The following is a 115,343-nucleotide window of genomic DNA, read 5'->3' as shown; positions in this document are numbered from 1 at the left end:
AGTGGTCTGGTCGGAGACCACCATGATGTCGGGGATTGTGCCCCCTGCAATGGCCATCGAAACCTTTTGAACATAATCCGTGCCGTCATTCGCTTCAAATGCAACTTCGTTTTGCACATTGAGCTTATTTTTAAAATATCTCGTCCACACATTGTTGGTGGAATTATCCCCCTCATAAGCTGTCCCCTCAAGCGGCGTATAGCTGGTTGCTGTCGCTCCAACCGTATAGTTAACGGTTTCAGGATAGGCTTCATAGGGTGTCGTCATGGCTTTCTTCCATGCCGGATCATTCAAATTGACCGCAGATTCTTTGGTGGTATTGTTGGAATTGGAGTTTAGACAGCCTGCAAGCGAAGCGGATAAAAGCGCTGTCAACAAGATAGAAGCAGACTTTTTGACTTTCGATTTCATTACATAATCCCCCTTAATGATAAGAACAGAACCCATATTATCTTGCATCTTAATTGTAGAACTATGGCCATTTGACCGTATACGCAAATAAATTGCGTTTTACACAAATATATAACTCACTTTAAGCAACTTGTTTTGCCCGCTGATTGAATTCATTTAAACCATGGTACAATCAAAATGAATTACTGGGTTTGGCATACTGCGCTTGGAGAGGACGACCGCTATGTTAAGCATATTAGTAGTAGATGACCAAAGGGAAGAACGGGAGGGTATTGAATTTCTCATTCATGAACTGGGGTTTCCCCTCCATGTCGTGACGGCGGAAAACGGACGAAAGGCTCTTGATTATTTAGAGCAAAAGTCCGTAGATATTCTCTTTACTGATGTTAGGATGCCGTTTATGGATGGACTGCAGCTTTCAAAAAAGGCTTTAAGCCTTCAATCCAGCTTGAAGGTTATTCTGTTCAGCGGCTTCGCCGAATTTGAATATGCAAAAACCGCCATCTCCCTCGGTGTTTCGGAATATCTCCTCAAGCCGATCAATGTTGAAGCCTTTAAAAATACCATGAAAAAAGTAATAGAGCAGTTAATGGACCAACAACAGAAACATGCCGCTTCGCAAATTAAACAAAATTATGTTAAGAAATATGTGCTTTTTAATCTGGTTAACGGCTTGGGAATGCCATCCTTAATGAAGGATGTTTCATTCGGTCTGCCCAATCAATATCATGGAATAGTTTTGATGGAATTTGAAAAGAATTTTTTTGAGAATGCCGAACCGGATTTCGAGGTATTTATCTTGTCTTTGTTAGAGGGGCAGATGGATTACTTAAATCTAAATGATTGTCAAAGTCTGCTGCTGTTTTGCCAGCCTCAATCCTGGTCTTTCAATTCCTCCCATGAATTAGGCATGCATATACGAGACAGCATACTAAAGAAATATAAAGTGAATTGCTACCTTGCTATTCATGATGAAATCACCATGTTGCCAGATCTTTCAACGGCTCTGATTCAATTAGATCAACTGATGGAATACCGCTTCTTCTCGCCGGATTATTTTGTATTTGATGTCAAAAAAGATTTTTATTTTGCTGATGATAGGCTCCCTGAACTCTCAGATAATGATCTATTAGACAAAATCAGAAGTGATTTGATGAATAGGGATTTTTTTAGTCTTAGAGCCAATACAGATTTATTGTATCAAAAATATGCGAAGCAGCTTCAATTTTCACAATTATATGTCAAGTACATGTTCTCCTCTTTGTATCAGGAAATTATGACTTATTCAGCACCTGTCACTGAAATAGAGCTCAGTCGAGGTATTGAAAAACTATACAAATCCGAGGAATTAAAGGAAATAAAAGAAATCATATTCGAAGGAATTGCTAGTCTTGAACAAGAGTACAGCAGTTCGGAATTTTTAAATCGGGATATTGCCTCTGTAAAGCAGTACATCGGGGATCATTATGGCGAGGATTTGAGTTTGGATCTTCTTGCTGCAAAGGTACATTTGTCTCCCCATTATTTAAGTTCAATTTTCAAAAAACATACGGGATACGGATTAAATAAGTATATTAAGAACGTTCGGATGAAAATAGCAAAAAACTTGCTGATGCAGACCCATCTAAAAGTATCGGATATTTGCTATAAAGTGGGATTCCAAAACGTTTCTTATTTTTGCCAAAATTTCAGGGACTTTTTCGGGCAAACTCCTGAGAAATTCCGGCAGTTGCATCAGAAATAACAGCTTGGGAGAGAACAGTATGCAGCTATGGCGGGTTTTTAAACAGAGAATTGGTGATTTTCGGTTTCAAACCAAAATAAAGCTTTCCTTTTTACTGGTAAGTATGATTCCTGTGATTGTTCTCGGAAGTTTTTGCTTCTCGAAAACCAGGTCCCTCTTAGTGCGGCAAGCAAAAGCCGATCTACATGCCACATTAACTCAAAGTGTCTTAGCCGTAAACAATCAACTGGATGTTTATAATAAATTAATGAACTTTCTGAGCTTCAATCAGGAAATTATAAATGCCTCCAACAATACTTATACCAGTGAATATGAAATGTATAATCAGTTAACGAACGTAATTGATCAGAACTTCTATACTGCACGTTACTTGAATCCTGGAGTAGAACAAATCACGCTTTATACCGGGACTAATTTACCTCAACACGGAAACACCGTAATCCCTATGGATGAAATAAGGAGTACCTCCTGGTACCCGAATGTAATGAAATCGGTTGATGTTCTTTGGTCTGCCAGTGAAAAAAACATTTACAGTGTCCGCAGAATCCTTAGTACGAAACACAGAAACCCCAAAGATAATATTCTATTTGCACGGGTTAACTATGATAAGCTATTCACAACTTTTGAGCCCCTCCAATCTCACGGTTCGGAGATTTTTATATTGGACTCAAGCGGAAATACTGTCTATTCCTCAAGAGACAACTATGAAATACCGGATATTCCGGATACCGCTAAGGCAGCAGATAGGCTGCTTTGGCAAGGAGAGAGCTACACCGTCTTGACATCTGTTATCCCGCTTGCGGGATGGAAGGTATACCTATGTAAGCCGACAAGTCTATTTACAAAATCCGCATGGTCGATTGCCTTGATCGTCCTGCTGATGATTGCCGCCTGCATCGCGGCAGTTGTCGTGGCGGGCACTCTCTTTTCCCGTAGAATTATGTTGCCTATTCACCGGCTGCATAAAAGCATGAAGCTTGTTGGAGAAGGGAATTTAGAAATTAAAGTCTCTAGCGAGTCTAAAGATGAAATTGGTGATCTGATCAGAGGATTTGGAAATATGGTGGGGAAAACCAAGACGCTTATTGATACTGTATATGTGGCAGAAATCGCACGCAAGGAATATGAGATGAAAGCTTTGCAGGCGCAAATCAACCCTCATTTCCTATACAATTCCCTCTCTATAATTAATTGGAGAGCACTGCGAATCCATGCGACGGATATCAGCGAAATGGCCCAGCTTTTATCCACATTTTATCGTACTACTCTCAATAAGGGAGACAATCTTATATTGATTTCGGATGAAATTCTTAATGTACAGTCCTATATTAATATCCAATTGATTATGCACAGCAACAGTTTCAAAGTGGACTATCAGATTGATGACTCCATTCTTTCTTGCCGTATGCCTAATTTGATGCTCCAGCCTTTAGTCGAAAATGCGATCATTCATGGAATTGAAAACCGCGAAGACGGTGATGGAATAATACTTCTTTCAGCCAAGAAAGAAGAGCAAAGTATTGTTCTACAGATCACTGACAATGGGGTTGGAGTGGAGGAAGAGCAGCTTGTTCTTTTGCTTAAATCTCAATCTAAAGGTTATGGACTTAAAAATGTAAATGATCGGGCGGTTCTAATGTACGGCGAGCAGTATGGACTGACGATCCATAGTACTGTCGGGGAAGGGACTCAAGTTACACTCAAAATTCCTTATTCCCCATATTTTCCACATTAATCATATAGAATTTTCCATCTTCAAAATAACTGCCCATTGCCTTGTGACCTTTTGAAAAGGATTCATATTCAGCTGGAGTCATCCCAGTTACCCATTTGTACAAATTCACATTTTTAGCAGCAATCTGCATTTTAAATGTCTTTGTCATTCTCATATTCATTAGCCTTCTTTCCTGTAATTTTTCTTGTGAGCTCATCATGCCAGTTCATAATCATTTGATAATACGGTAAATATGCTTATTTAAGCTACGCTGGACTAGAATCAAAGAATGACGGTACTACGCTTGCAATCTAAACAAAAAAATCCAAAGGGATGTTATCCCTTTAGATTTCTCAAAGTAAGCTGCAATTCTAATTAATTCTCTTCATTTAACAGAGTATCGAAAATATCATTCAGCTGAATATCGGCAACTGCCATGACTTCGTCAGCAGCTCCATAATACATGCGGACGGTATCCCCGATTAACAGGGCACCGCATGAGAAGACCACGCCGCCGAAGAAACCGTTCACTTCATAATCTGCCTCCGGCTCCATGAACGGCCGGGTCGAACGTGCCAGGACTTTGCCCGGATCTTCGAGATCCAGCAGTACGGCTCCCATACAATACCGATGTTTGGTATCGGCACCATGGTACAATGTCAGCCAGCCCCGCTCAGTCCGGAGCGGTACGGCTCCGCCGCCCATTCTGCCACCGTCCCAGGACGCCTTGCGGAGTCCCATCAGGAAACGGTGATTGCCCCAATGCAGCAGGTCCGGCGATTCTGCGATCCACATTTCCGGCGCACCGAAGGAATGCGGCACCGGACGGGTTAAAGCATAGTATTTTCCGCCAATTTTCTCAGGGAACAGCATCACGTCCTTGTTCTCCGGAGCCAGGATTATTCCGTGGCGCTTGTACGTTACAAAGTCGTATGTCTCAGCCAAGCCTACGCCTACCCCGCGGGAAGAAGCCGCACTGTATGTGATGTAATACTTATGTCCGATCTGCGTGATGCGCGGGTCTTCCACTCCCCAGGCTTCAAGCGCCGTCTGCGGGAAGATTGCCGGCTGATCCTCCACGGTGAAATGGATGCCATCCTTGCTGCGTGCCACGCGAAGATGGGACATGGAGGTCAGCATCACCATTTGGCCCTTCTCCGCTACAAACCGGGTATCGCTGAAATTATACCGTTCATCGCCTGAGGACAAACGCTCTACCGTAATCTCTCCTGTATCCTCATTCAGCTTCGGGACCGGCACCTCTCCTTCGGCGCTGCTGACCGGCGCTTCAGCCACACGGAGCAGCAGAATGGTTTCTTCTCCATGAACAGCAACTCCGGCATTGAAGGCTCCCAGCACTTTAAAGTCCGGCCGTGAAGGTTTCACATCGCTCGTCCTGACAATAGGATTATGTTCTGAGCGTATTACTGCCATTTATCTCTCCCCTTTTCTGCTCTATTTGGCTACTGCCGCATCGATCTGCTTCTGAATCTCGTCAATTACCTTTTGACCGCCGACACCGAGAATCTTGTCCTTCAGCATTTCTTTGCCTTTATCTGCCGGCAGCACGCCTTGGGACAGCGGCAGGAATACAGAATCGAAGAATGGCGTGGTCTTGGCATATTCGGTCTTCACCTGTTCGGCGTCAAAGCTGAATCCGGTGATGGGGCTTATGTTGAAGAAATCAGCCGCTCCGGCCTTTTCAACCCATTCTTTGTCTCCAGCCAGCATGTTGTCCGGAGTACGCTCCAGTGTTGGACGCCAGGTGAGCACAAACCCGGGGAACACATACGCAGAAAGCTGCTTGTAACTCGAATCGCCTACCGCTTCCCAGTCTTTTCCTTCAACACCATACTCCAGCAGATCGTGATTTTCTTTAACCGACAGCCAATTGGCTACATCCATGACCAGCTCGGCATGCTTAGAAGCTTTGGGAATCGTGAGGAAGTTCCACTGCTGATAATTGGAATACGGCTTGGAGGTCTCGTCGTGGGGAACCACCACTTCAAGCTCGGCTCCATCAATTTTGAGCGCGTCCAGGTATTTCAGACCTTCTACGCCATCAGCCGCATAATAGGTTGCCGCATATTTACCCTGGTTGAATAAAGTCTGGGCATTCTGCTCCTGGGCAATATTCTTGGACAGGATGCCGTCCTCATAATACTTTGTCGCCCGTTCAAAGGATTGGTCCAGCGTCTTGGCATCCCACGCGCCTACAACCTTCTTATTTTCAAGTGAATAATAGAACATAGGCACTAAGGTCTCAATATAGCTTACTTTTCCAGTATTTAAGGTATCATTAAATAATACCGGAAGCTTATCTGCTTTGCGGCCGTCGATTACAAACGGCTTAATTGTAGTTTCCTTTTCTTTGACGGTATACAGGAATTTCTCCACATCCGCTACTGTCTTCAGCTCGGGCATCCCGTATTTCTCACGCAGATCCTTGCGGATAACGAAGCCGTACAAGGTTCCCTGCACAGTCCCGAGTGGAATACCCATGATCTTCCCGCCAAATTTGTTGGCATCCCACATTTGATCGGGAATGGACTCCTTCAATTCCTTGCGCGAAGCTACCATATCATCCAGCGGAATAATCGAACCGCTGGCAATCATCTGTGACATCGATAACCACGGCGCATCCAGATACATGTCAAATTCCTCGCCTGCCGACATTTTAACCGAGACCGAATTACCATAATCGGACCAAGGGAGAAAATTGATATTTAACGAAGCGCCTACGTTGTCCGCTTTCAGCTTTTCATTGACTGCCTTGAGCACATCCTCGAAGCCAGAAGGCTTATCACCCGGGAAATAGGCTTTTAATTCCACTGTCTCCTTCGGGCTGTCCGCTGAATTGCTCTGACCCTTGCCCTCTCCGTTATTCGGAGTGTTTGCTCCGGTATTATTGTTTCCGTTCCCCCCGCAGCCGGATACAAGCATGGATAGTGACAGTACCGCAGCTATAGTGATGCTGAGCATTTTCTTTGATCTCATTTTAATAACCCTCCCCAATTCATAATAATGCTTATATGCAATAACCGGAAATCCGGTTGATGCCGGAAACTGGCTTACCCTTTGACTGCCCCTACCGTCAGCCCTTTGACAAAATATTTCTGCAGCATGGGATAGAGCAGGATAATCGGACCGATAGTCAGCACAGTCGTTGCCATGCGGACCCCGTAAGTCGGCGCCACGGTAGAGATTGCAGCGGAAGCCGGAATCAGATTTTTGGCCGCTTCCATATTAGAGACCATCCGGCGCAGTATCAGCTGCAGCGGGAACAGCTTCTCGTTATCGATAAACATCAGTCCCATATACCAGTCATTCCAATAATAAAGCGCGTAGAACAGTCCCACCGAAGCCAGAATCGGCTTCGAGATCGGAAGTATAATCTGAAAGAATACTCTCATTTCATTGGCGCCGTCTATACGTGCCGCTTCCTCCAGCTCCTCCGGAACCGTTCTGAAGAAGCTTACGAGAAGGAATACAAGGAAAGGCTGGCAGAGCAGCGGAAGAATCAGCGCCCAGATTGTATTTTGCAGATGCAGCCATTGGCTGACCACGATATAGAAGGGAATGATTCCTCCAGAGAACAGCATGGGCAGATAGCAGAAAAGTAAAAATGGAGTTTGCAGCACATTGCGCTTATTGGCCAGTGAATAGGCCAGCATGGCCGAAATGCAGAGTGCAGTGATCGTACCCGCAACTGTAATGATTATGGTTATGCCATATCCATTGTATAAAGCGTCCGAATGCAGAAGCGCCTTGTATGCGGCAACTGAGAATGCTTTAGGGAAGAGCGTGTAGCCGTTCACAATCAGCTCACTCTCCTCCGTAAACGAGCCGATAACCATCAGCAGAAATGGAAGAATGCAGAATAGGGTGAACAAGATGAGGACAGCATAGGCAAAAATGCTAAATAAACGGTCAGACAACGTCTGTTTCAAGTGTTTTCCCTCCTAGAACAAAGCGGATTCTTTGGACATTTTGCGCGTAACCGCATTGGCAATAATCACGAAGATAAGACCCATCACCGACTGGAACAAGCCCACCGCGGAGGACATCCCGAAATCATGAAGCTGCCGCATGGAACGGAATACGAAGGTATCAATCACATCCGTCGTTGGATACAGCAGAGAGTTATCTCCGATAATCGCATAGATCATGGCAAAGTCGCCGTTGAAGATTCTGCCTACCGACAGAAGGGTCATAATGGAAATGGTCGGAACAAGCAGAGGTAAGGTAATCCGCAGCATAATCTGCAGCTTGGAGGCGCCGTCTATCCGCGCTGCTTCATATAAATCCTCGGAGATGCCCGTAATAGCCGCCAAAAAGATAATAGACAAGTAGCCGGCTCCCTGCCATACGCGGATAATCGTAAGGATCCATGGCCATAAGGCAGATTCAAACATCCAATTGACCGGCTCAAAGCCCAAATTCTGAATCCATGCATTAACAGGTGGAGATTCGCCTCCCAAGAACGATTGAACCAGCATGCCGATCACAATCCATGACATGAAATAAGGAAGAAAGATCAGTGACTGCGAAATTCGTTTGAAATACTTATTGCGGATCTCATTAAACATCAGAGCGATAAGAACCGCTGCAAGCGTTGTAAAAATAATGAACAGCACATTCAGCAGCAGTGTATTGCGCAGGATGATCCAGAAATCATCCGATGTAAAGAAATAATTGAAGTTGCGGAAGCCTACCCATTCACTTCCGGTGATCCCTTTGGAAAAGTCATAATTCTTAAACGCAATCAGGATTCCGTAAATCGGAAAATAACTGAAGATAAGAAAGAAGAGCAATCCCGGCACCGCCATCCCGTATAAAAAAGGATTACGTGCAATTTGCTGCAGTTTGTAGCCTGCCCCGCGTTTCCGGACATTTGGCATTCCTGTGTACCCCCTCGTGAATAATTCGTGAAAGCTTTGTCTGGGAAAAACATATCAGGCTTTGATACTCCAGACCATTGCGGGAATTAACAATGTCTACTGTATGCATGAATCGGCGGACTTCCCAAAAGCATCACAGTTTCAGGAACCATCAATTGTCTTTATCAGAAGCAGCGATATGATACAATTAACCTGCCTTATCAATCCACAGAGATACAGACGGGGGTACAACATGCCTAGATTCAAACTATCCCGGTTGAATTTTTTGAAGCAACGCTCCACTTTTATCAAAATCATCATTTATTTTGTCAGCGCCAATATTATCGTACTGGCGGTTTCATTCATTGCCCTCTATTCTCTATCCTCAAAGACCCTGCTCAAGGAAATCGGCGACCACTCCGAGTCTCTGTTAGTCAATGGAGCCAAGAATACAGCGCAGCTCATGGAATGGTCTATCAATTATGCTTATTCCTCGAGCTCCGATGTCCAGATCGAGTCTTATGCGCTCTCAGAGCAGCACAGTGACCTGGACACCTATGCGGTGTGGAGCCGGCTGATGAACATCAAGAAGGGAAATCCATCCATCGATTCGGTCTATCTGATTAATGATTATACGCATCAAATTATCGATTCCCGGCTGGGCGTGAATGAATTTGACAGCTTCTATGACCAGGAGGTATTACAGCGGCTGCGGACCCGGAAACTGACTGACGGAGCCTTTCTTATTCCCCGGACCCTTATGCTGCCGCTGGAATCCGGTAAGGAGAAGAAAGTGATTACGGCTATCGTCCCCTATGAGACCGGCAAATCTATTTCCGCTTTCGTACTGAACGTCGATGCTGACAATATCATGACGCTGCTGCAGAATAACAGCAATGTTCTAGAGACCAGCGTCTTTGTGCTCAATGACAAAAAAGAGCTTGTCTTCAGCACCGTAAAGCTGGACGCAGAACAGATACAAGAGTTCAGCCAGGCCGTGGAAAAGGAGGCGAACGGCTGGAAGATCGTTAAGCCGCAGAAATCCCCGGAGCAAATGCTGGTCTACGCCAATACCTCCATCAATGGCATCCAAAACTGGAGATTTATCGAGACGATTCCCAAATCGATAATCTTAAGCAAAATCACATGGCTGCGGAATTTGACACTGCTACTGTTTGCAGGACTGTTTGCCGCTTCCCTGTGGGTGATCATTCTATTGTCGAAACGGGTGTATTCGCCAATCCAGGAGCTTGTTCACAATGTTATGGAGCAGCATCATGCGGAGCAGCTGGACGGGCAGAACGAAGCCAATGAGCTGGTGTATTTATCCCAGGTATTTGTCTCCCAGAATGAGCGGATCCATGAGCTGACCGAGCATGGGCGGAAGAACAAGTTTCTGGCCCGGGAGCGGTTTATACGTGAATTATTGGGGGGGCTTACCTTATCCATTGCGGAAATCCGCAACAATTGCAGCGAGCTCGGCATTGAACTGTCTGAGGAGGGAGTATCTGTAGCTATCTTCCGGATAGACCAGTTTGCTTCCTTTACAGTGCGGTATTCGGAGAAAGACCAGCGGCTGTTGCGCTTCGCCATGGCTAATATTATCCAGGAATCCCTGCAGACAGATGCTATGAAAGGGATTCTTACCGTTGATATGGGCAAAGATCATGTTGCAGTGATTCTCCCGGTTGGCAGGGGGCAATCTGCGGCTATGTATGCCGGGAAGCTTCAGCAGGCGCAGCGGCTGGTAGCACAATTTCTATCCATCGGAACCACAGTAGCCTGTGGCAAGTATTTGGAAGGGTTGAACGAACTTCATGAGGGTTATATGGAGACCTATGAGTTGACCCAAGAACGTTTCCGTTTAGGGCAAGGAGCATTTGTTATAGAGGAGTATGCAGATGCAAGTCCTGCCGAGCTGTATCATATGCCGCTGGAGCTGGAACGGCAAATGGTACAGGCCATCCATAGAGCGGATGCTTCTGCCTTCCTTGATAGCCTGTATATGGCTATTTCTTCGCTTAGAGAACGGCCATACTTCGAATGCAAAATGTCATTAATCACTTTATTCATGGAAATCCGCCGCTCGATGCAGGAGATCACCCACCAACCCGTGTTGCCCAGCTCCTGGAGTCTGACCTCGGTAGAGAATCAGATTATTAAGCTCGAAACGCTTGAAGCCGTTGTGGAGTGGATGGCAGCAGTATCCGCCAAATTTCTGGATGAGATCGCAGCCGTCCGCAGTGTCTCAAGAAATGCCGGTCTGGTCGGGCAGGTTGAACGGCTCATCGAAGCACATCTGACCGATGCTAATTTGTCCGTTAAGATGCTCTCCGATGAGCTTGGCCTGTCGGTAAATTATATTAGAAATTTGTACAAGAACGAGACGAACCGCTCCATTACGGAAACGATATCCGAGAAGCGTCTAAGCATCATCTGCGAGGAGCTGATATCCAGCGAAGCGCCGATTGAACCCATCGTACTGAAATATGGCTTTTCTTCATTAAATACCTTCTATATTGCTTTCAAAAAAAGATATGGTGTTACTCCGGCAGTCTACAGGAAATCCAATCAGAAATAGATCCGGGCCGTGGATACATACTCACGGAAAATATGAATAACAACGGCAGATAACAGATGTACTTGTTCCACTTTTTGGTGATCTGGCTGATCCCGGCTACAAGATAGAAATAATAATTTGCGGCGGTCATGAAAATTCAGTGAAGGCAGGAATGTTACAATGAAGAGTGCTATTAAACGAATTCAACGAAAAAATGACCCTAATGGAAACCGCTCGTAATAATCCTCCGGGGATTGGGCAAGCATCCAGAAGGTCATAGGGGCGACCAGAACAAAAGGAGTGCCTTCCATGACAATTACAACCCTTCCGGACATTAAGGCACTTATGGATATAACTGCGGCTGATGCCGAGGTCCTTGGAAATTGTTTGGTCGGAGAAAATCCTTTCATATCTTCGCCGGTTTTGTCGAATATATAGCTTGAGCGATCCGGCCTTTTCACCCGGGAGTCCATGGGGAAGTGTGTTCCCAAGCGAGACAGCCAGATATACAAGAAAGAGCGCCCCTTTGGGACGCTCAGGCTGTCGAGAAAGTCTCGACAGCCTTATTTATATGTAAATAATTTAAGACGACACCGCGTTAATGTTGTATAATATAGGTAACTATTTATAGAACGGATGGTGTTTGGTATGTTGCGGTCCAACCGAGAAAAACAGCAAGCCTACGAGTTTGTTTCAATCGAAGATCTAGTGCCACAAGACCATTTGCTGCGCAAAGTAGATAAATATATCGATTTTTCCTTTATCGATGAAATAGTTCGACCGTTATACTGTGCAGATAATGGTCGTCCTGCCATTGATCCTGTCGTCTTATTTAAAATGATTTTTCTCGGTTACTTTTACGGTATTCGTTCTGAACGTCAATTGGAGCGAGAGATCCAAACCAATTTAGCCTATCGCTGGTTTTTAGGACTGGGATTGACAGATAAGGTTCCAGACCATTCGACGATTAGCTGGAACCGACGAACCCGGTTTAAAGATACGAGCATCTTCCAAGATATTTTCGATGAGATTGTTCTCCAAGCAATTTCACACCGAATGGTTGGCGGACGTGTTCTCGTAACCGACTCTACTCATGTGAAGGCCAATGCGAATAAACACCAGTACACGAAACAACAAGTGCTACAAAATACCAAGGATTACGTGGACGAGCTCAATGCCGCCGTGGCCGAAGACCGGAAAGAGCATGGAAAAAAGCCCTAAAACTCAGAGAGGAAGTGAACGAAGAAAAAGAAATTAAAGTGAGCAAAACCGATCCAGACAGTGGATATATGATTCGAGATGGCAAACCAGAAGGCTTCTTTTATTTGGACCACCGTACAGTCGATACCAAATACAATCTCATTACTGATGTGCACGTGACGCCCGGAAATGTTCATGATTCCGTGCCCTATTTGTTGCGTTTAGATCGCCAACGAGAACGTTTTGGATTTGCCGTAGAAGCTGTTGCACTTGATTCAGGTTATTTGACTACACCGATTTGCCGGGGACTACAACGTCGAAAGATCTTTGCCGTGATTGCTCACCGGAGATTTCATCCCAAGCAAGGCTTGTTTCCGAAGTGGAAGTTTACCTTTGATGCCGAACGTAATCTATATGTTTGTCCAGCGAGTCACGAACTGAAATACCGAACCACAGACCGCAAGGGTTACCGGCAGTACGCTTCCGATCCGGAACATTGCAAAAGTTGCCCGTTGCTGGAGCAATGTACACAGTCCCGAAATCACCGAAAAGTGGTGACGAGGCACGTGTGGGAGGACAGCAAAGAATGGGTCCGTAAAAACCGGCTAAGCACGTCCGGCAAGAAGTTATACCGCAAACGAAAAGAGACAATAGAGCGAAGCTTCGCGGATGCTAAAGAGCTCCATGGGTTTCGCTATTGCCGTTTGCACGGACTTCCAAACGTCAGGGAACAAGCACTGATGACGGCTTCCGTGCAGAACATGAAAAAGATAGCGATCCACCTGGATCGCCTGGAAAAGCGGGGGTAACCCCCTCCTTTTCCCCATTTCACCTCTGCCTGAACGTAAAAAGAAACCCACAGTCATAAAAATGACCTGGGTTTCTCGACAATCTGAGCGCCCCTTTGGGACGCTCTTAGTCTGATTATTCCTGATTATGCTAATGAAAAAAGGATATACAATGGTTTTTCCTCTCTTATTCTGGAATGCTTATATCTCCTAAAGTTTCTATCTTGACCCGTTTAAACTCCGCTGTACCTTGACTGACGAATAAGGCAAGCTTCCCGTGCTGAATATCATATATTCTGGCACTCAAAGCCACTTCCCCTCCGACATAAATTTCACAAATCGTGCCGTCCACGAATACCTTCAGCTCATACTCCTGTTCCGGCAGCAGCTTGAGCGGACGTTCCAGTTCCACATCATAAGGGAAGGTTTTACCCCCCTCTTCAGATTGCATAATCGGCCCACGGAAGGTAATTCGGCTGCGATGGGGTTCCAGTGTGATGTAGTAGGCAAAATCCAAACCTTGGCCCGCCCGAAGCATCATTCCCAGACCTTGGGTCGACCCGGAGAATCGAACGGCTGCAGAAATCTTGCACAAATCAGGCAGTTCCTCCTCTGTGATGCAGCCGGCAAAGGCATAAGGGGAATCGCATGAGATCGCATCGTCCGTAATCGACCACTCTCCAGCAACTCCATGAAAATGAGCGGGCACCTGCCGGGCAAAAGCCGAGTCTATGGTTTCCGGAATTTTCACGCCTAATGTCCCATCCGGACGCTGAAGGATTTCATGCACAACCATGTTGCCGCCCCAATCCCAGGTGTCATAGTCTTTGCCTGAAGCTTTAGGCGGATTCCAGCCGAACAGATCGTCATCTTTCGTCGGATTCCAGCCAAACAAATAACGTTTTTGCCCATCGGATACCGACTTGGCCGCATAATAAGCACGTCCATCAAAAGCCTCTTCCTGCGGAGTAATCCACGGCCCGTTTAAAGACCGGCTCATCCGGTAAAAAGTGCCGAAACGCCCCGTATAAGAAGAATAGATCAGATACCACCATTCTCCTATCCGGAACAAGTCCGGGCACTCATGCGCGCCTACATGCAGGTTCGGTGCGTACAGCGGCTCACGGTACTCCCAATGCTTGAGATCCTTGGACGACAGCAGACCGGTGCAGCCTTTCCGGTTGGTCGGTCCTTTCGCCAGGGCTGCGATCAGCATCCAGTATTGGCCCTCTTCTTCATTCCAGAATACAAAGGGATCGCGCCAGTCCGCCAGCTCATAAATTTCGCCGTCCGGACCAAAAGTGTCTTCAGGAATAGGCTCCCATGTTTGCAGATCCTTGCTGACGGCATGACAGGCAAACTGTTTTCCTTCAGGAAAAATACAGTAGAACATATGATAGATATCATCAACCTTGAGGATATGGCCGGTTCCGCCTTCGATCTTGCAAGCTCCATCTTCCCTGTAATTCACGAAATCTTTCGTGCCTAGCAAATGCCAGCCATGATCAAGACCTTCCCGGTAGTTGTCTCTCCACCCGTGAAGATAGAACAACTTAAACTCTCCATCTTCGTAATAGGGAATAACGTCCCCTACCCAAGCATTATCCGGACGATAAAAAAATTCTTTCATTAACTATTCCTCCCATAGTTCTAAGTGGCTAAACGTTCATTTAGTAAAACCGGCATATAAGGATCTCTTGTGCCCCGATCCTGATACCAATACACGGTGGCGGCATACAAACACTGGTTATTAAGACCCCACTGATTTCCTTTATATTTCTCTATATAGCCTTCAAAGGAATTCATGAACGGAATATTGTCGCAGATTTGAAAACGATTCACAGAGGTGTGTCCATTGGCATCTAGTTCAACAAAGGGCTGACTGGCAAAGGCGCTATCGAACATGGGAAAGGGCGGCTCTGCCGCCCAGGCATAGCCAATATAGTCCTCGCTGCCTGTTCCGAAAGTGGACGGAAAGGTTTCGCCATCCACAAAAAACTTCTCGTCTCCTTCGCCCCACCACCAGTCAATGGTTTTCCGGTCTCCTATCCCATACCACCATGTCCCGGCTTCCTCCTCCGGCTTCTCCCAGGTATTGTATACGTGAAGATGAACACCGCAGAATCTTCCCCGGCCTTTTGTAAGCAATAGCGGCCAATCCGGCCAACGGTCACCGCCTTCCGCAAAGCGTTCCGTATCAAGATTCAGAAACTCATCCCGGTGCCATTTGGCATGAAAACGCAAGAGATTATCCGCTGAGGATTTTATTAAAGATATATATTGGAATTCAGCCGTTAACTCGCATGGTTCCGTTCCGTCATTTTGAATTTCAATTATTGCGGCTTCTGAGAACGGCATATACCAATAGCTGTACATTTCATGTTCATTCATTCCTAGAGGCAGAGAGCGATAGGGCTTAATCCCCGGCGCGCTACCAAAAAAATCACCCAAAGGAGCCCATACAGAAGGGATTTTTTCATTATCCCATTTCATAGAGATGGTCAATTGTCTGGCCAAAATCCGTTGCTGTTCCTCACTCTTTCGTCCAATAGCTGTTCTGATGCGAATCATAGAAAGAGCGCCTGCCCCTTGTTTGTCAAATAGCACGGCTTTGCCGCCTGCCGGTACATTTACCGTTACAGTAGCAATCTCGTCAGAGGCTCCTTCTGCTTTCTTAAAATAATGGGTTCCCCTTTGCTGTAGAATCCGGTCCGCTTCTGCCAGTGCAATAGCCGACACTTTGTCTATGCTGCCGTCAAAAGATGGCAGATGGACATTGGAAGGGAACGTGGTATAGGTAATGTGATAATAAGCGCCCCAGCCTTTGTCCAGAAGCACTTTGCAGTGCTCTTGAAAGGATATGGGGATAAAGCAGTTTCTTCCGCGTGATAGCGTAGGCGCCAGATTAGGAAAGTTGGATGGGGCATCCTCCTGATTAAATCTGTCAAAATAATCCCGGAAGGGCTGATCGATCACAGGGGTATCGGAATGATCTATGTATATCCGGATATGCCCCTTCTCGGGAAGGGCTGACCAGAATCTCCAGATCACACCAGGACCATCCAATTCCATGGCGACAATACTCTCACCTTCCTTACGGATGAAACCTCCTCCGTCATCATTAGCCCCCCAATCCTCGTATAGGCCCGTCTCGGCATTATAAACAGATCTCCGGTCAAAGCTGGAGAAACAGCCGGATTTCTCACCGGCCTGCGGTGGGACCGCCAGAACTTCCAGATCATATAGTCTTCTCACAAGGTCTTTATACGTATAAACCCTCTGCTCTCGCTCAGATTCATTCATGCTGGGAACTCCTTCCTTAGCAAGATATATATTACTCACTTGCTTACTCGGTATAAAACAGAGAAAGCCGGAGTCATGGCGAAGGCAACATCACCTTGCTTCCCCGGCTTTCCTTTAGCAGTTATTTATTGACTTTGTCAAGCAATAGCGAGATAACTTGTGCACTTTCTGCACGGTTTACATGTTCATGTGGCATGAATAATTGGTTCCCGCGACCGCTGATTAAGCCAAGCTCCTGTACGGCAGCGACCGCATTTGCAGCCCAGCCGCTAATCGTACCAGCATCCTTAAAATTACTCAAGCGATTAGCGGCCGTGTTCTGTCCTGTATGGAACTGATACGCTTTGTATATCATGGCTGCCATTTCTTCACGGCTTATGGTTTCCTCCGGTGCAAAGATATCTGTGCTTCTTCCGTTAACAATTCCCGCTTCGTATGCTGCGGCAATCAAAGAAGTGTCCCCTTTCGTTGGATCAACATCCTTGAATGCAGCCGGGCTCGAAGCCTGGATTCCGAGTGCACGGGTGATCAAGGAAGCGAATTCAGCCCTGCTCACCTTTTGCTTCGGTGCAAATGCCGTTTCACTTACACCTAAGACAATTTGCTTCGCAGCCATCCTTTTAATCACGTCATGGGCCCAATAAGAGGCATTAACATCTTCAAAGGATTTGTCATAAGTAAGGATGGCAAACTTACTGAAATGGCTCACATTCGTCGTCCATTTATCGCCTGAATAGGTTCCGCCCATATACTCCAGTCTGCCGTCATCGGCGATGTAATAAATGCCCGTCAGATCCTGGCGGGAATTCTCCTTTGCACTCAGCCTGATTGTTACGGGCTTGGAGAATTTCTCAAGCGTAAGCGCCGTTCCATCGGCCTTCACGATAGACAATTTGAAGTCGTAGACCTCCCCGGTTACAGAGATGTCTGCGTGATTCTTCTGTCCGACCCGTGCAAGCAGTTCTTTGCTTTGCTCTGAAGATAAAGTATCCATTTCAAAAGAGATCTTCGCATGTTCAAGCTCGCTGTCCGTGACCATCGCCTGTAATTCCTTTAGTACTTCTGCGGGAACTTCGATTTCCACATCTGTGTTTTTAACCTTAAGGGCATTCTTGCCGTCATTTGCCGCCATTGTCACCGGAAATAGCACCTTCCGCTCTCCCTTTGCCATTTCGAATGACAAGCTGTTCTGGCTGTTCGGTTTACTTGCAGGGATCACAGGGTTACTCGGAGGACTAGTTGGGACAGTTGTATCGGTTGGATCGCTTGGACCGTTTGGTTCAGTTGGATCGGTCGGATTATTCGGATTTTGCACCTTAACCGGTACATTGAAATCATCGACATTAATATGTCCGAAACCGCCTGTGGATTGGTCAACCACCTTGATGTAAAGCTCCTGGCCGATATACTGCGATGCATCCCAAATCTTCCGTTGATACTCCTCATAATTAGTGGCTGTCTCTTTAAATAGTTCTTTGCCATCCGATGCCCGGACCAGCGCAACATACAGCTTGTCGATATCACGCCCCCCGCTGACCAGGAAGTTGATCTTACCGTTCCCGCCAAGGACGAAATTCTGCGATTTCAGCGTTCCCGTTAAGCTGTCACCGCCGGCTTCCTCGTTGAAGCCCCACAAATGATAGCCGCCAGGAATTTTATGCGACGGATTGAAGTAGATCGTGTCCCAGAAAAACTGTTCGTCGCTCACATGGACATCCTGGAAAGCGTCCCCTTCTGTAATCCAGCCTGTTAAGTCTCCTGTGACAAAATCATGATTAGGCAGATCTGTAATATCGGTGTACACAGAGTTATCCCAGTTATCAGGAACATCGACCGGAGCAGCCGGTTCACCCGTCAAGGCATTCATATTCCATACTTCCATCGACTTGAGAGTAATATCGTTGTCAGCCCAGACCTGTAAGCCCAATGAGTCGTATCTGCCAACGTAGACGCGGGTTGTCAGCTTTTTCTTGTAATTGGCAAAGGCTTCAACAACCGAACGGTCGAGGAAAATATGGAGCTTCAAGTTCTCTCCGTCAAGATCCACGTATCCGCCTTGAATGCCGTCCACACGCACATCCGGATCAACGCTGCTCTTAGTGCGATCCACATTGAAAGTCCCGTTTGTCTTGTCGTAGTAAATCAGGGTTTCCTCCTGGCCGTTATCGGAGCGTCGCACCTTGAGACCAAATTTCTGAGCCTCGCCCGGATCAATTTCCATCACAATCTCCAGCATGTCACCTTTGACATTTTGGATCAATTGATTGGCGGCCTCCAAGTTTTTGTCTGCAAAATCAACCAATTTAGTACCTCGGAGACTCTGCAATTCCTCAATGGGTTCAATGCGCAATTTATCGTGGTCGTCCAGGCTTAGGGAAACTGGCAGTGCCAGATTATGAGCCCATCCGGCTTGATATTCAGCCTGTGGTGTTCTTACATTTTGCACCATGGAGTAAACGACCGTTCTTCCGTCAGGTGTGACCATTCCGCTCTCTGCGGTTAAATAGCCATCACCCACATCCATTTTGGATGGCGACTCCTGGTCAGGTATAAATTTGAAGTTATCCCGGTCCCAGGTGCCAATCCAATAAAAGACCTCAACATCTCTTTGCACATCGTTCGCTGGAGGAACTTGCTCCGGCTTTTCATGGGGATTAATCATGAAAATATACTTTTGCTTGCCCGTACTGTCCTTGCCTAACGGCAATAATACGGGCAGTTCCCATACCGTACCGAGCTCTGGATACTGGCTTCTGTCACTAACGTATAACGGCCCCTTATACTCCCAGTTGTACATATCGTCGGACACATACACTAAAGCTGTGCCGCTGCTGAAGTCCTGTTGGCCGGACGTCACTAGCTGATACCACTTATCTACCTCTTCGTCGTACCATACAAATGGGTCCCGAAACTCGTTATGAATGCCATCCCCGTTCTGCTCCGTTACCGGTTCAGGATATTTCACCCATTGCTCTAAATTTGTATCGGACAAATCCGCCGGAGTCGCCAGCCCAGTTCTTTGGTTCGGGGACAGGGAGTCATTGCCGGCGGTATAAAAGAGCACGGGATTTCCGTCGCGATCATACGCTGCACTGCCTGACCATGCGCCGTCCGGATCAAGGGTGCCCGCTTCGGGGGCAAGAGCAGGCCTCACATTTTCCCAGTGAACCATATCGTCACTAACCCAATGTCCCCAGTGGATTTGATGCCAGAATGGACCTTGCGGGTTATGCTGATAAAATAAATGGTATTTGCCGTTAAAATAAATCGGCGCATGCGCTTCATTCATCCAGTTTTGCGGAGGCATCGCATGGTACTGGGGACGGTGCTGATCACCATCGAATACACTAGGGTCCTCATCAATATCACCATTTGGAATTTCTGGAACCGCGCCGCCGTGAAGCGCCTTCACATTCTCATACTCAGTAAGGATCTCTTGACCCGTGAGCGCTTTGTTCTGCAGTTTCACTTCATCGATAAGTCCGCTGAACATATTGTAGGAGAACAGGCCCGCAAACTCTACAGGTCTATTGTTTTTGCCGATCATCAGATTTTCCGTAGAAGGTGAGATCGGAACGTTGACAGGGGTTGCTTGAGAAGCTACTTCCTGACCATTTAAATATAATTTAATGATTCCGTCTTTTTTGTCGAACGTAGCTGCTACGTAATTCCATTTGTATTTTTCGAGTGGATGGTCTTTGACCCATACCTGAATCCACTGGCCGCCGATCCCGACCTGCATCGACCATGTGCCATGCCGATACATGCCAAGTGAGAAGCCTTCCGCATTATCCTGATCGGACTGGTTCACGATAGCAGACAGCTTGTTGCCATCGCCCCATTCATAGCTGCGCGGAGCAACCCAGGCTTCAAGCGTTAACGCGTCACTTACAGGAATGGTATCCTTTGCATTGACCTCGATATCATTTGAGTATCCGTCAAACAGCAAGGCCCCGCCTTTTACTCCGCGCGGAGTCCATCTTGGATCCTTGGAGGCCATGTATCTGGCGTTGTTAAATACATAGCTCACATCGTGTTGAAGATTGCTTACTTCCTCAAACGCCTTTTTTCCTGCACCTTCATCAAGACTCATGTAGAAAATGGTGCCCGTATTATGAGCTTGAAAAGCGTCAACCGCAATACTGGCTTGATTGGATTGATCGATAACCTTGATATAAAGCCTCTTATTGTAGTGCTTCTGCATTTTCCAGGAAATCTTCTCATTCGCACTGACATCCCCGGTCTTCTCAAGCAACGTGTTAGTGCTGGCTTCATATAATGCGACGTAGGCGTCCTGCGGATTATCGATGCCTACGACAGTGAAGTTAATAGTCCCGGTTCCCTGAAGCTTGAAGGTATTGGAGGTAATCGAACCCTGTCCTTCCAAGGAGGACTTGGCATAGAAGTTCCCTTCTTTACCGGCCATAGCTTCATCAGTCACTTGAAAAGCATTGCCTTCAACGGTCCAGCTCTCTAAATTTCCGGTTTCAAAACTGCGATTCTGGATTTCGGTCGGCATAATGTTATCCGCCATAACTCCTTCTTCCGGTATGAGTTCATTGAAGGTGTTGAAGGCGTCCGCAAAGATTACTCCCCAATCCGCGTGCCCATTATCGACGATCTCCACATACAGCTTCTTGCCGATATACTTGGAGAGATCGGCTTTATATTGCTCCATATTCGCGAGTCTCAAGCCCTGTGCCGGATCAGGGAATCCGGACTCGTTAAATTCGGTGTTGCCGTACCTGGCAATCAAGTCTCCCGTATCCGCATCTATGACGCTTACATACACTTGATCTGTATGCTTGCCACCGCCCAGTCTGAAGGTAATCCAGCCTGTTCCGCCCAGCTCGAAGGTGCTGGAGTGAAGCTTACCTGTCGCTGTCTCGTTATACTTCAAACCGTTTAAATGATAAGTACCTTCCTGATTGTACGGGATTTGTTCAACCCAATAGGTTGTTTGGTCCGACACACTGTTCGGACCAAACGCTTCGCCTTCCACAACCGTCCAGCCTGTCATATCCCCGGTTTCAAAGCTTGGATTCTGGATTTGATAGCGTTTAAAATCCGGCTTGATATCCGTGGCGGCAATCCCTTCCGCAGGCTCGGATTCATGGTACATGAAGAACGCATCCGCAAATACCACTCCCCAGTCCGTCGTTGCATTATCGACGATCTCCACGTACAGCTTCTTGCCCAGATATTCGGAAAGATCTGCCTTATATTGCTCCATATTGGCAAGCCGCAGGCCCTGTGCGGGATTCGGGAAACCAACGTCAGCGAAGGCGCTATTGCCATACCGGGCAATCACTTGACCCGTCTTGGCTTCCACGATATTTACATATGCTTTGTTTGGATTTTTCGCGCCCCCAAGCTTGAAGCTGATCCAGCCGCTGCCGCCCAGTTCGAAGGTGCTGGAACGAAGCACGCCGGTCGCAGCCTCGTCATGCTTCCAGCCGTTTAGATGATAAGCACCTTCCTGATTGTACGGGATTTGTTCCGCCCACCAAGTAGTTTCGTCCGATACACTGTCCTGACCGAACGCTTGACCTCTGACAACCGTCCAGCCTGACATATCCCCGGTTTCGAAGCTTGGATTCTGGATTTGATAGACTGTATCTGTAACTGACAACCCCTCGTCAGCCTTGGGAATATGATAGACCGCATCCGTAACCGGTAATCCCATGTTCACCTGTGGACTGAATGCTTCCTCAACATCAGCCTTGGATTCGGCTGCGGCCGAGATTCCGGGAGCTGCAAGCTGAAGAACCATCACCCCTATAACCATTCTGGAGATCCATACTTTGCTTCTTTTGCCTTCTCTCATCAACGAGCCTCCTTCGTCATTTCTTATTCATGCAAACATTCATACGTAATTTTGAAATGGCTCTCCGTATACAAGGATGCATAGTCATGAAGTAAGAGAGGCGTGAATGAAGCGTTTCCATCCCGAGGGGTGCTAAGTGGCTTAAGTGTTAGTAACATTACCCGTATGGTATAGTAAGGAGCGCCTAGGCGCTCACGTTACCATATGGATTGCATATCCCATATTTCCATGGACTTAACCAGCGGTTCCCCATCGCCCCAGATCTCAAGTCCCAGAGCATCCTTGCGGCTCGGATACACCCGGGTCGTCAGACTTTTCAATCCGTTGGCATACGCTTCGACCATGGAGCGGTCCAAATAGATGAGCAGCTTCAGATTTTCTCCCAGCAGCTCCAGATTACCACCCTGAACCCCGCTGCATTTTTCTCCCGGATGTTGTGTCGTTTTTGTCCGGTCGGCCAAGAGCATGGTCTGATTGAGATCATAATACAACAGGGTTTCTTCTTCCCCATCCGGTGATTTGCGAACCTTGATTCCGAATTGGGTAGCACTGCCTGGTTTAATCTCCAGTTGAATCTCAAGCATGTCGCCTTGTACATCCCCCAGCAGCACATTAGCTTCAGCCAATGACTTGTCTTGGAAGGATAGCCGCTTGGTGCCCCGCAGAGATTGAAGCTCCTGAATCGGTTCTATTCCCAATCGCCCGTCATCTCTTAAATACACGCTTAACGGCAAACCTCCGTTATGAGCCCAGCCCGATTTATATTCCAGCTCGGACGTACGGTCACCTTGGGCAATTGTGAATACAATATTTCTGCCAGTTTTCGGATCTACCATACCGCTTGGGCCGGTAAAATGGAAATCGCCGACGTCAATCAATTGCGGCTCCTCTTGATCTGGAAGGAACGATAGATTTTGCTTGTCAAGCTGCCCCATCCAATAGAACACCTCGACATCAGCTCCCTTTCCCACAGGGCTGACCAGCAGGAGATACTTGCTCACACCTTGCTTGTCACTGCCCAGAGGAAGAAATACAGGGAGCTCCCAGATAGGCCCAAGATAAGGGAACTTCTGAATATCTGCTTCAAAAAATGGCCCTTTGTACGTCCAATTCAGCATATCCTGCGAGGCAAACGCCAATGCTGCTCCGCCTCCGCCTTCGATCCCGGACCCAACCAGAGCATACCAGCCGTCATCATCCTTCCACACAAAAGGATCACGGAAATCTCCGAATGCACCGATCCCCTTCTTCTGTACAATGAGCGGCTCCGGATGTTTGACCCATTGAACCAGATCCGGGTCCTTATCCCGGGAATAGGTGCTGCGGGCGAGCGCCACACTCTGATTCGGCGATGCACTGTCATTGGCAGCTGTAAAGAACAAAACAGGCAGGCCGTCTGCATCATAGGTGGCGCTTCCTGACCAAGCCCCGTCGGGTGATAGTTGATCCTTCTCGGGTGCCAAGGCCACGGGCAGATCACGCCAATGCACCAAGTCTTTACTTACCCAATGTCCCCAATGAATCTGATGAAAGAACGGCCCAAGCGGGTTATGCTGATAGAACAAGTGATATTGCCCGTCAAAATAGATCGGCGCATGGGGCTCGTTCATCCAATGGGCCGGCGGGCTGACATGATATTGCGGTCTGTGCCGGTCCGCCAGCAGAGGCGTTCGGTCGAGCTTGATATCATCGTACTTTAATTGCGGCTGCACTCCTCCGTGGGAATCCAGCACTTGCCGATATGAAGCGGCCACCTCTTCCGCGCTTAGGGCACCATTATAAATCTTGAGTTCATCGAGCATACCACTGAACATGTGAAGACTGAACACTTCCGCCAGAAGGGTGCTGTGATTATTCTTGCCGATGAGCACATCCGTGTCCGCAGCTTCAGCCAGGCGGGAACCGCGTGGCAGGTCAGCCGAAGCGATTTCACTGCCGTTCAAATACAGTTTGATTTCGCCTTGCTCCCCATCGAACACGGCATTTACATAAGACCATTCATTTTTGGGAAGTTCATAGCCTTCAGGAGACCACAGCTCTTTCCAGTCCCCTCCTTCCAGTCCGACTTGGAAGGACCAGGAGCCGTGACGAAACATGCCGAGCAGATACCCCTGCTTGCGATCCACGTTGTAGCGGTTCACAAGGGCGGCCAGTTTGCCCCCTTCCCCCCATTCATAGGAGCGGGGTGCTACCCATACTCCGATGCTTAGCGCAGAAAGATATTGCGGTTCGCCATTCGAATCTTCTTCATTGACCGGATGGGCAATATAAGTCGAGTAACCGTCGAACAGGAGTCCGGTTCCCTTTGCTGCTTGTCTCCACTGGGGAGGACAGGGTTCGGTAAACTCCGCTTGGTTAAACACATACTGAATGTCATCCTTGATTTGGGATATGCTCTCGAGAGCGCTTGCTCCAGCCCCTTCATCAAAGGCCCAATACATCATTAGCCCGTGATTATCGATGATTTTGCTCATACATTAACCCTCCTTGATATCTGCTCTGTGCAGCCTTCGGGCTTATAAATGGAATTAAGCGTATGGATATGAAGCGAGTTCAGTTCAGCTCTCCCTGACTCCGTGCTTATCCAAACATTGTCGATCGGGTCATCCGGGAAAATTTGATCTGTCAGCGCAACCAGCCCGTCATTCGCAAACACTTCAACCGCGCTGCGGTCCAGCCAGATACGCAACTTGATGCCCCCATTCTCCGGAACAACTCTAGCGCCATGCTTGCATGCAAATGACGGGTTGAAATCAGTCAGACCCGATTTGGACCGGTCGATGAAAAGCCATTCGCGCACAGGGTCATATCCGATAATGGTCGCAGTCTGCCCGGAGGACTTCAATTGGATATGAACCTCGTCTCCGGAGCGGATATCGATGTTCGCTTCAATCTCCAGCAGATCCTCGTTAGTCTTGTGAATAAAAGAGACCTCAGGTGTAACCGCTACATCACTCCAGGAGTGTGATTCTTTCCGCAGCTGCTCTATTTCCTGGACAGGCATTTGAGTAAGAACTACACTGCCATTCCGGCTGGTCAGCGACAACACGCGGGGAAGAGTCGCTGCACCCCGCCAGGAAGCAGTAGGCGCTTGGTTGGCATACCTCCAGTTGTTCATCCATCCGATGATCACGCGCCGTCCGTCCTCTTCCGGAATGTCCGACCAAGACACTGCCGCGTAATTATCCCGTCCCTCATCCAGCCACAGCACCGTATCGGGAGCATTATCATTTACAAATTCCCAGCCATCAAAGCTTCCGATGTAATATTGGGTTTTGGAGCCTTCTGGATAATCCGGATTGTCTCCGATACTGACGATCAATACCCACCTTTTCTGATTGGATCCATCTATTGATAATTCAAATAAATCCGGACATTCCCACACACCGTAATGTGAACCATCCGACTTCCCGAATTCGCTGGCAAAATCCCAATCCTTCAAGTTAGCAGATCGATAAAAACGGATATGATCGCCACACGCAAGTACCATTACCCAGACGCCGGCTTCCTCCATCCAGAAGACTTTGGGATCACGAAAGTCGGTGATTTCGACATCGGACAGGATCGGATTTCCCGTGTAAAACGTCCAGCTTCTGCCTTTATCCTTACTGTACGCCAAGCTTTGGCGCTGCCTCGGTCTGTCTGAATCCGGGTATATATCCGCATGGGTGAATATGGCCACCAAGCCGGACCCGCCTTCAAAGAATCCGCTGGTATCTTTCCAATCCACAACTGCGCTCCCGGAGAAAATGGCACCGTTATGATCCGGTGACATGGCAACAGGAAGTGTTTCCCAGTTCACCAAATCCTTGCTCACCGCATGTCCCCAGTGCATAGGACCCCATACGGTGCTTTCCGGATGGTGCTGGTACAACAAATGGTACTCCCCTTCAAAGTAAACCATACCGTTCGGATCATTCATCCACATTGCCGGTGGTGAGTAATGGAATTGCGGTCTGTAGGATTCTATGAACAAATCTGTGCCCGTTGATTGAATTTGTTTATTGATCTCCTTATAGGTTGGAATGGCCGGAATGGCTCCCTTTTGTGTCGTTACCAAAGCACCCACCGCGTTGGCGAAGCGGACAATAGGGATCCAGTCCTGATCCCTGATCTGGTCGATACTGCCCCCTCTCTCAAGCAGCTGATAGAGGAACCCGCCCAGGAATGCATCTCCCGCTCCGGTGGTGTCAACGGTTTGAACTTTGAACCCTGGCACATCAGCCCATTTAGAGCCGGAGCCGTACCGAACGAAGCACCCTTTTTCAGCCTTGGTCACCAGGATCACTTTCACCTTGAATTGTGTCTGAATTTGATGGGTACCCTCTTCCAAATCCGTGAGACCGGTAATAAACTCAAGTTCCTCTTCCGAGATTTTAACAATATCCGCAAGAGCAAGCCCTTCTTTGATCTTGATTTTCGCCTGCTCCAAATCCTTCCAAAGCGCAGGTCTCAGATTGGGATCAAATGAAATGAGCGCTCCATTCTCTTTCGCCTGGGTACACGCTTTTAGGGTTGCACTCGCAGAAGGCTCATGAGTCATAGATACGGAGCCGAAATGAAAGATTTTCGTATCTTTGATCTGTTCCAGGTCAATATCATCAATTCCCAGAAGCATATCAGCACCAGGGTTGCGGTAAAAGCTGAATGTACGGTCGCCGTCTTCTTTCAGATGGACAAAAGCCAGCGTTGTATTGGCTTGTTTTTCCTTCACCAAACCCTTTGTATCCACACCATTTTCCCGCAAAACCCGGGTAAGATATTCCCCAAATTGGTCTTCACCGATTTTACCGATAATTGCCGTGGATCTTCCAAGCTTGGACAACACCACAACCACATTCGCAGGGGCGCCGCCAGGATTGCATTCAAATAGCTGCTCCCCCTTTTCGAACAAGCCTGCAGGAGTAAAATCAATCAGTACTTCACCTATTGCTGTTATATCAACCATATGGTTTCTCCACCCCTAGTCCATCATTTATATATAGGATTCTAATCCGAAAAACATATGTAGCAAGCCGATTGAAGGCATCTCATTCAGGCTTGCTACATGCCTTACCTATCAAATTTTATTTCAGGGCTGCGAGATAACGGTCATACCCCTCTTGATATATCTTCATCAAATCGTCCAACCGCATATCTTTAAGCGAGGCCAGGTAATCGCTCCACTCGGAATCAGAAACCCCTTTCAACATGAATTTAGCGCGCATGGAGTTCGTATAAGTTTGTATCTCTGGTTTCAGCTTTTCAATAATCTTCAACTCGTCTTCTGTAAAGAAGATATTCGGGTATTTCTCCTTCTGCATTTGCGGTACAAAAATATTTTTGATATCATCCAGTCTTTGCTGTGCCCGTGCTTCCGGAGGTGCAATGTTTTCGAAGTCTTCACCAGTGAATACACCGCCTCCACCAAGTGATACTTTTTGACGGAACTCACCCGGATTGCTGATATCAGACTTCTGTATCAGCTTGCCATCGGCAGATTTCTCAAACCATTCGCCAATAGGGCCCCAACGGACTTCGGCTGTGGTTTCCGGTTTGTACAACAAATCCAGCCATGCAGCAATCAATGCCGGATTTTTTGCTTCTTTCGTGATAACAGAACCTCCTCTAGAAAGTGCGGAACCACTGTTCCATTTGACAACCATATCTTTAAACGGAGGGACGATCGGATAATGTTTGTCACGTTCAGGACCCACTACGTCCGTATGATCCCACCAGAGAAAAGAGCCTAGGGTTTCCTTCTCCGACTTCCCTTTTGCATAATATTGTGTATATTCTTGGGTGAAGGATTCCGGATCAACAAGCCCCTCTTTCACCCATTTCGCGATCTCGTTTACAGCATCTTTGTATCCATCTTGAATAGCTGCGTAGGAAACCTTGCCATTGTCCACATTTAAATGTTCAGCGTAGGCGTTGTTAGCAGGTTGATAGGTTTTGTCTGGTACACCGAAGGCTCCGAACAGATAACCGATATCTCCCGTCCAGAATGCATTGACGAAGGATAATGGAATTTCATCTGCTTTTCCGTTGCCATTCGGATCTTTGGTTTTAAAGGCAAGCAATACATCATGATATTCCTGCAGAGTGGTTGGCATTTTCAGCCCCAGCTTTTTCAGCCAATCCTCATTTATATAGAGGAAATCCGGATTAGCACCAATCTCTTCTTGTCCGGTGCCTAACTCCTCACCCGCAGGAAGGGAATAAATATTGCCGTCTGGGGCAGTAGCAATGGCTTTGATATCGGGTCTCTTGTCGAACAATGCTTTCAAGTTAGGCATGTGTTTGTCAATCAGATCATTTAGAGGTATAATGGTGCCGTCCTCACCGTATTTCATCAGCTCTGTATCTGTGAACCCGGCTCCGAAGAACATTTCAGGCAAGTCGCCACTTGCTATGAGCAGATTCTTCTTCTCGTTGTAATCTGTCTCGACAATGGTATTCCAATCGATATGAACATTTGACATTTCCTCAAGTTTTTTAGCCATGGTCATTTCGTTATAATCGCTTGGCGCCAGCGGAGCTCTGCGTGCAACCACCTTTAAGGTGGTTTTTTCTTTCAGCGGAAACTGAATGGATGCATTGTCATCCGCTTGATTTCCGCTATTCTCTGTATTCGTACCTGTCTTACCATTGTTGCTTTCATTGTTACTGTTACATGCCGTAGCAAACACGGAAACGGCCATCATTGCTGCCAATAGACCCACAGCTTTTCTGTTCATTCTTCTTAACCTCCCTGTTAAATCTGCTCATTTCATACTTCTTGATTTGGGATTAGCCAGTCCCATTCTTATCCAGCTTCACAACACCTCCTTAACGAATATCTGACAAGCTAGGTCTCATCCTTTCACCGAACCCACCATTACTCCTTTGACAAAATATCTTTGCAAGAATGGGTATAAGGCTAGCAGCGGAACTGCGGAAACGATAATAACTCCGAACTTGATCAATTCCGTCACACGCTGTTTGGCCAGCATGTTATCAATATCCATAAGCATATTCCCGGATGGTTGGCTTTGGATTAGAATGTTGCGAAGAACCAGTTGCAACGGAAACTTATCACCATCACTCAAGTAGATTAGAGCATCGAAGAATCCGTTCCATTGGCGTACGACAGCGAAGAGGACAAGAACTGCAATAATCGGTTTAGATAAGGGAAGGACAATGCTCCATAAATATCTAAGATTCCTCGCTCCATCAATGGCGGCTGCCTCTCTCAGCTCTTCAGGCAATTCCTCGAAGAAGGTTTTTGCAATGATAATCAGGAATGCATCCATTGCACCAGGGAGAATGACTGCCCACATCGAGTTCATCAAATGCAGATCCTTTACAACCAGATAAGTAGGAATAATGCCGCCATTAAAGAACATTGTAATGATGAAAAAGGTCATAATTGCGTTTCTGCCGTAAAAATCTTTCCTCGAAAGCGGATAAGCCGCCATAATGACGAGAGCTGTGCTGACAAATCCATTCAGCACCGCGTAAAGAATGGAATTCTTATAGCCGTTCCATATTGAACTGTCGCTGAAAATTCTTTTATATCCGTCAAAGGTTATATTTTGCGGTAATAACCATACATCACCGGAATAAATCTTGTTCGGGTCACTGATGGAAGCGATCACTATAAAATATAAGGGATACAGAATCATTAAAGTGAAGCAGCCTAAAAACAAATAATTGATTATATCAAATGCCAGATCCGATTTCGTTTTTCTCTTTAACATGGTTTCTCTCCTCCTCTTAGCAAGCGTTCTTCACGCCTAAAACAAGCCCTTGCCGCTTATTTTTTTAGTTGTTTTATTCACAATGACCAGTAGTATTAGGTTTATCACGGAGTTAAACAGTCCGATTGCAGCCGAAAAGCTGTATTCCGCTCGCTGAATCCCCACCTTGTATACATAAGTCGGAATAATTTCGGAGGTAGCGACATTCAAATCAGTCTGCATAAGAAATGCCTTTTCAAACCCGACGTTCATTAGATTTCCTACAGCCATGATGAACAAAACAATAATGGTAGGAGCAATACCCGGTAAATCAATATGACGAATTCGATGCCACTTGGAAGCACCATCCATAACAGCCGCTTCATGCAAATGGGGGTCGATCCCTGCTAGGGCAGCCAAATATATAACTGACGCAAATCCGGTTTCCTGCCAAACGGATGAGAATATGTACAGAGGCCTGAACCATTTCTCCTCACCCATAAACATAATCGGTTCGCCGCCGAAGGCGGTTACAATATGATTAACCAACCCGCTGGTAGGGGACAGGAAGATGAACAGCATTCCGACCAATACGACAGTTGAAATGAAATACGGGGCGTAAATCGCAGTTTGAATGAACTTTTTCATCTTCTGCTGTCTCAATTGATTCAGCATAATGGCTACAATAATGGGGAAGGGAAAAACTATAGCCAAATTGAGCAAGCTTAGCAAAATAGTATTTCCTACGATTTGCTTAAAATTGTACGATTCAAAAAAGCGTTGAAAATGTTCTAACCCTACCCACTCACTGCCCCAAACCCCTTTGGAAGCTACAAAGTCTTTAAAAGCGATTTGTACCCCATACATAGGCCAATACTTAAAAACTGTAAAATAGGCTATTGGGATTAAAATCAATAAATACAATTCATAATTCTTTTTCATTTTCCCAAGCATGTATTTTCCTCCATCTCCAAGGTAAACGATTACGTAATAGAAAAGAGCTTTTTCTATAATTTTGTAAGCTCCCCCGCTCCAAATGGTAAAGTTGACATGTGCTCCGATTATTTAAAATAAACGAACTTGTTTTTAGTATAGCCACACTTGCCAAAACCCTGATTACAAAGACGAGTAATCGTTTACGTAATCGTTTTTATACAATTGATTTTATTTGTTTTTGATAGCGTTGTCAATAAATTTTCTTCCCCTTGAAGTTCTTCTTCCGATTGCTCAATATTTGGTTCATTCAATGAAAAACGGTCAGGGAATAGCTCCCTGTTCGGTTTATTTATAAAACCTTTGGCCGCAGCTTCAACTTTAGGTGATAGATCCCATAAGGCATCATTAACAAAGCAGCAAGCACACTAACCATTATCCGTATCCCTTTAATATTTTCCACCAATACTTGGCAATGAACTTTTAATCGTTTCCCTTCAAGCATTAAAAATTGAATTTACCATAATAAATGTACTATGCGGTATACATCCCCCCCTCTCAGATTGAATTACAGCAAAGAAAATAATGCAATGGTAACGCTTACATTACCTTTATAAAAAAACTCTTTACACTGAGGAGAAAACACCTGTTAAGAAATCTCCTGATAGCGAAAGAGTTAATTGTTTGCGTAATCGTTTACTTTATTTTCAAAAAAAAGTCAGAGCGATTGTCTGACCAGGAAATTGGCTTTTAAGCGATGTTCCTCTTTTCCAGAAGTGCCGTCCTCAATTCTCTGTAATATCACTTCGGCAGTTTTTACACCAAGCTGGAACGATGGCTGTTGGATAACGGTTAACGGGGGATGAGTGACCCGGGTCCACTGAAAATCATCAAAGCCAACAACGGCTAACTGGTCCGGTATACGAATCGAATGGTCTTGCAGATACGTCATCGCGCCCATTGCCATCACATTATCCGTTACAAAAATAGCTGTTGGATTCATCTCCAGCAGATCCCCCATGTTTCTGTATCCGTTCTCAAAGCTCACATCTCCAAAGCGAATCAATGAATCATCCAATTTAAGACCTGCGCTCACCAACGTTTCAGAATACCCCTCATACCGTTCAATCGTTGTCGTAACCGAAAGGGGGCCGGATAGAAAAGCAATTTTTTGGTGGCCTTTGTCCAGAATCTTTTGCATTGCTTCCTTAGTCGCACTTTTGTTGTCAATGAGTACGGAATCTCGTTCACACTGATTAGGGACTCTATCAATATAGACCACTGGATAATCTCCGAACAAACGCTCGTAATCGCAATCCCTGCTGGCCGGAGCCACGATCAGTCCGTCAATCATTTGTGAATCAAACATCCCGATTTCTTTATTTTCCACTTCCACATTGTCACTGGAGTCATTCAAGATCAGGTGATAGCCCCTTTGTTTCAATACGCTTTGAACTCCGGCTGCTACCGACATAAAGTAAAAGTTGGAAGTTTCTGAAGCAAGGATCGGTGCAAGAAACGCAATAATATACGACTTGCGGCTGCGCAATGAGCGGGCTACCGAATTGATTCGAAAGTTCAACTCATTCATTGCAAGATTCACTTTCTGTTTCGTCTCATTGGATACAAACCGCGTTCCGTTAATGACATGGGAAACAGTAGCTGTAGATACATTAGCCCTTAAAGCCACATCTTTGATACTGACATTCTTTTTTTCAGTCATCTACATTACACCTGTCTCGTTTCGCATTAAGCATATCCGATACCTCAATTGTTATTCCCACTGTGTTCATTGAAGTAAACGATTACTTACTATATAATATATTTTCACTAGAAGCTTTTGTCAAATATTATTGTCATTCGGGTGATTTGATGACTGTGCTAGGTCATTGCTAACCCAATGGCCCCAATGAAGCGTATGCAAATACGGGCCATGCGGATCATGCCTATTAAAGTAGATTGGCGCGTGCGGTTCGTTCATCCAATGTTGCGGAGGACTGATATGGTATTGCGGACGGTGCTTGTCGTTTACAAGCAAGCGGTGGTCCAGTTTGATATCATCGTACGGAATCGCCGGAATCAGCCCCCCGTAAGGAGTCACATATTCCCGGTATGAATGTCTCACTTCCTCTGCGAAAGACTCTATTGTATATTTATAATTCATCAACCATGCCCCTGAACATATTAAGCACATACGGTGTATCGCACACAAGTATGGACGAATATGAGCAGCGACTAAAACAAAAAAGCAACTCATCCGCAGACAAGTCGCTTCCTATACACTCTATTGTTATCAGTACTACCTTGTAGCTTGTGATCTCACCGCTTCGCCTTATAAAACTCATGATAAAGCTTCATCAGCGCTCTCTTCTCAATCCGCGACACATAACTCCGCGAGATCCCCAGATCCTTCGCAATCTCCCGCTGCGTCCGCTCTTCACCGCCGGTATCCAGCCCGAAGCGGCCGACGACGACTTCCTTCTCACGTTCATCCAATATATCAAGGTTGCGATAGATCTTGCTCTTCTCGATTTTAAGGTCGACTTCCTTAATAACATCATCTGCCTCGGAACCGAGGATATCAATCAGGGTAATTTCATTACCTTCTTTGTCAGTCCCAATCGGATCGTGAAGGGATACATCCTTCCGGGTCTTTTTAAGTGAACGGAGATGCATCAGGATTTCGTTTTCAATACAGCGGGCTGCAAAGGTCGCGAGCTTCGTGCCCTTGTTCGGACGGTAACTTTCAATGGCCTTGATCAGTCCGATCGTGCCGATGGAGATGAGATCCTCCATATCTTCCCCTGTATTGTCGAATTTTTTTACTATGTGGGCAACTAAACGCAAATTGTGTTCGATTAGCAAGTTACGAGCCTTAGCGTCGCCCTCAGCCATCATCCCTAAGTATTTGCTTTCATCCTGCTCCGAGAGCGGCTGGGGAAAAGCGTTGTTTCTTACGTACGATACCAGCAGCGTCAGTTCTTTGATCAGTAGTGCTATCGTGCTTATGATTCCTGGCAACTTGGCGACACCTCCCGCACATGTACAATGAAACCGATCAGCAATGAGAACTACGGGTTCATGGTCCTTTTATTGTATGTGGGTAGATGCCTAGAAGTGCCTGTACGGGAGAAATAGGTACGGGCTATTATAACAGGGTTTTAGGTATACTCTTTGGTGTGATAAGATAAGAATATAAAAGAGCCGTGCGTCAACACGACTCCCGTGTACAATCCGCGTCGCAAATGAAATCATTAGCATCAACGTTAGTATACCTCCACTTGCCAAGTTTGCAATCAGTTTTTGAGCATTTTTTTGCCGACAGTAAATTCGATGAATCCCAACATTAATCCTATAATCATAATGTACCAGTAATCACTGATTGAAGGTGATAATGTCACCAGAGTGAAAATAATTGTATATAAGCCGTATAAAAGAATAGACCCACTTGACAATCTGTAAAACCTATTTCTTTTTGTAATAAAAAATAAAGCAATAGAAAGTATTAAACACACTGATAGCACAATAAATGGGAAGTAGTAGAAAGAGGTTGTTAAAGAAGTGTTGAAACCGATTGAATGGGTTGCACTTGTTAAATTATAAAAATTTTTAAATCCATCTGTTACTATTAAGATTACTATGATGATCTGAACCGCTTTCCAATCCTGTTTCATAATAAACTCCTTTCGTTGAAACTCACACCATAACCCTTTGTAAATTAAAAACTTATGATTTTCAATTTAATCTATATAATTTGAACTAAAGAACTGCCTAGAGGCTAAAGCAGCGGAGGGGAATTTTGGAACTGTAGGAGCGATAGCGACCGCCTTTGTCTCCGGATTTCAACCGCAAAATAGCGGTACAAATCAAGAAATCGGGAGAAGGGCAGCGGCCGGAAGTCCAAACATTCACTGCAGTTGCGTTCTATGCCGGATCGGTAAATCTAAAGTTCAACTTATATAGCAAAGTTATAACCCCTAAGGATGGATCCATCTGACGTCGCTATCCTTGAGCTTCGGAATCCAACCGTTTGGAGGCGCTTGGTCGGAAACGATCACATGCACCTCATGAAAATCAACAATTTTGGCTAATGTTCGTTTAGCGATTTTCGACTCATCTGCAACTACAATCACTGTCTCTGAACAACGAATTAATTCCCTGGTCAGTACCGCCTGCTCGTAGTCATAGCTTGTTATCCCATACTCCAAGGAAACACCATCCACAGAAATAAAGGATTTATTGACATAGAAATCCTCCATAATTTTCTCAGCAATCGGACCGGATACCCGCAAGTGTTTTACGTTGACTTCTCCGCCTATCAAAATAATCTTACCGTCGAAGGCCCCGCGTTTTTTGTTTTCAATCAGTAACATCATCGCTGGTATAGAGTTGGTCAATATCGTTACATTATGCTTGCCCTCTAAGAAATGAATAATTTGCAGAGCCGTACTTCCTTCATCTATTATAATCACATCGTTGTGATCAATTAATTCCGCAGCGAGAAGCCCGATCTTGCTCTTAGCTTCAGCGTTTAATAATTCTCTTTCATAAAGCGGAGGCTCCATTCCTACCTTGAACTTAACTGCACCGCCATATATTTTTTTTAATTTATTTTCTTTTTCCAGCTCATCGAGATCTCTTCGAATCGTTTCCGTTGAAACTTCAAAGAGCAAAGAAAGCTCTCTGGCAATCACTTTGCCCTTCTCATTAAGCAGATTCATAATACTGATCTTTCTATCCTCCCCAGCAAGCGACAACTTGCTCCCTCCCTTTTTTTAGCATTGTATAACTACACTCTTTTTCCATTTAGGTGATAACCTTGCCGGTTTCTTCATCGAAAATATGAATAGCCTCAGAGTCTAGTGTAAGATAAATACGTTCATTATACGACACATTCAGATCCGAAGGGCTTAATATACGAATAAAATTCGTCGTGTTTTCATTATCGCCCAACATGACCTTGATCAATTTCTCCCGCCCAAGCTGTTCGACCAGCACGACCTTCGCCGGAATACTATTCTCCAGCTGTACTTTGGAAATCTGAAGATGATGAGGCCTTGCCCCTAAGGCTACCTTTGTTCCTTTAAATTCAGCATTCAATTTTTTAGTCGATAAAAGCTTATAGTCAAAGCCGTCTCCACGCAAAACACGTTCAGTTCCGTTGCGGAGCAGATCACATTTCAGGATGTTCATTGGCGGATTCCCCATAAAGTGTGCGACAAACAAATTAACAGGCTTCATAAATAACTCATCCGGTGTACCATACTGCTGAATTTTACCATTTTGCAGGATCGCGATTTTATCAGCCACCGCCATCGCTTCTTCCTGATCATGGGTCACAATAATCGTTGTAATCCCCAGTTTTAGCTGCAGGCGCCGGATTTCGTCGCGGACATCAACCTTTAAGCGGGCATCCAGATTTGACATAGGTTCATCCAGCAGCAGGAACAAGGGGTCTTTAGCAAGTGCCCGGGCCATCGCTACCCGCTGTTGCTGTCCGCCTGAGAGCTGGCTTGGCATCCGGTCTGTCAATTGATCAATCTGCAGCATTGCAGCAATCTCTTGGGCTTTTTGATAACGTTCTTTTTTCTTCACTTTCCGTTGCTTTAATGGAAATGCAATATTATCAAGGACAGTCATATGCGGATAGAGCGCGTAACTTTGAAATACCATCCCGATATCCCTGTCCTTAGGCTCCACATGATTTACAATCTTCCCGTCAAAATACACCTTTCCGCTCGTAGGCTGCAGAAGTCCGGCCAGAATCATTAACGTGGTTGACTTGCCGCAGCCGGATGGCCCTAGAAGCGCGACAAACTCCCCCCGCTTAATATCCAAGCTGACATTCTCCAGCGCTGTTGAATCGCCAAATTTCTTCGATATACCCTCTAGTTTTATCATACGCCTTTGGAACCTCCTATGGTCACCTTCATCATCGTCCGTTGGGTGAATAGATAAAATATGCCGATTGGAATGGTATAGAAGAGTCCAATAGCTGTAATTAGCCCAATATTTGTAACCTTATCATCATCTGTAAAAATCAGTTTGGCCAGGTAACCGGCAAGCGTCAATTTGGTGTTATCGAAAATAAACAGCTTGATTAGCAGCCATTCCCCGTAAGCCCCCATAAAAGCATAAATGGCGATCGCTGAAATACCCGACAGCATATTCGGCAGAATAATCTGATAAAGACATTTGAACCGGCTGCACCCGTCGATCATGCCGGAGAATTCCAAGTCCCAGGAGACTTCATCAAAAAATCCCTTCAGAATATACACATGCCAAGGAATCATTCCTGCTGCCGACAGCACAACAACTGCAAATACGGTGTTGAGCAGCCCTAAGTACATCATTATAAAGAAGCTTGTAATCAATAATGTAATTCCGGGAAAGGACCCCATAATAAACAGGAATTTCAAAGCAAATCCTTTGCCAACAAAATTCAACCTGGAAAAGGCATACGCTGCTGGAACCGCGACCAGAAGGTCAATCACCGTGATGAGCAGCCCAAATACAACCGTATTCATCACAATCGGCCAAATCATCGGAAAACTAATTCCTTCAAGAACAAAAGATCTCCTTAAAAACTGCCAATTCTCCCAAGACAATCTCCCTGAATTATAGTTGTATACCGACGATACAAATAACCAAATGATCATAAAAATGATAGGCAGCATTAACAGGACCATGAAGAAATGAATCATATTCCGTTTGCTGAATTTCCATAAGCTCACAGGGTTTCACCACTCTTATCTAGTATGGTCAGTCTTCTATCCGGGGAGGACGAATCAGTTTATTGAAATCAAATATCCTAAATAACAACAGTGTTAGCAGAAGTGAAATAATGACCACTATAACCGATATAGCAGCACCATATCCATACTCCAACCGATTAAAGGCCTGCTGGTAGCCATAGAGAGCTAACGTTGTGGTATCAAACACGGGGCCGCCTCCCGTAGCAAGCAGAATAAAATTGTAGCTTGCAAACAATCCGATCGTCGAAGTCACCGTAACGTACATAATCGGCCATTTTAATGCAGGAAGTATGATGTCCTTTATAATAGAACGGTCTTTGGCTCCATCCACCCTTGCTGCTTTATATACATCTTCGGGAATGGAATTGATCGAAGCCGAGAACAGAATCATGCCACCTGAGGCACCTGAGATGACTCCGGCAGCAATAATAATTAGTAGTCCTGCTTCATTGAACCAGGATACCGGTTGTTCCAGGCCAAAGTACATAATGACTTTATTCGCAAATCCTCCTGGTGTCGGGTTGAATATATACTTCCAGAATACAACATAGACTAAGCCAGGCATGGTGCTCGGAATCAGCCATATGACACGATAAAGGGCACCTATTCTTTTATTTTTCACCAGATACTGCGTGCAAATTGCCAAGAGCAAGCTGAAGGCTACGGTAAGGATTAAGGAGAAAAACACGTAAATCAGGGTTATCTTAATGATCGGCAATAAATTAATGTCTGCAAGGATCTGCCGGAAATTCCCCAGCCCGATGAAATCCGCCTTCATCTTACGGTCTAGATTTGTTGTAGACATCCATATAGTCGCAAATGCAGGAATGATAAAGAATAATAAAGTTAAGATCGCAAACGGCGCCAAAAACAGATAGGGGTAAGATTTTTTCTTCAATCTGGCTAAATTCATTGGCCCCTTCCTCTCTCATATGTACGGCTTGCAAAGGGAGGACTACAATCCTGCACTATGCAAGCCGTTGTTTCATCTATTATCGAAAATGTTGCTGCCGGCTATCTGAAAATGACTTGGTCCTGATCCACATTTTGCTTATAGTTTTCTTCGAATAACTTATAGGCTTCTTCTGCCGACGCACCATTAACCATGATTGCTTCAAGACCTTTAATTTGCTGCTTCAAATAATCAGGGTAAGCAAGATGCGGCGGACGTACCTTGGTATAATCCAGCATGTACGCTACATCATGTAGAAATCTGGAATCCTTAAACCGCGGATCTTCTTGTCCCGATTTTGTTACCGGCAGTTTGCCTGAGGCTATGGTGTGGTCCATTTGTAAATTTGGAGCCATTGCCAATTCAATGATTCGTTGAACATAAGGCATTTTATTCTCATCTACCTTGGAGCTGACGTAATACAGACGCGGATTGGCCAGTGAACCCGGTTCCCCGCCCTTACTTCCAGCCGGAATTAGAGTAAAGGTACTGTTTGCATAAAACCAATCCTCGAATTCCTTATCCGTTTTCCCATAAGCTTCCTTCATACTATTGTATGAACCGGTCCCTCCAATGAAAAACATGACATCCCCGTTGACATAATATCCGAAGCCCACATCTTCCAATGCGGCAAAGTCTTTCGTAATGGCGCCACTCTTAATTCCTTTCTCCCAAAAACTATAAGTATCTGTAATGCCCTTTTTATCGAAAATCACTTTACTTTGTTCCTGATCGTATGGCTCAAAGCCCATCATTTGGTTGTTGATATCCTGAACACTGATGTTGTCCAGCCCATCACTTACCAAGCCGTACTTCGTCACCTTTTTCTCAACAGCTTCAGCAGCGATGTTCAGCATATCCGCCATCGTCCAATCACCTTTAAGCACCCGATCCGGAAGTCCTTCAATATCCGCATCCGACCAACCCAGCTTTTTTAAAGCAGTTTTATTTATATACAGAGGGGAAGCATCCATATCCTGAATTGCACCATATACATGCCCTTGGTATTCCATGATATCCCATAGATTTTGTGGAAGAGTTTTGAATACCTCTGACTCCTTCAGCCAATCCATAGGTTGAATAAGTCCTGCATCCAGTTCCCAGCCAATATCCAGGCTTGAATTCATTGAAATATCGCGGTATTGGCCGGCTTGGGCTTGCAGAACAAGTTCATCATCACCAACAGCCGGCAAAATGTCGGCAACTACTTCTACATTTTTGCCTTGTGCCGTCAACTCTTCATTTAAGGCTTTAAAAGCAGCTGTATAGTTTGACATCCGGGCACCGTAATCGTCCTCACCTACACTGATTTTAATAATTTCTTTCGTCTTGGCATCCTTCGGTGCATTAGCTTTATTCTGAACATCTGCTGCAGAAGCTGTTTCTTTCCCCGTATTATTCTTCGCACTACATGCTCCCAATACCACAGTCAATCCTAGTAATACTACAAATAGCATGGATAATTTGGTCCGCATCTCCATTTCCCCTCATCCCATTTTTTATAATCCAGTACAATATTAGTATAAGAATAGAGTGTAATAAGAGGATTAATTCCACGTTAAATATATGTTTTTATGTTGTTTTATTATGTTTTTATGTTGTTTATCGTGGAAACACTTGCGAGATAGCCGTTTCAATACACTGGAGGGCATGCTGCAGCTGCCCTTGAGTTGTAATTAAGGGCGGCACCAAGGTTAACACATTGCCATTAGAAACCTTAAAGCTCAGTCCCATCTCCATACAGCGGTACATAACCTTTTCTGCCCCTTCTACCGCCTCTTTCTTCGTTTGGCGATCGGTAACCAGCTCAATCGCAGCGAGCATTCCAATCACCCGGACATCCCCAATGACTTCATGTCTATTCATCATTGCCATCAGCTCCCGCTCCAGATAAACTCCCATTCGCTCCGCATGCTCGAGCAATCCATGCTGCTCAATATATTCGATTGTTGCCAAAGCAGCGGCACAACCTACTGAGCTTTTCTCATGGGTATAATGCCCGAGGGATATATCATGAGCCACATCCAAGCCTTCACGTGCAATGATGCCCGCCATTGGAAATAATCCGCCCCCAAGCCCTTTGCCAATAACCACAATATCCGGAACAATATCGTAATGCTCATGAACGAACATTTTGCCGGTTCTCCCGAGGGCTGTTGGAATTTCATCCAGCACAAGCAGAACACCGGATTCATCGCATATTTGACGTAATCTTTGGAAATACGCCTTCGGCGGAACCTGTACATCTGTGCTGCGTACCGGCTCCATAATGACTGCCCCGACATCTGCCTCCCGCTTCAACATGTATTCCAGATAATCAAGGGTTTTCGAGCCGTCAGGATCGGAATTCCCATAGAAGCTGCGATAGGAATTATAAGGCATCATATGCTCTGTTCCCGGCAGCAAGGGTCCCATATGGTTTCGGAATACACCTTCTCCTCCAACAGAAATCGCATCTAGGCTTGCCCCGTGGAAAGAGTCCCAAGTAGAAATGGTCTTGAAGTTTCCCGTCGCTTTACGAACAAGCTTCATCGCGATTCCGATGGCACTTGTACCCCCAGGTGTGAATAACACCTTATTCAGATCACCAGGTGCCAGCTCCACGAGCTTGCGTGCTAATTGAACTGCAACCGGACTCGTATAACGCCGCGGCAGAAAAGACAGCTCGTCCAATTGCTTCTTGACCGCATCAATAACATAACTATTCTTATGCCCAACCTGATGCACGCTGTTACCGTGAAAATCCATATATTTCCGGCCGTCCAGATCTTCTAAATAGATGCCTTCAGCATTTGTAATTACGTTCAAACAAGGCGTTGACATCGATTGATGCAGAAAGTAGCGGCTGTCTTCTTCTAGAACATCTCTAGTGTGGCGGCTTAAATTCGTTTCTTGCCATTGCTCGCGTTCTGCCGATAGATTAATGTCTCCTTCACTTCTCTGATAAGCCTTAATATCCATGAGGGCTGTCCCCTCCCAGCAAACGGCTGTTAATCGTTTCAATGAGGCCAGGCAGCTGAGACATATCCTCAATAACCTCATGCGCTCCATACTCGATAAACTGCTGCTTGGCCGCTTCAACTAGAAGCTTCAAAGCAGCCGGCTCCAGCTCATTCACTTCTTCCTGCGTCAAACCTAATATGGAGCTGCCTTTAACGATGCCAACTGCCCATACTCCGGCATTTCTTGCCTCTTGCATGTCCGACTTCGTATCCCCTACTTTTACGATTTGAGAAGGCATGCCCATATCCAGATGAATCATATTCGCGTAGATCATATAAGGATACGGGCGCCCTCTGCCATGGACAGAATCAGGAGTCAGCCAGTAATCTGGTGCGTAACCATTCATCTCTGCCCTGCTTGCGACAATTTGCATCATGGTGTCGTTATATCCTGTCGTCCCGCCAATTCGTAACCCTGACTTTCTAAGCTGCTTCACGGTATCGACAACATACTCAATAGGTTCAGCAAATCGATGTAAGATTTCAAGTAGCTTCGGTTCAAAAGCATCGTGCAGCTGATCCACATCGCTGTCAGTGAATGGACGCCCCATCTTTTCTTCAAATTGGCTGCGAATCCGCGGCATTTCCAGCATCATCTTGATATGATCCCATTTTAAGCACCCCATTGGAGCTCTGACTTCTTCCATCGCCGGTTCGATCCCAATCATCCGGAAGATATCGAAGAACACATGCACGGGAGCCATACATCCATAATCGACCGTCGTTCCGGCCCAGTCCAATATTAGTCCTTGTACTTTCATAAACGAATCGCTCTCCATTCATTCCCCATTGTTTGTCGCATAGGACAATATTGCCGCACACAAACCCACCATATCTTCTAGATGCACATCGCCAATTGAACCGATCCGGAATACTTGTACGTCGCTTAATTTACCTGGATAGATTACATACCCTCGCTCCTTCAGAAAGAGATACATAGACTCAAAGCTGAAATGCTCAAAGTCCGGATACCTGAACGTAGTGATAATCGGTGACTGCAGCGGTTCGGGAAGGTATGCTTTAAATCCCGCACTTTCCATTAAATGAACTAATGTTTGTTGATTCTCAAGATATCTGACATAACGCCGCTCGACTCCGCCTTCTGCCTCTAATTCAACTAAGGCCTGAGAGAAAGCCCGTACCACATGCGTCGGAGAGGTGAACCGCCACTTCCCCTCCTCCTGCTCCATCACTTGCCATTGATCATACAGATCTAATGATAATGACCTTGCATTGTGCTTACACTTTGCCAATTCATCCTTGTTACAGAGAACAAAGCTGAAGCCAGGTACGCCTTGAATACATTTATTCGAGCTGCTGACTAAGTAATCAATGCCCCACTTCTCAACTTCTACCGGTATCCCTCCAAAGCTGCTCATGGCATCGACAATAGCTATTTTCCCGTGCCCCTTAATCGTCTGTACCAGCTGTTCGAGCGGATTAAGAATACCTGTCGTTGTCTCACAATGTACGAACGCAACATGGGTTATCGCTGGATCTTGCTTCATCAAGGTATCCACTTGCTCTACATCAATAATCTGGTTCGGGGCGAATTCTAACGTTCGGCAACCAATTCCGAGTATTCGCGCAATTTGCTCGATCCGTTTGCCATACGCTCCATTAGCCAGAATAAGGAGTTTGCCATCCTGGGGGATAACCGTTCCAATCGTTGCTTCGATTCCAAAGGTTCCACTTCCTTGCATTAACACTGACGTATAACGGGCTTCCAAGGCTCTGCCTACATGAAGTAACTTGCTCCGAATCAACTGAACGATATGTTTATAACTATCATCCCAGGTACACCAGTCCTTCAGCATCACTGCTTTGACGGAAGGTGTTGTGGATAACGGTCCCGGTGTTAATAACAAATAGTGGTCTCCCATCGTAATCCCTCCTACATATTTCGAACAAGATTTCTTGCCCATTTATTCGATCTGTATCTGAAATAGCCAAAACCTGCCTTCGCAACTTCCTCGAAAACGAACAGCATATACACGATCTCGACGGGCAGGTGGAAGACATATACTCCAACAAACACTAACGGTAGTGCAATCAGCCAGGTTGTGACTAATACCAGCTTCATTGTGTACAGGTTATCGCCGCCCGCTCTGAACATGCCGACAATCCACAGGTTATTTAAGAAGAACATGATCATCACTACAGCTTGAATGACCATCACATGCCGGAAGGAGGTTCGCACCTCAATGCTAATGTTGGGGAATAGATGTACAATGTACGGATTTAGCAGCAATATAAGAGCTCCAACGACTACCCCCGAATAGAGGGCAATCCGTGTGAATTTACGGGCATAGATAAGGTATTCACCCGATTCGACTTGACTTAACTTCTCGCCAATCATGACTCTGGCTGCGTAGGCAAATCCGAAAATCCCCATCATGAAATATCGGTTAAACGTGAGCGCTAATTGGTAAGTTGCTAGAGCAGCCACTCCTAAATGACCAAAGGCTACCGCATATAACATATTGCCAACCGACCACATCCCTTCATGGAACAAGAGCGGCAGTGTGGTTATGTATATTTTCCGGGCGAAATCCCAGCGGATAGAAAGAACTTCTTTCAGCGTGACATTGAAATAATATTTGTTCCAATAGACGTAACCTAATAGAATAACCGCGCTGAGCATAGAGGATATTAAGGTTGACCAGGCCGCTCCAACAATACCGTACACAGGAAAACCAAGCTTTCCATAAATAAGTGCATAGTCCAGTAAAATATTGACGAACATACCCATAACCCCAACAATCAGAGTCAGCTTCACCTTACCTATCGAACCCAATGAGTTGCTAAAAGCATCTTTAATAGAATTAATTAAGAAAACGAATACGATCACAGATAAATATTGAATGCCATAGGCGATTGCCGGTTCATCCTGGATAAAAAGTGCGATTAACGGCGCTTTAAACACAGAGACAAGCATAAATACAATCAATGAAAGGAGGATGCTTGAGATCAGCATAAGAGCAAATGCTTTTTTAACATTTACAAAGTCTTTTACTCCATAAAATTGTGTAATGTAAGCTGAAATACCATAAATCGCTGCAAGAAGCATCCCAAGAATAAAGCTGATTTGACCCACTGCAGCCGTTATGGCAATCGCCGTATCCCCTAATCCTCCGACCATTAATGTGTTGATCAAAGAAAATGAATTCCCGAGTAGCATTTGAAGTACGGAGGGGATGACTAACCTCTTCATATCTTTACGAAATTCAGAACCGCTCATCTCTGCCCCTATTGCAGCTCATCCGGAAAAATTGGATTTGACCAGGCAATATTCCCTTCGAAATCAATGCATTCCACGCGAATATATTGCTCTGTACCCTCTATCTTGAACCCGCCGCTGGTAATGGGTGAAGCATCTTTGTTATATAACGCACGCCCATTATTGGGATGTGTAATAAACTTAATGAATTTTACCGGTGAGCATTTGATTTGCAAGAAGCCATTCTCTACCCGCAGATCCAGAATTTCCGGTCCCTGTGAAGAATAGAACTGTCCGCTCTTTAGCGCCGTGATCAACGTTTGCTGCTCCAGCTTGTCCGCATCGACCGAAATCCATCCACCGAAAAATTCCGAGATGACCTCATCTATTCGCCCTCCATGAGCATCATCGGCAGCCACGCCGAACACTTTACGCCCGTTCTTCAGTAAATAATCCCAATGGCGAACGCCGTACCCCACAGCTTCGTCGATTTCGGACTGGTGATTATAGATTTCTACCGCAAAATAGTTCTCTAGCTTCAACAAATCCTCAGCGCGGTTTCTGGACCATTCCGGATGATTCATAATAATTAAATTCCCTTTATGCCTCATCTCTTCAATCAGGGTCTGAATCGTATCCAAGCTTTTATATTCAGGCTTCGCATGTTCTTCGTCGTGCTCGAATCCGTATTCTGAGCCTAACGATTTATCGAAAAGCCCGTGTATATGGTATTGCTGGCCCGTTTCTTTCCGGCTCATTTCACATGCCATTTCATAACCATCCAGCATGATAAATTTTTCGTCGTCATAGCTATCGGATTTGAAATAAATTTCATGATCGCTTAAACACATGAAGTCATAACCCTTATTCTTATAAGCTTCGATTACAACCTCAGGAGCATATTGCCCATCGCTGCGAGTTGAATGGGTATGGAGATTCCCTTTAAATTTGCGCTTACTCTCGTCTAAATAGATTTTTGATTGCATAGCTATTCTCCTCCCTGCAGCAAATCGGATACAAATACAGGGTTGGACCATGCCACCTTCCCTGCAAAGTCAATACATTCCACTCGGATATATTGCATATCCTTATCGACCTCCATGGACGCTTGGGTCAAGGGCTCACCGCTCTCAAAATCCCCTAAAAAAGCTCCTCTTTGGGGAAAAGATTTAAACATAATAAATTTACAGGGAGAGCACTCGATCATAAGTTCACCGTCCACCACTCGCAGATCGTAAATTTCCGGACCGCTGCTGGAATAAAATTCACCTTGCTTCAAGCTGTTCACAAGATCCACTGGGTTCAGCGCTGTCGATTGCACCTGTACCCAGCCTCCTCCGTATTCAGGAATTCTCCAATTTGGATCATGTTCGTGAGAATCATCCGCGGCAATACCGAATACTCGTTTGCCATTCTGCAGCGCATGATCCCAATAAGCTGCGCCATAAGAGCTTGTAGTCGACCACTCCGTAGCATGGTTGTAAATCTCTATTGCGAAAAATCCATCATATTTAACCATGTCCTCAAATCGAGTCAAGTGCCATTCCGGATGGTTGAAGATGACCAAATTCCCGTGCGCTCGCATTTCGTCAATAAGCAGTTGGGGCGAGTGGTCCCCTACCCATGGAATCGGCACCGGGAACTGCTCTAAATGTTCGAATCTTTCCAGCTCTGAATCTGCGGTAGGATCATTTAACACACCGAAATGGTAGCCTGGATTTTTATCTGCAACCTGGTTTAATCCCCCTCGTTCCATCCCTGGGAGAGTGACAAAGTCAACCGTATTGAATTCTTCCGTTCTGGCATAAATATCGTGGTCGGTAATCGAAATGAAATGATAGCCCTTGGCTTTAAAAGCTTCTACTACTTGTACTGCAGGTAAACTGCCATCCGACCAAGTGGTATGAAGATGCAGGTTGCCTTTATATTTAGTCTTTTCCCGGTCTAAATAAACTCTATTAATCATAACTTGCCCTCCTAATAATTCACGTTGTTTTCATGTGTTTTCATTTTGTTTTCTGTTGTTATTTTGATCATACAACCTGAAGTAAGAGCCTTTCAAGCCATTCGCTTATAATTAACAGTGGGCTAACAAAATTCATCATCCGTTAATAAAATTGCGGCTTACGGTCATCAAAAACGGACATGAAAATAGAAACGGAAGAGTTCTTTTATGGACGTCTCCCGTTTCTCAGAGCAATAAATATTATATTTTCAATCATACTCTGCTTTTGTTAGTCCAATATTATTCGTAATCATAAATACAGCAAGCAGCCATACCTTTGTACCAACTAAAAAAACCTAAAAGGTTGCTAGACCTTTTAGGTTTCTATATTATTCTTTATTAGCAACAGGAGTCTGGGTTTAGCTTCTTAAACACCTCAAAGCTCCGGGCCGCACATTCAGAAATCGGGATGGGATGGAATCCATTGATTTCTGCATACAGTATATCATTTAATGGTGCAGTCCAGGCGCTAGGGATTGCCTCTGCTCCCAGCATAGCGCCCATAATAGAGCCGACTGTGGCCCCGTTACAATCTGTATCCCAGCCACCCAGAACCGCTGTGGTAATGGCTTTTTCGAAGTCCCCTTGACCGAAGATCAGTGAAGCCGCCACCAAAGCCGCATTATTGTTAGTATGAACCGGATTATAGTGCTTGAAGGCTTCCCATATCCGGTCAACCAACTCCACTTGATTCTTCGTGCTACGTGCAATCGCAACAGCTTCCCTAACATCCTTCGCCAATCTGCTGGTAGCAGGAATCTCGCTTAAGCCAATTTCGACGATCCGCTCGGGATCACGTTCCGAGAATGCAGCAGCAATCATGGCGGCTACGAACATTTCTCCATATATGCCGTTCTTTACATGAGAGAAAGAAGCATCACGCCATGCCAGTTCAGCCGCTAGCTCCGGTTTGCCGGCTGCGCCATAGGCTAATCCGTCTGCCCGGATCTGGGCGCCGATCCATTCGCGATAAGGATTCAGATAGGTACGGACCCAAGCCTTCTGCTCTTCCCAGTCTGAATTCCGGGCATTCCCTTCATTTTTCAATAAATTGTTAAGATGTGATGTTACCTGTGCAAAGTTTAAATACGCCTGCGTTTCAGCTGTACATACCTGAGAATAAGACAAAACCCTATGCCATAAGAGACCCACATGCCAAGAATCCCATTCCAGCCCTTTTTCTTCCAGCATAATGAGGCCAAGAACTGTATACCGGATATCATCGTCGCTCTCCATGTAGCAGATGTTCTCACGCAGGCTCTTAGGGGAGACATTAGCAATGTTAAGGCCAACTTCCTTTTGTGCACGGGATTGTGCAGGTACGTAAGTCGTTATAGGCCATGCGTCTGCACCTTGGAACCAAAGTTGAACATTCTTCCAGCCTGGATTGCCGAAGCTGCCGGCCATATATTCCCACTGCTCAAGGGGTTTGCCAAGTGCACAGCCAACACTCCGTCCAAGCCACGCTCCATAAAATTTGTCCCGCCAGACTGGCTCGGAATGTTGCGGCTGAAGCACTCTCGGCCCTTCTGGACGCTTTTTACGGATTTCATCCAATTCAGATGGCTCGGCAAACGGGAAATCGGGTCTAATCGGAAGCCTCATCAATTGCTCATATATTGCCATCAATTGCTCCCGATCATTGCCTGCCGCCTCAATCTTTTCAATAAAGCCCTCTGTATTGCAGCCCTCATCTCTGCGCTGAATAACCTCTTCTTTCACCAATCGTTGTAAGCTATCCCATCCTGCCATGATCCGCACCCCAAACTTTGTATTTTATATTCATTATAGAACCCGTTTGGAGGAGAGGCTTCTCAATAACTATAGGGAAATTCTCAAATATTGCGAAATGTTTGATATTGCTGCCGGTATTCACTTGGAGAAAGCCCAATAATTGACCCAAATAAACGGTAGAACGTCGATACGCTTTGAAACCCACTTGAGAAGCATACTTCGGTTACATCCAGGCTTGTATTCACGAGTAAACGCTTCGCCTCGTTGAGTCTGACCTGCAGGAGGCAATCCTTGAAATGGCGCCCGGTTGCTTCTAGAAATACATGGCTTGCACGTGAAGGGCTGACTCCCAGATATTCAGCAACCTCCTGAAGGCTTAGAGCTTCCGTGTAATGTTCCTTAATGTAATCCATCAGTTTCCGGTACTCCCTGATCGTACGTGTCAGCTTCTGCCAATCCTTCTGGTGCAGTGGGATCGAGCGATTCCGAAGCAGGAGGGTACATATATGCAGCAGTGTTGCTTTTACCATGCTGGAGTACCCCTCCTGTTTATCGACAAGCTCGGATCGGACCCGTTCGATGAGCTGTCTCAATTCAATGGCTAGGGGTTCGCTGTGTGGAATTCGGTTCTGATAGAGTCCGTTAGAATAACAGAAAGGAATCAGCAGCCTCTCGTCCTCTGTAAGCAACAACCCCGGATCGAAATTCAGAAAAATATATGTACTTGGGTCCTCTTCATCAGACCAGGCAATGTGCAGCTCCGAATGGTTAACTATGAATACGTCACCAACCTGAACAGGGTACGTGTTTTCTCCGAAATGAAACCATCCCTTTCCCGAAATACAACAGCCGATCTCTAGACTGGAATGATAATGCAGGGGCTGCATGAATGTGTTCGGTGACCAAACAAAAGCATTTACGGGTATTTCATGCTCATACTGTATGTTTAATTGCTCTCCTTCACTCATGCATTCACCCTCCTATCGTCCAATATTCATAGAGTAGCATAAGCGGAGTAAATTGGGATATAACGTGTATACTCAATGAAATTAGTACTAATTACTCTTATTTTAATGAGGATGTTAAGTCCATTAGCCAAGGCGTTAGGAAAAAAGAGAGAAAAGTTGTAGCAAAACAGATAAGCAGCAAAAGCTGCAGTTTTTTTTGTAAGAGGTGGTGTGCAAAAAACAGATAAACTACGATGCACAATAAAAAAAGGATAGTATTAAAAAGTAAAGAATCATAGTGAGTTACTGTGAATAAGCTACCACCGCCAATAGAAAAGATTATCCCTATAACTAAAAACCACATACCCACTCCAACTGCAGCGCTTAAAGCAATAAACATAAAACTCATTATCATTTTGTACTCCTTTGACCCGGTTTAAAATTATATTCCCATTCCATCCATCCGCTGACCGAAATATCAGGATTAAATTGTAAATACACCCTTCAAAAATCATTATCGGAATATTTTATTAGTACATGTAGGTTTCTTTTGGTTTAAATGAAATCGTTGATTCCACTCCTTTAAGGTTGGTTGGCACGACGCCCCGCACCTATCTTTTGAAGAAAAACATTCCGCTGCACATAAAGAAGGCTCAAGCTTGTCCGCTAGAGCCCTCTTTACGTGTTATTTACGATTCCATGAATAGCTATTCCATAGGTACTATTCTAGTTCTGCTTGCATCTGCTGTAGGATTTTCTCCACACAACCTTCCAAACCATCCCTAAACGTATCGACCTTCAGGTCATACACCTCTTCCTTATGGACGAACTCCAGCTGCTCTTTGGCTTGCCCGATTCTGCGGTCTCCTCTTTCTTTTTCCCTGCGCTCAAGCTCATCTAGCGGGCAAAACACACCCACAGACATCACCGGATATCCGGACAGGCTTTTTTGCCAGTCCTCTCTTGTAAAGGCGTCATGAATCACATGATCCACGATAAGATTAACCCCGGTATCCGCGAACATCGCAATCGTCCGGTGAAAATCATGCTTAACTCCTCCGGCAATTAATTGCTTTTCTTAGCGATAATATGTGTAAATATGGCTATATCCCTGTATGGACTGTGATTGCCGAGTTCAAGCTCCAGCCGCATAGTCTGGTTATGCCATTCTTCAGTCTGCTTGAGCTCATTGTCAGCGATATATCCGTACAGATTATGTATTCCAAAATGACCTTCAATCTCATAACCCGCTTCATTGAGCCATTCCACTAACTGAGAGTAAGGATATACTGTGATATCCGTTTGAATAATTCCGCTATACTCCCGGCTGCTGCCTATACTTGCAAGCGCATCTTCAGGATCTTTATTGAGAATTGCCTTTTTCATTACCTTCGCCACCGGATTATGAGCGATCAGTGACAAGTAGCCATTTGTGGCTTGGCAGTTGCTGATCTGCTGGATAAAAGACTGTGGATTCTCCGTATATTCAAGAATGTTATGGCAAAAGATCCAATCGTATTTCCCCAAACTCCCGGATGCCTCTTCAAAAGAATTCTCCAAATAAGACACTTCCGGTCCAGCCTTTTTGGCGAGCTCGATCATCTCATGGGCAGGTTCTACCGCTGTTACCCGATGCCCTTTCCTGCTGTACTCATTACTGGAAATACCGAACCCGCAGCCGATATCCATTATAGCCTGTGTTTGCTCACCTAAGAACCGGTCTATTTGATCCCAAGCCGTCTGATAAAATAATCGGCCCCAAGGCATTTGCGTATAATGCCAATAGGAATCCAATGCCGCTGCAAAAGTACCCGCCTTACTCATCATTTATCCCTCTTTTCAACTTTGATTATGTTACTTAACATCATTGGTGTTGTGGATCAAGTCTCCAACAGTATTCACTGGTCACTTGGCATCGTTGCTGTCCTATTATTATCGAAGCTCCAGGCAATGACAGTAGCACTGTCACGGCCTTTTTCCTGATGCACCTCCATTAGCGTAGCACCGACACACTCCTTCATATCCCTTGCCGAATAGAAAGCATCAAACAGCTTTTGCGGATTTGCATAAGACTGTGCCCCATATTCCAGAAGACCGTCAGTCGTGATGACGAGCACTTGATGTCCTTCTCTCAGCTCTCTGACTCCAGTTGAATAGCAGGGAACAGGCTGGGCAAAGGTGTTGGCATACCCGATCCATTCATAATAATTCCGCTGGTTCAATAAGAATTGCCCCCGGGCAGCGAGGTCCGGATGAAGCAGGTAGAGTGAGTTGTCACCGACAGACAGCCACCATATGTAATTCTCTTTACGGGCGCAGATCAGGCATGCCGTTTCACCGGTCACTTCCCTGCATCTGTTAATGAAGGCTTCCGAGGTAAAGAGGGATAATAGATACTCCTGTAAAGCATCAAAAGCCTGTGATATGGGCTGTGATAGACGTCCGATAATTTCACTGGCTGCACAGTCTATGGTGCTAACCAGCAGCTCTGCGCTTTCTGCCGTTTTATGGGCATCCAGCAACATAACGAACTCCCAGCTTCCGTCCGGGTCAAGCAATACAAAGAGGCCGTCTTCGTTTTTGTCCGCACCTGCTGCAGTATTTCCGCCATAACAGCCAATAGCCATATTACCAAAATTCATGGTCGCAGGATCGTCAAGGTACATTGCGTGACTGCCCACCCAGCTGAACCTAATCTTATCCCGTTCCATTTTCGCCTCTATCTCCTATCTAATCACTCTAATACCTCTCTACAATGGACCAGACAATCTTATCGTCCGGGGCATTTTTGGGATACACGAAGCTTGCTTTGATCCGGTTTTCTTTGTCGTAATACACCCTTGCTTTTAGGCCCTGGGCGGAGTCGTAGCTTCGAACCGTGTATTGGTCTCCCAGTTTGCTTTCCACCTCGTTCAGCTCTGTCAGTTCGTCACCAGCCTGGCTCATTATTCCATGCTCAGACAAGGTTTTTAATTTGATAATGGCTCCGTCACTTTCATACACAACGAGGAAATCCTCATAATATCTGTATTCAGCAGCTTTAGTGCTTTTATCCACAAAACTTGGATTCTTCTTATACTCATCCCACTGCACATCCGCGATATTCTCGTTTACAGCGATTCCATTGATCGTCAGTGAAGACAAGTCCGTAGATTCAACACCGAACGCCGCCACCTGATCTCTCAGCAGAAAGGCAAGGATAGCGACCATAACAATGACAATAACAGTAAGAGCCCAAACTGCTTTAAGTTTCTTTTTTCTACTACTGCCACTCCGTTTTTTCATATACCCGCACGCTTTCTTTATGTTAAATTTGTCATATCCACCCAATCCGTAAAACAAGAAAATCAAATTAACTATGCTGTAATCCGCCGGGAGGACTGAAGTGCAAATGCTGTGGTCTTTGTTCATCGCGATTCTATTATCGTTTTCGTTCAGGATTGTTCAAAAAGTAATTGGGCTTATCTATAAGCAGCATCTACGGTTCTCTGTCTATTATTGGGGAATTATGGTTATCATTGCAAGCTTATTATTAAAAAACACTTATGTCTACAGCTTCCCGAAGAATCTGTCTACGGTGCTGCCTTTGTTCCTTATCATTCTGATTGTCAATTGCCTCATCTCGAGATCCTCCGGCTATTCTCCCGCAGGCAGGTTTGACCGGTTCAACTTTGTGATTATCTATCCCGTGCTCGAAGAGATTGCCTTCCGGGGGCTGGCTCTGCCTGTTCTCACCCGTCATCATAGCCTCGGCCAAATTCATCATACGCCTGTAATCGAACTCAGCTTCGCTGTTGTAATCACAGCTGCGCTGTTTGCAGTCTCCCATTTGCAATATTATAAGCTGAACAGCCAGAGCATCCGATTTATGATATTCGCATTTGCCGGCGGGCTGTTCTTTGGGCTAATCGCCCAGGTGACGGAGTCTATTGCACTCACTGTCCCACTGCATATCGCTTTCAACGGTTCAGCGGCCTTTTATGCGTATTTGATCGCCAAGAAACAACCCAACTCTACGTAAAGCTGATCCCTGCTGCCAAGTTTCGTTCTTCATTTATTTCTATGTATACAAAAAAAAAAAGCCCCCGACCCTAAACTACAGAGCCAGTGCCTCTTCCGTGATCCGTTTGATATCGATGGAGGACAGTGTTTCCTCATTGACCATATCCGGCAAAATCTCAGCCAGGAAATATTCCACGCATTTCAAGTCTATGTTCTTGATCTTGATCAGAGCATTGCGGTACATAACCACAAACTCCTTCTCCGTATTACCTCTTTGCAGTTCGGCGAATGCCTCGTAGACCTGATCCATCTTGTCGGCTACCTCCAGAATCAGCCCCTCCAGCGATTCATCCTTGCCTTCACGCAATTGATGAAAGAAGATGCTTTTGAAATCCTCGGGAATGTGCTCTTCAATGAAATTGTGAACCATACCTTCCTCCACCTGCTGGATTAAAGAACGCAGCTGCAGCGAGGAATGTTTGACCGGTGTTTTGATATCGCCGATAAAAATTTCACCGTAATCGTGGCTGCTCGTAATCTCGTATAGCTTCTTCCAGTCAATAACCGCACCATGCTTTTCTTCGATATCTGCCAGGGTTTTGGCGTACTGCACGACCTTCCAGGAATGGGCCGCTACACTGTGCTCCTCGAATTTGAATTTCCCCGGACAGCGGATGATCCGTTCCAGTTCGTTCAGAGAGCGGAAATATTTATGAATACCCATGGGGCCAGTCCTCCCTTATCTTCAGGAATAGAGATAATAACAGTATAGGTCCCCATTGTTAAATGCGGATAAAGCAGTTGACGTCTTATGTTAAAAGAGAGAAAGGCGTTCTCCCGGCACAACATATTACAAATGGCAGAAGGCCTTCCGTTCCCCGTTGTACTCGTTCATCCCCGCCTTACTGCGGAACCTTTCCCCGCCTCAGGTCTGGACTCAAAAACAGTCTTCAGGCCGTTTTGCCGAACTTCATATAGCCTTACAATAAGTACATAGACACCGGATATTAATAAAGATTCATTCTGGTAAATCCCAATGGAGAGGACGCGATTCAACCATGACAAATTTATTCCGTTCCGAAAGAGACAAAAAGCTTACCGGCTTATGCGGAGGATTGGCCCGTACACTGAACATTGACGCCACACTTATTAGACTGCTTGTTGCGGTCACTGCCGTCTTCAGCTTCGGCACCGTTGCTCTCATTTATATAGTGGCCAGCCTCATTGTCCCTAAAGAGCCTATTACCAGCTTCACGGATGACTACCATTCTTTTTGATCAATTTAAATTAAACCATTGAAACCATTAAATTCATCCAAACCTAAAGGAGAAATGAACATGAGTATATTCCAAAGAATCACCACCCTGACGAAGGCAGCAATCCACGAAGGTCTGAATAAACTGGAGGATCCAATCCTGCTGACTGGACAATATTTGCGGGAACTCGATGATAAAATTGCAGGCGCTGAAAATAAACAACGCGAATTCACGGCAGCTGCCAATGTGCTGGAGCGTCGCATCTCCGAATATCAAATCCTTGCGGAACGCAGTGAAGCGGATGCGGTCAAAGCGATGAGCGAAGGGAATGAGCCTGCAGCCAGAGCCGCAGTAATGGCTAAGCTGCGCTACCTGGAAAGCGAAGCAGAATGCACGTCAGTTCTGGAAGAAACACGGCAGACTCTGGCTGCCCTGGAAGTCAGCATCCAAAGTGCCAAAGCAGAGCATGAGCGCCTAAAAGCCAAAAGAACCGAGCTGGCTGCCCGTGCGCGCAAAGCGGAGGAACTGGCGAGACAGCAGGCTCAGAACAGCGGTCACCCCGCTTATCCCGGAACCCGGGGCCACGTTATCAACGCCGGTACGGCATCACGCGGTTTCGAACGGATGGAAGACAAAATCAGCGAGTGGGAAGCACATGCGGAAACCTCCGCACACCATTCTGCTGAGGCAGCTGATTCCCCGATTAACAGTGCAGTAGAAGCCGAGCTGGAACGGCTCCGCAGCAAAAAAACGGACAGCAGCAAGTAACTAAAATACACAAAAAGGATACTTCCCTTTCAAGGGAGAGTATCCTTTTTTTAAACTGCAGCTGATCTTTTCCTCAAATTCGCCCTGCGGGCTCCGTAGACTTGGAATAACGGTTCTCCGGTACCGGTATACCGAGATTTCCGCGCAGTGTATCGCTTTCGTATTCATTACGGAACAGTCCCCGTTCCTGCAAAATCGGCACCACCCGGTCCACGAATTCCTCCAGGCCGCTCGGTACAGCGGCAGCTATCATAAAGCCGTCTGCCCCACCGGATTCAAACCAGTGCTGGATTTGATCCGCCACCTGCTCCGGTGTGCCAATAAAGCTGCTGCGCGGGGTAGCGGATTGCAGAGCGACCTGGCGCAGTGTCAAGCCTTGCTCCTTGGCATTTTTCTTTATTTTGTCCGTTCCGCTCTGGAAGCTGTTTCGGCCCAAATCGCCAAGCTCCGGAAACGGCTCATCCAGCGGATACAGCGAGAAATCATGATGTTCAAAGAATCTGCCCAGATAATTCAGCGCGTTCTCAATCGTCACGAGGCCGGCAACCTCCTGGTATTTGCGCTCGGCTTCCTCCGGGGTATCGCCAATGATAGGCGCAATGCCCGGGAAGATCAGCACCTCATCGGGATTCCGGCCGAACGAAGCAATCCGGGCCTTCACATCCCGGTAGAATGCCTGCGCTTCCTCCAGCGTGTCATGTCCGGTAAAGATGGCATCGGCCTCTTTCGAGGCGTAATTCTTGCCGACCTCTGAAGAACCTGCCTGGAACACAACCGGCTGTCCCTGCTTCGAGCGGGCAATATTCAGCGGTCCTTTTACAGAGAAGAATTCTCCTTGATGATCCAGCGTGTGCATCTTGTCCGGATCAAAAAAGACGCCGCTCTCCTTATCGCGTAAAAACGCGTCATCCTCCCAGGAATCCCATAATCCGCGCGCCACCTCCAAATATTCCGCGGCGATGCGGTAGCGTTTGCCATGGTCAGGATGCTCTTTCTTGCTGTAATTCAGAGCGGAGCCTTCCAGCGGAGAAGTTACAACATTCCAGCCTGCCCGTCCGCCGCTGATCACATCCAGAGATCCGAACTGGCGGGCCACGGTAAAGGGCTCACTGTAGGAGGTGGACAAGGTGCCTACCAGGCCTATTTTGCTGCTGACGGCAGCCAAGGCGCTGAGAATGGTCAATGGCTCGAACCGGTTCAGGAAATGGGGAATGGATTTCTCATTAATATATAAACCGTCCGCTATAAAGATCAGGTCCAGCTTGCCTTCCTCGGCCTTTTGCACCCACTTCCTGTAGAGCTCAAAGTTCACACTCGCATCCGGCTGGGCTTCTCGATGACGCCACATCGAGGTGCTTCCTCCTACCCCGTGCAGCAGCGCCCCCAGTTTCAGTTGTCTTGGCTTGGTCATATCCATTCCTCCTCTTAATTATTGAATATAAGAAGCTGCGCCAGCACTCTGCTTGATACGTTCGATCTGGCCTAGGTGGGTCTGTACATGTGCGGTAAACAAACGTACGATGTCCGTAATCCTGACCGTTTCCCCTTTGAAGTTAAAGCCGCTTTTCTCCCAGTCTTCCGGGTTGAGCCGTCCGAGGAGTAGGCTGTTGTAGTGAAGCAGGCTGCGGAACAACTCCAGGCTGTCGGCGGCATTCCCGCTGTTGGCATACTGGCCGCTGACCCAGGCATCCTGATTAAAGACCGGCAGCTGCACTTCGGTACCCGCCAGAATATCGCGGATGCGGAATGAAACCACTATGCTGTGATCGGCCAGATGAGCCAGCACCTCGGTTACACTCCAGCTGGCCGGCCCGGCCTTCCATTTTAATTGCTCCTCCGTCAAATCCTCCAGTGCCTGAACCAGCTGCTCATGCGTATTCAAATAATCCCTGATTTGCACATTGCCCATTAGATCCCCTCCAAAAGTTGTCCGGCTTGCGATTGACCCGGTGTCTCAAAGCGTGCTAACGAAAACGGACGGATATTGTGGCGGGTCTGTCCGTCTGCCGCTAAGTCAGCCAGGATTTCCCCGACAACGCTGGAAAATTTGAAGCCATGCCCCGAGAACCCGCCGGCCAGAAGCACATTCGTATGACGAGGATGACGGTCGATAATAAAGTCCTCATCCGGTGTATGCTCATATTTGCAGACTGCCCCCTTCAGCAGCCGTCCGGCTGCGCCGGGCATATACGCCTCCAGGACACGGCGGAGATCCCCTTCGTCACTCTCTTCAGTGCCGAAAGGGGCCAGCTTCTGACCCGGCTTCCATTCCAAGCCCGTGTCATGCCGCCCGATCTTCAGGCCGGCTCCGCCAATACTGGGAAAGCCGTAATATCCGCCTTCCTCGGTGCCCAGTGTAAATCCGGGGAAGTTTCCGCTGTCAAAAGCCGGCGCACTCTGAAACCAGCCGACAACCTTGCGGATCGCCTTAATCGGCAGTGTGATGAATGGCGACAGCGCGCCAAACCAGGCTCCGGCACTCAGAATGGCCGCCCCTCCATGAACATCTCCGTTCTTCGTGTGGACCGTGACACTTCCTTCGCGCGCAGTCACATGAAGTACTGCCGTATTCGTCAGCAGCTCTGCACCATGAGCCAATGCCAGTTGCCGGTAAGCGGCGATGCATCTCTCACTGTAGAGATATCCGGCATCCGGCTCATACATGGCTTCGAACAAATCCGGGAGGTTCAAGGCAGGCCACCTCCGGCGGATTTCCTGCGCATCCAGCTGCTCTACTCGTACCTTCTGCTTCCCGGCTTCCGCCAGCTGGCCGCGGAAAGAATATACTGCGCTGTCTGCCAGATTCAGGACTCCCGAAGGCACAAGCAGCTCGGTTCCGCTTTGCTGCTCCGCTTCTTTCCACAGCACATGGGCACGCAGGGCCAAGTCAGTATAGGTGGGGTCACCGCTGTAGGCATGCCTGATCAACCGCGGCTCTCCGTGATGGCTTCCTTCCGTATGCGGCGGATCGAAGGCATCGATCAGCAATGTCTTGATCCCCCGCCGGGCGAGATGATAACCGGCACTCATGCCCATAGAACCCGCCCCGACGATAATCACGTCATAAACAGAGTGGTTCGTTATGTCACTGCACCTCCCTCCGAAGAGAACTGTTCCAAATAACGTACAGCCAGATTGCTGAAGAATGCGGCGCCTACCGGAAGTGCACGTTCATCGAGATTGAAGGAAGGATGATGCCATTCCCGGCTTCCGGCAGTGCCCATAAAGACGAACAATCCGGGAACCACCCGCTGATAAAAGGCGAAATCTTCGCCAGCCGGTGAAGGCACCGGCTTCACGGAGGTGTAGCCGAGCTCCTCTGCTGTCTGCTCTCCAAGCCGTGCAAGCGCGGCATCATTGACTACCGGCGGCGGGCCTTCGATCCAGCGAACAGCCGCTTCTGCTCCTAAAGCAGCGGCTACACCGGTCGCCACCTGGCTGAATCGCTCAAGCACCTCACCGCGCACCTGTTCATTGAAGGTGCGAATCGTACCTTCCAGCACTGCTGACTCCGGGATAATATTCCATGAGTTCCCGCTGTGAAGTTGCGTCACACTGATTACTGCGCTGTGCAATGCGCTGACATTGCGGCTGACGATAGACTGGAGTGCAGTCACCACATGTGAAGCTGTCACGATAGGGTCGACTCCGGCTTCCGGCACAGCAGCATGTGATCCTGCTCCTTTAATCTCAACCACAAAACCATCCGCAGCAGCCATCAACGGGCCGCTTGTAATGCCGATGGTTCCGACCGCCAGATCCGGCTTATTGTGCATTCCAATCACTGCACGGACATCTTTCAGCACCCCGCTGGCTATCAGCTGCTGCGCACCCTTCGCCTTCTCCTCCGCAGGCTGGAACAGCAGGCGTACGGTTCCCTTCAATTCCTTCTCCCGTTGTTTAAGCTGATAAGCAGCGCCGATCAGTGCCGCAGTATGAAAATCATGACCGCAGGCGTGCATTTTACCGGGATATTGTGAGGCATAGGATAATCCGGTTTCTTCCTGAATCGGCAAGGCATCAATATCGGCACGCAGGGCGATTACCGGACCCTCCTGCAGTCCGCCAATCTCCGCGACAACGCCGGTCTTCAGCCCATAATCCAGGGTAGTTACTCCGGCCTGCTCCAGCAGGACTGTAATATATTTCGTGGTTTCATACTCTTCGTTGGACAGCTCCGGGTAACGGTGCAAATGACGCCGGATCCCGGTAATGATTTCATAGAACGCCTCCGCGCTGGGCTCGACGGTTTTGCTTGTCATGAAAGCCCTCCTTCCCTTCGATAATGTTTATCGGACTTAGCTCCTTCTTGTCAGGCCTCCGCAGGCACTTCGGCCAGTGCTTCATGCAGCAGTTCAAAGGAACGGACCCGCTTATCGAAGGGCTGCACATTGGTCGTGACGATAAACTCGTCGATGCCTGATGCTGAGGACAACGCCAGCAATTGTTGCCGCACGCTGGCTTTTGTCCCCTTTGTAATTTCCGGCTCCCGCTCTTCTATGGTGTAATCTTCCGTACTCTGCCGGGTAAATTCCTCCGCCTGCTCCCGGGTAGCAACCGTCAGTGTCTTGCCGCTGGCCAGATTAATCCGGATCAGCTTATGCGCTCCGGCCAGTTCTTTGGCCTCCTCCTCGGTTTCGGCAGCCAGGATAGACAGCGCAATAATTGCCCGGGGTTCTTTTCCCGGCGAAGTCTCGAAGTTGTTGCGGTAAGTCTCGATCGCTTCCAACGCTATCGCCTGATCCCCATTGATGAATAAAGAGAATACGTACGGCAACCCCAGTCCGGCAGCGATTTCCGCACTGGCTACACTCGCGCCAAGCACATAAATTTCGGGAGGTGTCCCTGGAATCGGGCCTGCTTTCAGCCCCGCCAGCGGATGGTCTTCCTCCAGCCGGTTATGTACATATTTTTCGAGTTCGATAATCTTGTCCGTCAGGCTGGAGGGTTCAAAGCTACCCTGCTGCAATGCCTGTGTGCTCCTTGGCAGCCCCCCGGGAGCACGGCCAACCCCCAGATCCACCCGGCCCGGTGCAAGCGAAGCCAGCACGTTAAAGTTCTCCGCTACCTTATAAGGGCTGTAATGCTGAAGCATAATGCCGCCGGAGCCTATGCGGATGCGTTCTGTCTTGGCGAGCAGATGAGAAATCAACACCTCCGGGGATGAACCCGCTACCTGCCCGGAGTCATGATGCTCCGACACCCAGAAACGGCGGAATCCCAGCTGCTCGGATAATTGTGCCAGCTTAATCGTATGCAAGAAGGCTTCTTCCGGCGTTTCCCCCGGATAAATTGGACTTTGGTCGAGGACGCTTATTGTAATCGCCATATTTTGGCCTCCTAAATGGAATAGTTCAGTTCCGGTGTAATCCGCTTCAGGAACTGCTTCGTTCTTTCTTCGCGCGGATGATTAAATAACTCTGTCGGTGTCCCTTCCTCAACAATCACACCGCCGTCCATGAACACGACGTGATTAGCGACATCGCGGGCAAAACCCATTTCATGCGTCACGACAATCATTGTGATGCCTTCCTTGGCAATTTTGCGGATGACGGCCAGCACCTCGCCCACCAGCTCCGGGTCCAGCGCCGACGTAGGCTCGTCGAACAGAATCACTTCCGGCTCCAGCGCCAGGGCGCGGGCAATGCCTACCCGCTGCTGCTGCCCGCCTGACAGCTGGCTTGGATACGCGTCCAGCTTGGCTCCAAGCCCCACCTTCTCCAGCAAAGCGATACTCCGTTTTTTCGCTTCCTCCTTCGGAAGCTTTTTGACGATAAGCAGCCCTTCCATCACATTTTCCAGCGCAGTTTTATGCCGGAAAAGATTATACTGCTGGAAGACCATCGCCGTTTTTTGCCGCAGCTGATGAATCTCTTTTTTGCGTGCATGCCTGCAGTTCACTTTGAAATCGCCGATGGCAATCTCCCCGTCACTGGGCTTCTCCAGGTAGTTCACGCAGCGCAGTAGGGTAGTTTTGCCTGAGCCGCTGGGGCCGAGAATGACAACAACCTCGCCTTTGGTGACGGTTAAATCAATATTGTTCAGCACCTGATTCCGGCCAAACGACTTCGAAATACGCTCCAGCTTGATCATGCCACTCCACCTCGATTGTAAAGATTGATCCGTTTCTCGATCAGGGACGTCAGCCGCTCGATCAGGAACGTAAGCCCCCAGAAGATCAGCGCCGCCGCCAGGTACGCCTCAAAGAACTTCCAGTTCGTCGAAGCCACAATCTGCGCCTTGGCGTTGATATCCACAACGGAAACGGTAAAAGCAAGCGTTGACCCATGCAGCATACCAATAACGGAATTGGACAGATTGGGCAGACTTGCCGCCAGCGCCTGGGGAAAGACAATCCGCCGCAAGGCCTGAGGGGTGGTCATACCTATGGAATGTGCAGCTTCAAGCTGGCCCCGGTCCACGGCAAGCAGACCGGAACGGACGACCTCGGACATATAAGCACCCGCTGTAATTGAGAACGAAATATAGGCAAAACCGATCATCGGAACCGACACCGACCTGAACCCCCAGCCAAAGTGGGCGGCCAGTCCGTCAATAAGGACAGGAAGTCCAAAATAAATCAGCAGCAGATGCGTCAGCATCGGAGTGCCCCGGATAAAAGTCACATATCCAACCGCCAGCGGATACAGGACAGGCACTCTGTAAATCCGGATCAATGCGACACAAATGCCGATAAGAAAGCCCACTGACACGGAGACAACTGTAATATATAAGGTGGTAGGAATGGCGCTCAAGATTTGCAGGAACGCCGTCCAGATAAATGATGGGTCCAGTTTCATTATCCTGCGCCTCCTTTACCCGATCCCATTTCCGCAATAATGCGCCGGTAGGACCAATTTTTGTGGACTCTAAACGATTTTTTCTCAGGGGTGCTCCGCTTCTCATGCCGCAGCAGCCGGTGCTCCGCCACAAGCAGCAGCTTCTCAATCGAATAGCTGATGACCAGATAGATCAGGGCAAGGGCAATGTAGGTTTCGATAAAATGCTGTGTCAAACTGCCAAGCGTCTGTGCTTTGCCCGTCATTTCCATCACACCGAGCGTGAAGGCCAGCGATGTATCTTTCAGCAGCGCAATCACCAGATTGGAGAATACCGGAATCGCGATGCCAAGCGCCTGTGGCAATACGATCCGCGTAAAAGCCTGGAACCCTGTCATTCCCGTAGCATAGGCAGCCTCCACCTGCCCCTTATCCACCGCCATCACAGAAGCCCGGATCATTTCGGACATGTATGCCCCCGTATGCAGGCCGTAGGTTAGAATCACAAAGACAAGCACCGGCGTCCGGGTCATATCCACATGAACCAGTTTTAGAATTTCAGGCAGCCCGTAATAGAACAGGAAGAGCTGGATCAGAATCGGCGTTCCCCGGAAAAAAGAAATATAGATTTCGGAGCAGGTTTTCAGCACCGGCACTTTGTACAGGCGGGGCAGAGCCACGAGAAAACCGACTATAATTCCTGCCAGCAGCGAGCAGGCGACAATCAGCAGTGTGGTGTTTAACGTCCCCAGCAGCTTAGGCAAAAATGAAAATACATAGCTGATATCAAATGGTTCGCCCATAAACTCCCTCCCTTCCCACACTCACAGGCTTAATCATTGAACCGAATTCGCTGTAACATCCGCACCCAGCCATTCCGTGCTCAGCTTGCCAAGTGTACCGTCTGTCTTAAGCTCCTTGATCGCACCGTCAATCGCATCCGACAGCTTCTGCGAATCAGCATCATCCTTGCGCAGCACATAAAGAATGTCTGCCGACGAAAGCTCGTCGCCCGTTGCCTTCAGCTGGCTCTGCGGATCAATAATCGGAAGGACAAAATCGGCAGCCAGCGTGGCGTCTACACGGCCGGAGCTGATCTGGGCAGCTGTATCGTTAGCCGTACCGTTTTGGTACACGATATTAATCGCATTGTCATGCTCTTTATTGTAGTTCTCAAGAATTTGCGCCTGTGCACTGGTTGCACCCGTCAGCACCTTTTTACCTTTCAGATCATCCAGCGAATGGATCGACTCATTGTCCTTAGCCACCACAATGCGGTTTCTCCAGTGGGCGTAAGCTTCTTTGTTAAAAGAATACTTCAGCTCGCGCTCCGGATTTTTTTCCATAACATGGGCGACCAGGTCGATTTTTTTGGTTTCCAGACTCAGCAGCAGGTTGCTGAAATCCATCGTCTGCAGTTCGAATTCATATTCCGGCAGGCGATTGTCAATTTCTTTAATCAGCTCCACATCAAACCCGGTCAGCTTGCCGTTCTCGTCGATGTAACAGACTTTTGGAAAACCTGTGCCTGTGCCCACGATGATCTTCGTTACCTTAGCCGGCTCTGCCGAAGCATTACCCTCTTTCGCATTAGCAGGCGCTGCAGCTTCTGCCACATTCCCGCTCTTGCTGCTGTCCGTGTTGTTGCCGCCAGCACTGTTGCTGTTATTTCCGCAGCCGGCAATCGCCAGCGTGAGTATTGATGCAAATACCAGTGAGATTGACTTCTTCATGTTTCTATCCCCTTTGAATGAAATGTGGTTTGTTTATAAGTGTCTTTTTCAGCAGATACATGATGCCGTCGCCATTTTGCGGATCAAGCTCCAGGAACCGTTCATAACCCCGCCGCTCATACATCAGAGCCAGCCAGGGATGTTTTTTCGCCGTTGCCAGAGTGACTTCAGGCGAGCCCAATTGTCCGAGAATAATATGCTCCTCTACCCAATCCAGCAGCTTTCCGCCGTAGCCCTTGTTACTGTATTCCGGACTCACGGCGAACCATTTGATAAAAGGTAGCGGGCTGAGCTTCTTCACCTCTTCTTCTTTCGACAAAGTGATTGTCGCAATAATCGTTCCGCTGACTTCAAGCACATAACATTCATTAGTTGAAATATTGTCTTCAATCAGCGCCAGATCGGCGTTTGCCGCCGGCCAATGCAGCCCCAGATCACGAATCAGCTGATAGGCACGATATGTAATATCCAGTAATTGCTCCGCATCCTTCTGTTCTGCCAACCGGTATACTTCACCCATCGTATGCCCTCCAACCTTTCGGATTTTAATTTTATAATCCCTATCGAATTAGTCGTGATTATGATTATGCAATTAACTTTATCACCGCAGGTATCCATGCGCTAATAGAGTTTTTTAATACATCTATACAAGAAGTCGATCTCCGGCTTTACCTATGCTAAGTTCCAGCAGGGTTTCGATAAACTCCGCATTTTCCCCGTTCAGGGAAATCAGGCTGGTCCGCAGCGAAATCCCTTCCGTCTCCGCGACATCTACCCGGATCAGCGTCCCTGCCGCCACTTCCTCCTGCACACTGAGTGCCGGTAGAAAGCAAATCCCCGCTTGTTTCAGCACCAGCTTCTTGGCCGTCTCCAGGTTATCCACCTGATATTCAATATTCGGCGGCTGCTCCATACTCTCAAATACACGGTGCAGCCGCATCCAGTCCAAAGAGCCGCATTCAAAGAAAACCAGCGTCTCCTGACGGATATCCTGTATTGAGGCACGGCCTCCCTTGGCCAGGCGATGCTCCTTGTGCACATACAGCGAAATGGGGTCCTCGCAGAATGGAAAAGCTTGAATCGCCGGATTTACGACTTTACGGATAAAAGCCAGATCGAGCTCCTTCGACTTCAGCTTGCTGATCAGCACTTCCGTAGACGCTGTCGTCAGCTTGATCGTGATATGCGGATACCTGCGCTTCAGATGAAGCAGCAGATGGGGCATCAAATAATTGGACACCGAGACAGTGCTGCCGATTCTCAGCTCATTCGGAATATGTCCTTTCGATTGTATTTGATGCTTGCCGGTTTGATAGACCTGGAGAATCTGCTGGGCATAGGGGAGGAACTGCTTGCCTTTATCGGTGAGATTAATCTGCTTGCCCAGCCGGTCAAATACCCGGCAATCCAGCTCCCGTTCGAGCGATTGTATGCGGGCGGTAACAGTCGGCTGCGAGATATACAGGACTTCAGCCGCTTTATTGAAGCTTCCATAATGGTTGATGTACACAAAGGCCTCAATATTTTCAATGTTCACACCTAGCCCCCCCTTAGTCGGGTTTAATTTTACTATTCCGATGAATTAACAATGAATTATGGCGATACGTTCTTATAGATTTTGTATATATCTTATTCACGGCGTATTTTTTTGTCAACACATATTCCGTGTATTTCAGTCGGATTTCCATTAAATACTAGGTCTGCCCGTTTGACTAACGGTGTGGAAATATTCTCCTAAGGGGTAAGGAAGGAGGAGGTATTCATGCCTTCAACTAAAAACCGGATTACCCCGAAAAAAAGAATGTATTTCCATAGCGAACTGCGGCAATGTCCGCACTGCGGCACGAAATTGAAGCGGCACCATACTGCTTGTCATAAATACGTCAATACCCTGAACGGAATCTTCGATATCTGGAATATGGCATACGCCTGCCCGAATTTGGAGTGCCCGTATCCGGGATCCTATTTTCGATCCGCCGAGGCCGATGCGCTCGTGATGAAACATACTTCTTACGGATTCGATGTTCTTGCCCTCGTCGGAGAGCTTCGGTTCAAGCAGCATTACACACTTTCCGAACTGCACGAGGAGCTCAATCGACGGGGAGTCGTTACTTCCAAGCGGAATTGTGAACGACTGTACGAGTGATATCTGACGCTACTTCGCGCATCGGTCACGGACCATCTCCGCGAAGTCTTGGCGGGGGTGGCGCGCCGTTTTGCTCGAAGATGGGCATCCACCGCTCGATCTTCCGGGGATTCGGGTATACTAAGAAGCCTTAGCGATTCAAGGTTCGCTTCAACGAAGCGCTAAAAAAGGGGGTTCGCCTACAGTGAGAAACTCCTGAAGTTGTTTGAAACATTGGATAGCTTCTGCTCCTCATACCACAAAGTAAAGCATTGGCTGAAGCCTCATCAAGATGCTGCCCATATTTTGAGTGCGCCCGCACCGCAAACCGCAGAATGCGTTCGTGTGCAAATGCAGTGGCTCCGCACCGAAATGAGACGGTCCTATACCCGAAAAGAAGATACCGAAATGGTCGAGAATTTTGAGCGATATAGCACCGGATTTTGGCAAGGATTGTTTGCGTGTTACGATACGCCGTACCTACCAAGGACAAATAATGACCATGAACAACAGTGTCTCGAAAACCGTGTTTGTTTGTTAATTGGGCAGACCTAGAAAAAAAACAACAGGGCAATTTTATCGCCTGTTGTTTTTTTATATAGACAAATGCAGGAGGTATACAAAGTTACTAATAGATGACGTAGAAGGTTGATCCCGTTGAATTATTAGAACTAATTAAATTTAATTCAATCTTGTAGTAACCATATAGTTTAGTTATTAAGGATTCCTTATTGTTCAATTGTCCTAAGTAAGTTCGGTTATTATATTGATCAATAGCATGTACAGTGCAAATATCTCCAAATTGACCATTTAACACGACTTTTATTTGCCCATTCATGTAAATAGGTACGGTTTGCTGTCCAACCTGTGCCCATTCTGTTCCTTGTAAAGTAACATTGCCTAAGGGTTGCGTTTCTTGTGACAGCAACGTGTTGTTTGTAACAGCTTCTTCAGCGAAAATTGCACTTGTAGGTGCTAGAACCATCATTAGAGTAGCAAAACTAGATACTGTTATTTTTTTTATATGATTCAACGTAAACATCTCCTTTAGATATATATATTGAATTAAATAATTTAGCCATCATTAGTATGTGTTTTTTTTCACGAGTAATATAAAAAAATATTATCGTTTAATCGAAATCAAACTTTCATTTAAACTAATTCCGAGAAAAAACTTAAATACCAAAAAAAATTAAAGTAAGTTAGATGCTACTAAACTTTATTTTTCATGGCACACGCTCCTTTGGGAAACATGAGTTATATTACAATTAAACACTAGCATATATTGCAATAAAATTCAATATTATTCCACTTAATTTAGAATGGTAAGCGTTATGTCAGAGTGCTAGTAAATGATGTTGAGCAACATGTTAAGCGTAATGGAAATCTTATAAAGATTGGAATTCAATCAGGGAAAGGTCGCCGAGTTTGTACCGGGCTTCGAAATCCAGCTTCCCTCCCCGTGCAAGTTTGGATTGAGCTTTTTTAGATATTCTACCTGTGCTTTCAAATAGGCATTTTTTTTCCTCTTCGGCACTGCTAAAGATAATCTGGATTTCGCTTTTAATGCCAAACTTCTCCATGATCCGGCTGTACGCCCAACCTTCTCCCACTCGCAGACGAACAGCTTCTTTCTTCGTGTCCTCACTGTATCGATTAAATGTTTGACCTTTCTTTGCTCGCATAGTAAAGATCCCCTCCGGTTTTTAGATGTTGAGATCATTCTAACATGATCTCTTTTTTCACTTTCTACCTTGAGGGGATAATACCACATGGATTGCCGGGGAGCGCCCTTTTTTCGTTCCGCCTGGTTTAAACCAGGCGGATTGGATGTAGCCACTATTAAAGGGATCGGTCTGCTAAATGGTTATACTCCGGAATGAACAGCTTATGATGAAGTACATAGAAAAGGCCCGATTTTGGTTCCTTCAGCTTGAAGTTAAAAACCCTGAAATCATCTTCTGCCATTTCATACGAGAATGAGCAGCCGGAGTTGAGAAAGCCTGACAAGTATACGACATGCTCTTGTTAATAATATGAGCCGGATTGCTTATCATGTTGTATCTGAATCGTTAGGCAGGCTTATTACGCTCCATCTGATAAATTCATGGCTGGCTTTCTTATATTGATTGCAGAGGAAAGGAGGGGTTGAAATGAAGAGAACCAAATCGATTGTTTTCAAAATGTGGACAGGCGTGAAGTCTGCTGGTCGTCATGTTTGGGAGTATATGAAATCCAAAGAGGGACGTCAGACGTTAATTCAAATTGTCCTTATTGCTATCAGGTATGTCTTAGGTCAGTAATTCAAAAGCGTTCAGGTGGTGTATCCCGCTTGGACGTTTTTTTGTTTGACTAAAGTATATTGATCCGGAATGGAAAGAAAGCAGAGGTCTAAGAACGGTGGGGCTGATGCTACCGGCTCTAAGGCGGCAAGAGCGCCTGACCAAGATACGTCACCGCCGAATGACGGGGCTGCGCAGTTGGAATCGCTACATCTGGCGAAATGGAGAATTTGTTGTTTGGGTCGAGGATGCCTTGAAACAAGAGAATCTCTTGAATCGGCTGAGCTGTGTGGAATGTGAGTGTTACCTTCGCGAACGTAAGGGATGGGAATCCCGACTACTCGAAGGTAACAAACGCCTTCGCTTCCGCCGAGACCCTAACCGTTATTTACAGTGTCTCGAAAACCGTGTTTGTTTGTTAATTGGGCAGACCTAGTTAAATAAATCACAAAGATAGATAGAACTTTTCTATTCATTTATCAGAAATGTTAAATTCCTCTTATGTTTATGTGATTTGTCAGTTATAATAAACGTCACTCGACTGATCTTTCCACCTGACTTAAGTAAGGGAGGTATTTCGTGAACATGTCAAAAGAGATCATTATTCGTGACGCTGCAGAAAGTGAGCGCGAAGCCATTGCCGAAGTGCTGCTGTCCGCATACAGCCAATATTCTGCCGGCATGCCTGAGCCGCAGTGGGAAGCGTACCGGAATTCAATCCTTGATTCCGTACACGGGAATGCCCCGTTCGCGCGGATCATTGCTGAAACCGGCCAGCAGATTGTCGGCAGCGCACTGTTGTTCACCTCTTCGGAAACGGCCTACGGCAAGCCCGAGCTTGGCATCCACTCCCCTGTACTGCGCCTGCTTGCCGTCTCCCCTGACGTACGCGGCCGCGGCGTTGCTGCACTCCTGATTCGGGAAGCCGCCCGGAGGTCCCGTGAGTTGGGCGCCTCCACCCTGAACCTGCACACCTCGGATATGATGGTCTCGGCGATCAGGCTCTACGAACGGCTGGGCTTCAAACGGCATTTCGAGACCGATATTATAAACGGGAATACTCTGGTTAAAGGTTTCCGGCTGGATCTGCAATCCTTCCCCGGTGCTCAGAGGGAACAACCCCTAACCACAAGAATAGGCTAGCCCATGGGCCAGCCTATTCTTGCAAAAATGTTGAACTTCCCCTTACGTCGTGAGAATCCGTTTGTCCTTGGCCGCCTTCAGCCAGTGCGGAAATTCATTGAGCAGCCTGTCGTACAGCTCGTCATCCGATACTCCTTCAATCCGGTCCAAGTGAACAAAGTCCGCATTGTCCACGACTCTGCCGGTCATGTTGTCCAATCCTTCCAGCACTTCGAAATCCGAATTGCCGATCCCGACAAACTGCCAGAATATCGGCTGGACAGCTGCCTTCATAATCACCTTTTTGGTTAATTTCAAGACGCCTCCGTCATTGATAAATATGATGAATACCGGAGTAGAATCCTTATCTTCTTTGGTATACTTGCGGATCACATCCTCCATCACCGGAGGTTCATTGTTCCGCCCGAATTTATGAATCGAAGGATTTTTTAGAATATGTCTTTGTACATATTGTTCAAAGTCCCGTTCCGTAACCGGGGGCAGCCGGCTGAATTCGTTATCGTACACCCAGACATCCAGCGAGCCATTGTCGTCAAATTTGCAGGCAACGGCCAGTATCCGTTCTACGACCTCCTGCACGATGCCGCGGGTATACAGATCTCTCATCGAGCCGCTGATATCCAGCACAACCCCAACCCGGGCCGTTACTCCGGTCAACTGCTTCTTTTCGAGTGTGAACTGAACTATTTTTTTGCGCAGATCAATGGTAGACAGGACAGAATTCTTTACAGGTTCCGGTGGAGCAGACAGCTCGGCTGGTGCTGGCGGCAGTGTGGGTGAAGGCGGTGCCAGCACTTCAGCTGCAGCAGCAACCTCCGCAGAACCTGCCTCTTCCACTTCAAGTCCAAAATTGACGCATAGAGCAGCCAAGCCTCCATTAAAACCGCTGCCGATGGCGTTAAATTTCCACTCCCCGTTATGGCGGTATAATTCTCCTGCTACGATCGCTGTCTCATCGGATAAATCAGAGCCATACTCAAAACGGAGCAGTTCCTCGCCGCTCTGACGATCCTGGAGCTTCAGATAAAGGCCGGATACATCTTTCATACGGTGATTCAGCTGTTCGCCTTCATAGATAGTCAATGTCAAGGCGATCCGGGCAACCTGCTGCGGCAGACGGGACAATGAAACCGAGAGACTTTCTTTATCTCCCTGCTTCAAGACTGTGTGTGTTACGGCTCCATCCTGTGATACCGGATTTCCATAGAAAATAAAGTCCTCATCACGTTCGCAGCGTCCCCGCTCCGACAACAGAAAAGCAGCGGCATCTATCCCCATCTCTTGATTAGCGGTTGACCATCCGAAGGATAACGTAAGCTCATATACGTTTTTCCCTTTAGTTACATCTACCTTTTGACCCTTTAGCAGCTGCAGCATAACCTCATCTCCTCATTCCTCGATGTACTCTTCCAATTTTTCATATATAAGGAGTATCATACTCACAAGGTTTTGTAAAATTGCTAGATTGTATTTACCCCCTCACTACTTTAGTATTAATGATATACCTGATAGATAAGGGGCTTTACCAAATGAACTTTACAGCAATTGACTTTGAGACGGCGAATTCCAGCCGCTCCAGCGCCTGCTCCCTGGGTCTTGTCCAGGTTAGAGAAGGCGTTATTACAGCCGAGCATGTCTGGCTGATTGACCCGCGCCAGCGGTTTGACGGGATGAACATTGCTATTCACGGGATCACGCCGTCAATGGTCCAGGGGCAGCCTACTTTTGCTGAGCTGTGGCCATTGCTCGAACCGCTGCTGCAAGGCGAAATCGTTGTGGCGCATAATGCCGCCTTCGATATGAGCGTGCTGCGTTATTGTCTGGATGCCTCAGGGACCAGCTACCCGAATTTTCAATATATGTGCACCTATCTGCTGGGAAAAAAAATGCTCCAGGAGTTGCCTTCCCATAAATTGAATGTAATCTCACAGCATTTCGGCATCCGTCTGAAGCATCATGACGCACTTGATGATGCCCGGGCTGCGGCTATCATCTTATTGAAGCTGATGGAACAGCAGCAGCAATTCGAACCGCTGCTGCTCGCGGACAGTCAAGGCTATAAAGCCGGAACGATGTATTCGGGCGGATATACTCCTTTTAAATCACCACCCAAAAAAGCAGCAAAGAAACCTGGCAAAAAACGGGTTCCGCTGCTCCCGGCAGCACCTTTTGAGCAGCGCTTCTGAGACAGCCCGGCAACCTGCTGTGGATCAAAATAAAGAGCAGGTCTTCTCCGTTACTCGAGAAGACCTGCTCCTTGCTTTTTTTTGACGACTCTAGATTTTCGACCGGTAAACCGCCTTGTTCTCCAGTCCGCGGATAAACGGTGTCCATTCTTCGGTTTCCGGGGTTGTATCCAGCGCATCCTCCACCATCTGCAGCTTGGCATCCATCGCATCGATATGATGCAGCGCCACCGCTTCCGCCGTTTGCGGCTGAACGGGGCTTCCCCATTCGCCCAGATTATGATGGGATAAGACCAAATGCTGCAGCGCGATAACCTTTTCCGAATCCAGAGTAAAACCTAAACGAATCGCGGCCTCGGTAATCCAGTTCGACGCCATCGAGATATGACCGATCAGCTTCCCCTGCACACTGTAATCGGACACAATGCCAAACTGGGAAATCATCTCCTCTGGCTTGGCGATATCATGCAGAATGATTCCCGCCTTCATCAGATCAGGGTTCAGGAACGGACGCTGTTTGCATAGAAAATCACCAATCTCCAGCATCCGCACCATATGATAGGCAAGTCCGGCAAAATAAGCATGATGATAGGTCTTGGCTGCGGGATAATGCATCAGCTTCTCTTCCACCTTACCGACGCAGAAAGAGACGATTGCGGAAATCTCCTGATCGGCAATGCTGCTCATCACCCCTTTAATCGTATGGATAAGATCAACAGGACGGATTGGCGCAGAGCGGATAAAATCAGTGAGTGATACACCGTCCGTCTCATTGGCCAGTCTGATCTTGCTAATCTTGACCTGCAGTTTCTCACGGTAGGTATGCGCTATGCCGCGCACCTTCACCAGAGCCATGGGGAAAAAGGTTTCTTTGTCAGTTGTGCTGACATCCCAAAATTTAGCTGTTATCTGACCGCTTGAATCACCGAGTACAATATCAAAATAATCCTTTGGAGGAGTACCGTTTGTCTGTTTGAGCGTCAGCTCCCGTAACAGATAGAACCCGACAAATTCGTCCTGCGGAGATAGCTGTTTAATTAGTGTCATGTTGGAGCCTCCCATTACTAGCAGGTATTATATCCTGCTGTGTATATTAAACTTTTGACATTCACCTTCGAAATCCCTTTAAATTACTATACGATAACGATTCATAATTATGCCCGGCCTGTACCAAGCCGGTCAATAGCCTTTGCTTATAGCATAAAAAGAGGCTATCCAGAGCCATTTGCAGGGCCCTGAATAACCTCCTCTATAGACGTTGCTGAATTATTTGCCTGCTGCTTCCAGCGCAGCTTTGATTGCTTCGACTGCTTTGGCGGAAACATCCTTCTCAGCATCATTAGCTCCGAAGGCTGCCGGACGGTATCCGTATTTATGCAGGCCATTCGTGCTGGAAGTAGACTCAATTTCTGTCTTCACCGCAAGCTCAGCCGGTGTTAATAGATATGGGGTCTTCACTTTTCCGGCACCGTCGAGATAATAGACCAGCATCAACACAGGGATATTATTTTTGACAGTAACCATAACATTGACGGATTTGTCGGTACTTGCTCCAATGAAAATTCCATCGAAGTAAGCTGCTTTGTCGGTTTCTACAACTTCTGCTTTACCATAAGCTCTGTCTACGGCAGCTTTCAGTGCATTGCTGCTGCTTGTAGCGCCGGAGATGGCATCTACCGATTGTACACCTTCTCTTGTTCCTGCAGCAAGGAAGCTGGTCGTCAGCTGCGGAATTGCTTTTTGAACTTCAGCATAAGCCGCTTTACCTAAATCCACCATATTCATACCTACACGGGAAAGAGCAACATTCACAATCTTGCCGTTGCGCAGAGTAACGTCTGCTCTGTTGGTTCCTTTATCATAAGCATCACCGAAAGCGGTGAAAGTGCCGTCTTTATAAGTGCCTTGTACTTTGGAAGCATTGGTCAAAGCGTCTGTGAGAGCTGCTTTTGCCGCTTTGGACAAAGCCTCTTGGCCCGGAACATCCGTCAAATCCACGCCTTGTTCAAGCAAACCTGCAGTCAGCAGTCCAACTACAGTTTTCTGTTCAGGTGTCAGCTTGTCATCGGCAATAATTTTGCCGTCAGCTGCAAAGAGGCTTACTTTAATGCCGCTTACTTTGTCGGCAGCAATGTCGACCAGCAGCAGAACTTTGTTCTGGTTGTCTACGCCGGCGAATTTGCCTTCAAAATATTGGCCTTCTGCAGGAACTTTCAGCGCCTTCTCGAAAGCTCTTTCTACAGCTTGGTTCCAGCCATGGCTGCTTTCGGTAGCGCCGGAAATACCGTCTACCTTCTCATCATAATTGGCCAAATAAGAACCGTTGGCAAGCAATTTGGCTGTCATTGGTGCATTTGCTTTCACAACTTCTGCATAAGCAGTTGCGCCTCTGTCTACCAGATTGGAACCCAGTCTGTACAGCTTCACATCTACCAGCTTGCCGTTGCGGATAACGATATCGGCTCTTTCCACGCCTACGCTTCTTGCAGTACCGTAGGAAGAGTAGAATCCGTCAACATAAGCGGAAGTGTTGTTGATGAGGGCGTTCTGCTCTGCATCCCAGAATGCCTGGATTGCAGCTTTGGATTCAGCTTCAAATCCGGCTACAGGTTGTGCGGAGGAACCGTTTGCGAGCAGTACAGGCGTGATTGCCGCAATCGTTGCAGTTTGCTCTGCAGTGTAGGTTTTTTCATCCACGAAATCTCCGCTTGTTGTCAGCGGATACAGTTTAACCGCAGTCAGCTTGGCAGCATCGTAGGTTGCGAATACCGCATATTTACCTTGAGGGTCGATACCCATGATGTCGCCTTTGAAATAAGTGGCGTCAGCCGGTTTTACTTTCAGCGCTCTTTCAAACGCTCTGTCTACCGACAATTTCCAGCCGTTGCTGGAGCGGGTTGCGCCGGAAACAGCATCCACTGCAGCAGCTCCGACTCTTGTCTTGCCGAGCAGTCTGTCTTTCATCAGACCATATGCCGCCCAGAGGCCGCTGTAATTCTCACGGACATTTCTGTCGATCAGCTTCGGAGATGTTCTCAGCAGATCAATGGAAGCGATTTTGCCGTCTTTAATCGTTACTTTCGCGCCTTCGGTACCTTTGGAGTAAGCATCGCCGTAAGCTACATATACCCCGTCTTGATACACTTCTTGTTGAACCGTTACAGGCTTAGCAGTAGCGGCCGGTTTAGCTGTGGCTGCTGGTTTAGCTGTTGCAGCCGGTTTAGCTGTGGCTGCTGGTTTAGCTGTTACAGCTGGTTTGGCTGTTGCAGCTGGCTTGGCTGTTGCAGCTGGCTTAGCAGTCGCTTTGGGCGTTGCAGCCGGTTTCTTTGTTGCTGCTGGCTTCGCAGCCGCTTTAGGCGTTGCAGCCGGTTTCTTTGTTGCTGCTGGTTTTTCAGTCGCTTTGGGCGTTGCAGCCGGTTTGGCTGTTGCCTTTGGTGTTGCTTCCGGTTTAGCCGTTGCTTCTTCCGAAGCGGCAGAAACCGCATCCACCTTCAAATTCAGTGCAGGTGCATTAATTGTGTAAGCGATTGGCGCAAGCAACAAGGCTGCGCTTACAGTCAAAGAAATCAGTTTTTTCAATGAGTATTCTCCTTTACCATATCCCCAGTAGTATGTAGCACTTTACAGCTGTTCTTCCGTTTGACTATCTCTCATCCCTTCTTAAGAAGAAGATCCAGCTTCCTCCTAAGAGGTCATCCCCCCTTTCCCGTCCCCCGTCAGCTATCCCATGCACCATAGAAGAGCTCTTACGGATATCCTATTTAAAAGGTGAAAAAAATCACATAGATAGGTGAATTAATTCACATTTATTAGTTCATGTCTGCTAGAGGCAATTTCTGGCTTGATGGTATCAAATCAAAGCTTGGCTTCTCTGTACATAAAATCACATACCCTATTAGAAACATCACTATTTTCATTTTATTTTAATTCAATAATTTTTTTATCTCTCAAATACTCCCATTTACTCCGTCATATGATAATAATGTGATGTCCTGTATTGAACTTACTAAGAGGATTATGATACTTTATAACGATGTCATGTTAATGAAAAGGAGCGTTCACTACGTTGAATCAGCCCTCTATCGGCGTCATTCTCGCCCAAATCGGAACACCTGACGCCCCCACTGCCAAGTCGGTACGCCCTTATCTGCGGAGGTTCCTGTCCGACCGCCGGATCATTGATTATCCCCCTCTGCTGTGGCAACCGCTGCTGCGCGGAGTTATTTTACGGGTAAGGCCACGCCGGTCTGCCAAGCTCTACAGCGAAATCTGGCTCAAGGAAGGTTCCCCGCTGCTGCTTCATTCACAGGCCCAGGTGGCCGGACTGCAAAAGCTGCTCGGCAGCCGTTATCAGGTGGAGCTGGGTCTTGCCTACAGTGAGCCCGGCATGGAACAGGCTTTTGCCAAACTAGAGTCCTCTGGAGTGAACCGGATCATCGTGGTCCCCTTGTTTCCGCAATATTCTTCTACTACCACAGCATCCGTCTACGACGCCGCCTGCTTTGCCGCTCTCGGACGCCGCAGCGCTGCCGGACCGGTATCCAAACGTTTTGTACCCGCACTCCGGTTTATGGAAGCCTACTATAATGCACCGGGGTATATCCTTGCCATGAAAGAGCTTTTACTGCGAGAACTACGTAAAATAAACACCATACCGGATTACTTCGTGCTGACCTTTCACGGGATTCCCAGCAGGTATGCAGAGACCGGAGACCCCTACCCGGAGCAGTGTCTGGAAACGGCCCGCCTGCTTGCAGAAGCGATGAATTGGGCGTCCGGGGATTGGCAAATCTCATTTCAATCCCGTTTTGGCCGCGAGGAATGGATCGGGCCATCTACAGAGGAGGTACTGAAGGGGCTGGCCGGACGCGGGATTCAGCAGCCGATGATTTTTTCACCCGGACTTGTGACCGACTGCCTGGAGACATTGCATGAGCTTGCTGTGGAAGGAAGAGAGCAATTTGCTGCCGGAGGTGGACAAGCAGACTCCTTCCATGCCGCCCCCTGTTTGAACGACAGTGAAGAATGGCTGGACTTTCTGGCCCAACAGGTCAGTGAGAATGCTCAAGGCTGGCTGAAGGAAGCTGTTTTATAGTGCATTTGAACCCATTGTAAATAAAGTATCTTTATAGAATGAACTTGAAGAATATAATCTATATTTCAAAGAAATAAGCCGCCCCTTGCGCAGATGAACACTGCGGACAGGGCGGCTTATTAAATGCGGTTATGATAGAACTGTGCACCAATCTCATGCAGTCAGTTGTTTGTATTTGGAGGTCAGTTCCTCAAACCATTGTTTGTCCTGGAGGGACAGTGCAAAATCAATCAGTTCGGCAATTTCTCCCGGCTGCAGTTCCGGTGAATCATTAAAGCTGACTTCCGCAGATACCGTTGCCGCTCCATCTGCGCCTTCGGTAAAATCATAGGAGAAGCTGAGCTTGATGTCACTCTCCAGAAATTCATTGCGCAGGAAGTAGAGCACTTCACACATCAGAACCGGTCTGACATGATTGTCGAAAACACATTCCATAACTTTTGCCCAGTAATGCTGGTTGTTGAGATGCAGCTTGTCATTCGTTAAGAGATATTGTTCTCCTTGAAAATCATTCACAAATCTCAACTCAAGCGGCTCCATTTTAAAAATACCGGCAATTTGCTTTATAGTAATATTCACGATGTCCTGCGTTTCTAATTTGATCATCTCATCCACCCCGTTCCATATATTTGAACTTTCAATCATTTTGTCTGATAATCACGATTTGGCAATAATTTTAATTAATTTATAGGTATTATCGTCTATTTTCATTATTTTGTTAATGTTTTTCATTAAAATTTTATAATAATTAGTTTCAATATGTGATGAAATGGTTAAATATATGCCCTCAAATCTAAGAGAATACCTTTCCCCTGCGACTTCCGACTCAAAAAAGGGCTTCCCCCTCATGTTGCCGCACACCGCCATATAAGGACCAATTTCATAGCGAAATGGGGTGTCTCTGTCTGCATTCAGACTAAGAGACACCCCATTTAGTAGAGCGCATTCTATTTAATTGAAACTAGTCACTGTAAGATTAAGACCGCCTTAGCAAAATAATGTTACCAGCTGGATTCCCTCTTCCGGAGAGATGCGTACCAGTCCTTTATCCGAAATCCGTAAGGTGGGAATTACAGCAAGCGCAAGCAGTGACAACGTCATAAAAGCATAATTCAGTGTGCAGCCCGCATCGTACAGAGCTTTGCTGATAGCAGCGGACTGGGCGGCTGCGGTCTCAAACGGTTCTGCGGACATAAGTCCGGCAATCGCAAGCGGGAATAAGGTCGTGCCGCCGCCGGTAATTACAGCCACTCCACCCTGCGCTTCAGCTACAGCTCTGGCTGCCTTGGCCATCAGTTCATCATCGTTGCCGATGATCAGCACATTGTGGCTGTCGTGGGCAACGGTCATGGCGATTGCCGCCGGTTCATGGAAGCCAATCCCCTCCACAAGCCCGACCGATTTGTTGCCGGTTCCTTTATGCCGTTCGAATACAGCGATTTTGCATAGGCCGTCTCCCACCTGCAGCTTGCCGTCCTTCACAGGACGCTGCACAATGAGTTCACCGGTCTCCACATGGTTCTCAATGACCTTAATGACCCGGACAGCAACATTGCCCGACTCCACGGGAGCATGGATAATAAAATCATCCGGAACCGGAAGCTGCGGCAAATGAACGGACGCCCGCACTTCCTGCGGGTAGGTGAATGCCGGCAGCGAGGCCGTCATGATGCCATTCTCGGCCACGACCACACCTGCGGCAATAGTCATAACGACGTTGACATCGGCCAAATTTCCGTCCAGCAAAATAATATCTGCACAGGAGCCCGGAGTAATTGAGCCGATATCGCGGGCTACCCCGAAGCGCTCGGCGGTATTGATCGTTGCCATCTGGAAGGCAGTGACAGGCTTCACACCCTGGGAAATGGCATGGCGCACCACAAAATCCATATGGCCTTCATCCCGCAGTGATTCCGAGCTGCGGTCATCGGTAACGAGCATCATCCGGCGCGTGTCCAGCCCGTGTTCGGTATGCGCTGTGATCGTCTTCGCCACATCATGCCAGGCGGAACCGCGGCGCATTTTGGCATACATCCCCAGACGGACACGCTCGATCACATCTTCTGCGGTAACACACTCATGGTCACCGGTTACACCCGCTGCCGCATAGACCGGTAGTCTCCAGTCACTGGACGGCCAGGTAAAATGCCCATCCACATATCTGCCGGCCCGCAGCGTAGCCTGGATCTCGCCGAGCATTTTCTCATCGCCGTAGACTACACCCGGAAAGTTCATCACCTCACCGAGGGCAATGACATCCGGGCCCCAGGTATAAGCCTCCGCCACTTCCTCCGGTCCGATAGAAGCGCCGGTTGTCTCGAATTCAGCTCCCGCCGAAGGCACACAGGACGCTACCTGCATATAAGCGGCAAGCGGTGTGCCGCGCATCTCATCCAGCATCAGCTTAATGCCCTTCAGTCCGAACACATTGGCAATCTCATGTGCGTCGAAGAACCCGCCAGTTGTCCCGAGCGGCAGGACCGCACGGGCAAATTCCGTTGCTGTCAGCTGTGTGCTCTCAATATGACAATGTCCGTCAAGCAGTCCCGGAGCGATATATCTGCCTGCTGCATCAATGACCTGCGTGCCTGCTCCTATCGTGTGCGAAACATCCTTGCCGACATAGGCGATGCGTCCCCCCTGTACCGCAACAGACATTCCCTCCAGAATTTCACCGGAGATTACATTGACCAGCTTCCCGCCGGTTATTACCAAAGATGCCGGCTGATCGCCGCGGGCTGTAGCCACAAGCTCAGGCACACAATCCGCCAAAGGTTTTCTAATATAAGTCACGACTTCCACTCCCCTCCGTTATCTTGCATATAGCTACAAACTGAGTTACAGCGTTAAACAACTATGACCTTTTATTTCAAGTGGAAACGGCTTCGCCGTCCTTATAAAAGGACGGTATCCGTTTCAGCGGGAAATAGAAGGATAATTTATAGCCTGAAGCATATAAATTTTAAGAAAAACGGCCTTACTGCCCTTTGCAGGACGCAAGCCGTTTCTTGGTTAAAGCGCGGGCCGTCCGTTTAATCCGGACAACACCTGTTCCCTACATTCGACCGGCTGCAGTATTCAACCGATTATCTTACTTTTGCATCATATACGTCAAGTGCCGCCTGAATGCCAAGCCCGGCGGGAACAGCATGCCCATGCCGCAGCAGCGCCCCCTCCAGCGCACCGAGCAGGCGCAGCACATTATTCTCCCGGCAGCTGAAGCCCATCGTGCCGATGCGCCAGATCCGCCCTTTTAACAGCCCGAAGGAACTGGCAATCTCAATGCCGAAGCGTTCCAGCAGCATCGTCCGCACGCCTTCCCCGTCAACGCCCTCCGGAATCAGCACACAGGTCACCACCGTAAGTTTACTCTGCGGATCTCCGTACAGCTTCAGCCCCATTGCCGTAAGTCCGGCTACTAGCGCCTCTTCATGCAGCGCATGCCGCGCATGCCGTGCCTCCAGCCCTTCCTCAAGCACCAGCCGCAGGCCTTCGCGCAGCGCATAAAGCATGGAGGTCATCTCTGTATGATGATTCAGCCGCTGAGGGCTCCAATAATCCTGAAGCATTCCCAGGTCAAAATAATTGCTGCGCACAAAATCCAGCGCTTCAGCCCGGACCTCACCGGTCCTCAGGCCACGCTCCACCCGCTTGCGCTTCAGGAGCTTGGCCTCCGCCCGTGCATTGTACGTAACCGGAGCCATGCCCGAAGGAATGGACAGGCATTTCTGCGTGCCGCCGATCACGGCATCCAGCATCCAGGCATCTGTCTCCACGGGCACACCTCCGATCGTTGCCACTGCATCCACAATCAGCAGGGCATCCTGCTCACGGCAGGCCCGCCCGATGTCAACCAGCGGCTGCACACGTCCCGTGGAAGTCTCTCCATGTACGATTGCCACGATATCAGGCTTGAAGCTCTTCATGGCTGCAATCACTTCCTCGGGGTCAAACACGCAACCCCATTCCTTCTCAAGCGTCAGCACCTCTGCCCCGCAGCGTTCGGCGATTTCATGCAGCAAATGGCCAAAGCGGCCAAAAATCGGGATCAGCACCCGGTCCCCCGAAGCAATCAAACTGACCATTGCCGCTTCAATTCCGGAGCGTGAAGTGCCGTCCACAGGGAAAGCCCATTGATTGTCCGTAACGAACAGTTCCCGCAGCATCTCCATCGTTTCATTCATAATACCCGTAAATTCGGGATCGAACTGTCCCAATACCGGAAAAGACATGGCCCGCAGCACGCGCGGATCGACTTCCACCGGGCCCGGGGTCATAATGCACCGCAGAGACGGCGACAAATCTTCGTACCGCTTCATAATCATCTCTCCCTAGGCTAACTCAGCTCTCTTTATAGGCTAATTCATATAACATAGCTGTTAAGACATCCAGCCCGGTTGCCAGCTCCTCCGGCGACGAGTATTCATCCGGGGAATGGCTGATTCCCGCCCGGCTGGGCACAAAAATCATGGCTGTCCGGCATCCGGATGCAAACAGCTGGGCATCATGCCCTGCTCCGCTGATCATGGTACGGAAGGTTCTTCCCTGACTCAGGCAAATCTGCTCCAGCGTTCTGCTCAGGTCTTGATCCATAGGCACAGGCGCTGTGGACAACGTCGTGACCACTTCCAGCGCCAGTCCCCGTCTGGCTGCAATGTCCTCAAATCCGGCCAACACTCCAGAACAGAAGCTCTCCAGCCTTTTCGCCTCACTGTGGCGGATGTCCAGCGTAAACTGCACGTCCCCCGGAATAACATTGGGTGTGCCCGGGTAAACCTCAAGCCTGCCTGAAGTGGCTACCAGCGGATCTCCGGCTTCCACCGCAGAGCGTTCCAGCTCCAGCAGCATTTCCGCTGCACCGGCAAGCGCATCCCGCCGGTGCAGCATCGGCGTTGTGCCGGCATGATTGGCAGTCCCGCCGACCTTAACGGTAAAGCGCCTCTGTCCGGCGATGGCCTGCACGACCCCAATCTGCAGCGCGGATTGTTCCAGCACAATTCCCTGTTCAATATGCAATTCGACAAAAGCGCCGATATCTGTTCTGGCTGCCGTTTGTCCTGCCGCAACAGCTTTATGATCTCCGAGATCCCGGAGATCTCCTGGCGGGTGCTCCGAGCTTAAACCGCAGGCCTCCATTGCTGATTTTATCGTTACACCCTCTGAATCGGCGGCAGTCTCAGCTTCGCTCCCATCATACAGGCCCGTAACATGGCCCGAGCCCCAGAAGGTCAAGGGAAACCTGCTGCCTTCTTCTTCGCTGAAGGATACAACCTCCAGGGTCTGCAGCGGCTGCCCGAAGGTCTGCTGCAAATAATTCAGAGCCGTCATGGCGGCGGCTACTCCATAAGCGCCGTCATATTTGCCGCCGTTCAGAACCGTATCAATATGAGATCCGGTTAATATCACTTTACTGTCCGGTTGTGATCCGCCGAGCCGTCCATAAACATTCCCCACCCTGTCTGTCCTGACCGCCAGGCCCATCCCGGCCATCCGCTCCTGCAGGAGCTGCTGGGCCTGAAGCCATTCCGGTGTGTACAACAGTCTGGTAACCCCGGGTCCGGGGGCGCTGAAAGCGGCAAGCTCCTCCAGCAGCAGCAGCATCTCCCGGGCCGGTGCCTGAATCAGCGGCGTATTCATATAGAGGGCTCCCCTTCATATATCCGCAGCCATTCCCCGCCGCCTTCGGCCACCACACCTTGTTCCGCGTTGTAGACAACCGTACCCCGGCTGAGCGTTGCCATTACCTTGCAGGACAAGGTCATTCCGGTATAAGGACTATGTTTATGACGGTATAACAGATCTTCTGCCGCCAAGGTATAGGAGTGATCCGGATTCAGCAGTACCAGATCGGCATCCAGCCCGGGTGCGATTGAGCCTTTACGGTGATCCAGTCCGAAACGCCGCGCCGGAAGTCCTGACAGCAGCGCAGAAATCTGAGTAACTGGCAGTCCACGCACATTTACCCCTTCGTGGAACATCAGTTCCAGGCTGCTCTGTGCGCCGGAAATACCGCCCCACGCTTCAAAAAAAGACAATCCGGGAGCAAGCTTAAGCTCTGTCGGACAAGGCGAATGGTCCGAGGCGATGAGATCGATTTTACCGTCTGCGAGTACCTTCCACAAGCTTTCTTGTTCCTCCAGGCTGCGCAGCGGGGGTGCACATTTGGCCAGCGGTCCCAGTTCCTCCATACTATCCTCATTCAGGATGAGATAGTGGGGGCAGGTTTCCGCAGTAACATCTAGGCCGCGCAGCTTGGCAGCATGAATCATATCAATCGCGGCAGAAGTGCTGATATGCACAAAGTGCAGCCTGCAGCCGGTTCGCTCACTGTATAGCAGCGCTCTGGCTACCGCCTCCAGCTCAGCTTCCGCCGGGCGGGAAGCGGCAAAATCACGCGCTCCAGTCCGCCCGCTGCGCAGGGCGTCGGCCGACAACGCCGCCGTCAACTCCTCACTCTCTGCATGCAGTGCAAGAATGCCGCCAAGCGCAGCAATTTTCTTCATCCCTTGGTACAGCGTATCATCGTCCACCTCGCGGAATCTCCCCTCCCCTTCACCGCCGGGGTTGGAGATAAAAGCCTTAAAACCAGTAACCCCTGCCGCTGCCAGCTGCTCCAAATCTTCCAGATTACCGGGAACGAGTCCGCCCCACAGAACATAATCCACTGCAGAGTTCCCGGATGCGGCTTCTGCCTTGAGCTGCAGTGCAGCTTGATTGACCGTTGGCGGGCTGCCGTTCAGCGGCATATCCGCATAACAGGTGATGCCTCCTGCCGCCAGCGCCGCCGAACCGGTACGGAAGCCTTCCCAATGGCCCAGTGCCGGTTCATTGAAGTGGACATGCATGTCAATCATGCCCGGCAGCACATATAGCCCTTCCGCATCAAGGATGCGGGTATCCGCACCTGCCGCAAGCTGCTTGCCGAGGGCAGCGATCTTGCCGTCCTTCACCCCGATATCCAGCTTAAGCACTTCCCCGGGGAGCACTACATCTCCATTTTTGATGATAAGCTCATAGGTTTCTTCCATGAATCGGTCACCCCCGGTCATCTGATCTTGATCTTTATGATTTCATTAGCTTCCCCGGTACGTGCTATACCCTCCGGGAGCCACCAGCAGCGGAACATGATAATGGGCGGAAGAATCAGTTATATTGAAGCGGATCGGGATTTGTTCGAGAAAGAAAGGAGCGGCGCCATCAGCACTGTTCCCTTCTCCGGAGGCTTCAAACGGCAAACCGCTGCTGCGAAAATAATCTCCGGCCATAAACAGCAGCTCATAGGTGCCGGCTGCCAGTTCTGCACCTTCCAGCAGCGGAGCGTCCAATCTGCCATCGGCATTCGTTACGGCTTCACGCAGCAGTGAAGCTGCCCCGTCTTCCAGCCTCCATAGCTGAAGTGCTATCCCGGCAGCGGGGATGCCCCCGGACAGGTTGAGAACGTGGGTAGTCAGCCGCCCGCTCATGCCGGAATTTCTCCGGGAACCACGGTACTAACTATAATCCGGCATGGCAGTCCATCCCGCAGATATATCCTGCGGAGCATGCACCGGCCCCCGTCCTTCCAACCTGACTTCAGCAAGCGAGATATATCCATCATACGGATGCCAGCCCATTGCCAAGCTTTTTCCGTTGGATTTTCAAAGTTGAAGTTATTGGAACCCTTCGTTCCATGCTTTATTAGTTCAATCCGATGTTTAATCCAATGTCCGTCCAGTGGTCTGTTCAGTTGTCTGTTCAGTTGTCTGTTCAGTTGCTCATTCAATTGCTCATTCTGCCGTCTATTGGCGTGTATCTTCATCCGTTCCGGCATGGCTGATCCCTCCTGCGGGTTGTGTAGTGAATGCAGCATTAATTCTCAAAGATGCAGTTTTAGCTGCATCGTTTTAAATGCATCATTTTTCTTCCGTTATCAGGTCGCGGAGCCGGAAGCTGGTGATTTTGCCGATTTCGTAGAGCGCCTGCTCCCATTCCTCCGCCACTGAACGGTTGACCCGTTCCCCGATCGCTTCTATGATGTCATCCTTGTTTTTACCGCGTACAGCGAGAATAAAAGGAAAATGAAACTTCTCCGTATACGCCGCATTCAACCTGGTCAACCGCTCGAACTCATCAGGCGTCAGCTGATCCAGACCTGCCCCCTGCTGTTCTGCCGCCGACAGCGGCGTAACCTGCAGCCGTGTGGCCAGATCAGGATGGGACCTCAGCAGCTCCTCAATCCGGCTTCGCTCCGCACTTCGCGCCGTTTCCAGCATGACACCGTGCAGCTGTTCCACGGACTGAAAAGGAATGTACCCGTAAGCCCCCTCTGCCACCCAGGGTGAATGCTCAAATATCCCTCCAAGGGTTTTCACAAATTCCTCTTTGCCAAGCCCATTAATCTTATCCAGCGTTAAAAAATCATCCGGCACAGTCATCGGTCCACCCCGCTTTCTATCGCTTTGTTTACTGCACGCAAGATCCCGCCATAACCCGTGCAGCGGCAAATATTCCCCGACAGCGCTTCTTCCACTTCCTCCTGCGAAGGCGACGGATTCTCCTCCAGCAGGGCGACTACCGAGATCACCATCCCCGGTGTGCAGTAGCCGCACTGAAATCCTCCCTCTTCCAGAAAAGCACGCTGCACGGGATGCAGCCCCGCTTCGCTGAGCCCTTCAATAGTTGTAATCTTCGCTCCCTCGCATTGATAAGCCATCGTCAGGCAAGAGTTGACCGGCCGGCCGTCGATCAGAACCATGCAGGCTCCGCAGCGGCCAATTTCGCAGGATCTTTTGGTTCCGGTAAGCTCCAAATCCTCGCGCAGAATGCTCAGCAGCCGGCGGGCCGGCGGAACCTCTGTAGACAACTCTTGGCCGTTGATGTTGCAGTTCAGTGTGAACCCCGCCCCGGTATCACTCGCTGCCTGCTGTGGTGCAAGCCCGCGTTGACTATCCTTGATGTCCAATTCGTAGTTATCCGACATGCGTCTTCACCGCCTTCTGCGGAATAAACGGCGTAGCCTGCAGCCATTCAGGCTCGATCGGCAGCCGGTTGACCCGTTTGCGGACCGCCTGGAATACAGCAGAAGCGACTGCGGGGGCCAGATTGACCGAACCGACTTCCCCAATGCCGCGGGGGCCGTAAGTATCATGCTCCGGTAAATCTTCAATCGGCTGCACCTGGATGCTGCCGTTCATATCGACAATCGTAGGAACCAGATACGTATCCATGTTCTTCGTTACATAGCTACCGCCAGCCATTACCGCATCTTCCGTTAATGTAAAGCCGATGGCCATACTGCTGCCGCCTTCAATCTGTCCCAGATAGCCTTGCGGATTGGCAACGGGACCTGCCGCTACCGCATGATACTGATCGGTCACGCGGACCCGTCCGGTCAGCAGATTGATCTCCACCTTAACCGCGATGGCGGAATACGTGTACAGAAAATGGGCACCCACCCGTTCCAGCTTGGTGGTCGGATATTTGAACACTGTCTCACAGACAATCGGCTCTGTGATGCTGCGCGCAAGCTCGGTATAGGACAGCAGCAGCCCGCCATCCTTATGCCGGATTCCTCCGGGGCCGGGCTTCAAGCCTTCAACCGCTGCTCCCGTCCTGGCCGCTGCGGCTTCCAGCAGCCGGGCTGTAAAATCCGGATGCAGCCGCTTCAGCGCCATCCACATCATGCTTGTGGAGCGGGAAGCAGTGCTGGAGCCACTGTCCGGCACTACATCCGTATCGCCAATGACGATCCTAAGGTCATCTGCGGCAAATCCGTACTGCTCGATCAGCATCTGCTCCATTGTCGCTATCAGCCCTTGGCCGAACTCCTCGTAGCCGAAGACCGCCTCGATCTTGCCGTCCAGTGCCAGCGACAGCCGTCCGCCTCCCGGATCGGGAATACCGTAACCGAGGCCAGCGCCGTGCATGGCGATCGCCGCGCCGGTGCCGGTCACAATCCACGGCTCCTTCGGCATCGCAGCCGGAATACCTGGAGCCTCTGAATCATCAGCTCCAGTATGAGGCAACTCCGCTTCCTGCATCAGCGGAGATGCCGCCAGTGCCTCCCACACCTGCATCGCCCCGTGCGTCTGGGCGATCTCCTGCCCAAGCGGCCCTGGATCGCCGTAGCGCCGCAAGTTCCGGCGGCGCAGCTCCCACGGATCCAGATTCAACCGTTCAGCTAGGCGGTCTACCTGCCCTTCCAGGGCAAAGATCGCCTGATTGCCGCCAAAGCCGCGGAATTCACCGGATACGCCATTGTTCGTATATACCGCAAAGCCCTCCACCTCCACATGGCGGATTTGATAGGGACCTACCACATGCTCTGTGGCAAAATTCAGCACTTCCGCCCCCAGTGTCGCATAGGCCCCGGTATCGGAAATAATCCGCACCTGATGGGCAATGATCGTCCCCCCGCTGTCGCATCCGGTCTTCATTGTAATCTTCATGGGATGGCGCTTCAGCCCGGCGCGCACCGATTCCGCGCGGGAATTATGCAGCCGGACCGGACGCCGGGTACGCAGTGCGAGCAGCGCTCCATACGGCTGGACATTCAACTCGTCTTTGCCGCCGAACGAACCGCCGATCGGACTGGAAATGACCCGGATATCCTCCTCCGGGAGATTCAGTATCCGCGACAGCTGCCTGCGGTCCATCAGACCATGCTGTGTCGCTGAGTAGACGGTAAGCCTGCCGTTTGACTCCGGGATAAACAATCCGCCTTCGGTCTCCATGTACGTATGCATCTGGCGCGGCGTCCAGTAGGTCTCTTCCACAACATGGGCACAGCCTGCGAACGCCGCTGCCGGTTCGCCCTTGCGGTATTCCGTATGATGAAGCATATTGCCCTCTTCATGCAGCAGGATTGCCTCGGGCTTCATGGCTTCCTCAGCATCCTCCAGCAGCGGCAGCAGCTCATAGTCCACTTCAATCAGCGAAAGCGCATATTCGGCAATTTCGTCGCTGTCCGCAGCTACAGCGGCAATGGCGTCGCCAGTATAACGCACCCGGTCGCTGCAGAAGACCGGCTGATGCGGCAGGGCAATGCCGAAGCCGTTCAGCCCGGGCACATCCTCATGGGTAATGACCGCATGTACTCCAGGAACCTCAAGCGCCTTTGCCGTGCGGATAGACAGAATACGGGCATGAGCCTGATGGCTGCGCAGCACCCGTCCGGTCAGCATCCCTTCGGCGCTCATGTCGGTTAAATACTGCAGCTTGCCGGATACTTTCCCCTGCCCGTCGGGCCGTGTACGCCAGCGGCTTCCGCTGGATTCCTTGTTCAGCAGCATTTCCCCTCACCCCAATCCACCTAATTTTGTATAACAATTACTTTCCTCCGCCTGCTTTCAAGCCCTTCCACAATTCAGAAACGATGAGATTGCCCGCGGTTTTCCGCTTATAGGCTTCGGTGGCAAAAGGATCGCTATATGTGTCAAAACTGTTCTCCACCGCCTCGTACACTGCGGCCATCAGACTGTCGCTGTAGACAGCACCCTCCAGAAGCGCTTCAGCCGCCGGAAGCCGCTGTGGTCTGCCGGTACCTCCGCCTGCTGCAATGCGGACACCGCTCAGGCTGCGGCTTGAGGCATCGAAAGATGCCGTAATAGCTATGGTAACGAGCGAGGCTGTAAAGGCATCCCGCCGCCCCACCTTACGAAAGATCTCCAGCTTACTCTGCCCCCCGTGTTCATGGCCTGCCGAAGGAAAGCGGATCCCGGCAAGAAGTTCTGCTGCCGGCTTCTCTCCGCTCCAGCGGCGTTTCAGCCAGGCCTCGACAGGCTGCACCGAAAGGAATTTGCCGTCGAAGGAGGCCACTTCAGCATCGTAAACCAGCAGCGCCGGGAGAATATCTCCATAACCGGAAGATATATTGCCGCCAAGTGTAGCCAGATTGCGCACTGCGGGTGCGGCGATGTTGCGCGCCGCCTCCTGCACCGCCGGAGCAATCTCCCGCAAATCCCTGTTCTCTCGGCATTGCGACAACGAAACCAGAGAACCTATAGTTAAATAATCTTCGGCGAGTCCGATTTCACCCATCCCGGCGATATTCCGCAAATCAATCATCTGCCGCGGCAGAGGAGCCGTCCCCGCTTCCCATTGCGTCCGCAGCAGCGTTCCGCCGGATACATATACGGCTCCTTCGCCTAATATCGTCTTCAGCTCCCATGCCTCCTGCAGGCTGCGGGGCTGATACACTCCCGGAGGAGCCGGCTTTTCACTCCATATAGCTCCCATCACTTCCGCCTCCTCACCAGTTGGCATTTCTTCCATGCATTATATTCATCTCGCTGATTCAATCACCGCCGCTGCGTCAAAAACGCTGCTCGCGGATATAAGGTGTACCCAGTGACTCCGGCGTGCCGGATGGTTTGTTGCGGTTGCGGTAACCGAGGTACATCAGCACGAGAATCGTTACGACGTACGGAATCATCTTAAGGAAATAAGGCGGAATTGCGCTGCCGAGCAGCTGGAGGCGGAAACCGAGCGAATCCAGTGCACCGAAGAAATAAGCGCAAAAGAGGGCACGCAGCGGATTCCATCTGGCGAAAATCACCAGCCCGACGGCAATCCAGCCGCGTCCTGCCGTGAGGCCTTCATTCCAGGTTGGCGCGTATGCCAGCACCATATCCGCACCCGCAAGGCCGATCAATGCCGCACCGGCTGTCACGTAGCTGTAGCGGATCAGCTGCACGCGGATCCCCATAACATCCGCTGTGGCCGGACTGTCCCCGACCGCACGTAAATGCAGTCCCCAAGAGGTATGGTGAATCAGCAGATGCAGCACCAGAACGAGCAGCAGGCTGAACCAGGTCAGATAATCCATCCTGCCGAAGAGATCTCCTATAACGGGGACTGACTTGACCCAGCCGAGATCCAGCTTCGGCGAAGTTCCCGGCAGCGGCAATCCGCTGATAGACTTGCCCAGATAAGCACTGAGCCCGCTGCCGAACAAGGTCATGGCCAGGCCGGACATCGTCTGGTTCGCCCGGAGTGTGACGGTGAGAAACGAATGCATCAGGCCTAACAAGGCGGTGACGGCCACCGCTGCGAGCAGAGCCAGCAGCAGGCTGCCGCTGCGGATGTAGATGATGCAGGTGGTTACCGCCCCCATCAGCATCAGCCCTTCAGCCCCAAGCTGGATAATCCCAGCACGCTCATTCAGGATGCCTCCCAGTGTAGCCAGCAGCAGCGGCGTTCCGGCGGAGATGGCGGCTATTAATAACTGTGTAGTGAAATCCATGGTTTAACTCCCTTCTCTCAGCAGAAACAGCTATACGCTCCGGCGAAAGCGGAAACGGTGAATCATATCCCCTGCAATCAGGAAGAACAGGATCGAGCCCTGCAGCATTTCCGAAATGGACGAAGGCAGTCCGATGGTCTGCACACTATACCCGCCGACAATCAGGCCGCCGAACAGAATCGAAGTGACAATCAGACCGAGCGGATTCAGCTTGGCAAGCCAGGCGACAATGATCGCAGTATATCCGTAACCCGGAGAAATCCCCTGCATCAGCTTATGTGTAACTCCGGAAACCTCCGCCATTCCGGCAATTCCGGCAAGACCGCCGCTAATCAGCATTACGACAATAATATGGCGTTTGATATGGATACCTGCATAACGGGCAGCCGTCGGATTGGCACCAATCAGCCGCAGCTCATAACCCCAGCGGGTAAACTTAATCATCAGATAATAGATAGCCACGGCGACAAGGCCGAAGATCAGCCCGATGTGCAGCCTTGTGGTACCGAGAACCGGCAGGGACTGGGCGGCGGTAAACATCGGAGAGCCCGGGAAGTTAAAGCCCTTCGGATCTTTCCAGGGTCCGAATACCACATAATCAAGGGCAAGCAGGGCCACGTAGTTCAGCATCAGGGATGTAATCAGCTCATTGACCCCGAAATGCGTCCGCGGAATTGCCGTCATCAGTCCCCAGAGCGCACCTGCGGCAGTGCCGAACACTAACATCAGGGAAATGGACCAGAACGAAGGCAAATCGGGAAAATAAATCGTCACTGCCGTAGCTGCCATCGCTCCGACCGTCAATTGTCCTTCCGCGCCGATGTTCCAGACGGAAATCCGGTAGGCTACAGCAATGCCGAGTCCGCAGAGCAGCAGCGGAATGGCTTTGACCATCGTTTCGGTAAGACCGTAAGAGGTGCCAAAAGCACCGCGGAACATCTTCTCGTATACAACCACGGGACTCATGCCATTGGCGGCAATAAACACCGCGCAGAGCAGCAGGGCCAGAATGACAGACAGAACGGGAGTCCACCACGGAGAGCGGGTTCGGCTTGAATCATACTCCAGCCGCAGCTTCGACCGGTTGCCCGGTTTGGCCGGAACAGGATCAAGCACTGCAGCATTGCTTATATTCTTCGGACTCATACGGCGCTCTCCTCCCTGTTCTGAATCCCGGCCATCAGCAAGCCAATACCCTCTCTATCTGCAGTCTCATGGTCACTCTCCCCAATGATCGAACCGTTATAAATCACCAATATCCGGTCGGATAATTGCAGCAGTTCATCCAGATCCTCCGAGATGAGCAGCACTCCGCTGCCTGAGCCGCGCAGCTCCATCAGCAGTTCATGGACACCGGCTGTCGCACCCACATCCAGACCTTGCGTCGGGTGAACCGCCACCATCAGCTTAGGGTTGTGGCTGACCTCCCGGGCAAACAGCAGCTTCTGCTGATTGCCGCCCGACATTTGCTGGACTGGCGTATCCAGCTCGGGAGTTTTCACATTGAAGCGCTCAACCAGCTCCCGTGACCAGGAACGGTTCTTTGCTGCCTTCAGAAATCCAAGTTTGGAGTGTTCTTCACTGCGGTAGGACTTGAACAGCAGATTGTCCACTGAGCCCAGCCGTCCGGCAAGGCCGCTCTTCATCCGGTTCTCCGGCACATGAGATATTCCCGAATCAATTGCGCCCCGCACCGAAGCCGCTTTTACCGGACTGCCGTCAAATATAATCTCGCCGCTCCGCCAAGTCCTAAGCCCCGTAAGCACTTCCGCCAGCTCCTTTTGTCCATTGCCGGCAACACCTGCAACCCCTACAATCTCCCCTTCGTTTACAGTCAGGGACAAGCCGTCCAGCGCTTTACGGCCGTGATCGGCAGCGACGTCCAAATTCCGTACAACCAGCAGAGCCTCACCTTGGGTAGCTTCCCGCTCCTGGCGGCTGATCGTAACCTCCCGGCCCACCATCAGCCGGGCTAACTCCAGTTCATCTGTCTGCGCCGTGTTCAGCGTAGCGATCATTTTCCCTTTGCGCATAACGGAAATACGGTCGGAAGAAGCCATAACTTCCTTCATTTTATGTGTGGTCATGATCACCGTCTTGCCCGCCTGTTTCATCACCTTCAGCGTTTCGAACAGCTGCTCCGCCTCGCCCGGGGTTAACACGGAGGTTGGCTCATCCAGAATGATGATATCCGCGCCGCGGTACAGCGTTTTGACGATTTCCACACGTTGCTGTTCACCGACAGACAGCTGCCAGATCGGGCAGTCTACCGGAAACATCAGCCCGAAGCGCTCAGCCAGCGCCTCAATCTCCAAATGCTTATTTTTCATCCATTTGCTTCCACGCCAGAAAGACGACTTTTCGCCAAGCACGATGTTCTCCGCTGCCGTGAGACTTTGCACCAGTCTGAAATTTTGAAATACCATGCCTACGCCGAGGGATGCTGCATCCTTGGGGGAACGGATTTTGGCCAGTTTACCGTGAATGAAAAGTTCGCCTTCATCCGCCCGGTATACCCCTGAAAGCATGCTCATGACCGTGCTTTTCCCTGCTCCGTTCTCACCAAGCAACGCATGAATTTCACCCGCATTTGCCGAAAAATCGACTTGATCGCTTGCCGTTACGGCTCCGAACCTCTTCACAATTCCGCGCATTTCAACTGAATGATTCTGCATTATGGGACGCTCCTTTCCTTATACTTGTAGGACGGGTGGGGAAGGTTCCCCTTCCCGGAACCCGCCCCACCCATAGGCCATACTGTATGCAATTGTAGAATACGAATTATTTCGAGATTGTACCTATTACGCCTTTGGCCAGCCATTCCATGGAGAGGACTTCTTCAAGCGTCAGCTTTTGGCCTTCCTGAACCACAACATTGCCTTTGTTATCGGAGATCGGTCCTGTGAACACATCCAGTTCGCCGCTGATGATCTTGGCTTTGGCAGCTTCCACCAGCTGCTTCACAGCATCAGGAACCTTGTTGCCAAACGGCGCAAGCTCTACCATGCCGTCCGCCATATCCCCGGAGTATTGCTCGCTTTTCCACGTTCCATCCATTACGGACTGGACAGCCTTCACGTAATAAGGGCCCCAGTTCCATACAGGGTTGGTCAAATAATTGTCCGGTGCATACTTGCTCATGTCGGAGTCATTGCCTCCGGCAAACGCACCACGTTCTTTGGCCGCCTGCAATGTGGCCGGGGAATCCTGATACGCCAGCAGCACATCCGCGCCTTTATCCAGAAGACTGATTGCCGCCTGGCGTTCGGTTGCCGGGTCATACCAGGTATTCGTCCACACTACATCCACTTTAATGTCCGGGTTGACACTCTGTGCTCCCAGCGTGAATGCATTAAGATTATAGATAACTTCACTGATCGGAAAAGCTCCTACGTAGCCAAGATGATTGTTCTTGGTCATTTCGCCTGCCGCGATACCGCTCAGATAACTCGCTTGATAATTTTTTCCGAAGTAAGTGCCCATGTTCTCCGCTGTTTTGTAGCCGGAGGCATGGAGGAATTTCACGTTGGGGAACTTGCCCGCTACACTCAGTGTGAAATCCATATATCCAAAACTTGTAGTAAATACGATGTCATGGGACTGTGCAAGCTCCGTGATGATCCGTTCTGCATCGGCACTTTCCGGAACATTCTCTACGAAGTCCGCTTTAATGCCGAGCTCTTTCTCCATATACAAACGGCCTTGATCATGCTGATACGTATAACCGCCGTCACCCGGAGGCCCGATATAGACAAAAGCAACCCTCGGCTTCTCTGCTGCCGGCTCTGTTGTTGCCGCCTCTGATGTTGTACCTGCATGGGTTGCCGCCGGTGCTTCTGTTGCATTTGAAGCCGCATTGTTGTTGCTGCCGCAGCCTGCCAGAACTAACGCCATGAGGAACATTAACACGAAGCTGAAAGTAAATCCCTGACCCCTTCTTTTCATAACTCTCCTCCTCCAGGATATCTCTCCTAATGACCGCAGCCATTAATGTATCTCTACTATACTGAGACCTGAAGGTTACGTAAATTTATATAACATACGTTTGTGCCATTTTATAAGAAGCTTAGCTTTTTTTGTGCTTTACGCACTATAAAGGGGCTTATTAAACTTAAAATATGTGATTATTTCTAACATATATCTGTAAACCACTCAAACCATGTCAGCTTCCACTCCTAATGCTCCATTCCTTGCGGATCTCCCCAAAATCCATTTCTGTGTCAGCATCCATAAAGCAATGGGCGGAATCCGTCTCCAGCACCATCCCCTTATAATCGGGCGAACGCAAAATCCCAGCCGCGCCTTTGTCGCCGTCCAGTCCCTGGAGCACCGTGAACATCTCTTTGGAAAAGAGCGCCGGCGGCATGGCCAGACCTTCATGGGTGCTGGCTACATAGTCCAGCCCCGGATTCCGCTCATAAGTGTCTATCAGCCGGTTCACCAAAGACGCCGTAATAAACGGCTGGTCAGCCAAAGCCACGATGGCAGCGTCAGGCTGCATAGGCAGGATCGCATTCAACCCGCAGCGCAGGGAAAAGGATAAGCCCAAGTGGGCGGTCAGGCAGGTTTCCGTACGCCTAGTGCTCCGCTCACCGGCTGGAGGCAGCCATTTGAGGTCATCATCGGCCCGCACGACAACAATTAATGGCGAAAGGGTGCAGCGGTCCAGTTCACTGAGCGCGACGCTCCCGAGTGACACCTCTTGCGACAATTGAAGTGACACCTTGGATACTCCCATTCGTCTGCTCTGCCCTGCTGCCAGATAGATACCGGCTACTTTCAACGCTCTCCACTCCTTTCAGCAGCTCACGCGAGCCTGCCCTTCTGATTTGAATAATCTCGGCCACAATGCTGACTGCAATTTCCTCCGGCCCTTCCGCGCCGATAGACAGCCCTACAGGAGCGTGCAGCGATGCAGGCGGCTCCAGTCCCTCCAGCAGCAGCGCAACCCGGGCCTTGGAGCCGATGATTCCGATATAACGCGGAGACAGCGGCAGAAGACTTTCCAGAAACTGCCGGTCGCGCTGGGATTGATGGCTGCAGATCAGCACATAATCCTCCCTGGTTATTCTAAGACATGCTCCTGCCTCGGATGGGGAACAAATCACCCGTTCGGCCCCGGGAAATTCATGCTGCAGGCTGCCTTCCCGCCAGTCGGCGACGGCAATCCGAAATCCGGATTTTGCCGCAAGATCCGCCACGGGACAGGAATCCTGTCCACCGCCAAAGATAACAAGCCGTGGCTTCGGCACGAATAGAGTGTTGAAGAGTTCGAGGGACGGACCGGCCGCTGCCGATGTTCCGGGAAGCGGACTCCGCCCTTTTTTCACCAGACAACTCACTCCTGCACTGCTCTGATTAGAAGATGATTGTCGTTCAACGCCGAAAGTTTCTACAGTATACCGGTATCCTGCAGCGGCAGCTTCACGAAGAAGCATCAGGTTCTCACCTGCGGCCATCCGCACGTAGATTTTTTCCAATAGCCGGCGCAGCTCTCCACGGACCGGTTCAAGTATCACTTTGATTTTGCCGCCGCAGCCGACAGCCTCCCCCCAGGAAAAATCATCGGGAGACAGCATGTCATACTCCACCAGCTCCGGAAGGCCGTGTTCCCAAACCTCCTGCGTACGAAGCGCCAGGTCGCTCTCCAGACATCCGGGACTAAGACTGCCCAGTGTTCCTCCTGCAAAAAACAGCATAGCCGCTCCCGGTTTCCGGTAAGAATGACCTTCCACCCCAATCAGGGTTGCAAGCACCGCAGGGGCAGCATTGTCGTGGATGTGCAGTACAATATCATGTGTACTCATATAGCTTGCTCCCTCCTCCGTAATTCCGCCCGTTCAGGGTGGCGGCTCTTGTGTCATACATTTCGCAACAGCCGCTCAGGTTTCGCGCTCCAGCATTTTGCGGAACAGGAATACCAGCTTCAGCCTCATCAAATCATTGATCTTCTTGAAATCGACATCCAGCAGCTCGCTGAGCTTCTCGATCCGGTAGGTTGCGGTATTGCGGTGAATGAACAGCTTTTTGGCTGTCTCGTTTACATGGCCGTCATTGTCCAGATAGACCTCCAGCGTGTGCAGCATTTCCTTGATATATTCCGGCTCCCGGCTCAACAGCCCGCGCAGGCTGCCGTTGCAATATTTTTCCATCGTTTCTGCCGGTATCTGGTTCAGCAGAAGATTCAGCTCAAGCTGTCTGTAATGCACCACATTTCCGTGCGCACCCCAGTGCTGCACCATACCCATACATTCCTTGACCTCTGCAAAAGCTTCCTTCAGACCTTCCGGCTTAACCTTGGTGCTGCTCACAGCTGCCCGCGGATAATAACCCTTGCCGAACTTGAGATTATGAAAACAATCATTGATCAGCTCACGGAACTGGTCGGGACTGTGTTGACCCGCAGGATACAGCGAGAGCAGACCTTCATCCACAACGACATGAATAGCTTTCAATCCCCTCAGTACCGGATGCTCGATGAACTCTTCCTTAAGGCGGAGCAATTCGCCTTGTCTGGATTCCCCGGTGGCGGCCGTATCGGTTAGCAGCAGCTGGAAAGAGGCTTGCAGCAGCGTCACCTCCAGCCTGGCGGCAGCCTGGGACAGATCGTTACACGACAATCCGCCGCTCAGGCAACGGCGCAGCAGTCCACTGAACTCCCGGTGCTCGGCATGCTCGAAATAGTCCTCATAACCCGCATGAATATGATAAGAAATCAGTTCAGCTCCTTGAACAAACAGGCTTTCTTCTACAGGCAGCAGCAGAGGATCAATAGAACAATATAAAAGATAACCTGTGCATTTCTCCCCTTGCAGCAGCGGGATACGGAAACCAACCTTGTCACCGATGCGGAAGCGCCCATTGCGGTTCTGCCAAGGCCAGCCCTCCAGCAGCAGCGCCGCTGAATACTCCGAATTGTTGTAAATAGCGTCGCCCCGGGCACTGATGACCGCCAGCGGGTAACCGATCACCCCGGAAACGGAGTCAAATAACGGACCGCAACGTCCCGAACGGAGCGCAAACCGCATCAGCTTCCGCTGCTTCTCCATCATGCTCTGCAGCACGCTTGTGCTGCGCGACAGCTCGGCGCGAAACAGGCCGTTCATCTGGTCGGAGAACGTAAATTGGAACGGCAGCTCGATCAGCGGAAAGTTCAGCGATTCCGCTTCGGCTACGAGCCTCTCCGGAACAGCGTCCCAGAAACGGCCCAGCTTGATGCCAAGGCCGGCGGAGCCGCGTCGGTTCAGCGTCTGCAGCAGTGCGGAGGCATCCTGGGGACTATCCTTGATCAGATAAGCTGTTGTAAGCAGCATCTCTCCTTCTTTGATCCAATCTGAGATATCAGGGGCATCCATCACATTAATCGACTTGATGATCCGGTGTTTCCCCTTGGCTCCGGCAATCAGTCTGGCTTCGGATAAAGGATAAATGGACAACGCTTCTTCAACCGTAAGATGCATGCCACCCCTCCTCATACAAGTTCATAGATAATGAATTCCGTATTTATGTTACTTTATGTAACATTATAAATAAAATGAACCGTTATGGAAAGAAAAAATTGAAAATATCAGTTGTCAATGTAAGTAAAGATGACATATATCGCAAAGTTTAACTATTGCTTATGGACCGTCTGCAAATTCATGGGAAAGCAGCCTGTTAATTATTGTTTATCGCATCGCATGGGCATGGCAACCATGAGATTTGCAGCAGCTGACTGCCCTTCGGCTCCTCAACGTTCGATAATTGCACTCTGTACAGTTAAATAGTGAATTTCTCCCGCCACGCAGCCTTTAATTGTATTCCGTACATCTATTTGAGCTGATTTTAGCCGAAAGTCTCAAATTCACTGTTTTTAATTGTACAGACTACATCTATTCTCTGGTTTCCGATTGAATTAGCTCAGATAGTTGCAGAGAATACATCTAAATCATTCATTGTCCAAAACGCATACAAGTGGAAACGGCTTCGCCGTCCTCAAAAGGGCGGTATCCATTCCAGCAAGAAATAGAAGGATAATTTATAGCGTGAAGCCTATAAATACTTATATTTGCAAAAAACTCCCGCTCTCCGCCAACAGCGGAGCCGGAAGTTCTGTGATGCCATGCCCCTGCGCTTATTGCCATAACCGCCGGACCCATGAGAGCAGGCGGAGATCCTGTCCACGTCCGCCAATCACGGACAATCCCAGCGGCAGCCCGCCGGGACCCGCCACAGGCAGCGTTACCTGCGGCAATCCTGCCAGCCCGGCAATGCAGTTGAGCATCATCGCCCCGCTGCGGTTCAGTTCCAGCTGCCGCAGGTCCCCGCCGCGCAGCGGGGCGGGACCAGGCACGGTAGGGATGACGAGACAGCCGTCCTCCCCGAGCAAATGACGCAGCCGGGACGTTATGTCGTCACGTTGGGACTGCGCCCAACTGTGATCCTGCCCGGCCACACTTGCCGCCCAAGCAAAGCGGGCAGCAATGTCTGGCCCAAAAACCGGCTGCTCCCGCTCGATCCAGGCTCCGTGGGTCGCCCAGATTTCAGCACCCTGCAGCTCGCGGAACACATCCATCCAGCTTGTTAATCCTTCCGGCGAAACTTTAGCCTCCAGCACTTGCCCCACTCCTGCCTGGAGAAGGTCCAAACCTTGCTTCAGGCTGGCCGAACTGTCCGGCCCAGCCAAGGCCCAGCCATCCATGCCAATGTACAGCTTGGCCATTCTGCTTCCCTCCGGCACATCGCAAGCGTATGAAGCAGGGACGGCAGCTGCCTTCAGGAGGGGATGTTGCATGACTGGCTCTCCGGGATGCCCTGGTTCACGTCCCCTGGCATGCCCTTGTACATGTCCCCCAGTATAGCCCTGTACATGTCCTCCGGCAGACTCACCGTTACACTCCGGGCCGTCCCCTCCATAAATCACCCGGCCACATTCCGGGTACTGTCCTACACGCGCGCCATCCCGCTCCACACTTTGCTGCAGGCTATTACTCTTCCCGGAGGAATCCTGCGTTTCTCCCGCTCCGCCCTCCACTCTCCCGAGCAGAACCTCGCCTACCCGCAGCAGTATTCCGGCGCTGTCTGCGATCCAGCCCACAGTATCAAAACCCGGCGCCAGCGGGATTACCCCGCCTATCTCCACCGCCCCGTGGGTCGGGCGGAAGCCATAAACGCCGCAGTACGCCGAAGGAACACGGATAGACCCGCCTGTATCGGTCCCCAAGGCAAAATCCACGCTTCCGGAGGCTACGGCCACCGCCGAGCCGCTGGAGGAGCCTCCGGGAATACGTCCCTCCGCACGCGGGTTGACCGGTGTGCCGTAATGATAATTCTCCCCGCCCAGGCTGTACATCAGTTCATCGGTATGGGCGGCACCGCGCAAGGAGGCACCTGACTGCAGCAATGTCCATACGGCTGCGGCATGCGCCGATGATGGCGCATGACTGCGCAGCCAATGCGGATTGCCTGCGGAAGAGCGGTGTCCGGAGACAGCGAACACATCCTTAACGGCAAAGCTCAGCCCATTCAGCTTGCCACGCGCAAGGCCCGGCACCTCCAGCTCCGGGTCAATAAATGCGCCGAAACGGTTATTAAGGACCATCTCTTCCCTCCTCCTCCCGGACAGTCCGGGGAGCTTCATTGTTTACTCTTACTTGTTGCCAGCTCTACCAGCCGATGGCTGCTCCGTCGCAGCGCGGATCAGTGCCGCCGCTGCGGTAACCGTTGCCATCGATGGCAATCGCATGGGCATGCCCCATGATTCCATCATAGTCTGCGGCTTGGCGGACCAGATGACCGGCCCCGGCCAGCTCTTCGAGCACTTGCGGAGCTACCCGCTTCTCCACCTTCAGTTCCTGGGTCGGTTCCCCCCAGGTCCTGCCCCAGACGAACCGCGGCGCATTCACCGCCTCCTGCGGATTCATGCCATACTGCAGCATCCGTGTCAGCAGCAGACTCTGCGTCTGCGGTTGCCCCTCCCCGCCTTGCGTGCCGTAGAGAATGGCCGGCTTGCCGGCTTGGCAGGCCATGGCTGGCATCAGCGTGTGGAAAGTGCGCTTATGCGGTTCAAGCGTATTGACATGCGAAGGGTCCAGCGAGAAGAAGGAGCCTCTATTCTGCAGCAGAATCCCTGTATCCCCGGCGACCGTTCCCGAGCCGAATTCAAAATACAGGCTTTGGATAAACGAGACGGCGTTCCCCTCCCCGTCAACTACAGCGGCATAAGCCGTATCCCGGCCAACCGGCTCGCCGCCAAGCGCAGCCGCCCGGCGGAGCGAAATGGAATCGGCCAGCTCCACGGCATACTGCTTATCCAATAGCCGCTCCAGCGGAATAGAGCGGAATTCAGGATCAGTCAGCACCTGATCCCGGTCCCTAAAGCTCAGCTTCAGCGCTTCAACCAGCAGATGATAGTACTCGAAAGACCCATGCTCAATCTCTGCGAGATTAAACCGCTCCAATATGTTCAGCGCCATCAGCGCAGTGAAGCCCTGCGAATTCGGGGGCACCTGATATACCTGATGCCCATGGTAATCCGTGGAGATCGGCTCCACCCAATTGCCCTGATGGTCGGCAAAATCATCACGGGTGAGATATCCTCCGGAAGCCAGCATATCCTTGCTTATCTCCTCTGCAATCCCGCCCTTGTAAAAAGCATCACGCCCTCCCGCCGCCAGCGTCCGCAGCGTCCGGGCCAGCTGCTTCTGTACAAACTTCCCGCCGGCCCTCGGAACCTTGCCGCCGGGCAGATACACCGCCGCCGCGCAGGGGGACAGCGCGGCTCCCGCCAGTATGCTGTTGCCGTGTTGATCCGGCGACAGCGGAAACCCACCGGTGGCGTAGCCGATTCCCGGCTCCAGCACCTCCGCCAGGGTCAGGCGGCCATACTGGCGCTGGACCGCCTCCCAGCTGTCCGCCATTCCGGGCACCGTAATGGCGCTGCGCACACCCCGCCGGGGAATGGCACTTTCCCCGGCATAGCAGTCTCTGCGGACGCCGTAGCCGGATCGTCCGCTGCCGTTGTAGGCCCGGACGCGCCCTTCACCGGCGCTGTAGGTCAACCAAAAAGCATCGCCGCCAAGGCCCGTCATATGCGGATAGACCACCGCGAGCGTGGCGCTGACCGCTACCGCAGCGTCAAAGGCATTGCCGCCGCGCTCCAGAATACGCGCTCCGGCGGCAGAGGCCAGATAATGGGGACTGACCACCATCGTTTTCGTACCGATTACCGGCCCTATTGTCATGACTCCCAGCTCCATTCCCATGTCAATCAAGTTAGTGCCATTTAACAGCAGATCAAAAACCCCTGTCAATCGGTTACGCACAAACTCAAATTCCCCGGCATTATTTTGTGAACGGTGCACAAAGATTTATCGAAATACACCCTATCCTGTAGTTGCAGTCATACAAATTGATATAGAATGGGCACAAAAAAGCTAAAGTCTGTTTATCCCGGAGGAGGAATCCCGTGAAATCCATCAGTAACGAATATGTACAGATAGCCGCCGCGATGTTCAGGACGGGAATTCTCGGCTATGGCGGGGGCCCCTCCGTAATTCCACTGATCCGGCATGATGCCGTAACCCGCTATTCCTGGCTGAGTGATGATGAATTCGGGGAGACGCTGGCCATCGCAAATGCCTTGCCCGGGCCCATCGCCACCAAGATGGCGGCATATCTCGGCTACAAGCTTAAAGGGGTAAAAGGTGCGCTACTTTCCGTACTGGTGCATATTCTGCCTAGCTGTATTGCGATGATTGCCCTGTTATCCGCGGTGAATTATTTAAGCGGCTCCAAGGTAGTGGCAGGCATGATTGCTGCTGTCTCTCCCGTGATTGCAGTGATGCTGGGAATGATGGCTTACGAGTTCGCGCAAAAAACGTTCAAAGGATTGGGGAAATGGATCGGGGCTGCTTTCCTGCTGCTGGCACTGGTACTGCTTGAGGGGCTTCACCTGCATCCTGCCATCGTGATCGTACTTTTTCTTGGCTATGGAACGGTTCATTACCGGATACTGGCAAAGAAAAATAAAGGAGGAACCGCCTGATGGAATGGCTCAAACTGATTTACGGCTTTTTTATGGCCAATCTGCTGGGCTACGGCGGCGGCCCCTCCTCCATTCCGCTGATGTACGAAGAGATCGTGCCGCATTACGGCTGGCTGAACGATGAAGAATTCTCCAATATGCTGGCGCTCGGCAACGCCCTGCCCGGACCGATTGCGACCAAAATCGCCGCTTACGTCGGCTATGACGTCTATGGCTGGTTGGGACTGAGCGCTGCTCTCGCTGCTACGGTTCTGCCCTCCGCTGCCGCACTGATCATCCTGCTCGGCGTGATGCAGAAATACAAGCATTCACCCGTCGTTAAAGGAATGACCTTGCTTGTACAGCCGGTGATTGCCATAATGATGGCCGTCCTGACTTTCAAAATGGCCAGAGGTCCGGCGGACCTTATCGGCATCTGGCAGACGCTGATCATTGCCGCAATTGCCTTTTGGGCTATGAAGCGGCTGAAGCTGCATCCCGCACTCGTGATTCTTGCCGCTTTTGCTTATGGAGGGCTGGTACTCCGGTATAAGGTCTAGCGGCGTCTGCCGCAAGGACCTCCTATTTCAAAATGTACTGCGAAAGCACCGACTGAACCTCATAGATATTGACAGATTTATTGAATGTCTTCTTCAGCGGCAGTGAGCTGCCGGATACATAAAGACACAGCTCTGCATCCAGATCAAAGTGCCCCGCCGTCTCCACCGAATAATGGGAGATGTTTTGGTAGGGAATGGAGTGATATTGCGTTTTTTTGCCGGTGATCCCCTGCTTGTCAACGAGAATCAGCCGCCTGTCGGTAAAAATGAACATATCCCTGATCAGCCTGTAGGCCCGCTCAATTTTTTCATGGGGGGTCAAAATCCGCGCGTATTCACGCTGCACTGCCGCCAGATCAACCTGCGTTGCATTGCCCAGCAGTCCATTAAAAAGCGCCATCACTGTTCCTCTTTCCTGTTGCTGATTTGGTGAGCTGCCTCAGCCATATAACATCCTATTGTGCAATTCCAATTATATGCTGTGGTTCATTCCGCTTTTTTTCTATTGCTATTATTGCGGATATTAGGTAAACTACTGTTAAATTTGTATCGAAGGAGGTGTAGAGGAATGGATCGCAATTGGACCAACAGTGTTATTAGCCGGCTGCCTATCGCTATGGCTGGCATCGTTCATGTAAATGCCGACAACGGGAGAAGTCTGTCCATTTACAAGAATTTAATAACACTACACAATTGTGAAATGCCTTTCCTGCCTACACTTCAACGGGTCTCATAAACCGGAGAACAACCAGGCCGCGGGGAAATTTCCCTGCGGTCTTTTTTTGTTCCATGATGTCCTCCTGGAGGCATCCCCTTTGAAAGACAGCGGAGACAGGGCATTCTTAAAAGGAGAATACCTATGATCATTTCATGTCAAAACGTCCAAAAATACCACGGTGCCCAGCTTGTGCTGAGCGATATCACCTTCGATATCCGCCAAGGTGAGAAAATTGGCCTGATCGGCCGCAACGGCTGCGGCAAAACCACCCTCTTCCGTCTGCTGAGCAGTGAAGAACGCCCCGATCAAGGGCAAATCTCCATCCGCAGAAACAGCATCATTGGCCTGCTCTCACAGATCCAGGAAGCGGACGGCGACGAGACGGTGTATGCCGTGCTCCAGCGCAGCTTCGCGAAACCCCTGGAGTGGCAGCAGCGCCTGCGGGAACTGGAGCAGGAAATGTCCGGACTGAACGCCGGAACGGACGAACAGGACTGGAACAGGCTGCTCAAGGAATACGGCAGTCTGCAGGAGAAGTTCGAAGCAGCCGGAGGTTATGAGATTGAAGCCTCAATCCAGCGTGTAGCGGCAGGCCTTGGAATCGGAACCGGGCAATACGACCGCCGGTTCGCTTCCCTCTCCGGCGGGGAGAAGACAAAGGTCGGCCTCGCCGAGCTGCTGCTGCGCCGTCCCGATATCCTGCTGCTGGATGAGCCGACCAACCATCTGGATATGGAGGCCATAGAATGGCTGGAGCAGTTCCTCCAGACTTATGACGGCACAGTCCTTGCAATCTCTCATGACCGCTATTTCCTGGATGCCGTAGTGAAGAAGGTCATCGAGATTGAAGATGGCGAAGCCATCACGTATCACACGAATTACAGCGGATACCAAGTGGAGAAAGAAGCCCGTCTGCTTCAGCAGTTCGCCGATTACCAGGAACAGCAGAAGAAAATCAAGCAGATGCAGGAGAGCATCAAACGGCTGATTGAATGGGGCAACCGTTCCAATCCGCCGAACCCTTCCTTCCACCGCCGGGCGGCCTCCATGCAGAAGGCGCTGGACCGGATGGTCAAGGTCAAACGCCCAATTTTGGAGCGCAAATCGATGGATTTGCAGCTGCAGCAGGATGACCGGACCGGCAACCAGGTCGTCATCCTCGACCGGATCACCAAAGGTTACGGTAACCGCAGGCTGTTCTCAGAGGCCAGTGATATCCTGCGATATGGCGAGACTACCGCACTGATCGGCGGCAATGGCGCGGGCAAGAGTACGCTGCTGCGGATGATACTCGGCCAGGAGTCCCCGGATAGCGGAAGCTGCACCCTTGGATCAAGAGCTGTCATTGGTTATCTTGCCCAGGAGGCAGTGCCGGAGGGCGGCGGACAATCGGTGCTGCGCTATTTCCGGGAGGAGGCCGGACTTGAGGAAGGCGAAGCCCGCGGGCAGCTTGCCCGGTTCCTCTTCTACGGCAGCGATGTGTTCAAGGACATCACCAATCTCTCAGGAGGCGAATGGACACGGCTGCGTTTCGCGATACTGATGCACCGCCGTCCAAATCTGCTCATTCTGGATGAGCCGACCAACCATCTGGATATTGATTCCCGAGAAGCACTGGAAGAAGCGCTGGAGGAATTTCCCGGCACGGTGCTGGCGGTTTCCCATGACCGTTATTTCATCAACCGCTGCTTCGGCAAGCTCTGGGCGATTGATCAAGGCCGCTTCACCTCCTTCTCCGGAAATTACGAATATTATAAGGAAAAGCAGGCTGAGAAGGCTGCCGCTGCAAGGCTGCAAACCGAAATGAGCGGCCAAGGCTGCAAACAAGTGGCGAAGCCGGATACATTGCCCAAATCCAAAGTCCCTGCTGAAATAGCTGAGGCTGCGGGTTCACAATTTGGCCTCCCGGCAAAAACCGGGTCCAAACCTGAACGGTCCACCGATTCCCGCAAGCAGCGCTCCGGTATCTCCTGGGAGCAGGAAATAGCCGCAGCAGAGGCGCAATTAGGCCTTATTGATGCTGAGATGCTGAATCCCGTTATCGCCAGTGATGCGGGAAAACTGGCTGAGCTTCAGCATACTAGAGATGCCGCACAGGAGAAGCTGGATGACCTCTATGCGTCCTGGTTGAGCGAAGCAGAGACACACCAATAACATTTTAAACATAGAGAAAGCAAAGGTGATAACCATGACAGACACTCCGGCCGTGGAGGCCTATTGGAATACTTATATTAAAGCCCATCCCGAAGCTGCAGAACTGTATGACAGCGCGTGGTCCTTTGGCGACAATCCCCGGCTTGCCAACGAGTTGCTTGAGCTGGTGCTGAAAGGAATTAAGACGGGAACCGCCTCCGATTATGATTTGAACGAAATCCGGGGACTCACTCAGCCCTTTGCCCATGGCCACTCCATCCTTCTGGATGCCAGCGGCGAACCGCGGGCAATCATCGAAACTATAAAGGTAGAAGTCATTCCTTTTGACGAGGTAACTGCGGAGTTTGCCTATTCCGAAGGCGAGGATGACCGCAGCCTGGAATCATGGCGCTACAATCATGAGCTGTATTTTACGAGGGAACGCAAAGCCTATGGCAAACCCTTCGATCTTCAGATGAAGGTGGTCTGCGAGAATTTTCAGATTGTCGATATCAGACAGCCCCAGTAATTCTTATATTTCCAAAAATGGCTGGGCTTCCTTATGTTAAGGAGGCACAGCCGTTTTTTGTTCATTGCTTATGTATACACCCTTGTATCGTCCCGAAGTTGAAATAAGTTATGATCCATTAAAAAAGGCCGCTTCCTCATAACGAAGAGACAGCCTTCATTGTATAGTTACAATTAGTGTAAGTAGAATCCTTAGGATTAAGGTTTAGTGCCAGATCCCCATGATCCAGCCAACCACCGAGATCCATAAAGGAATGCTAATCAGAATGCCCCAGACCAGTCCGGTAGCAATATTACCTTCTGCAGGACGTGTTGCATTCTCCTGCGTTAGCGGAAGTCTTAACTCTTCTTGTTCCATGCGATCCCCTCCTAAATTTCTTATCGACACAGTAGAGGAAAAAATGTAGACCGCCTGACCCAAAAAGTTGTGTTTCCAAATATTTTTTAGATACAAAGGCTCAGCGGTCCTTCTATGGAAAGGCTTACATAATTAATATTAACCAATTTTTGTCTCAATTAAAACTTATATTTTATCTATTTCGTACATTATATGCAATTAACTAGTCCAAAATTACCGGCTTCTGCGGATCGTGCAAGAATTGAAACATGGTTCGCAGCTGCTCCGCCGTATTCCGCTCCACAGACAGCTCAGGCAGCTCATCCTCAGCGAAAAAATCCACCTCGCTGGTCTCCACGCCTTCCGCTGCCTCCCCGCCGACAATCGTGCACAGGATAAACATTTTGTAGACATGATAAGGCTCCGGGGGATGATTATGGAATTTCTTATCCAGCACGGCCAGCAGACGGACTGCTTCCGCCTGAAAACCCGATTCCTCGGAAATTTCCTTGACGACTACCTCGCTCGGAGACAATCCAATATCGGCCCAGCCGCCGGGAAGCGCCCAATTGCCGTCCAGCTTCTCGCGGACCAGCAGAATTTTCCTCTCACGGAAAATAACGCCGCGCACATCTACCTTCGGTGTGCTGTACCCGCCTTCACCTGCAAAAGAGAGCCGGATCCGCTCCTTGCTCTCAAACGTATAATTCGCCAGAATGTCCACGCTCAGCTCACGCAGTGCTTCATAACGTTCGATGTCGTACACGTCTTTGGCGTAGGTAAGACCTGTCTGGGCAATTCCTTGAATCTCCTTCGCCCAAGCTAACCATTTCGGTTCCATAATTTTATCGCCTCCATTAACATATCAAAAAGGATTATTGGCATAGCATTAAATGACGGGAGAACATCCCCTTTTTAGCAACACAGCGGTCGATAATTTCAAATCCTGCTGTCTCTATCATCTCATCCATCGCTTCGATAGCCACGATGACAACCCTGTCTGCAATCCGGCGGGCGTTCACGAGTATGGCATACTGTTCCTCAGGGGTAATGCTGGAATATAGATTGTAAGGCATATCCACGATGGCTGTGTCATAATGTTCCTCAATGTCTGCAATATCTCCCAGCACCACTTCAGCCTCGAAGCCAAAATGAGCAATATTCGTCCGCGCTCCCGCCGCAATAAAGGGATTGATATCACGGCCAACGATATTGATACCCATCGACAGCGCCTCTACCATTACTGTACCGATGCCGCAGCAAGGATCAATGACTTTGACTCCTGCCGGATTTGGGACCGCCATATTGACAGCCGCACGGGCCACTCTTGTGCTGAGCGCAATGGAATAGCTGCGCGGTTTTTTCATTTGCCGGAACCAGGTTGCCTTGTTCTTGTGATAAGCCCCGAAGTACCAGCGGCCGCCCAGCGTTACTATACCAAATACAAGCTGCGGATGGTTCACATCCGCTTCTCCTTCTATCCGCAAGCCGATTTCCCGCTCAATAATTCTGCGTTCATCATACTCTATTTTATCCGCAGGGGACAAATCATTGGTCTTCACAAAAATCACCTTGAAGGTTTTGCCGTTCAACTCCACCTGCTCGGTCTGCTTATAAATTTCCCGCAGGCTGTCCCCCCCGTACATCACGTCAATCCGTTCCTTAATAAAAGGGCTGCGGCTGACATCCGCTTCAATCTCACTCGCAAAAATGGCAGGCGGGATCTCCCGGCCAAACAAGCAGCGCAGCTCCATTCCGCATAAAGAAATCTCGTCCTCCGAGCATGCATAAGTATAGATATACGCGGGATTCACGCCCTTATTAGGCATGTTTGCTTCTTCTTTCAGATCTGTATATGAATTCAATGACACGTTATTCCGCTCCTATCGCTCCCGCTGCTGGCGGGGCTTCTGTTTCATTTAGATTTTCTGCTGTATCGGCACCGGAATGCCCGTTGTCATAGCTGATCCTTGCCCCGGCGATTTCTTCACGCTTTCCGTTAACCCATTCAACAAGGGCGGTCAGCGGTTCCAGCAAGGACTCGCCCAATGCTGTAAGACCATATTCAACGGTCAGAGGCACGGTAGGCGTCGCTTTGCGCCAGACGATTCCGTCCCGCTCCAGATGGCGGAGCGTTTGGGTAAGCATACGCTGCGAAATTCCGCCTGAGCGCCGCTGCAGCTCCTTGAACCGCAAAGATTCCACACCTAAATTCACGATAATCAGCACACTCCATTTATCTCCAACCCGGTCCAGAATCTGCCGGGCTAAGCTGCAGTCCTCAAGCATCGGCAGCTGACCGTCTTGCTGAGTCAATAATCGATCCATTATGGTTACCTCCATGTAACTTGAGCATATAATAGTGCCTTCTTGCTGCACAAGCCAACTAAGTTTATCATGGTTACTGTTAGTAATCAACAACCGGAAGGGAACTGATATTAAGTGAAAACAATCGCTATCGTAGGGGCCGGTCCGGGACTCGGACTCTCCATTGCCAAGAAATTTGGTACAAACGGCTTTCAAGTCGCTTTAATTTCCCGCAATGCGGACAAGTTAAATCCTCTGGTGGACGAATTAAAGGGGCTGGGCATCGAAGCGGCCGCCTTCCCTGCTGATCTTTACAATAAAGAACAATTAACTTCCGCTTTCCAGGGGATCAAAAAAAAGTATGGCTTCATCGACGTGCTGGAATTCAGTCCAACCAGCGGCAATTATCCGCCGACTCCGGCATCACAGGTTACGGAAGAAAATGCACTTGATGCGTTCCAGGCACTGGTAGTAGGCGCTATCCGCAGTGTGGAGCAGGTCTTGCCGGAAATGCTGGCCAAAAAAGACGGGGCTATCCTGTTCACAACCGGCCTCTCTTCCCTCTATCCCATACCGATGATGGGCAATATCGGTATTGCGCTAAGCGGGCTGCGCAACTATGCCAACAACCTGCACACCGACCTTGCTCCTCAAGGGATTTATGTCGCTCACTTAGCGCTGGGTGTATTCATTAAGCCAGGTACAGCTACAGACCCGGGTCTTATCGCTGATGCATGGTATGATTTATACACAAGCAAGTCACAAGCCGAGGATACCTTCCCGCAAGGTGTCACTCCGGCCACAATTATCTGGTAAGCCATTTCACCAATCCATTTTGATCCATAGTGAGTTCTCCAGTATAATGGAAGCATTACACTGCCAAACCATGACGGCGGTGCGTTGCCCTGAGCTCTAGGCTCAGGGCTTGTACTGCCTGTTTTGCGCAGCGAACTCCAAGGAGGTACATATCACTATGTCTTATGAAACTTATTTTCAAACTGAGCGTGAAGCTCAGCTTGCCGAATTGAAGGAATGGCTGGCCATCCCCAGCATTTCCGCCCTGTCCGTACACAAGGAAGACGTCAATTCAGCCGCACATTGGCTGATGGATACACTGAAGCGCGCCGGGCTGGAGAATATCGAAATCCATCCCACAGCGGGCCATCCAGTAATCTATGCCGATTATCTTCACGCGCCGGGCAAGCCGACCATTCTGGTATACGGCCACTATGATGTCCAGCCGGTTGATCCGCTTCATTTGTGGACTACCCCTCCGTTTGAACCGGAAATCCGTGACGGCAAGCTGTACGCACGCGGAGCAACAGATGATAAGGGTCAGGTCTTTATGCATATCAAAGCAATCGAAGCCATTCTTAAGCAGGAAGGCACCTTGCCGGTCAATATCAAGCTGTGTATTGAAGGCGAGGAAGAAATCGGCAGCGTGAATCTGCCGCCATTCCTGGAAGCAAGCAAGGACAAACTGGCTGCAGATGCCGTGCTTGTCTCGGATACAGCCCTGCTGGAACGCGGACGCCCTGCCATCTGCACCGGGCTGCGCGGATTGTGCTCACTCGAAGTCAGCGTAAACACCGCATTGACAGACCTGCATTCCGGCTCCTACGGCGGCGGTGTGCCAAATGCGCTGCATGCACTCGTTTCCCTGCTGAGCTCGCTGCATGATGGCAACGGCCGTGTTGCCGTCGATGGTTTTTACGATGGCGTCCCTGAGCTTTCTCCTTTGCTGCGTGAGGAGTTCGCCAAACAGGGTGTGAATGAAGAGAAGATCAGAGAAGCCCTCGGCCTTGAACAGCTGTACGGCGAAGAGGGATACAGTTTTGTAGAGCGTGTCGGCGCCCGTCCAACCCTTGAACTTAATGGGGTTTACGGCGGTTTTCAGGGTGAAGGCAGCAAGACGGTCATCCCTAAGGAAGCCCATGCCAAGATCACCTGCCGCCTTGTCGGCGACCAGGATCCGCAGCATATTCTGGATGTTGTTGAAGCTCATCTGAAAGCGAATATCCAAGCCGGAGCGAAACTGCATGTGAAACAAATGGAAAAAGCGCGCGCCTTCAACATCGACCCGTCGAATCCGATTCTGCAGACTGCGGCAGACGCTTTTGGCAAGGTATACAGCACTCGTGCACTCTTCACCAAAGACGGTGGATCCATTCCAATCATGGAAAGTTTCTCGCGTATCCTCCAAGCACCGGTTGTTCTGATGGGCTTTGGACTGGATGACGAAAACCTGCACGCTCCAGATGAACATTTCAATCTGGAGAATTTCGATAAGGGACTGCTTACGATTGTTGAGTTCCTGAAGACAGTTTAAACAAGAAGCCATTCTCCGCCGAGAGTTGAATATCTAAAAAGGCCGGATTTCCCGTTATTGAGGGAAGCCCGGCCTTTTTCTCTGATTCATTTATAGCCATTAAGTAGAACAATCCCAACCCGCTGTGCAAAATAAAAAACCCTTGCATAACAAGGATTTCGAAGTTAAGTGTATGGAGCGGGTGATGGGAATCGAACCCACGCTATCAGCTTGGAAGGCTGATTATAGCTATAGTCATAACTTCCCGAAGTTGGACAAATGTACGTCAGATATCGTTTTTTGTATATGTTAATAGTCAGGTTTAGTAGGACCTAGATAAATAGTTATATTACATCTGCCCCATTTTTGCCCCATTTCCCGAATGGGGCAGATGTATAAATAAAAAGAGCCGCCCAGGTCATTCCTGTGGCGGCTCTTCTACATGCTCAATGATGTCGTTCGGCTGGACATTAAAGTAAGAACAAATTTTGTCTATGGACTCCATGGAAACGTACTTATCCTTCCCCATGTTGGCTATTGTGGCTGAAGAGAAGCCAAGTGCAATTCGCAACTCCTCCTTTGTCATTCCTTCCTGGACGAGCTTTATCCATAACGGCTTGTAAGAAAAAGGCATAGCTCTTACCTCCTCTAAAGAATATAGTACCACTATAAAAGAAAATCTTTAGCATGTCAAAGAAAAGTATTGCATCATTCTTTAGATCATGCTATAATATCTTTAGAAAGCGAAAGATAAGCTTTCGGAAAGGAGAGGGAGTATGAAGGATTGGGTACAGCTCCTGACAGCAGCCATCCAGTGTTACACGGCTTATCTGCTGCTCAAGGACAAAAGGAAAGGAACCAAACGCAGCCGTGGCGGCAAACGTAAATAGGTTCCCGGAGAGTAGGAGTAGCACCTCCTGCTCTCCACCCAATCATAACAAAATGGCAATCGGAATGCCAACACTATAAATGTGCCGGCGGACATACGTGGAGGGATAAGAGATATGGCGAAACATTTCTTTGGACTCAAGGATGGCGATTTTAGAGGACGGTTCCCACAGCAATTCAGTGAAGAAGAATTTGAAGAATTAGTATTCGTGCAACTCGGCGGAGAATTACCGAAAGGTGTATTTGCTTGGCATCTGGAAGATGGCGAAACCTTGGAAAATTCCAAACGGGTGCAGGCTATCGCAAAGCTGCCAATTGTAACCGGACCATTCGGAAACTGGTTGAATCCAAAAACACATTTGCCGAAGATGAAAGCCGAGCAAGAGGCGCGCGAAGCCCATAAAGCAAATCAGAGCAAATAACACGAGGCTACGGCCCCTCTATAGGAACGGAGAATGAATATGAGATTCACACCTGGAGAAAAGCTTGCAATACAGCTGGCGCTGGAGCAAAGAGTTTTTGACTTGGAACGGAATGTAGCTGACTGGGAAGGCGAAGACGTTGCAGAGGACTGCAAAGATTTATTGGTAGAAGCTAAGTCGGCATTGAAAAAGATCAAGGAGGGATAAAATATGTTGAATGTAATCACTTGGATTGTGATCGGGGCCGCTCTGGTCCTGTCGATCGCCGCACTGGTCAAAGCTAAGGGGCGGCGCTAATGCTGCCCGCACATGTAAGACTCGCGGAACTGTATCACGCCCAGCCATGGACCATGGACCAACTGGTGGAGCTACAGCAATGCCTGCAGGTCAATGCCCGGTACTGCTGGGACACTCTAAAGCTGCGGCAGCTCGCCAACATGGCGGCGGGCACACAGGACACGGAATGGCTGAATGAGCTGCGGATACGCGAAGAAGCCCTACGCCTGACAGGGAGGGCGCCGACACTATGAGATGGGATGAGTTGCGGCCAGGGCTTCCTGTCCGGATCACAGACGGTTTTCATACCGGCAAAGTGATTGCTGTGGGTACTTTTGAAGGTGGGCCATATCGAATCGGGGCGCTGGTGGACATTGGAGAGCCACTGCTGGTGATCATTGTTGATCCTGAAGCACTGGAAGAAGCGCCAGAGGAGCCGCTTTCGCCAGGGTGGGAAGAGTTTGATATTTAATACTTTAACCCCTGTAAGCCATTCCGGCCAGCAGGGGTTATGCTCATAGTTGCCCCCGTAAAGCCTCGCCCAGATCAGCAGTGTACCGAGTCAACCTTAAGCTGATCTCAGTACGCATGACATCGCGAGTTATGCCAAAACGCTCCTGATAGCCTCTATAATAGATCATACTGTAAGTGATGAAATCGTCCTGAGTATCCTCCACAACTTTAATGTTCCGTTGCTTCAGCGCTTGCCGCAGCTGGTAAACATCCTGTACAATCCGTTTTTGAATATACCTGCCGGCTAAAATATACGACCTGCTGAGTACATTACCTGAATGTTCGACCTCTTTCAGGCTTTTGGCAACCATCGTGTCTATGTAAGGGAGCAGTATAAGATCCCGGACCATTTCCCTCTCTTCATTCGTGAGCATCTTTTCGCCAGTGTTCACCCTCATAACTATCGCCTCCTGGCTCTAGTATATGCGAACGCACGTTCTTTTATCCACAAGAAAAAAGCCCCTGCGCTGGCAGAGGCTTACTGATGCTTCCGGATTATGTTTTTAATTATAGCATGTCCAGGTCAATACGAAAATAAAAGAGTAGTTTACGTTCTCTCAAAAATTATTATCGAAAAAAGGAGAATTCTGGAGGAATATAGAATTAAATATTATTAACAGTAATTTCCCAAAAATCGGAGGAAATATAGATGATCGAAGAAAGAGATCTTTCCGAATCAGAATTACAACAAATCTTGATGAAAAACGAAAATCATTTACTTGATTTTAAGAGTAGGCTAATCAATCCAGCTAAATTGCAGCAGACTTTTGTTGCTTTTGCAAATGCTGATGGTGGAGATCTTTATGTCGGTATCGAGGACACTAAGAGCCAGAACAGAGTAATTGGGTTTTCCAATCCAGAAGAAGCAAACGATATCATAAAACATTTATTGATGGAGACGACCCCAGCAATTGAAGGTGTAGAGGCAGAGTTTTTAAAGATATCAGATCAACTTATTCTTCATTTCATTATTCCTAAAAGTGAAAAGGTTCACTATACGGCATCAGGGGAATGTATGCAAAGAGTTAACGCCTCGTCTTTAAAAATAAAGGGAGATCAGGTTACTCAACTCGCTTATGCGAAAGGTTTTTATAAGTTTGAAGAACAAAAAGTTGAAGCCTCTGAAATAGAAGACATTTTAGAAGCGCCTCATCTAAGTGAGTACATGCAAAGAATTGGCAGCTACCAAGAACCGATTAGATTTTTAAGAAGAAACAGGCTTACTACAGGTAAAGACGATGCAGTAAAACCCTCAGTAGCTTGTGTCCTACTTTTTGACGAAGAGCCGCAAGAAGTGCTTCATTCAAAAGCAAGTGTTAAAATCCTTAGAATGAAAACTATCTCTGCAGATTATAAAAGAGAACAACTGGACTTGAACATGGTGTTATCTGGGCCTTTAGAAAAACTTGCAAAAACAACCGAGGAAAAAATTTATGCCATAATTAATGATGAATCAATCAGTATTACGGGTACAAAATTAGAAGCTTCATATCCTATTGAAGCGGTTCATGAGATTCTAGTTAATGCATTTCTTCATAGAGACTACAGTATCGCTGATGATATTCATGTTTCTATATTTGACAATAGAATTGAGATTAAGTCACCTGGAAGACTCCCAGGTAACGTTACTAAAGACAACATATTAAAAGCTCACTTTTCAAGAAATCCTAATCTCGTTAGAATTATAAACAAACTCCCTAACCCTATGAATCACGATCTTGGCGAGGGGCTGACCACTGCTTTTAATGCGATGAGGAAAGCCGGGCTAGTTTCTCCTGAAATTAATGAAGTAGATAATAATGTTATTGTAACTCTCCATCATCGAAAAATCACATCTTACGAGGAACAAATTATTGAATACTTAAAAACGCATGACTGGATAACCAATAAAATCGCTCGAAGTATTACCGGCGATGATTCAGAAAACAAGATTAAAAAATCTTTACAAAAACTTAGAAAAGCAGAAAGAATCATTCCCGAAGATCCTAATGCAAGTAGATTCAAGTTCAGATACCGCTTAAATAAATGAATCAACATCCCCCCATTACTGCTTGCTGATGGGGGGATGTTCTTCTATCACTTA

At 49.0% G+C, this 115,343-nt stretch carries 106 protein-coding genes and 1 pseudogene (2 of these 107 only partly in view); 24 read left to right on the top strand and 83 right to left on the bottom strand.

The window, feature by feature from the left end; all coding sequences use genetic code 11:
* Positions 1–411: the start of an extracellular solute-binding protein gene (locus tag NST99_RS07790; protein WP_341090868.1), read on the bottom strand. It extends 1,305 nt beyond the left edge of the window; only the first 411 of its 1,716 coding nucleotides appear in the window; its start codon is at positions 409–411; the stop codon falls past the left edge of the window.
* A gap of 223 nt (positions 412–634) precedes the next feature.
* Between NST99_RS07790 and NST99_RS07785 the strand changes: the two genes are divergently transcribed.
* Together NST99_RS07785 and NST99_RS07780 are read left to right on the top strand one after the other, a co-directional pair.
* Positions 635–2,155, top strand: coding sequence for a response regulator transcription factor (locus NST99_RS07785; RefSeq protein WP_341090867.1), 1,521 nt, complete (start codon positions 635–637; stop codon positions 2,153–2,155).
* A 19-nt stretch (positions 2,156–2,174) separates the two neighbouring features.
* Positions 2,175–3,890: a cache domain-containing sensor histidine kinase gene (locus NST99_RS07780; RefSeq protein WP_341090866.1), complete on the top strand. Its 1,716-nt coding sequence runs from the start codon at positions 2,175–2,177 to the stop codon at positions 3,888–3,890.
* On the opposite strand, the gene NST99_RS07775 is transcribed toward NST99_RS07780, so the two are convergent.
* The 5 genes from NST99_RS07775 to NST99_RS07755 form a co-directional block, all read right to left on the bottom strand.
* Entirely contained in the window at positions 3,856–4,044 is a 189-nt protein-coding gene (locus NST99_RS07775; RefSeq protein WP_341090865.1) for a hypothetical protein, read from the bottom strand. The genes NST99_RS07780 and NST99_RS07775 overlap by 35 nt on opposite strands.
* Positions 4,045–4,244: 200 nt before the next feature.
* On the bottom strand, positions 4,245–5,303 hold the full coding sequence (locus tag NST99_RS07770; RefSeq protein WP_341090863.1) for a glycoside hydrolase family 130 protein: 1,059 nt from the start codon (positions 5,301–5,303) through the stop codon (positions 4,245–4,247).
* Between the two features lie 21 nt (positions 5,304–5,324).
* The gene (locus tag NST99_RS07765) at positions 5,325–6,866 is read right to left on the bottom strand and encodes an extracellular solute-binding protein (RefSeq protein ID WP_341090861.1); all 1,542 of its coding nucleotides are present in this window, start codon (positions 6,864–6,866) and stop codon (positions 5,325–5,327) included.
* A 74-nt stretch (positions 6,867–6,940) separates the two neighbouring features.
* On the bottom strand, positions 6,941–7,819 hold the full coding sequence (locus NST99_RS07760; RefSeq protein ID WP_341090859.1) for a carbohydrate ABC transporter permease: 879 nt from the start codon (positions 7,817–7,819) through the stop codon (positions 6,941–6,943).
* A 12-nt stretch (positions 7,820–7,831) separates the two neighbouring features.
* A complete protein-coding gene (locus NST99_RS07755; RefSeq protein WP_341090858.1) occupies positions 7,832–8,770 on the bottom strand; it encodes an ABC transporter permease in 939 nt (312 codons plus the stop codon).
* A gap of 232 nt (positions 8,771–9,002) precedes the next feature.
* Between NST99_RS07755 and NST99_RS07750 the strand changes: the two genes are divergently transcribed.
* Positions 9,003–11,330, top strand: a complete 2,328-nt coding sequence (locus NST99_RS07750) for an AraC family transcriptional regulator (protein ID WP_341090857.1) — start codon at positions 9,003–9,005, stop codon at positions 11,328–11,330.
* A 182-nt stretch (positions 11,331–11,512) separates the two neighbouring features.
* Here the strand turns inward: NST99_RS07750 and NST99_RS07745 are convergent, their stop codons facing one another.
* On the bottom strand, positions 11,513–11,719 hold the full coding sequence (locus tag NST99_RS07745) for a spore germination protein (protein WP_341097587.1): 207 nt from the start codon (positions 11,717–11,719) through the stop codon (positions 11,513–11,515).
* Positions 11,720–11,957: 238 nt separating this feature from the next.
* Here NST99_RS07745 and NST99_RS07740 point away from each other — a divergent pair.
* A protein-coding gene (locus NST99_RS07740; protein WP_341097586.1) for an IS1182 family transposase occupies positions 11,958–13,318 on the top strand; the annotation gives its coding sequence in 2 pieces (ribosomal slippage) (positions 11,958–12,528 and positions 12,528–13,318; 1,362 coding nt in all).
* A 166-nt stretch (positions 13,319–13,484) separates the two neighbouring features.
* Here NST99_RS07740 and NST99_RS07735 read toward each other — a convergent pair.
* The 30 genes from NST99_RS07735 to NST99_RS07590 all read right to left on the bottom strand — a co-directional run bounded on the left by NST99_RS07735 (position 13,485) and on the right by NST99_RS07590 (position 52,885).
* A complete protein-coding gene (locus NST99_RS07735; RefSeq protein ID WP_341090856.1) occupies positions 13,485–14,927 on the bottom strand; it encodes a glycoside hydrolase family 32 protein in 1,443 nt (480 codons plus the stop codon).
* Positions 14,928–14,947: 20 nt separating this feature from the next.
* Positions 14,948–16,600: a glycoside hydrolase family 172 protein gene (locus tag NST99_RS07730; protein ID WP_341090855.1), complete on the bottom strand. Its 1,653-nt coding sequence runs from the start codon at positions 16,598–16,600 to the stop codon at positions 14,948–14,950.
* Positions 16,601–16,721: 121 nt separating this feature from the next.
* Complete coding sequence (locus NST99_RS07725; RefSeq protein WP_341090854.1) at positions 16,722–22,427, bottom strand: GH32 C-terminal domain-containing protein; 5,706 nt, start codon at positions 22,425–22,427, stop codon at positions 16,722–16,724.
* 197 nt (positions 22,428–22,624) lie between these two features.
* Positions 22,625–24,901: a GH32 C-terminal domain-containing protein gene (locus NST99_RS07720; protein WP_341090853.1), complete on the bottom strand. Its 2,277-nt coding sequence runs from the start codon at positions 24,899–24,901 to the stop codon at positions 22,625–22,627.
* Positions 24,898–27,375, bottom strand: a complete 2,478-nt coding sequence (locus tag NST99_RS07715) for a PfkB family carbohydrate kinase (RefSeq protein WP_341090850.1) — start codon at positions 27,373–27,375, stop codon at positions 24,898–24,900. The genes NST99_RS07720 and NST99_RS07715 overlap by 4 nt, the downstream gene beginning before the upstream one ends.
* A gap of 118 nt (positions 27,376–27,493) precedes the next feature.
* A complete protein-coding gene (locus tag NST99_RS07710) occupies positions 27,494–29,146 on the bottom strand; it encodes an ABC transporter substrate-binding protein (protein ID WP_341090849.1) in 1,653 nt (550 codons plus the stop codon).
* A gap of 117 nt (positions 29,147–29,263) precedes the next feature.
* Entirely contained in the window at positions 29,264–30,148 is an 885-nt protein-coding gene (locus NST99_RS07705; protein WP_341090848.1) for a carbohydrate ABC transporter permease, read from the bottom strand.
* 36 nt (positions 30,149–30,184) lie between these two features.
* Positions 30,185–31,081, bottom strand: a complete 897-nt coding sequence (locus NST99_RS07700; protein ID WP_341090847.1) for an ABC transporter permease — start codon at positions 31,079–31,081, stop codon at positions 30,185–30,187.
* A gap of 697 nt (positions 31,082–31,778) precedes the next feature.
* Positions 31,779–32,783 carry a LacI family DNA-binding transcriptional regulator gene (locus NST99_RS07695; protein WP_341090846.1) on the bottom strand — a complete coding sequence of 335 codons (1,005 nt, stop codon included), beginning with the start codon at positions 32,781–32,783 and terminating at the stop codon, positions 31,779–31,781.
* A gap of 120 nt (positions 32,784–32,903) precedes the next feature.
* A complete protein-coding gene (locus NST99_RS07690; protein ID WP_341090845.1) occupies positions 32,904–33,224 on the bottom strand; it encodes a hypothetical protein in 321 nt (106 codons plus the stop codon).
* A 155-nt stretch (positions 33,225–33,379) separates the two neighbouring features.
* A complete protein-coding gene (gene sigK, locus NST99_RS07685; protein ID WP_038587424.1) occupies positions 33,380–34,081 on the bottom strand; it encodes an RNA polymerase sporulation sigma factor SigK in 702 nt (233 codons plus the stop codon).
* 275 nt (positions 34,082–34,356) lie between these two features.
* The gene (locus tag NST99_RS07680) at positions 34,357–34,734 is read right to left on the bottom strand and encodes a hypothetical protein (RefSeq protein WP_341090843.1); all 378 of its coding nucleotides are present in this window, start codon (positions 34,732–34,734) and stop codon (positions 34,357–34,359) included.
* Between the two features lie 303 nt (positions 34,735–35,037).
* Complete coding sequence (locus NST99_RS07675) at positions 35,038–35,817, bottom strand: DeoR/GlpR family DNA-binding transcription regulator (RefSeq protein WP_038587416.1); 780 nt, start codon at positions 35,815–35,817, stop codon at positions 35,038–35,040.
* Between the two features lie 49 nt (positions 35,818–35,866).
* Positions 35,867–36,961, bottom strand: a complete 1,095-nt coding sequence (locus NST99_RS07670) for an ABC transporter ATP-binding protein (RefSeq protein ID WP_341090842.1) — start codon at positions 36,959–36,961, stop codon at positions 35,867–35,869.
* Positions 36,958–37,605, bottom strand: a complete 648-nt coding sequence (locus NST99_RS07665) for a carbohydrate ABC transporter permease (RefSeq protein ID WP_156130827.1) — start codon at positions 37,603–37,605, stop codon at positions 36,958–36,960. The genes NST99_RS07670 and NST99_RS07665 overlap by 4 nt, the downstream gene beginning before the upstream one ends.
* 217 nt (positions 37,606–37,822) lie before the next feature.
* Positions 37,823–38,728 (bottom strand): carbohydrate ABC transporter permease, encoded by a 906-nt coding sequence (locus tag NST99_RS07660; RefSeq protein WP_341090841.1) that lies wholly within the window; start codon positions 38,726–38,728, stop codon positions 37,823–37,825.
* Between the two features lie 101 nt (positions 38,729–38,829).
* Positions 38,830–40,242 carry a hypothetical protein gene (locus tag NST99_RS07655; RefSeq protein ID WP_341090839.1) on the bottom strand — a complete coding sequence of 471 codons (1,413 nt, stop codon included), beginning with the start codon at positions 40,240–40,242 and terminating at the stop codon, positions 38,830–38,832.
* Between the two features lie 127 nt (positions 40,243–40,369).
* The gene (locus NST99_RS07650) at positions 40,370–41,728 is read right to left on the bottom strand and encodes an aspartate aminotransferase family protein (protein ID WP_341090837.1); all 1,359 of its coding nucleotides are present in this window, start codon (positions 41,726–41,728) and stop codon (positions 40,370–40,372) included.
* Positions 41,718–42,530, bottom strand: coding sequence for a phosphonoacetaldehyde hydrolase (gene phnX, locus NST99_RS07645; RefSeq protein WP_341090835.1), 813 nt, complete (start codon positions 42,528–42,530; stop codon positions 41,718–41,720). The genes NST99_RS07650 and phnX overlap by 11 nt, the downstream gene beginning before the upstream one ends.
* Positions 42,531–42,548: 18 nt before the next feature.
* Positions 42,549–43,652, bottom strand: coding sequence for a 2-aminoethylphosphonate--pyruvate transaminase (gene phnW / locus NST99_RS07640; RefSeq protein ID WP_341090833.1), 1,104 nt, complete (start codon positions 43,650–43,652; stop codon positions 42,549–42,551).
* An 11-nt stretch (positions 43,653–43,663) separates the two neighbouring features.
* The gene (locus tag NST99_RS07635; protein WP_341090832.1) at positions 43,664–44,983 is read right to left on the bottom strand and encodes an MATE family efflux transporter; all 1,320 of its coding nucleotides are present in this window, start codon (positions 44,981–44,983) and stop codon (positions 43,664–43,666) included.
* Positions 44,984–45,018: 35 nt separating this feature from the next.
* Complete coding sequence (locus NST99_RS07630; protein ID WP_341090830.1) at positions 45,019–45,975, bottom strand: PHP domain-containing protein; 957 nt, start codon at positions 45,973–45,975, stop codon at positions 45,019–45,021.
* 2 nt (positions 45,976–45,977) lie between these two features.
* A complete protein-coding gene (locus NST99_RS07625) occupies positions 45,978–46,955 on the bottom strand; it encodes a PHP domain-containing protein (protein ID WP_341090829.1) in 978 nt (325 codons plus the stop codon).
* Positions 46,956–47,333: 378 nt separating this feature from the next.
* Positions 47,334–48,746: an ADP-ribosylglycohydrolase family protein gene (locus NST99_RS07620; protein WP_341090828.1), complete on the bottom strand. Its 1,413-nt coding sequence runs from the start codon at positions 48,744–48,746 to the stop codon at positions 47,334–47,336.
* 83 nt (positions 48,747–48,829) lie between these two features.
* Positions 48,830–49,696, bottom strand: a complete 867-nt coding sequence (locus NST99_RS07615) for an AraC family transcriptional regulator (RefSeq protein ID WP_341090827.1) — start codon at positions 49,694–49,696, stop codon at positions 48,830–48,832.
* A gap of 97 nt (positions 49,697–49,793) precedes the next feature.
* Entirely contained in the window at positions 49,794–50,084 is a 291-nt protein-coding gene (locus tag NST99_RS07610; protein WP_341090825.1) for a hypothetical protein, read from the bottom strand.
* Between the two features lie 312 nt (positions 50,085–50,396).
* Positions 50,397–50,741, bottom strand: a complete 345-nt coding sequence (locus NST99_RS07605) for a phosphotransferase-like protein (RefSeq protein ID WP_341097585.1) — start codon at positions 50,739–50,741, stop codon at positions 50,397–50,399.
* Entirely contained in the window at positions 50,741–51,499 is a 759-nt protein-coding gene (locus NST99_RS07600) for a methyltransferase domain-containing protein (protein WP_341090823.1), read from the bottom strand. Before NST99_RS07600 ends, NST99_RS07605 begins: the two co-directional genes overlap by 1 nt.
* Before the next feature lie 74 nt (positions 51,500–51,573).
* On the bottom strand, positions 51,574–52,386 hold the full coding sequence (locus tag NST99_RS07595) for a protein phosphatase 2C domain-containing protein (protein ID WP_341090821.1): 813 nt from the start codon (positions 52,384–52,386) through the stop codon (positions 51,574–51,576).
* 28 nt (positions 52,387–52,414) lie between these two features.
* On the bottom strand, positions 52,415–52,885 hold the full coding sequence (locus tag NST99_RS07590) for a peptidase M56 (protein WP_341090820.1): 471 nt from the start codon (positions 52,883–52,885) through the stop codon (positions 52,415–52,417).
* Positions 52,886–53,066: 181 nt separating this feature from the next.
* Between NST99_RS07590 and NST99_RS07585 the strand changes: the two genes are divergently transcribed.
* Positions 53,067–53,696: a CPBP family intramembrane glutamic endopeptidase gene (locus tag NST99_RS07585; protein ID WP_341097584.1), complete on the top strand. Its 630-nt coding sequence runs from the start codon at positions 53,067–53,069 to the stop codon at positions 53,694–53,696.
* Positions 53,697–53,771: 75 nt separating this feature from the next.
* On the opposite strand, the gene NST99_RS07580 is transcribed toward NST99_RS07585, so the two are convergent.
* The gene (locus NST99_RS07580; protein ID WP_038587382.1) at positions 53,772–54,401 is read right to left on the bottom strand and encodes a YfbR-like 5'-deoxynucleotidase; all 630 of its coding nucleotides are present in this window, start codon (positions 54,399–54,401) and stop codon (positions 53,772–53,774) included.
* A 334-nt stretch (positions 54,402–54,735) separates the two neighbouring features.
* On the opposite strand from NST99_RS07580, the gene NST99_RS07575 reads away from it, so the two are divergent.
* The gene (locus tag NST99_RS07575) at positions 54,736–54,954 is read left to right on the top strand and encodes a PspC domain-containing protein (RefSeq protein ID WP_341090819.1); all 219 of its coding nucleotides are present in this window, start codon (positions 54,736–54,738) and stop codon (positions 54,952–54,954) included.
* 60 nt (positions 54,955–55,014) lie between these two features.
* On the top strand, positions 55,015–55,701 hold the full coding sequence (locus NST99_RS07570) for a PspA/IM30 family protein (protein WP_341090818.1): 687 nt from the start codon (positions 55,015–55,017) through the stop codon (positions 55,699–55,701).
* Positions 55,702–55,774: 73 nt separating this feature from the next.
* On the opposite strand, the gene NST99_RS07565 is transcribed toward NST99_RS07570, so the two are convergent.
* The 11 genes from NST99_RS07565 to NST99_RS07515 all read right to left on the bottom strand — a co-directional run bounded on the left by NST99_RS07565 (position 55,775) and on the right by NST99_RS07515 (position 65,750).
* Complete coding sequence (locus NST99_RS07565) at positions 55,775–57,112, bottom strand: LLM class flavin-dependent oxidoreductase (RefSeq protein WP_341090817.1); 1,338 nt, start codon at positions 57,110–57,112, stop codon at positions 55,775–55,777.
* Positions 57,113–57,130: 18 nt separating this feature from the next.
* The gene (locus tag NST99_RS07560; RefSeq protein ID WP_341090816.1) at positions 57,131–57,610 is read right to left on the bottom strand and encodes a DinB family protein; all 480 of its coding nucleotides are present in this window, start codon (positions 57,608–57,610) and stop codon (positions 57,131–57,133) included.
* Positions 57,610–58,785 (bottom strand): N-methyl-L-tryptophan oxidase, encoded by a 1,176-nt coding sequence (gene solA / locus NST99_RS07555; RefSeq protein WP_445745017.1) that lies wholly within the window; start codon positions 58,783–58,785, stop codon positions 57,610–57,612. Before solA ends, NST99_RS07560 begins: the two co-directional genes overlap by 1 nt.
* Positions 58,782–59,963, bottom strand: coding sequence for an amidohydrolase (locus NST99_RS07550; RefSeq protein WP_341090814.1), 1,182 nt, complete (start codon positions 59,961–59,963; stop codon positions 58,782–58,784). Before NST99_RS07550 ends, solA begins: the two co-directional genes overlap by 4 nt.
* A 50-nt stretch (positions 59,964–60,013) precedes the next feature.
* Complete coding sequence (locus tag NST99_RS07545) at positions 60,014–61,030, bottom strand: LLM class flavin-dependent oxidoreductase (RefSeq protein WP_341090813.1); 1,017 nt, start codon at positions 61,028–61,030, stop codon at positions 60,014–60,016.
* A gap of 11 nt (positions 61,031–61,041) precedes the next feature.
* Positions 61,042–61,794: an amino acid ABC transporter ATP-binding protein gene (locus NST99_RS07540; protein WP_076114529.1), complete on the bottom strand. Its 753-nt coding sequence runs from the start codon at positions 61,792–61,794 to the stop codon at positions 61,042–61,044.
* A complete protein-coding gene (locus tag NST99_RS07535; RefSeq protein WP_038587370.1) occupies positions 61,791–62,501 on the bottom strand; it encodes an amino acid ABC transporter permease in 711 nt (236 codons plus the stop codon). Before NST99_RS07535 ends, NST99_RS07540 begins: the two co-directional genes overlap by 4 nt.
* Positions 62,501–63,283 carry an amino acid ABC transporter permease gene (locus tag NST99_RS07530; RefSeq protein WP_341090811.1) on the bottom strand — a complete coding sequence of 261 codons (783 nt, stop codon included), beginning with the start codon at positions 63,281–63,283 and terminating at the stop codon, positions 62,501–62,503. Before NST99_RS07530 ends, NST99_RS07535 begins: the two co-directional genes overlap by 1 nt.
* Before the next feature lie 33 nt (positions 63,284–63,316).
* Positions 63,317–64,213 (bottom strand): transporter substrate-binding domain-containing protein, encoded by an 897-nt coding sequence (locus tag NST99_RS07525; protein ID WP_341090810.1) that lies wholly within the window; start codon positions 64,211–64,213, stop codon positions 63,317–63,319.
* A 4-nt stretch (positions 64,214–64,217) separates the two neighbouring features.
* The gene (locus tag NST99_RS07520; RefSeq protein ID WP_341090809.1) at positions 64,218–64,733 is read right to left on the bottom strand and encodes a GNAT family N-acetyltransferase; all 516 of its coding nucleotides are present in this window, start codon (positions 64,731–64,733) and stop codon (positions 64,218–64,220) included.
* Positions 64,734–64,856: 123 nt separating this feature from the next.
* A complete protein-coding gene (locus tag NST99_RS07515) occupies positions 64,857–65,750 on the bottom strand; it encodes a LysR family transcriptional regulator (RefSeq protein ID WP_341090807.1) in 894 nt (297 codons plus the stop codon).
* Between the two features lie 225 nt (positions 65,751–65,975).
* On the opposite strand from NST99_RS07515, the gene NST99_RS07510 reads away from it, so the two are divergent.
* Positions 65,976–66,359, top strand: coding sequence for a hypothetical protein (locus tag NST99_RS07510; protein ID WP_341090806.1), 384 nt, complete (start codon positions 65,976–65,978; stop codon positions 66,357–66,359).
* A gap of 607 nt (positions 66,360–66,966) precedes the next feature.
* Here NST99_RS07510 and NST99_RS07505 read toward each other — a convergent pair.
* Together NST99_RS07505 and NST99_RS07500 are read right to left on the bottom strand one after the other, a co-directional pair.
* Complete coding sequence (locus tag NST99_RS07505; protein ID WP_341090805.1) at positions 66,967–67,371, bottom strand: hypothetical protein; 405 nt, start codon at positions 67,369–67,371, stop codon at positions 66,967–66,969.
* 355 nt (positions 67,372–67,726) lie between these two features.
* On the bottom strand, positions 67,727–68,023 hold the full coding sequence (locus tag NST99_RS07500; RefSeq protein ID WP_445744954.1) for a hypothetical protein: 297 nt from the start codon (positions 68,021–68,023) through the stop codon (positions 67,727–67,729).
* A 468-nt stretch (positions 68,024–68,491) separates the two neighbouring features.
* Between NST99_RS07500 and NST99_RS07495 the strand changes: the two genes are divergently transcribed.
* Positions 68,492–68,641, top strand: coding sequence for a hypothetical protein (locus NST99_RS07495; RefSeq protein ID WP_341090804.1), 150 nt, complete (start codon positions 68,492–68,494; stop codon positions 68,639–68,641).
* Between the two features lie 558 nt (positions 68,642–69,199).
* Positions 69,200–69,763 (top strand): GNAT family N-acetyltransferase, encoded by a 564-nt coding sequence (locus tag NST99_RS07490; RefSeq protein ID WP_341090803.1) that lies wholly within the window; start codon positions 69,200–69,202, stop codon positions 69,761–69,763.
* A 42-nt stretch (positions 69,764–69,805) separates the two neighbouring features.
* Here the strand turns inward: NST99_RS07490 and NST99_RS07485 are convergent, their stop codons facing one another.
* A complete protein-coding gene (locus tag NST99_RS07485) occupies positions 69,806–70,477 on the bottom strand; it encodes a vWA domain-containing protein (RefSeq protein WP_341097583.1) in 672 nt (223 codons plus the stop codon).
* 192 nt (positions 70,478–70,669) lie between these two features.
* A pseudogene (locus NST99_RS07480) lies at positions 70,670–71,140 on the bottom strand (TerD family protein); the annotation flags it as partial.
* 152 nt (positions 71,141–71,292) lie between these two features.
* Here NST99_RS07480 and NST99_RS07475 point away from each other — a divergent pair.
* Positions 71,293–71,949: a 3'-5' exonuclease gene (locus NST99_RS07475; protein ID WP_341090802.1), complete on the top strand. Its 657-nt coding sequence runs from the start codon at positions 71,293–71,295 to the stop codon at positions 71,947–71,949.
* Positions 71,950–72,039: 90 nt separating this feature from the next.
* Here NST99_RS07475 and NST99_RS07470 read toward each other — a convergent pair whose 3' ends face one another.
* Entirely contained in the window at positions 72,040–72,996 is a 957-nt protein-coding gene (locus tag NST99_RS07470) for a 3'-5' exoribonuclease YhaM family protein (protein WP_341090801.1), read from the bottom strand.
* A gap of 219 nt (positions 72,997–73,215) precedes the next feature.
* A complete protein-coding gene (locus NST99_RS07465) occupies positions 73,216–75,528 on the bottom strand; it encodes an FMN-binding protein (protein WP_341090800.1) in 2,313 nt (770 codons plus the stop codon).
* Between the two features lie 487 nt (positions 75,529–76,015).
* Here NST99_RS07465 and hemH point away from each other — a divergent pair, with 487 nt between their 5' ends.
* Positions 76,016–77,044: a ferrochelatase gene (hemH, locus tag NST99_RS07460; RefSeq protein ID WP_341090799.1), complete on the top strand. Its 1,029-nt coding sequence runs from the start codon at positions 76,016–76,018 to the stop codon at positions 77,042–77,044.
* A gap of 153 nt (positions 77,045–77,197) precedes the next feature.
* Here the strand turns inward: hemH and NST99_RS07455 are convergent, their stop codons facing one another.
* The 20 genes from NST99_RS07455 to ggt all read right to left on the bottom strand — a co-directional run bounded on the left by NST99_RS07455 (position 77,198) and on the right by ggt (position 101,488).
* Positions 77,198–77,650 (bottom strand): IDEAL domain-containing protein, encoded by a 453-nt coding sequence (locus tag NST99_RS07455; protein ID WP_341090798.1) that lies wholly within the window; start codon positions 77,648–77,650, stop codon positions 77,198–77,200.
* A gap of 381 nt (positions 77,651–78,031) precedes the next feature.
* Positions 78,032–79,837, bottom strand: a complete 1,806-nt coding sequence (locus NST99_RS07450) for an adenine deaminase (RefSeq protein WP_445744953.1) — start codon at positions 79,835–79,837, stop codon at positions 78,032–78,034.
* Positions 79,838–80,130: 293 nt separating this feature from the next.
* Positions 80,131–81,363: a pyridoxal-phosphate-dependent aminotransferase family protein gene (locus tag NST99_RS07445; RefSeq protein WP_341090795.1), complete on the bottom strand. Its 1,233-nt coding sequence runs from the start codon at positions 81,361–81,363 to the stop codon at positions 80,131–80,133.
* Positions 81,364–81,385: 22 nt separating this feature from the next.
* Positions 81,386–82,681 (bottom strand): Zn-dependent hydrolase, encoded by a 1,296-nt coding sequence (locus NST99_RS07440; RefSeq protein WP_341090793.1) that lies wholly within the window; start codon positions 82,679–82,681, stop codon positions 81,386–81,388.
* Positions 82,678–84,072, bottom strand: a complete 1,395-nt coding sequence (locus NST99_RS07435; protein ID WP_341090792.1) for an allantoinase — start codon at positions 84,070–84,072, stop codon at positions 82,678–82,680. Before NST99_RS07435 ends, NST99_RS07440 begins: the two co-directional genes overlap by 4 nt.
* A 45-nt stretch (positions 84,073–84,117) precedes the next feature.
* Positions 84,118–84,507, bottom strand: coding sequence for a hydroxyisourate hydrolase (gene uraH / locus NST99_RS07430; RefSeq protein WP_341090791.1), 390 nt, complete (start codon positions 84,505–84,507; stop codon positions 84,118–84,120).
* Positions 84,504–84,854 carry a hypothetical protein gene (locus NST99_RS07425; protein ID WP_341090789.1) on the bottom strand — a complete coding sequence of 117 codons (351 nt, stop codon included), beginning with the start codon at positions 84,852–84,854 and terminating at the stop codon, positions 84,504–84,506. The genes uraH and NST99_RS07425 overlap by 4 nt, the downstream gene beginning before the upstream one ends.
* An 82-nt stretch (positions 84,855–84,936) precedes the next feature.
* Positions 84,937–85,458, bottom strand: coding sequence for a 2-oxo-4-hydroxy-4-carboxy-5-ureidoimidazoline decarboxylase (uraD, locus tag NST99_RS07420; RefSeq protein WP_341090787.1), 522 nt, complete (start codon positions 85,456–85,458; stop codon positions 84,937–84,939).
* A complete protein-coding gene (locus NST99_RS07415; protein ID WP_341090784.1) occupies positions 85,455–86,003 on the bottom strand; it encodes a (2Fe-2S)-binding protein in 549 nt (182 codons plus the stop codon). The genes uraD and NST99_RS07415 overlap by 4 nt, the downstream gene beginning before the upstream one ends.
* Positions 85,993–88,314: a xanthine dehydrogenase subunit D gene (gene pucD / locus NST99_RS07410; RefSeq protein ID WP_341090782.1), complete on the bottom strand. Its 2,322-nt coding sequence runs from the start codon at positions 88,312–88,314 to the stop codon at positions 85,993–85,995. The genes NST99_RS07415 and pucD overlap by 11 nt, the downstream gene beginning before the upstream one ends.
* A gap of 37 nt (positions 88,315–88,351) precedes the next feature.
* Positions 88,352–89,260 (bottom strand): FAD binding domain-containing protein, encoded by a 909-nt coding sequence (locus tag NST99_RS07405; RefSeq protein WP_341090778.1) that lies wholly within the window; start codon positions 89,258–89,260, stop codon positions 88,352–88,354.
* A 76-nt stretch (positions 89,261–89,336) separates the two neighbouring features.
* Positions 89,337–90,266: an ABC transporter permease gene (locus tag NST99_RS07400; RefSeq protein WP_341090776.1), complete on the bottom strand. Its 930-nt coding sequence runs from the start codon at positions 90,264–90,266 to the stop codon at positions 89,337–89,339.
* A 30-nt stretch (positions 90,267–90,296) separates the two neighbouring features.
* Entirely contained in the window at positions 90,297–91,412 is a 1,116-nt protein-coding gene (locus tag NST99_RS07395; RefSeq protein ID WP_341090773.1) for an ABC transporter permease, read from the bottom strand.
* Positions 91,409–92,941 carry an ABC transporter ATP-binding protein gene (locus NST99_RS07390; RefSeq protein ID WP_341090772.1) on the bottom strand — a complete coding sequence of 511 codons (1,533 nt, stop codon included), beginning with the start codon at positions 92,939–92,941 and terminating at the stop codon, positions 91,409–91,411. Before NST99_RS07390 ends, NST99_RS07395 begins: the two co-directional genes overlap by 4 nt.
* A 106-nt stretch (positions 92,942–93,047) precedes the next feature.
* Complete coding sequence (locus NST99_RS07385) at positions 93,048–94,211, bottom strand: BMP family ABC transporter substrate-binding protein (RefSeq protein WP_341090770.1); 1,164 nt, start codon at positions 94,209–94,211, stop codon at positions 93,048–93,050.
* 217 nt (positions 94,212–94,428) lie between these two features.
* Positions 94,429–94,989, bottom strand: a complete 561-nt coding sequence (locus NST99_RS07380; RefSeq protein ID WP_341090767.1) for an NTP transferase domain-containing protein — start codon at positions 94,987–94,989, stop codon at positions 94,429–94,431.
* Entirely contained in the window at positions 94,937–96,073 is a 1,137-nt protein-coding gene (locus NST99_RS07375; RefSeq protein WP_341090765.1) for an XdhC family protein, read from the bottom strand. Before NST99_RS07375 ends, NST99_RS07380 begins: the two co-directional genes overlap by 53 nt.
* Before the next feature lie 75 nt (positions 96,074–96,148).
* Positions 96,149–97,726, bottom strand: coding sequence for a PucR family transcriptional regulator (locus NST99_RS07370; protein ID WP_341090763.1), 1,578 nt, complete (start codon positions 97,724–97,726; stop codon positions 96,149–96,151).
* A 653-nt stretch (positions 97,727–98,379) separates the two neighbouring features.
* Positions 98,380–99,846 (bottom strand): amidase family protein, encoded by a 1,467-nt coding sequence (locus NST99_RS07365; protein WP_341090759.1) that lies wholly within the window; start codon positions 99,844–99,846, stop codon positions 98,380–98,382.
* Between the two features lie 64 nt (positions 99,847–99,910).
* On the bottom strand, positions 99,911–101,488 hold the full coding sequence (gene ggt / locus NST99_RS07360) for a gamma-glutamyltransferase (RefSeq protein ID WP_341097582.1): 1,578 nt from the start codon (positions 101,486–101,488) through the stop codon (positions 99,911–99,913).
* A gap of 224 nt (positions 101,489–101,712) precedes the next feature.
* Between ggt and NST99_RS07355 the strand changes: the two genes are divergently transcribed.
* Together NST99_RS07355 and NST99_RS07350 are read left to right on the top strand one after the other, a co-directional pair.
* Complete coding sequence (locus tag NST99_RS07355; RefSeq protein WP_341090758.1) at positions 101,713–102,291, top strand: chromate transporter; 579 nt, start codon at positions 101,713–101,715, stop codon at positions 102,289–102,291.
* On the top strand, positions 102,291–102,830 hold the full coding sequence (locus tag NST99_RS07350; protein ID WP_341090756.1) for a chromate transporter: 540 nt from the start codon (positions 102,291–102,293) through the stop codon (positions 102,828–102,830). The genes NST99_RS07355 and NST99_RS07350 overlap by 1 nt, the downstream gene beginning before the upstream one ends.
* 22 nt (positions 102,831–102,852) lie before the next feature.
* Here the strand turns inward: NST99_RS07350 and NST99_RS07345 are convergent, their stop codons facing one another.
* Positions 102,853–103,230 carry a PH domain-containing protein gene (locus NST99_RS07345; RefSeq protein WP_341090754.1) on the bottom strand — a complete coding sequence of 126 codons (378 nt, stop codon included), beginning with the start codon at positions 103,228–103,230 and terminating at the stop codon, positions 102,853–102,855.
* A 168-nt stretch (positions 103,231–103,398) separates the two neighbouring features.
* On the opposite strand from NST99_RS07345, the gene NST99_RS07340 reads away from it, so the two are divergent.
* From NST99_RS07340 to NST99_RS07330, 3 genes are all read left to right on the top strand, one after another.
* On the top strand, positions 103,399–103,566 hold the full coding sequence (locus NST99_RS07340; protein WP_341090752.1) for a hypothetical protein: 168 nt from the start codon (positions 103,399–103,401) through the stop codon (positions 103,564–103,566).
* Between the two features lie 123 nt (positions 103,567–103,689).
* The gene (abc-f, locus tag NST99_RS07335; protein ID WP_341090750.1) at positions 103,690–105,702 is read left to right on the top strand and encodes a ribosomal protection-like ABC-F family protein; all 2,013 of its coding nucleotides are present in this window, start codon (positions 103,690–103,692) and stop codon (positions 105,700–105,702) included.
* A 34-nt stretch (positions 105,703–105,736) separates the two neighbouring features.
* Entirely contained in the window at positions 105,737–106,210 is a 474-nt protein-coding gene (locus tag NST99_RS07330) for an ASCH domain-containing protein (RefSeq protein ID WP_341090747.1), read from the top strand.
* Positions 106,211–106,414: 204 nt separating this feature from the next.
* Here NST99_RS07330 and NST99_RS07325 read toward each other — a convergent pair whose 3' ends face one another.
* The 4 genes from NST99_RS07325 to NST99_RS07310 all read right to left on the bottom strand — a co-directional run bounded on the left by NST99_RS07325 (position 106,415) and on the right by NST99_RS07310 (position 108,874).
* Entirely contained in the window at positions 106,415–106,567 is a 153-nt protein-coding gene (locus NST99_RS07325; RefSeq protein ID WP_179091807.1) for a hypothetical protein, read from the bottom strand.
* A 202-nt stretch (positions 106,568–106,769) separates the two neighbouring features.
* On the bottom strand, positions 106,770–107,387 hold the full coding sequence (locus NST99_RS07320) for an NUDIX hydrolase (RefSeq protein ID WP_341090745.1): 618 nt from the start codon (positions 107,385–107,387) through the stop codon (positions 106,770–106,772).
* 34 nt (positions 107,388–107,421) lie between these two features.
* The gene (locus NST99_RS07315; RefSeq protein ID WP_341097581.1) at positions 107,422–108,375 is read right to left on the bottom strand and encodes a TRM11 family SAM-dependent methyltransferase; all 954 of its coding nucleotides are present in this window, start codon (positions 108,373–108,375) and stop codon (positions 107,422–107,424) included.
* A gap of 43 nt (positions 108,376–108,418) precedes the next feature.
* Positions 108,419–108,874, bottom strand: a complete 456-nt coding sequence (locus tag NST99_RS07310) for a winged helix-turn-helix transcriptional regulator (RefSeq protein WP_341090743.1) — start codon at positions 108,872–108,874, stop codon at positions 108,419–108,421.
* Between the two features lie 114 nt (positions 108,875–108,988).
* On the opposite strand from NST99_RS07310, the gene NST99_RS07305 reads away from it, so the two are divergent.
* Both NST99_RS07305 and NST99_RS07300 read left to right on the top strand, forming a co-directional pair.
* Positions 108,989–109,669: an SDR family NAD(P)-dependent oxidoreductase gene (locus NST99_RS07305; RefSeq protein WP_341090741.1), complete on the top strand. Its 681-nt coding sequence runs from the start codon at positions 108,989–108,991 to the stop codon at positions 109,667–109,669.
* Positions 109,670–109,826: 157 nt separating this feature from the next.
* A complete protein-coding gene (locus NST99_RS07300) occupies positions 109,827–111,182 on the top strand; it encodes a dipeptidase (protein ID WP_341090739.1) in 1,356 nt (451 codons plus the stop codon).
* A 397-nt stretch (positions 111,183–111,579) separates the two neighbouring features.
* Here NST99_RS07300 and NST99_RS07295 read toward each other — a convergent pair whose 3' ends face one another.
* Positions 111,580–111,795 (bottom strand): helix-turn-helix domain-containing protein, encoded by a 216-nt coding sequence (locus NST99_RS07295; RefSeq protein WP_341090737.1) that lies wholly within the window; start codon positions 111,793–111,795, stop codon positions 111,580–111,582.
* A gap of 370 nt (positions 111,796–112,165) precedes the next feature.
* Here NST99_RS07295 and NST99_RS07290 point away from each other — a divergent pair, with 370 nt between their 5' ends.
* The 4 genes from NST99_RS07290 (at position 112,166) to NST99_RS07275 (ending at position 113,219) form a co-directional block, all read left to right on the top strand.
* Complete coding sequence (locus tag NST99_RS07290) at positions 112,166–112,471, top strand: hypothetical protein (RefSeq protein ID WP_341090736.1); 306 nt, start codon at positions 112,166–112,168, stop codon at positions 112,469–112,471.
* 33 nt (positions 112,472–112,504) lie between these two features.
* The gene (locus NST99_RS07285; protein WP_341090734.1) at positions 112,505–112,678 is read left to right on the top strand and encodes a hypothetical protein; all 174 of its coding nucleotides are present in this window, start codon (positions 112,505–112,507) and stop codon (positions 112,676–112,678) included.
* A gap of 89 nt (positions 112,679–112,767) precedes the next feature.
* Positions 112,768–113,001, top strand: a complete 234-nt coding sequence (locus tag NST99_RS07280) for a DUF7667 family protein (protein WP_341090732.1) — start codon at positions 112,768–112,770, stop codon at positions 112,999–113,001.
* Positions 112,998–113,219, top strand: coding sequence for a hypothetical protein (locus NST99_RS07275; protein ID WP_341090730.1), 222 nt, complete (start codon positions 112,998–113,000; stop codon positions 113,217–113,219). Before NST99_RS07280 ends, NST99_RS07275 begins: the two co-directional genes overlap by 4 nt.
* Positions 113,220–113,262: 43 nt before the next feature.
* Here NST99_RS07275 and NST99_RS07270 read toward each other — a convergent pair whose 3' ends face one another.
* Entirely contained in the window at positions 113,263–113,658 is a 396-nt protein-coding gene (locus NST99_RS07270) for a hypothetical protein (protein ID WP_341090728.1), read from the bottom strand.
* 251 nt (positions 113,659–113,909) lie between these two features.
* Here NST99_RS07270 and NST99_RS07265 point away from each other — a divergent pair, with 251 nt between their 5' ends.
* Positions 113,910–115,289, top strand: coding sequence for an RNA-binding domain-containing protein (locus tag NST99_RS07265; RefSeq protein ID WP_341090725.1), 1,380 nt, complete (start codon positions 113,910–113,912; stop codon positions 115,287–115,289).
* Between the two features lie 47 nt (positions 115,290–115,336).
* Here NST99_RS07265 and NST99_RS07260 read toward each other — a convergent pair whose 3' ends face one another.
* On the bottom strand, positions 115,337–115,343 hold the end of the coding sequence (locus tag NST99_RS07260; protein WP_341090723.1) for a holin. Its footprint extends 281 nt past the window's final position; only the last 7 of its 288 coding nucleotides appear in the window; its start codon lies off the right edge, out of view; it ends in the stop codon at positions 115,337–115,339.

Source organism: Paenibacillus sp. FSL L8-0470, from assembly GCF_038008625.1.
Lineage (GTDB): Bacteria > Bacillota > Bacilli > Paenibacillales > Paenibacillaceae > Paenibacillus_AQ.
Note: the sequence above shows the minus strand (reverse complement) of the source record. Positions and strands in the feature narration are given on the sequence as shown.

Excerpts from the sequence above, each read along its gene's own strand:
- NST99_RS07540 (WP_076114529.1), bottom strand. The coding sequence starts at position 61,794 with ATGATCAAGCTGGAGCGTATTTCGAAGTCGTTTGGCCGGAATCAGGTG.
- NST99_RS07565 (WP_341090817.1), bottom strand. The coding sequence starts at position 57,112 with ATGACCAAGCCAAGACAACTGAAACTGGGGGCGCTGCTGCACGGGGTA.
- NST99_RS07655 (WP_341090839.1), bottom strand. The coding sequence starts at position 40,242 with ATGCGGACCAAATTATCCATGCTATTTGTAGTATTACTAGGATTGACT.
- NST99_RS07755 (WP_341090858.1), bottom strand. The coding sequence starts at position 8,770 with ATGCCAAATGTCCGGAAACGCGGGGCAGGCTACAAACTGCAGCAAATT.
- NST99_RS07785 (WP_341090867.1), top strand. The coding sequence starts at position 635 with ATGTTAAGCATATTAGTAGTAGATGACCAAAGGGAAGAACGGGAGGGT.
- NST99_RS07745 (WP_341097587.1), bottom strand. The coding sequence starts at position 11,719 with ATGAAAGGATTTTCTCCGACCAAACAATTTCCAAGGACCTCGGCATCA.
- NST99_RS07670 (WP_341090842.1), bottom strand. The coding sequence starts at position 36,961 with ATGATAAAACTAGAGGGTATATCGAAGAAATTTGGCGATTCAACAGCG.
- NST99_RS07365 (WP_341090759.1), bottom strand. The coding sequence starts at position 99,846 with ATGGTCCTTAATAACCGTTTCGGCGCATTTATTGACCCGGAGCTGGAG.
- NST99_RS07570 (WP_341090818.1), top strand. The coding sequence starts at position 55,015 with ATGAGTATATTCCAAAGAATCACCACCCTGACGAAGGCAGCAATCCAC.
- NST99_RS07300 (WP_341090739.1), top strand. The coding sequence starts at position 109,827 with ATGTCTTATGAAACTTATTTTCAAACTGAGCGTGAAGCTCAGCTTGCC.
- NST99_RS07385 (WP_341090770.1), bottom strand. The coding sequence starts at position 94,211 with ATGAAAAGAAGGGGTCAGGGATTTACTTTCAGCTTCGTGTTAATGTTC.
- NST99_RS07765 (WP_341090861.1), bottom strand. The coding sequence starts at position 6,866 with ATGAGATCAAAGAAAATGCTCAGCATCACTATAGCTGCGGTACTGTCA.
- NST99_RS07715 (WP_341090850.1), bottom strand. The coding sequence starts at position 27,375 with ATGGTTGATATAACAGCAATAGGTGAAGTACTGATTGATTTTACTCCT.
- NST99_RS07520 (WP_341090809.1), bottom strand. The coding sequence starts at position 64,733 with ATGGGTGAAGTATACCGGTTGGCAGAACAGAAGGATGCGGAGCAATTA.
- NST99_RS07775 (WP_341090865.1), bottom strand. The coding sequence starts at position 4,044 with ATGAGAATGACAAAGACATTTAAAATGCAGATTGCTGCTAAAAATGTG.
- NST99_RS07720 (WP_341090853.1), bottom strand. The coding sequence starts at position 24,901 with ATGAGCAAAATCATCGATAATCACGGGCTAATGATGTATTGGGCCTTT.
- NST99_RS07770 (WP_341090863.1), bottom strand. The coding sequence starts at position 5,303 with ATGGCAGTAATACGCTCAGAACATAATCCTATTGTCAGGACGAGCGAT.
- NST99_RS07710 (WP_341090849.1), bottom strand. The coding sequence starts at position 29,146 with ATGAACAGAAAAGCTGTGGGTCTATTGGCAGCAATGATGGCCGTTTCC.
- NST99_RS07595 (WP_341090821.1), bottom strand. The coding sequence starts at position 52,386 with ATGGAACGGGATAAGATTAGGTTCAGCTGGGTGGGCAGTCACGCAATG.
- NST99_RS07730 (WP_341090855.1), bottom strand. The coding sequence starts at position 16,600 with ATGAATGAATCTGAGCGAGAGCAGAGGGTTTATACGTATAAAGACCTT.
- NST99_RS07700 (WP_341090847.1), bottom strand. The coding sequence starts at position 31,081 with ATGCTTGGGAAAATGAAAAAGAATTATGAATTGTATTTATTGATTTTA.
- NST99_RS07725 (WP_341090854.1), bottom strand. The coding sequence starts at position 22,427 with ATGAGAGAAGGCAAAAGAAGCAAAGTATGGATCTCCAGAATGGTTATA.
- NST99_RS07455 (WP_341090798.1), bottom strand. The coding sequence starts at position 77,650 with ATGATCAAATTAGAAACGCAGGACATCGTGAATATTACTATAAAGCAA.
- pucD (WP_341090782.1), bottom strand. The coding sequence starts at position 88,314 with ATGCTGCTGAACAAGGAATCCAGCGGAAGCCGCTGGCGTACACGGCCC.
- NST99_RS07285 (WP_341090734.1), top strand. The coding sequence starts at position 112,505 with ATGAATATGAGATTCACACCTGGAGAAAAGCTTGCAATACAGCTGGCG.
- NST99_RS07545 (WP_341090813.1), bottom strand. The coding sequence starts at position 61,030 with ATGGCGATTACAATAAGCGTCCTCGACCAAAGTCCAATTTATCCGGGG.
- NST99_RS07500 (WP_445744954.1), bottom strand. The coding sequence starts at position 68,023 with ATGCGAGCAAAGAAAGGTCAAACATTTAATCGATACAGTGAGGACACG.
- NST99_RS07275 (WP_341090730.1), top strand. The coding sequence starts at position 112,998 with ATGAGATGGGATGAGTTGCGGCCAGGGCTTCCTGTCCGGATCACAGAC.
- NST99_RS07270 (WP_341090728.1), bottom strand. The coding sequence starts at position 113,658 with ATGAGGGTGAACACTGGCGAAAAGATGCTCACGAATGAAGAGAGGGAA.
- uraD (WP_341090787.1), bottom strand. The coding sequence starts at position 85,458 with ATGACTGTGCCGGATGATTTTTTAACGCTGGATAAGATTAATGGGCTT.
- NST99_RS07310 (WP_341090743.1), bottom strand. The coding sequence starts at position 108,874 with ATGGATCGATTATTGACTCAGCAAGACGGTCAGCTGCCGATGCTTGAG.
- NST99_RS07495 (WP_341090804.1), top strand. The coding sequence starts at position 68,492 with ATGAAGAGAACCAAATCGATTGTTTTCAAAATGTGGACAGGCGTGAAG.
- NST99_RS07280 (WP_341090732.1), top strand. The coding sequence starts at position 112,768 with ATGCTGCCCGCACATGTAAGACTCGCGGAACTGTATCACGCCCAGCCA.
- NST99_RS07580 (WP_038587382.1), bottom strand. The coding sequence starts at position 54,401 with ATGGGTATTCATAAATATTTCCGCTCTCTGAACGAACTGGAACGGATC.
- NST99_RS07530 (WP_341090811.1), bottom strand. The coding sequence starts at position 63,283 with ATGGGCGAACCATTTGATATCAGCTATGTATTTTCATTTTTGCCTAAG.
- NST99_RS07610 (WP_341090825.1), bottom strand. The coding sequence starts at position 50,084 with ATGAGTTTTATGTTTATTGCTTTAAGCGCTGCAGTTGGAGTGGGTATG.
- NST99_RS07330 (WP_341090747.1), top strand. The coding sequence starts at position 105,737 with ATGACAGACACTCCGGCCGTGGAGGCCTATTGGAATACTTATATTAAA.
- NST99_RS07620 (WP_341090828.1), bottom strand. The coding sequence starts at position 48,746 with ATGGCAGGATGGGATAGCTTACAACGATTGGTGAAAGAAGAGGTTATT.
- NST99_RS07690 (WP_341090845.1), bottom strand. The coding sequence starts at position 33,224 with ATGAATTATAAATATACAATAGAGTCTTTCGCAGAGGAAGTGAGACAT.
- NST99_RS07400 (WP_341090776.1), bottom strand. The coding sequence starts at position 90,266 with ATGGATTTCACTACACAGTTATTAATAGCCGCCATCTCCGCCGGAACG.
- NST99_RS07510 (WP_341090806.1), top strand. The coding sequence starts at position 65,976 with ATGCCTTCAACTAAAAACCGGATTACCCCGAAAAAAAGAATGTATTTC.
- NST99_RS07665 (WP_156130827.1), bottom strand. The coding sequence starts at position 37,605 with ATGATTTGGCCGATTGTGATGAATACGGTTGTATTTGGGCTGCTCATC.
- phnX (WP_341090835.1), bottom strand. The coding sequence starts at position 42,530 with ATGAAAGTACAAGGACTAATATTGGACTGGGCCGGAACGACGGTCGAT.
- NST99_RS07750 (WP_341090857.1), top strand. The coding sequence starts at position 9,003 with ATGCCTAGATTCAAACTATCCCGGTTGAATTTTTTGAAGCAACGCTCC.
- NST99_RS07600 (WP_341090823.1), bottom strand. The coding sequence starts at position 51,499 with ATGAGTAAGGCGGGTACTTTTGCAGCGGCATTGGATTCCTATTGGCAT.
- NST99_RS07435 (WP_341090792.1), bottom strand. The coding sequence starts at position 84,072 with ATGGAAGAAACCTATGAGCTTATCATCAAAAATGGAGATGTAGTGCTC.
- NST99_RS07535 (WP_038587370.1), bottom strand. The coding sequence starts at position 62,501 with ATGAAACTGGACCCATCATTTATCTGGACGGCGTTCCTGCAAATCTTG.
- NST99_RS07425 (WP_341090789.1), bottom strand. The coding sequence starts at position 84,854 with ATGCCGGAACGGATGAAGATACACGCCAATAGACGGCAGAATGAGCAA.
- NST99_RS07575 (WP_341090819.1), top strand. The coding sequence starts at position 54,736 with ATGACAAATTTATTCCGTTCCGAAAGAGACAAAAAGCTTACCGGCTTA.
- NST99_RS07265 (WP_341090725.1), top strand. The coding sequence starts at position 113,910 with ATGATCGAAGAAAGAGATCTTTCCGAATCAGAATTACAACAAATCTTG.
- NST99_RS07635 (WP_341090832.1), bottom strand. The coding sequence starts at position 44,983 with ATGAAGAGGTTAGTCATCCCCTCCGTACTTCAAATGCTACTCGGGAAT.
- NST99_RS07695 (WP_341090846.1), bottom strand. The coding sequence starts at position 32,783 with ATGACTGAAAAAAAGAATGTCAGTATCAAAGATGTGGCTTTAAGGGCT.
- NST99_RS07470 (WP_341090801.1), bottom strand. The coding sequence starts at position 72,996 with ATGACACTAATTAAACAGCTATCTCCGCAGGACGAATTTGTCGGGTTC.
- NST99_RS07550 (WP_341090814.1), bottom strand. The coding sequence starts at position 59,963 with ATGACAAGCAAAACCGTCGAGCCCAGCGCGGAGGCGTTCTATGAAATC.
- phnW (WP_341090833.1), bottom strand. The coding sequence starts at position 43,652 with ATGGGAGACCACTATTTGTTATTAACACCGGGACCGTTATCCACAACA.
- NST99_RS07395 (WP_341090773.1), bottom strand. The coding sequence starts at position 91,412 with ATGAGTCCGAAGAATATAAGCAATGCTGCAGTGCTTGATCCTGTTCCG.
- NST99_RS07560 (WP_341090816.1), bottom strand. The coding sequence starts at position 57,610 with ATGGGCAATGTGCAAATCAGGGATTATTTGAATACGCATGAGCAGCTG.
- NST99_RS07615 (WP_341090827.1), bottom strand. The coding sequence starts at position 49,696 with ATGAGTGAAGGAGAGCAATTAAACATACAGTATGAGCATGAAATACCC.
- NST99_RS07650 (WP_341090837.1), bottom strand. The coding sequence starts at position 41,728 with ATGGATATTAAGGCTTATCAGAGAAGTGAAGGAGACATTAATCTATCG.
- NST99_RS07295 (WP_341090737.1), bottom strand. The coding sequence starts at position 111,795 with ATGCCTTTTTCTTACAAGCCGTTATGGATAAAGCTCGTCCAGGAAGGA.
- uraH (WP_341090791.1), bottom strand. The coding sequence starts at position 84,507 with ATGAGCGGGCGGCTGACTACCCACGTTCTCAACCTGTCCGGGGGCATC.
- NST99_RS07590 (WP_341090820.1), bottom strand. The coding sequence starts at position 52,885 with ATGGTCGCTATCCTTGCCTTTCTGCTGAGAGATCAGGTGGCGGCGTTC.
- NST99_RS07525 (WP_341090810.1), bottom strand. The coding sequence starts at position 64,213 with ATGAAGAAGTCAATCTCACTGGTATTTGCATCAATACTCACGCTGGCG.
- NST99_RS07340 (WP_341090752.1), top strand. The coding sequence starts at position 103,399 with ATGGATCGCAATTGGACCAACAGTGTTATTAGCCGGCTGCCTATCGCT.
- abc-f (WP_341090750.1), top strand. The coding sequence starts at position 103,690 with ATGATCATTTCATGTCAAAACGTCCAAAAATACCACGGTGCCCAGCTT.
- NST99_RS07325 (WP_179091807.1), bottom strand. The coding sequence starts at position 106,567 with ATGGAACAAGAAGAGTTAAGACTTCCGCTAACGCAGGAGAATGCAACA.
- NST99_RS07375 (WP_341090765.1), bottom strand. The coding sequence starts at position 96,073 with ATGAGTACACATGATATTGTACTGCACATCCACGACAATGCTGCCCCT.
- NST99_RS07320 (WP_341090745.1), bottom strand. The coding sequence starts at position 107,387 with ATGGAACCGAAATGGTTAGCTTGGGCGAAGGAGATTCAAGGAATTGCC.
- NST99_RS07345 (WP_341090754.1), bottom strand. The coding sequence starts at position 103,230 with ATGGCGCTTTTTAATGGACTGCTGGGCAATGCAACGCAGGTTGATCTG.
- NST99_RS07350 (WP_341090756.1), top strand. The coding sequence starts at position 102,291 with ATGGAATGGCTCAAACTGATTTACGGCTTTTTTATGGCCAATCTGCTG.
- NST99_RS07315 (WP_341097581.1), bottom strand. The coding sequence starts at position 108,375 with ATGCCTAATAAGGGCGTGAATCCCGCGTATATCTATACTTATGCATGC.
- NST99_RS07390 (WP_341090772.1), bottom strand. The coding sequence starts at position 92,941 with ATGCAGAATCATTCAGTTGAAATGCGCGGAATTGTGAAGAGGTTCGGA.
- NST99_RS07475 (WP_341090802.1), top strand. The coding sequence starts at position 71,293 with ATGAACTTTACAGCAATTGACTTTGAGACGGCGAATTCCAGCCGCTCC.
- NST99_RS07440 (WP_341090793.1), bottom strand. The coding sequence starts at position 82,681 with ATGAATACGCCGCTGATTCAGGCACCGGCCCGGGAGATGCTGCTGCTG.
- NST99_RS07680 (WP_341090843.1), bottom strand. The coding sequence starts at position 34,734 with ATGAAACAGGATTGGAAAGCGGTTCAGATCATCATAGTAATCTTAATA.
- NST99_RS07415 (WP_341090784.1), bottom strand. The coding sequence starts at position 86,003 with ATGTCGGATAACTACGAATTGGACATCAAGGATAGTCAACGCGGGCTT.
- NST99_RS07290 (WP_341090736.1), top strand. The coding sequence starts at position 112,166 with ATGGCGAAACATTTCTTTGGACTCAAGGATGGCGATTTTAGAGGACGG.
- NST99_RS07735 (WP_341090856.1), bottom strand. The coding sequence starts at position 14,927 with ATGAAAGAATTTTTTTATCGTCCGGATAATGCTTGGGTAGGGGACGTT.
- NST99_RS07445 (WP_341090795.1), bottom strand. The coding sequence starts at position 81,363 with ATGAAGCGGTACGAAGATTTGTCGCCGTCTCTGCGGTGCATTATGACC.
- NST99_RS07405 (WP_341090778.1), bottom strand. The coding sequence starts at position 89,260 with ATGGGAGCTATATGGAGTGAAAAGCCGGCTCCTCCGGGAGTGTATCAG.
- ggt (WP_341097582.1), bottom strand. The coding sequence starts at position 101,488 with ATGACAATAGGGCCGGTAATCGGTACGAAAACGATGGTGGTCAGTCCC.
- NST99_RS07660 (WP_341090841.1), bottom strand. The coding sequence starts at position 38,728 with ATGAATTTAGCCAGATTGAAGAAAAAATCTTACCCCTATCTGTTTTTG.
- NST99_RS07630 (WP_341090830.1), bottom strand. The coding sequence starts at position 45,975 with ATGCAATCAAAAATCTATTTAGACGAGAGTAAGCGCAAATTTAAAGGG.
- NST99_RS07585 (WP_341097584.1), top strand. The coding sequence starts at position 53,067 with ATGCTGTGGTCTTTGTTCATCGCGATTCTATTATCGTTTTCGTTCAGG.
- NST99_RS07625 (WP_341090829.1), bottom strand. The coding sequence starts at position 46,955 with ATGATTAATAGAGTTTATTTAGACCGGGAAAAGACTAAATATAAAGGC.
- NST99_RS07370 (WP_341090763.1), bottom strand. The coding sequence starts at position 97,726 with ATGCATCTTACGGTTGAAGAAGCGTTGTCCATTTATCCTTTATCCGAA.
- NST99_RS07780 (WP_341090866.1), top strand. The coding sequence starts at position 2,175 with ATGCAGCTATGGCGGGTTTTTAAACAGAGAATTGGTGATTTTCGGTTT.
- NST99_RS07705 (WP_341090848.1), bottom strand. The coding sequence starts at position 30,148 with ATGTTAAAGAGAAAAACGAAATCGGATCTGGCATTTGATATAATCAAT.